The organism is Burkholderia sp. MSMB1835 (assembly GCF_001526365.1).
Classification (GTDB): domain Bacteria; phylum Pseudomonadota; class Gammaproteobacteria; order Burkholderiales; family Burkholderiaceae; genus Burkholderia.
This window is the reverse complement of the sequence record NZ_LOYP01000018.1, coordinates 229,390-344,732: the sequence shown is the minus strand read 5'-3', so window position 1 is coordinate 344,732 and position 115,343 is coordinate 229,390. Positions and strand designations below refer to the sequence as shown.

99 protein-coding genes (2 of these 99 only partly in view) are annotated in these 115,343 nt (G+C 68.8%); 37 read left to right on the top strand and 62 right to left on the bottom strand.

Features of this window, described 5'->3' with window-relative positions; genetic code table 11:
* Positions 1–73, top strand: partial view of a LacI family DNA-binding transcriptional regulator gene (locus WS96_RS09350; RefSeq protein WP_059832096.1) — the 3' end only. The gene continues 950 nt to the left of window position 1, outside the view; 73 of the gene's 1,023 nt are visible here — the last part of the coding sequence; the start codon falls outside the window, past its left edge; its stop codon occupies positions 71–73.
* Between the two features lie 32 nt (positions 74–105).
* On the opposite strand, the gene WS96_RS09345 is transcribed toward WS96_RS09350, so the two are convergent.
* The 11 genes from WS96_RS09345 to ypfJ all read right to left on the bottom strand — a co-directional run bounded on the left by WS96_RS09345 (position 106) and on the right by ypfJ (position 12,994).
* A complete protein-coding gene (locus tag WS96_RS09345) occupies positions 106–966 on the bottom strand; it encodes a carbohydrate ABC transporter permease (protein ID WP_059832094.1) in 861 nt (286 codons plus the stop codon).
* Positions 963–1,832 carry a carbohydrate ABC transporter permease gene (locus tag WS96_RS09340; RefSeq protein ID WP_059832092.1) on the bottom strand — a complete coding sequence of 290 codons (870 nt, stop codon included), beginning with the start codon at positions 1,830–1,832 and terminating at the stop codon, positions 963–965. Before WS96_RS09340 ends, WS96_RS09345 begins: the two co-directional genes overlap by 4 nt.
* A 34-nt stretch (positions 1,833–1,866) precedes the next feature.
* On the bottom strand, positions 1,867–3,105 hold the full coding sequence (locus WS96_RS09335) for an ABC transporter substrate-binding protein (protein WP_059823113.1): 1,239 nt from the start codon (positions 3,103–3,105) through the stop codon (positions 1,867–1,869).
* A 287-nt stretch (positions 3,106–3,392) separates the two neighbouring features.
* Positions 3,393–4,601 (bottom strand): porin, encoded by a 1,209-nt coding sequence (locus tag WS96_RS09330; RefSeq protein ID WP_059832159.1) that lies wholly within the window; start codon positions 4,599–4,601, stop codon positions 3,393–3,395.
* Between the two features lie 161 nt (positions 4,602–4,762).
* A complete protein-coding gene (locus tag WS96_RS09325) occupies positions 4,763–5,701 on the bottom strand; it encodes a helix-turn-helix domain-containing protein (protein WP_034204494.1) in 939 nt (312 codons plus the stop codon).
* A gap of 70 nt (positions 5,702–5,771) precedes the next feature.
* The gene (locus WS96_RS09320) at positions 5,772–6,371 is read right to left on the bottom strand and encodes a DUF3156 family protein (protein WP_059832090.1); all 600 of its coding nucleotides are present in this window, start codon (positions 6,369–6,371) and stop codon (positions 5,772–5,774) included.
* Positions 6,368–7,870, bottom strand: a complete 1,503-nt coding sequence (locus WS96_RS09315; RefSeq protein WP_059832089.1) for an APC family permease — start codon at positions 7,868–7,870, stop codon at positions 6,368–6,370. The genes WS96_RS09320 and WS96_RS09315 overlap by 4 nt, the downstream gene beginning before the upstream one ends.
* A gap of 237 nt (positions 7,871–8,107) precedes the next feature.
* On the bottom strand, positions 8,108–9,448 hold the full coding sequence (locus WS96_RS09310; RefSeq protein ID WP_059832087.1) for an aspartate aminotransferase family protein: 1,341 nt from the start codon (positions 9,446–9,448) through the stop codon (positions 8,108–8,110).
* Between the two features lie 58 nt (positions 9,449–9,506).
* Positions 9,507–11,009 (bottom strand): aldehyde dehydrogenase family protein, encoded by a 1,503-nt coding sequence (locus tag WS96_RS09305; protein ID WP_059832084.1) that lies wholly within the window; start codon positions 11,007–11,009, stop codon positions 9,507–9,509.
* Positions 11,010–11,223: 214 nt separating this feature from the next.
* Positions 11,224–11,952 (bottom strand): helix-turn-helix transcriptional regulator, encoded by a 729-nt coding sequence (locus WS96_RS09300; protein WP_059832082.1) that lies wholly within the window; start codon positions 11,950–11,952, stop codon positions 11,224–11,226.
* A 163-nt stretch (positions 11,953–12,115) separates the two neighbouring features.
* Positions 12,116–12,994, bottom strand: a complete 879-nt coding sequence (gene ypfJ, locus WS96_RS09295) for a KPN_02809 family neutral zinc metallopeptidase (RefSeq protein ID WP_059832080.1) — start codon at positions 12,992–12,994, stop codon at positions 12,116–12,118.
* Between the two features lie 408 nt (positions 12,995–13,402).
* Between ypfJ and WS96_RS09290 the strand changes: the two genes are divergently transcribed.
* From WS96_RS09290 to WS96_RS09270, 5 genes are all read left to right on the top strand, one after another.
* The gene (locus tag WS96_RS09290; RefSeq protein WP_059832079.1) at positions 13,403–14,194 is read left to right on the top strand and encodes an SDR family NAD(P)-dependent oxidoreductase; all 792 of its coding nucleotides are present in this window, start codon (positions 13,403–13,405) and stop codon (positions 14,192–14,194) included.
* Positions 14,195–14,294: 100 nt separating this feature from the next.
* Positions 14,295–15,332, top strand: coding sequence for a LysR family transcriptional regulator (locus WS96_RS09285; protein ID WP_059832077.1), 1,038 nt, complete (start codon positions 14,295–14,297; stop codon positions 15,330–15,332).
* Positions 15,333–15,431: 99 nt separating this feature from the next.
* Entirely contained in the window at positions 15,432–16,121 is a 690-nt protein-coding gene (locus WS96_RS09280) for a DUF4286 family protein (protein WP_059832075.1), read from the top strand.
* A gap of 69 nt (positions 16,122–16,190) precedes the next feature.
* A complete protein-coding gene (locus WS96_RS09275) occupies positions 16,191–17,498 on the top strand; it encodes an MFS transporter (protein WP_373557876.1) in 1,308 nt (435 codons plus the stop codon).
* Between the two features lie 49 nt (positions 17,499–17,547).
* The gene (locus tag WS96_RS09270) at positions 17,548–18,249 is read left to right on the top strand and encodes a DUF2848 domain-containing protein (RefSeq protein ID WP_059832072.1); all 702 of its coding nucleotides are present in this window, start codon (positions 17,548–17,550) and stop codon (positions 18,247–18,249) included.
* Between the two features lie 352 nt (positions 18,250–18,601).
* Here WS96_RS09270 and WS96_RS09265 read toward each other — a convergent pair whose 3' ends face one another.
* Positions 18,602–19,579 carry an NAD-dependent epimerase/dehydratase family protein gene (locus WS96_RS09265; protein WP_059832070.1) on the bottom strand — a complete coding sequence of 326 codons (978 nt, stop codon included), beginning with the start codon at positions 19,577–19,579 and terminating at the stop codon, positions 18,602–18,604.
* Between the two features lie 99 nt (positions 19,580–19,678).
* Between WS96_RS09265 and WS96_RS09260 the strand changes: the two genes are divergently transcribed.
* A complete protein-coding gene (locus tag WS96_RS09260; RefSeq protein WP_059832068.1) occupies positions 19,679–20,587 on the top strand; it encodes a LysR family transcriptional regulator in 909 nt (302 codons plus the stop codon).
* A 31-nt stretch (positions 20,588–20,618) separates the two neighbouring features.
* On the opposite strand, the gene WS96_RS09255 is transcribed toward WS96_RS09260, so the two are convergent.
* On the bottom strand, positions 20,619–20,942 hold the full coding sequence (locus WS96_RS09255) for a DUF7660 family protein (RefSeq protein ID WP_059823133.1): 324 nt from the start codon (positions 20,940–20,942) through the stop codon (positions 20,619–20,621).
* A 45-nt stretch (positions 20,943–20,987) separates the two neighbouring features.
* The gene (locus WS96_RS09250) at positions 20,988–21,860 is read right to left on the bottom strand and encodes a LysR family transcriptional regulator (RefSeq protein WP_059502813.1); all 873 of its coding nucleotides are present in this window, start codon (positions 21,858–21,860) and stop codon (positions 20,988–20,990) included.
* 146 nt (positions 21,861–22,006) lie between these two features.
* Between WS96_RS09250 and WS96_RS09245 the strand changes: the two genes are divergently transcribed.
* Positions 22,007–23,464, top strand: a complete 1,458-nt coding sequence (locus WS96_RS09245; protein ID WP_059832066.1) for an MFS transporter — start codon at positions 22,007–22,009, stop codon at positions 23,462–23,464.
* 91 nt (positions 23,465–23,555) lie between these two features.
* Here WS96_RS09245 and WS96_RS32115 read toward each other — a convergent pair whose 3' ends face one another.
* Positions 23,556–23,753 carry an oxidoreductase-like domain-containing protein gene (locus tag WS96_RS32115; protein ID WP_082720231.1) on the bottom strand — a complete coding sequence of 66 codons (198 nt, stop codon included), beginning with the start codon at positions 23,751–23,753 and terminating at the stop codon, positions 23,556–23,558.
* Between the two features lie 162 nt (positions 23,754–23,915).
* On the opposite strand from WS96_RS32115, the gene WS96_RS09240 reads away from it, so the two are divergent.
* Positions 23,916–24,338: a RidA family protein gene (locus tag WS96_RS09240; RefSeq protein ID WP_059832064.1), complete on the top strand. Its 423-nt coding sequence runs from the start codon at positions 23,916–23,918 to the stop codon at positions 24,336–24,338.
* 133 nt (positions 24,339–24,471) lie between these two features.
* Here the strand turns inward: WS96_RS09240 and WS96_RS09235 are convergent, their stop codons facing one another.
* Positions 24,472–25,185, bottom strand: a complete 714-nt coding sequence (locus WS96_RS09235; protein ID WP_059832060.1) for an SDR family NAD(P)-dependent oxidoreductase — start codon at positions 25,183–25,185, stop codon at positions 24,472–24,474.
* A 329-nt stretch (positions 25,186–25,514) separates the two neighbouring features.
* Between WS96_RS09235 and WS96_RS09230 the strand changes: the two genes are divergently transcribed.
* On the top strand, positions 25,515–26,192 hold the full coding sequence (locus tag WS96_RS09230; protein WP_059832058.1) for a dihydrodipicolinate reductase C-terminal domain-containing protein: 678 nt from the start codon (positions 25,515–25,517) through the stop codon (positions 26,190–26,192).
* 92 nt (positions 26,193–26,284) lie between these two features.
* Here the strand turns inward: WS96_RS09230 and WS96_RS09225 are convergent, their stop codons facing one another.
* Positions 26,285–27,094, bottom strand: a complete 810-nt coding sequence (locus WS96_RS09225) for an SDR family oxidoreductase (RefSeq protein ID WP_059832056.1) — start codon at positions 27,092–27,094, stop codon at positions 26,285–26,287.
* On the bottom strand, positions 27,091–27,924 hold the full coding sequence (locus tag WS96_RS09220) for a molybdenum cofactor biosynthesis F family protein (protein ID WP_059832156.1): 834 nt from the start codon (positions 27,922–27,924) through the stop codon (positions 27,091–27,093). The genes WS96_RS09225 and WS96_RS09220 overlap by 4 nt, the downstream gene beginning before the upstream one ends.
* A gap of 170 nt (positions 27,925–28,094) precedes the next feature.
* Here WS96_RS09220 and WS96_RS09215 point away from each other — a divergent pair, with 170 nt between their 5' ends.
* The 3 genes from WS96_RS09215 (at position 28,095) to WS96_RS09205 (ending at position 30,747) form a co-directional block, all read left to right on the top strand.
* Entirely contained in the window at positions 28,095–28,889 is a 795-nt protein-coding gene (locus tag WS96_RS09215; RefSeq protein WP_059832054.1) for a helix-turn-helix transcriptional regulator, read from the top strand.
* A gap of 181 nt (positions 28,890–29,070) precedes the next feature.
* Positions 29,071–30,003, top strand: a complete 933-nt coding sequence (locus WS96_RS09210; RefSeq protein WP_059832157.1) for a DMT family transporter — start codon at positions 29,071–29,073, stop codon at positions 30,001–30,003.
* 195 nt (positions 30,004–30,198) lie between these two features.
* Positions 30,199–30,747, top strand: coding sequence for a hypothetical protein (locus tag WS96_RS09205; protein ID WP_059832053.1), 549 nt, complete (start codon positions 30,199–30,201; stop codon positions 30,745–30,747).
* A gap of 95 nt (positions 30,748–30,842) precedes the next feature.
* Here the strand turns inward: WS96_RS09205 and WS96_RS09200 are convergent, their stop codons facing one another.
* Positions 30,843–30,977, bottom strand: coding sequence for an entericidin A/B family lipoprotein (locus tag WS96_RS09200; RefSeq protein WP_034204471.1), 135 nt, complete (start codon positions 30,975–30,977; stop codon positions 30,843–30,845).
* A 228-nt stretch (positions 30,978–31,205) separates the two neighbouring features.
* Between WS96_RS09200 and WS96_RS09195 the strand changes: the two genes are divergently transcribed.
* From WS96_RS09195 to WS96_RS34040, 8 genes are all read left to right on the top strand, one after another.
* The gene (locus WS96_RS09195; protein ID WP_006485851.1) at positions 31,206–32,501 is read left to right on the top strand and encodes an aspartate carbamoyltransferase; all 1,296 of its coding nucleotides are present in this window, start codon (positions 31,206–31,208) and stop codon (positions 32,499–32,501) included.
* Positions 32,502–32,931: 430 nt separating this feature from the next.
* Positions 32,932–35,175: a TonB-dependent receptor gene (locus WS96_RS09190; protein ID WP_059832051.1), complete on the top strand. Its 2,244-nt coding sequence runs from the start codon at positions 32,932–32,934 to the stop codon at positions 35,173–35,175.
* 3 nt (positions 35,176–35,178) lie between these two features.
* Complete coding sequence (locus tag WS96_RS09185; RefSeq protein WP_059832049.1) at positions 35,179–35,934, top strand: tetratricopeptide repeat protein; 756 nt, start codon at positions 35,179–35,181, stop codon at positions 35,932–35,934.
* Entirely contained in the window at positions 35,931–36,614 is a 684-nt protein-coding gene (locus WS96_RS09180; RefSeq protein WP_059832047.1) for a Fe2+-dependent dioxygenase, read from the top strand. Before WS96_RS09185 ends, WS96_RS09180 begins: the two co-directional genes overlap by 4 nt.
* 83 nt (positions 36,615–36,697) lie before the next feature.
* Positions 36,698–36,937, top strand: coding sequence for a type II toxin-antitoxin system Phd/YefM family antitoxin (locus WS96_RS09175; RefSeq protein WP_034204466.1), 240 nt, complete (start codon positions 36,698–36,700; stop codon positions 36,935–36,937).
* Positions 36,934–37,329 carry a type II toxin-antitoxin system VapC family toxin gene (locus tag WS96_RS09170; RefSeq protein WP_034206140.1) on the top strand — a complete coding sequence of 132 codons (396 nt, stop codon included), beginning with the start codon at positions 36,934–36,936 and terminating at the stop codon, positions 37,327–37,329. The genes WS96_RS09175 and WS96_RS09170 overlap by 4 nt, the downstream gene beginning before the upstream one ends.
* A gap of 416 nt (positions 37,330–37,745) precedes the next feature.
* Entirely contained in the window at positions 37,746–38,330 is a 585-nt protein-coding gene (locus WS96_RS09160; RefSeq protein ID WP_059832045.1) for a nucleotidyltransferase family protein, read from the top strand.
* 172 nt (positions 38,331–38,502) lie between these two features.
* Positions 38,503–38,646, top strand: a complete 144-nt coding sequence (locus WS96_RS34040; RefSeq protein ID WP_179949931.1) for a hypothetical protein — start codon at positions 38,503–38,505, stop codon at positions 38,644–38,646.
* Positions 38,647–38,717: 71 nt separating this feature from the next.
* On the opposite strand, the gene WS96_RS09150 is transcribed toward WS96_RS34040, so the two are convergent.
* The 11 genes from WS96_RS09150 to WS96_RS09105 all read right to left on the bottom strand — a co-directional run bounded on the left by WS96_RS09150 (position 38,718) and on the right by WS96_RS09105 (position 51,590).
* Positions 38,718–39,476: an SDR family oxidoreductase gene (locus WS96_RS09150; RefSeq protein WP_059823152.1), complete on the bottom strand. Its 759-nt coding sequence runs from the start codon at positions 39,474–39,476 to the stop codon at positions 38,718–38,720.
* Positions 39,473–41,020: an FGGY-family carbohydrate kinase gene (locus WS96_RS09145; RefSeq protein WP_059832154.1), complete on the bottom strand. Its 1,548-nt coding sequence runs from the start codon at positions 41,018–41,020 to the stop codon at positions 39,473–39,475. Before WS96_RS09145 ends, WS96_RS09150 begins: the two co-directional genes overlap by 4 nt.
* A 29-nt stretch (positions 41,021–41,049) precedes the next feature.
* Entirely contained in the window at positions 41,050–42,138 is a 1,089-nt protein-coding gene (locus WS96_RS09140; RefSeq protein ID WP_059832041.1) for an alcohol dehydrogenase catalytic domain-containing protein, read from the bottom strand.
* Between the two features lie 45 nt (positions 42,139–42,183).
* Positions 42,184–43,191, bottom strand: a complete 1,008-nt coding sequence (locus WS96_RS09135; RefSeq protein WP_059832039.1) for an ABC transporter permease — start codon at positions 43,189–43,191, stop codon at positions 42,184–42,186.
* A complete protein-coding gene (locus WS96_RS09130; protein WP_059832153.1) occupies positions 43,178–44,698 on the bottom strand; it encodes a sugar ABC transporter ATP-binding protein in 1,521 nt (506 codons plus the stop codon). The genes WS96_RS09135 and WS96_RS09130 overlap by 14 nt, the downstream gene beginning before the upstream one ends.
* Before the next feature lie 62 nt (positions 44,699–44,760).
* The gene (locus WS96_RS09125) at positions 44,761–45,705 is read right to left on the bottom strand and encodes a substrate-binding domain-containing protein (RefSeq protein ID WP_059832037.1); all 945 of its coding nucleotides are present in this window, start codon (positions 45,703–45,705) and stop codon (positions 44,761–44,763) included.
* A gap of 120 nt (positions 45,706–45,825) precedes the next feature.
* Complete coding sequence (locus WS96_RS09120) at positions 45,826–46,785, bottom strand: AraC family transcriptional regulator (protein ID WP_059502649.1); 960 nt, start codon at positions 46,783–46,785, stop codon at positions 45,826–45,828.
* A gap of 240 nt (positions 46,786–47,025) precedes the next feature.
* Positions 47,026–47,973 carry a 2-dehydropantoate 2-reductase gene (gene panE, locus WS96_RS09115; protein WP_059780616.1) on the bottom strand — a complete coding sequence of 316 codons (948 nt, stop codon included), beginning with the start codon at positions 47,971–47,973 and terminating at the stop codon, positions 47,026–47,028.
* A 131-nt stretch (positions 47,974–48,104) separates the two neighbouring features.
* On the bottom strand, positions 48,105–48,362 hold the full coding sequence (locus tag WS96_RS32110) for a PAAR domain-containing protein (protein ID WP_082720230.1): 258 nt from the start codon (positions 48,360–48,362) through the stop codon (positions 48,105–48,107).
* Positions 48,363–48,423: 61 nt separating this feature from the next.
* Complete coding sequence (locus WS96_RS09110; RefSeq protein WP_179949930.1) at positions 48,424–49,905, bottom strand: virulence factor; 1,482 nt, start codon at positions 49,903–49,905, stop codon at positions 48,424–48,426.
* On the bottom strand, positions 49,902–51,590 hold the full coding sequence (locus WS96_RS09105; protein ID WP_441294147.1) for a T6SS effector phospholipase Tle3 domain-containing protein: 1,689 nt from the start codon (positions 51,588–51,590) through the stop codon (positions 49,902–49,904). Before WS96_RS09105 ends, WS96_RS09110 begins: the two co-directional genes overlap by 4 nt.
* Positions 51,591–51,884: 294 nt before the next feature.
* Here WS96_RS09105 and WS96_RS09100 point away from each other — a divergent pair, with 294 nt between their 5' ends.
* Complete coding sequence (locus tag WS96_RS09100) at positions 51,885–53,438, top strand: methyl-accepting chemotaxis protein (RefSeq protein WP_059832035.1); 1,554 nt, start codon at positions 51,885–51,887, stop codon at positions 53,436–53,438.
* Between the two features lie 18 nt (positions 53,439–53,456).
* Here WS96_RS09100 and WS96_RS09095 read toward each other — a convergent pair whose 3' ends face one another.
* A complete protein-coding gene (locus WS96_RS09095) occupies positions 53,457–54,134 on the bottom strand; it encodes a response regulator transcription factor (RefSeq protein WP_059832150.1) in 678 nt (225 codons plus the stop codon).
* 376 nt (positions 54,135–54,510) lie between these two features.
* Here WS96_RS09095 and WS96_RS09085 point away from each other — a divergent pair, with 376 nt between their 5' ends.
* On the top strand, positions 54,511–55,002 hold the full coding sequence (locus WS96_RS09085) for a hypothetical protein (RefSeq protein WP_027781097.1): 492 nt from the start codon (positions 54,511–54,513) through the stop codon (positions 55,000–55,002).
* An 8-nt stretch (positions 55,003–55,010) separates the two neighbouring features.
* Here the strand turns inward: WS96_RS09085 and WS96_RS09080 are convergent, their stop codons facing one another.
* From WS96_RS09080 to WS96_RS09045, 8 genes are all read right to left on the bottom strand, one after another.
* The gene (locus tag WS96_RS09080; protein WP_059832033.1) at positions 55,011–55,517 is read right to left on the bottom strand and encodes a hypothetical protein; all 507 of its coding nucleotides are present in this window, start codon (positions 55,515–55,517) and stop codon (positions 55,011–55,013) included.
* Positions 55,518–55,648: 131 nt separating this feature from the next.
* Positions 55,649–57,046, bottom strand: coding sequence for a sigma-54 dependent transcriptional regulator (locus WS96_RS09075; RefSeq protein ID WP_059832031.1), 1,398 nt, complete (start codon positions 57,044–57,046; stop codon positions 55,649–55,651).
* A 134-nt stretch (positions 57,047–57,180) separates the two neighbouring features.
* The gene (locus tag WS96_RS09070) at positions 57,181–57,765 is read right to left on the bottom strand and encodes a hypothetical protein (protein WP_059832029.1); all 585 of its coding nucleotides are present in this window, start codon (positions 57,763–57,765) and stop codon (positions 57,181–57,183) included.
* Between the two features lie 155 nt (positions 57,766–57,920).
* A complete protein-coding gene (locus tag WS96_RS09065; RefSeq protein ID WP_059832027.1) occupies positions 57,921–59,552 on the bottom strand; it encodes a hypothetical protein in 1,632 nt (543 codons plus the stop codon).
* A 44-nt stretch (positions 59,553–59,596) separates the two neighbouring features.
* On the bottom strand, positions 59,597–59,878 hold the full coding sequence (locus WS96_RS09060; protein ID WP_034204447.1) for a hypothetical protein: 282 nt from the start codon (positions 59,876–59,878) through the stop codon (positions 59,597–59,599).
* A 73-nt stretch (positions 59,879–59,951) separates the two neighbouring features.
* Positions 59,952–60,542, bottom strand: a complete 591-nt coding sequence (locus WS96_RS09055) for a hypothetical protein (RefSeq protein ID WP_034204446.1) — start codon at positions 60,540–60,542, stop codon at positions 59,952–59,954.
* Positions 60,543–60,653: 111 nt separating this feature from the next.
* Positions 60,654–60,977 carry a hypothetical protein gene (locus WS96_RS09050; RefSeq protein ID WP_059793470.1) on the bottom strand — a complete coding sequence of 108 codons (324 nt, stop codon included), beginning with the start codon at positions 60,975–60,977 and terminating at the stop codon, positions 60,654–60,656.
* A 2,175-nt stretch (positions 60,978–63,152) separates the two neighbouring features.
* Positions 63,153–64,076 (bottom strand): AraC family transcriptional regulator, encoded by a 924-nt coding sequence (locus WS96_RS09045; protein ID WP_059832025.1) that lies wholly within the window; start codon positions 64,074–64,076, stop codon positions 63,153–63,155.
* A 180-nt stretch (positions 64,077–64,256) separates the two neighbouring features.
* Between WS96_RS09045 and WS96_RS09040 the strand changes: the two genes are divergently transcribed.
* The 7 genes from WS96_RS09040 to WS96_RS34035 all read left to right on the top strand — a co-directional run bounded on the left by WS96_RS09040 (position 64,257) and on the right by WS96_RS34035 (position 82,668).
* Positions 64,257–64,718 (top strand): (2Fe-2S)-binding protein, encoded by a 462-nt coding sequence (locus WS96_RS09040; protein WP_034204443.1) that lies wholly within the window; start codon positions 64,257–64,259, stop codon positions 64,716–64,718.
* Positions 64,719–64,720: 2 nt separating this feature from the next.
* Positions 64,721–66,931, top strand: coding sequence for a xanthine dehydrogenase family protein molybdopterin-binding subunit (locus tag WS96_RS09035; protein ID WP_059832023.1), 2,211 nt, complete (start codon positions 64,721–64,723; stop codon positions 66,929–66,931).
* Positions 66,932–67,661: 730 nt separating this feature from the next.
* Positions 67,662–68,060: a winged helix-turn-helix domain-containing protein gene (locus tag WS96_RS09030; protein WP_059832021.1), complete on the top strand. Its 399-nt coding sequence runs from the start codon at positions 67,662–67,664 to the stop codon at positions 68,058–68,060.
* Positions 68,061–68,461: 401 nt separating this feature from the next.
* A complete protein-coding gene (gene sctQ, locus WS96_RS09025) occupies positions 68,462–69,613 on the top strand; it encodes a type III secretion system cytoplasmic ring protein SctQ (protein ID WP_059832019.1) in 1,152 nt (383 codons plus the stop codon).
* A gap of 3 nt (positions 69,614–69,616) precedes the next feature.
* Positions 69,617–70,291 carry a type III secretion system export apparatus subunit SctR gene (gene sctR, locus WS96_RS09020; protein ID WP_006480865.1) on the top strand — a complete coding sequence of 225 codons (675 nt, stop codon included), beginning with the start codon at positions 69,617–69,619 and terminating at the stop codon, positions 70,289–70,291.
* Complete coding sequence (locus WS96_RS09015; RefSeq protein ID WP_059832017.1) at positions 70,288–71,076, top strand: lytic transglycosylase domain-containing protein; 789 nt, start codon at positions 70,288–70,290, stop codon at positions 71,074–71,076. The genes sctR and WS96_RS09015 overlap by 4 nt, the downstream gene beginning before the upstream one ends.
* 195 nt (positions 71,077–71,271) lie before the next feature.
* Positions 71,272–82,668, top strand: coding sequence for an LWXIA domain-containing protein (locus WS96_RS34035; protein WP_059832015.1), 11,397 nt, complete (start codon positions 71,272–71,274; stop codon positions 82,666–82,668).
* Between the two features lie 45 nt (positions 82,669–82,713).
* Here the strand turns inward: WS96_RS34035 and asnB are convergent, their stop codons facing one another.
* The 15 genes from asnB to WS96_RS08935 form a co-directional block, all read right to left on the bottom strand.
* Positions 82,714–84,684, bottom strand: a complete 1,971-nt coding sequence (gene asnB / locus WS96_RS09005) for an asparagine synthase (glutamine-hydrolyzing) (protein WP_059832013.1) — start codon at positions 84,682–84,684, stop codon at positions 82,714–82,716.
* A gap of 292 nt (positions 84,685–84,976) precedes the next feature.
* The gene (locus tag WS96_RS09000; RefSeq protein ID WP_059832148.1) at positions 84,977–86,008 is read right to left on the bottom strand and encodes an EscU/YscU/HrcU family type III secretion system export apparatus switch protein; all 1,032 of its coding nucleotides are present in this window, start codon (positions 86,006–86,008) and stop codon (positions 84,977–84,979) included.
* Positions 86,009–86,024: 16 nt separating this feature from the next.
* Positions 86,025–86,834 (bottom strand): type III secretion system export apparatus subunit SctT, encoded by an 810-nt coding sequence (gene sctT, locus WS96_RS08995; RefSeq protein WP_059502609.1) that lies wholly within the window; start codon positions 86,832–86,834, stop codon positions 86,025–86,027.
* On the bottom strand, positions 86,828–87,502 hold the full coding sequence (locus WS96_RS08990) for a hypothetical protein (protein ID WP_059832012.1): 675 nt from the start codon (positions 87,500–87,502) through the stop codon (positions 86,828–86,830). The genes sctT and WS96_RS08990 overlap by 7 nt, the downstream gene beginning before the upstream one ends.
* Positions 87,495–88,877, bottom strand: coding sequence for a type III secretion system ATPase SctN (sctN, locus tag WS96_RS08985; protein WP_059832010.1), 1,383 nt, complete (start codon positions 88,875–88,877; stop codon positions 87,495–87,497). Before sctN ends, WS96_RS08990 begins: the two co-directional genes overlap by 8 nt.
* Positions 88,874–89,503, bottom strand: coding sequence for a type III secretion system stator protein SctL (sctL, locus tag WS96_RS08980; RefSeq protein WP_059832008.1), 630 nt, complete (start codon positions 89,501–89,503; stop codon positions 88,874–88,876). The genes sctN and sctL overlap by 4 nt, the downstream gene beginning before the upstream one ends.
* Positions 89,485–90,225, bottom strand: a complete 741-nt coding sequence (locus WS96_RS08975) for a SctK family type III secretion system sorting platform protein (protein ID WP_059832005.1) — start codon at positions 90,223–90,225, stop codon at positions 89,485–89,487. The genes sctL and WS96_RS08975 overlap by 19 nt, the downstream gene beginning before the upstream one ends.
* Positions 90,222–91,109: a type III secretion system inner membrane ring lipoprotein SctJ gene (gene sctJ, locus WS96_RS08970; protein ID WP_034204428.1), complete on the bottom strand. Its 888-nt coding sequence runs from the start codon at positions 91,107–91,109 to the stop codon at positions 90,222–90,224. The genes WS96_RS08975 and sctJ overlap by 4 nt, the downstream gene beginning before the upstream one ends.
* A gap of 52 nt (positions 91,110–91,161) precedes the next feature.
* A complete protein-coding gene (locus WS96_RS08965) occupies positions 91,162–91,638 on the bottom strand; it encodes a hypothetical protein (protein ID WP_059832003.1) in 477 nt (158 codons plus the stop codon).
* Between the two features lie 124 nt (positions 91,639–91,762).
* Positions 91,763–91,972, bottom strand: a complete 210-nt coding sequence (locus WS96_RS08960; RefSeq protein WP_034204426.1) for a hypothetical protein — start codon at positions 91,970–91,972, stop codon at positions 91,763–91,765.
* 140 nt (positions 91,973–92,112) lie between these two features.
* A complete protein-coding gene (sctD, locus tag WS96_RS08955) occupies positions 92,113–93,465 on the bottom strand; it encodes a type III secretion system inner membrane ring subunit SctD (RefSeq protein WP_059832001.1) in 1,353 nt (450 codons plus the stop codon).
* Entirely contained in the window at positions 93,446–95,482 is a 2,037-nt protein-coding gene (gene sctC, locus WS96_RS08950) for a type III secretion system outer membrane ring subunit SctC (protein ID WP_059831999.1), read from the bottom strand. Before sctC ends, sctD begins: the two co-directional genes overlap by 20 nt.
* Entirely contained in the window at positions 95,482–95,760 is a 279-nt protein-coding gene (gene sctS / locus WS96_RS08945) for a type III secretion system export apparatus subunit SctS (protein ID WP_006480854.1), read from the bottom strand. The genes sctC and sctS overlap by 1 nt, the downstream gene beginning before the upstream one ends.
* On the bottom strand, positions 95,757–97,964 hold the full coding sequence (gene sctV / locus WS96_RS08940) for a type III secretion system export apparatus subunit SctV (RefSeq protein ID WP_059831996.1): 2,208 nt from the start codon (positions 97,962–97,964) through the stop codon (positions 95,757–95,759). The genes sctS and sctV overlap by 4 nt, the downstream gene beginning before the upstream one ends.
* A 249-nt stretch (positions 97,965–98,213) precedes the next feature.
* Positions 98,214–99,047, bottom strand: coding sequence for a helix-turn-helix transcriptional regulator (locus tag WS96_RS08935; RefSeq protein WP_059831994.1), 834 nt, complete (start codon positions 99,045–99,047; stop codon positions 98,214–98,216).
* 283 nt (positions 99,048–99,330) lie between these two features.
* Between WS96_RS08935 and WS96_RS08930 the strand changes: the two genes are divergently transcribed.
* Entirely contained in the window at positions 99,331–100,239 is a 909-nt protein-coding gene (locus WS96_RS08930; RefSeq protein WP_059832147.1) for a helix-turn-helix transcriptional regulator, read from the top strand.
* A 130-nt stretch (positions 100,240–100,369) separates the two neighbouring features.
* Here the strand turns inward: WS96_RS08930 and WS96_RS08925 are convergent, their stop codons facing one another.
* Together WS96_RS08925 and WS96_RS34030 are read right to left on the bottom strand one after the other, a co-directional pair.
* Positions 100,370–102,016, bottom strand: a complete 1,647-nt coding sequence (locus WS96_RS08925; RefSeq protein ID WP_059831992.1) for an Nramp family divalent metal transporter — start codon at positions 102,014–102,016, stop codon at positions 100,370–100,372.
* 117 nt (positions 102,017–102,133) lie between these two features.
* Positions 102,134–102,271, bottom strand: coding sequence for a hypothetical protein (locus WS96_RS34030; protein WP_179949692.1), 138 nt, complete (start codon positions 102,269–102,271; stop codon positions 102,134–102,136).
* 1,081 nt (positions 102,272–103,352) lie between these two features.
* Between WS96_RS34030 and WS96_RS08920 the strand changes: the two genes are divergently transcribed.
* Both WS96_RS08920 and WS96_RS08915 read left to right on the top strand, forming a co-directional pair.
* Positions 103,353–103,619, top strand: coding sequence for a hypothetical protein (locus WS96_RS08920; RefSeq protein ID WP_059831991.1), 267 nt, complete (start codon positions 103,353–103,355; stop codon positions 103,617–103,619).
* A 91-nt stretch (positions 103,620–103,710) separates the two neighbouring features.
* Positions 103,711–105,192 (top strand): carbohydrate porin, encoded by a 1,482-nt coding sequence (locus tag WS96_RS08915; RefSeq protein WP_059831989.1) that lies wholly within the window; start codon positions 103,711–103,713, stop codon positions 105,190–105,192.
* Between the two features lie 114 nt (positions 105,193–105,306).
* Here the strand turns inward: WS96_RS08915 and treA are convergent, their stop codons facing one another.
* Entirely contained in the window at positions 105,307–107,025 is a 1,719-nt protein-coding gene (treA, locus tag WS96_RS08910; RefSeq protein WP_059831987.1) for an alpha,alpha-trehalase TreA, read from the bottom strand.
* A gap of 136 nt (positions 107,026–107,161) precedes the next feature.
* Positions 107,162–107,791 (bottom strand): TetR/AcrR family transcriptional regulator, encoded by a 630-nt coding sequence (locus WS96_RS08905; protein ID WP_059831985.1) that lies wholly within the window; start codon positions 107,789–107,791, stop codon positions 107,162–107,164.
* 366 nt (positions 107,792–108,157) lie between these two features.
* Between WS96_RS08905 and WS96_RS08895 the strand changes: the two genes are divergently transcribed.
* Both WS96_RS08895 and WS96_RS08890 read left to right on the top strand, forming a co-directional pair.
* The gene (locus WS96_RS08895) at positions 108,158–109,546 is read left to right on the top strand and encodes an MFS transporter (RefSeq protein ID WP_059502578.1); all 1,389 of its coding nucleotides are present in this window, start codon (positions 108,158–108,160) and stop codon (positions 109,544–109,546) included.
* 370 nt (positions 109,547–109,916) lie between these two features.
* Positions 109,917–111,128, top strand: a complete 1,212-nt coding sequence (locus WS96_RS08890) for a winged helix-turn-helix domain-containing protein (RefSeq protein WP_059831982.1) — start codon at positions 109,917–109,919, stop codon at positions 111,126–111,128.
* A 61-nt stretch (positions 111,129–111,189) separates the two neighbouring features.
* Here the strand turns inward: WS96_RS08890 and WS96_RS08885 are convergent, their stop codons facing one another.
* Positions 111,190–111,408 (bottom strand): DUF1653 domain-containing protein, encoded by a 219-nt coding sequence (locus tag WS96_RS08885; RefSeq protein ID WP_006480837.1) that lies wholly within the window; start codon positions 111,406–111,408, stop codon positions 111,190–111,192.
* Positions 111,409–111,465: 57 nt separating this feature from the next.
* Positions 111,466–111,909 carry a GNAT family N-acetyltransferase gene (locus tag WS96_RS08880; RefSeq protein WP_059823201.1) on the bottom strand — a complete coding sequence of 148 codons (444 nt, stop codon included), beginning with the start codon at positions 111,907–111,909 and terminating at the stop codon, positions 111,466–111,468.
* Positions 111,910–112,069: 160 nt separating this feature from the next.
* Here WS96_RS08880 and WS96_RS08875 point away from each other — a divergent pair, with 160 nt between their 5' ends.
* Both WS96_RS08875 and WS96_RS08870 read left to right on the top strand, forming a co-directional pair.
* Positions 112,070–112,693, top strand: a complete 624-nt coding sequence (locus WS96_RS08875; protein WP_059831980.1) for an HAD hydrolase-like protein — start codon at positions 112,070–112,072, stop codon at positions 112,691–112,693.
* Positions 112,694–113,094: 401 nt separating this feature from the next.
* Entirely contained in the window at positions 113,095–113,673 is a 579-nt protein-coding gene (locus tag WS96_RS08870; RefSeq protein ID WP_034204411.1) for a DUF4142 domain-containing protein, read from the top strand.
* Between the two features lie 114 nt (positions 113,674–113,787).
* Here the strand turns inward: WS96_RS08870 and WS96_RS08865 are convergent, their stop codons facing one another.
* Both WS96_RS08865 and WS96_RS08860 read right to left on the bottom strand, forming a co-directional pair.
* Positions 113,788–114,387, bottom strand: coding sequence for a GNAT family N-acetyltransferase (locus WS96_RS08865; protein ID WP_059831979.1), 600 nt, complete (start codon positions 114,385–114,387; stop codon positions 113,788–113,790).
* Positions 114,388–114,446: 59 nt separating this feature from the next.
* Positions 114,447–115,343, bottom strand: partial view of a LysR family transcriptional regulator gene (locus WS96_RS08860; protein WP_059831977.1) — the 3' portion only. The gene runs 18 nt beyond the window's last position; the window shows 897 of its 915 coding nt (coding positions 19–915); the start codon falls outside the window, past its right edge; it ends in the stop codon at positions 114,447–114,449.

The following is a 115,343-nucleotide window of genomic DNA, read 5'->3' as shown; positions in this document are numbered from 1 at the left end:
GCAGACGTTCGACGGCCCGTCGCGCACGCGCGTCGTACCGGTCACGCAGGTGGTGCGGGACAGTTGCGCGTGACGGCGCGGGACCGGGCGCGGCTGCGCCGCGCGTCACTTCAACCCGCCCGCGAACCCGCGCAACAGATAACGCTGCACATAGCCGGCCACGGCGAGCGTGGGCAGCGACGCCATCAGCCCCGCGCTCATCAGGTCGCCCCAGTCGATGCCGTTCTCCGTCACATAGCCGGCAATCGCGAGCGGCAGCGTGAAGCGGCTCGGCGTCGACACGAACAGCAGCGCGATCAGGAATTCGTTCCAGGCCGCGATGAACACGAAGATCGCGGTCGCGATCAGCCCCGGCGCGCACAGCGGCAGCACGATCTGCACGAGCCGCCGTGCAAGCCCCGCGCCATCGATGCACGCCGCTTCCTCGTATTCGATCGGCACGTCGCGCACGAACGCGAGCAGCATCCAGATCGCCATCGGCAACGCGTAGAGCTGGTACGCGAGCATCAGGCCGAGCGTCGAATCGAGCAGGTGCAGCCGCTTCGCGAGCGCGAACAGCGGCACCGCGATCGTGATCGGCGGCATCAGCTTCAACGCCAGCACGAGCGCCAGGAACAGCAGGTCGAACCGCGCCGGAAATCGCAGCCGCACGAGCGCATACGCGGCCGGAAACGCGAGCGCCAGCGCGAGCAGCGTCGTGCCGAAGCCGACCAGCAGCGAATTGGCGAGCGGCGCGCCGATGCCGTTGGACCACACCGATGAAAAATGCTCGACGGTCGGCGCGGCCGGCCAGATCCGCAACGGATGATCGAGGCGTTCGAGCGTCGGCATGAAGGCGGCACCTGCCATCCACAGGCACGGCAGCAGCAACAGCGCGAGTGCGACGATGCGCAGCGCCCACGGCACCGCGCAACCGAATGCGGCGCCCGTTCGCGCGCGAGATATGCCCGCCGATCGCGTCGTCATGCGCGCCGCTTGCGAACCGTCTGCCATACGTACCCCGAGACCAGCAGCGCGGACGCCGCGAGCATCAGCACCGACGCGGCACTCGCCGGCCCGACGTTGAAGAAGCGGAAGCCCGTGTCGTAGATATAGGTCGACAGCGTCTGCGTCGCGTTGCCGGGGCCGCCGCCCGTCAGTGCATAGACCTTGTCGAACAGCTTGAACGTGTCGATCGAGCGCAGCAGCAGCGCAAGGCCGATCTGCGGCGCCGCGAGCGGCAGCGTGATGTCGCGCAGGCACTGCCACTCGCTCGCACCGTCGGTGCGTGCGGCTTCGTACAGTTCCTGCGGGATCGACTGCAGCCCGGCCAGCACGATCAGGAACGCCATCGGCGTCCACTGCCACACGTCGACGAGCGCGAGCGACCACAGCGCGAGGTGCGGATCGGACAGCCAGCGCACGCCGTCGACGCCGAACGCCGCGAGCAGCGCGTTCAGGAACCCGTCGAAGTTCAGCCAGTTGCGCCAGATCGCCGAGCACACGAGCGTGGACAGCATCATCGGCAGGATCGCGAGCGGCAGCGCGATGCGCCGCCCCGGAAACGCGCGCACGAACAGCAGCGCGAGACCGAAGCCCAGCGCGACTTCGACGAGCGACGCGACGAGCGTGAAGCGCAGCGTGTTGCCGAAGCCGGCCGCAAACGCATCGTCGCCGAGCACCGCGCGATAATTCGCGAGCCCCACGAACGCGCGGCGGCCGGCCGCGTAATCGACCCGGCAGAACGAGTCGATCAGCACCTGCGCGACCGGATACAGCGCAAGCGCGGCGAGCACCAGCAGCGCCGGCCCGAGCAGCGCGACGAACGGCAGGCTGCGGCCGAACGCTCTCATGCGGAACACCCGGCCAACGGATCGACGGGCGCGCTCACTTGCCGGCCGCGGCCGTCGCCTGCGCGATCTTCTGCTGCGCCTGGCGCAGCGCGGCATCGGGCGCGGCCTGCCCCGTCAACGCGAGCTGCAACTGATCGCCGAGAATGCTCTCGACCTGCTGCCAGTCCTTCACGCGCGGCCGCGCGCGACCCGCCTCGAGCGCCTTCAGTTGATCGGGATACCAGCGGTACTGACGCACCAGCGCCGGATCGTTGAAGACGCTGCGGCGAGTCGGCGGAATGCCGATGCCGGCGAGGCGCGTCTGCGTATCGCGCGCGCTCAGGTAAGCGAGGAAGTCCTGCGCCAGCTTCGCGTGCGGCGCGTCCTTCGGAATGCCCATCTGCCAGATGCCGAGCATCGGCGCCGGGCCTGCGGTCTGCCCCGGCGGCGGCTGCAGCGCGATCTGCCCGACCACGCGCGACTGCTTGGGATCGTCGAGCGCCGGCACCCACGCCGGCCACACCTCGATCGACTGCGCGGCCGTGCCGCGCTGCAATGCATCGCGCACTTCGGCCGCCCCGTACACGTCGACGTCCTTCGGTGCGAACGCCTTCAGCGCAAGAAACGTCTTCAGTGCAGCCTGCGCTTCGCGCGAATCGATCGTCACGTTGCCGGCATGGTCGAACACGTCGCCGCCGTACGCCCACAGGATCGGCAGGAACCCCGTGACGACCGGATTGCCCTTCGTGCCGCGGAACACGACGCCCGACACGCTCTTGTCCGCGCCGCCGACGGTCTGCGCGATCTTCAGCACGTCGTCCCAATTGCGCGGCGGCTGCAGCTTGTACTTCGCGAGCAGGTCCTTGCGGTACGCGAACATCTCGACGTTGCCGACGATCGGCAGCGCGTACAGCGCACCGGCCGCATTGCGACCGAGCGCGACGGCGGACGGCACGAGATCGGCGTCCGCGAGCGACGCGGGCAGCGGCTTCAGCCAGCCGTTGCCGATGAATTCGGGCGCCCACGTGTCGTCCATCATCACGAGGTCGTAAGCGCCCGTGCCTTCGCGCATCGACAGCTTGAGCTTCTGGTACAGGTTCGCGTTCGGCAGCTTGAGCAGTTCGATCTCGGTGCCCGGATGCAGCTTGTTGAAGCCGGCGACGGCGTCGGTCAGCCCTTTGCCGTAGATGTCGTCGCGGCCTGCGATGACGAGATCGGCGGCCACGGCGTGCATGGCGGCGAAGGACAGCGCAAGGGCGACGGACAACGCGCGCAGGCGGCTCGGCAAGGTCATGAGGTCTCTCTCGTTCGGCGTGGTGGCGGGACGGCCAGGCGTTGCACACGTGTGCAACACGGGGGACGCGGCTGGCCGCCTGATGCGAACGCCATTGTTCACGCCGATCGTTAAGAATTTGTGGCATGCGGCGAATGCCGATGCGCGGCATGTGCCGTCGTACCGCTCGCGCCGGCCGTCTCGATCGTGCCGCGACGCGACGGAGGTCGGGGGTGGCCCGGCGCGCCATGCTCGCCCGGCCGCCCGCCTCATGCCCGCGGCCGCAGCCGCAGCCGCAGCCGCAGCCGTCAGAAGTTCACGCGAATCCCGGCCATCACCGCCAGCTGCCGGCTCGAATTGCTGTTCGCGAGCACCGGAATCTGCGCATAGTTCGCCGCGTTGCCGTTCGCGTCGGTGCCGAGCCCCGTGCCGCTCGCGATCTGCCCGATCGCGACCGCATACAGCGCCGTGCGCTTCGACAGGCTGTAGTTCGTGCCGAGATTGATCTGATGGAACCGCGTCGTGCCGCGCCCGTCCGTATGCGCGGCGTTGAAGAGGTACGCGACGCCGCCTTGCAGCGCCGGCGTGAACATGTACGTGACGTTCAGCTCGCCGACGTCGAACGTGAACGCCTGCGTGCGCGGCTGCGCGGCGCTCGAGAAATAGCGGCTGTCGCCCAGGCGCGTATGCGTGTAGGTCAGCGCGAGCGTCGCCGCGCCGAACGTGACCGACCCGCCCGCGCCGAACGCGCGCATCGAGCCGGCATCCTGCAGCAGGCAATACATCGCGCCCGCGTTGCTGCACGCGAAATCGCCGATATAGCCGCTCGCGCCGCCGAGCGCCGCGTCGAGCGGCTGATGCAGGTCGAGATAGCCGACCGAGAACGCCACCGGCGCACGCGTGTACGTCGCGGCCACCGCATAGCCGCGCTTCGCGGAAAAATCCCCGGCCTGCCCACCGAAGCTGAACGTGCCGCCGAACGTGAGCCCGTTGAAATCGGCGCTGGTGAATTTCACCGCGTTGTTGAAGTTGAAGGCGGCATTCAGGTTGTCGACGTCGCCGAGATGCGAGCCGTACGGCGTCGCCCAGTTGTTGCTCGACACGTACGCGCCGAGCATGTCGGTGTACGAGTCGTATTGCCGGCCGAGGCCGAGCGTGCCGATCCCGTCCCGGCGCAGCCCGACCCATGCCTGCCGGCTGAATGCGGTGCCGCCCTGCAGCGCCTGCCCGCTCGCCGACAGGAACTGCTGCTCGAGCGTAAATACCGCGTCGAGGCCGCCGCCGAGCGGCTCGGCGCCCTGGAAGCCGAAGCGGGACGGCACGAGATTGCCGCCGCCCATCTGCCACGCATGGCCGCCGCCCGTGCTGCCGTCGGCGCGCGTGAACTGCTGGTTGGTCGAATAGATGATGCCGGTGTCCACGGTGCCGTACAGCGTCACGCTCCCCGAAGTCTGCGCGTGCGCGTGCACGCAACCCAGCATGACCGCGACCGCGATCAGTCGTCGTCCGTTCTTCATGTCCCGCCCCTCCATGATCATCGATTCGCAGTACAAATCGATGGCGTTGTCGATATGGGTGGCAGGACTTTATCCAGCGAAAATTCCGGACCCCTATCCCAAATCAGCAAACGGTGACGAGGACGGGCGACGCACGACGGCGCCGTCGCGGCAGGAGAACGTCATTCGGGGCGCAAGGTTTGCGAAGGCAACTCGCCGAACAGGTCGCGATACTCGCGCGCGAAATAGCCGAGATGCGTGAAGCCCCAGCTCGCGGCGGCTTCGCCGACGCCGAGCTGCTGCACCGGCGTCGTGCGCAGCAGGCGACGCACCGCGTTCAGCCGGATCGTGCGCAGGTAGCCGACCGGCGTGACGTCGGCCACGCGTTGAAAGCTCGTTTGCAGCGTGCGGCGGCTGCAGCGCAGCGCGCGGCACAGTTCGAGCACGGTGACGGGTTCTTCGGGCCGCTCGCGCAGATGCTTCTCGCAGCGGCTCACGATATCGCTGTAGGTGGCGTGCGTGATGTCGCGGCGCTCGACGCCGATGCCCTGTTCGAGCGCATCGAGGAACATGCCGAGCATCGCGTCGCGAAACATCTTGCGGGTGGCCGCGTATTCGAGGCAGCCCGGGTTGCGCTGGGCATCGTCGATCAGCGCCGACAACCGCATGCCGAGCGCGACGCCCTGCGCATCGGACAGCCGCGTCACGTGCCGCAGCCTGCGCGCGGCGGCCGCGCCGAATTCGGCTTCGCACAGCTCGTCGACCATGTCGGACGCCGCGCTGATCCCGACGAGCCCCATCCCTTCCGGCGTGTGGAATTCGAAATCCTCGCCGGCGCGCAGCGCGAGCAGCGCATAGCCGTCGACCGGCTGCCCCTGGAACGTCCCCGCGAGCGGCACGGACAGCGGCACCGCGAGCGACGTGCGCCCGAGCGGCGCGAGCCCCGTTTGCGCGACCCGCCGGTTGGTCGTCTCGCGGAAGAAGTGGAAATCGTCGTACAGCACCTGCGTGACGGTGCCCTTGAAGCGGCCCGGCGTCATCTGACGATAGACCTGATGCCAGCCCGCGATCGCGAGCCCGTGATCGTGCACGTCTTCGTGCGAGCGTGACTGGAACAGCATCGGCGTCTCCGGTAAAACCCTCGGGTGCTGGACGCGGCCGCCGGGTTCGCGCGGCACGCATCGCCACAGCTTACCCTCGCAAAATCCTGCGTAGTGCGGTTTCGAACGCGAGACAGGCCGCCGACAGCGCGGCGGCCTGCTCGTCGATCAGCCTGACATAGCGGCGAAACGACGGCATCCGGTTCACGACCTCGCTGCCGCCGAACGGCACGATCGCGAGCGTCCAGCGGCCGTCGCGCGCGTCGATCGCGCAGTCGGTCAGGTGCAGCGGCCGCAGCGCGTCGGCCAGCGCCGGCTCGGCGACCAGCGCGGCCAGTGTGTCGACGAAGCGCGGGTCGCATCCGGGCGCGGGCGCCGCGTCGATGCCGGTGCGACGCAGCCAGCCGGTCTGCCGCACGCGCGCGCTGCCCCGCGCGGCCGGGCCGTCGGCGGCTGCCGTGACCTTCACGCCGACCGTATGCATCAGGAACTGGCGCTCGACGCACTCGTCGATGCTCACGCGCACGCCGTTCGACAGCCGCGCCGTGACGCCACCGACGCCGCCGACGCCGCCGTCGGCATCGCGCACGGCCCGCAGATCGGCGAGCACGCGCGCGGCGATCGCGCCGGGGCGGTGACCGGGCGGCGGCGCATCGGGCGCCGCGCGCCACCGGGCAAGCACGGCCTTCACGGCGCGACGTGCTCGTTGCGCAGCACGTCCTCGACCGGCACCGGCTTGAACGGATGCCGGCGCTGCACGACGAGCGTCCAGAACAGCGCGTACAGCGCGGTGAGCCCGAGCATCGCGCCGAACGGCACGTAGATGTCGCGCGGGTTCATGCCCGGCGGCGTGATGTACCAGATCGCGAGCACGATACCGACGCTCGACACGATCTGCGGCAGCGGGAACAGCGGCGAACGGTACGGTCGCGGCAGGTCCGGGCGACGGATGCGCAGCATCACGACCGACGCGGTGACGAGCAGGTACGCGGTGCCCCACGCGCAGGTCGCGGCGAGCACCAGATGCAGGATGCTGTCGAGATTGCCGTTGATCAGCCACGCATGGAAGATCGGCACGATCGCCGACGCGACGATGCCGACCACGGGCGTCCTGAAACGCGGATGCAGGTACGCGAAGCAGCGCGGCAGCGCGCCGTCGATCGCCATCCCGTACAGGATGCGCGGCAGCCCGGCCATCAGCGTGTTGATCGTCGCGGCGCCCGCGCACAGGAACGCGATGCCGAACCACACGCGGCCGAACGGCCCGAGCACCTGCAGCGCGAACGCGGGAATCGCGCCCGGCGTGTCGAGCAGGTGCGTGAGGCCGTCGGGGCTCACCGGCACGTTCGCGACCTGGCGGCGGATCGCCGCGCCGTACAGGAACATGCAGATCGCGACGCCGACGAGGCCGAGCGCCATCGCGCGCGGGATCGTGCGGCCCGGCGCCTTCATTTCCGGCGCGAGCGGCGTGACGAACTCGCAGCCGACGAACATGAACATCGCCATCCCGACCAGCGACAGCACGGCCGGGATCGACGTGCCGACTTCCGAGGCGCCGAACCAGCCGTCGAGATGCACGGCCGGCGCGGCCGCGAGCCCGAGGATCCCGAAGATCATCAGCGACAGCCACATGCCGGCCGTCAGCACGATCTCGAGCTTGCTGAACACCTTGATGCCGACGATGTTGGTGATCGCGAACGTGACCACGAGGCCGACGCCGACGAGCCATGAACTGTTGTGCTTCTCGAACGCGGCGTTCAGCGATTCGAAGTTCACGAGCGCCATGATGCCGCTCAGGATCGTCTCCGCCGTGCCGGCGAACACGTGCACGAGGAAATACGCGGAAATCGTGCCGGTGATCGCCCAGAAGCGGCCGAGCCCGCACGACAGGTAATCGTAAACCGAGCCGGCCGTCGGCAGCATCGCGGCGGCCTCGGAGAACGTGGTCGCCTGCGCCTGCATCATCACGAACGCGACGATCATCGCGACCGCGAACGCCCAGCCGCCCATCCCGAAGCCCGACGTCGCGGTGAGGATCACCGGGCTCGCCATGATGAGGCCGACGGCGCTCGCCAGCGCGGTCGGGAAACCGACCGCACCGGCCTTCAATGCGGCGCCGCCGTCCGCTTCAGCCGGCGAGCCGGCGGACGTATCGCCCGCGGCGCCGGTCATTCCCGACCATCCCGACATCGTTGTCTCCTTCGTAGGTGGGCCCGAACCGGCGCTTCGTCGGCGGCCGGGGCCGGATACTCTGCGGTTGGCCCCGGGCGGTGCTTCAGCACGGCGAGACCCGGGCCCCTTGTCGATCACGGCGTGATCCGATGTCGAAAAAATACGCAGGCAAAATAATCCGGTCATAGCGCAAATCGGCAAACCCGCGATCGCGTTTACCCGCTGCCGCGGGTTTGCCGTCATGCGGTCACGCCGTCATGCGAACGGTACGGACTCGAAGCCCGCCGCGAGCGCATCGACGATCCGGTCGAGCTGTTCGCGCTGGATCACGAGCGGCGGCGACAGGATGATCTTCGTGCCGACCGGGCGCACCAGCACGCCGTTTTCGCGCGCGACTTCCGCGACCGCGTTCGCATAGCCCGACAGCGGATCGATCGGCTCGCGCGTGTCCTTGTTCGCGACGAGATCGAGCGCGAGCATCAGCCCCTTGCCGCGCGCCTCGCCGACCGCCGCGAAGCGCTCCGCGAACGGCTGCAGCGCTTCGAGCAGATACGCGCCCTGCTTCGCCGCATTCGCCGGCAGGTCTTCCTTCACGACGATGTCGAGGCTCGCGATCGCGGCCGCGCATGCAACCGGGTGGCCGGCGTACGTGTAGCCGTGCATGATCGCTCCGCCGAAATCGGCATTCGCGGCGAACGCGTCCTCGATCCGAGCGTTCACGACCGTCGCGCCGAGCGGCACGTAGCCCGACGAAATCCCCTTCGCGAGACACATGATGTCCGGGCGCACGCCCCAGCCGCGGCTGCCGAACAGGCTGCCGCTGCGGCCGAAGCCCGTCACGACTTCGTCGGCGATCAGCAGCACACCGTAGCGGTCGCACACCTCGCGCACCAGCGGCCAGTAATTGGCCGGCGGCACGATCACGCCGCCCGCGCCCTGGATCGGCTCCGCGATGAACGCGGCGACGGTGTCCGGGCTCTGGAACTGAATCTCGCGCTCGAGCATTTCCGCGCAGATCCGGCCGAGTTCGTCCGGATCCTGCGTGAACGGGTTGCGGTACGGCCACGGCGTCTCGACGTGGAAGCAGCCGGGCAGGTTCGGTTCGTAGTTGCGGCGGAACACCGTGTTGCCGTTCACCGACGCGCCGCCGAAATGCGTGCCGTGATAACCCTGCTTCAGCGAGATGAACTTCGTGCGATCGGCCTGGCCGCGCACCTTCCAGTACTGGCGGGCGATCTTCAGCGCGGTCTCGATCGAATCGGAGCCGCCCGAGCTGTACAGCACGCGGCGCATCCCTTCCGGTTCGAGCATGTCGATCAGCTTCTTCGACAGCTCCTCGGCCCGCGGATGCGAAATGCCGTCGAACAGCTGGAAGTATTCGAGCTCGTCGAGCTGACGCACGATCGCGTCCTTCACTTCCTGGCGGTTGTGGCCGACGTTCACGTTCCACAGGCCCGCGACGCCGTCGACGAGCTTGCGCCCCTCCTCGTCGAACACGTAGCAGCCGTCGCCGCGCACGATACGGATCGGCTTGCGCTGTTTCATTTCGTTCGGGTGCAGCATCGGATGCCAGAACTTCGCTTCGTTGTAGCTCATTGCAGTCTCCATGGTCGGATCGGTTGAATCGGTTCGTTCGGGTTCGAGCGCCGCGCGTTCAGTGCGCGATGCAGACGGATTTGGTTTCGGTGAAGCCTTCGATCGCGTACTGGCCGAATTCGCGGCCGATGCCCGATTGCTTGTAGCCGCCGAACGGCATCGACGGATCGAGCGGGATATGGCAGTTCACCCACACGGTGCCGGCCTCGATCCGCGGCACGAGGTTCATCACGCGTGTCAGATCGTTGCTCCAGATGCTCGCGGCGAGGCCATACGGCGACGCGTTCGCGAGGCGCACCGCGTCGGCCGCGTCGTCGAACGGCACGACGACGATCACCGGGCCGAAGACCTCGTCGCGCACGATCGCGCTGTCCGGATGCGGATCGGCGATCACGGCCGGCTTCACGTAATAGCCGGGCAGGTCGTCGGCCGGCGTGCCGCCCGCGAGGAACGTGAGGCCCGCGCGGCGTGCGCCCTCGATGTGCTCGACGACCTTGTCGCGATGGTGCGCGGAGACCAGCGGGTTGATCTGCGCGGTGGTGTCGAGGCCTGCGCCGAGCTTCATCGACCGCGCGACGCCCGCGAGGCCCTCCGCGAGCGGCGCGAACTTGCTGCGATGCACGTAGATGCGCGACGCGGCCGCGCATACCTGCCCCTGGTTGAAGAACGCGCCGGCGGCCACCCCGTCGAGCGCCTGCGCGACGTCGACGTCGTCGAGCATCACGATCGGGTTCTTGCCGCCGAGTTCGAGCGAGAAGCGCGTCATGTTCTGCACGGCCGCCGCGCCGACCAGCTTGCCGGTCGCGGTCGACCCGGTGAACGAGATCTTCGCGATCGACGGATGGCTCGCGAGCGCCGCGCCGCAGACGCGCCCGCCCGTGACCACGTTGAACACACCGGGCGGCACGCCGGCGTCGAGCGCGAGCTCGGCCAGGCGCAGCGCGGTGAGCGGCGTTTCCGGCGACGGCTTCAGCACGATCGTGCAGCCGGCCGCGAGCGCGGGAATCAGCTTCCACACCGCGATCATCAGCGGGAAATTCCACGGCACGATCGCGGCAACCACGCCGACGGGCTCCTTGCGCGTATAGGCCGTATAGCGCGCGCCGGGCGGGAACGGGATCGACACGTCGAGCGTCTGGCCGGTGATCTTGGTCGCCCAGCCGGCCATGTAGCGCACGTATTCGACGCTCGCGCCGACTTCGATCGCGCGCGACACGTGAATCGACTTGCCCTGGTTCAGCGTTTCGAGCTGCGCGAGCGTTTCGGCGTCGGCTTCAATCAGGTCCGCGAGCTTCAGCAGGATGCGTTCGCGGTCGGCCGGCCGCAGCCCGCTCCACACGCGCGTGTCGAACGCGTGTTTCGCGCTCGCGACCGCGCGGTCGACGTCGTGCGCGTCCGCATCGGCGACGGTCGCGAGCCGCTCGCCCGTGGCCGGGTCGTACACGTCGAGCCGCGCGGCCGCGTGCGCGGGCTGCATTGCACCGTCGATGAAGAGGCCGAAATCGCGCGCGACGAAAGTGCGCACGGTGTCGCTGACGGCGACGAAGTTCGTGTTGCTCATGGGCGTCTCGTTGATGGTCGTGGCTGGACCGCGTGCCGGTGCGGCACGCGGGCGTCGGACCACTGTATCGACGGGGAATCGCGCCCGGTGAGCGCAAATTGGCAGCGCGTGGGACGCCGGGAAGGCGGATTCGAACCCCGCGGTGACGCACGGGCGGAGCGAGGCGGTAACCCGGCTCGATATCGCCGCGGCAGGCCTGCCGCGTGCGGAGCGATTACAGGAACAATGCCCCGACCAGCTCGGTGCGATTCGACACGCCGAGCTTGCGGTACATGCGCATCAGGTGCGTCTTGATCGTCGGTTGACCGAGTGCGAGATCGCGCGCGATCTCCTTGTTCGAGCGGCCGTCGCGCACGAGCCGCGCGATCTGCTCCTCGCGGTAAGTCAGGCGTTCTTCGCAGCCGATCCGGTGGATGCCGCGCCGCGCGCGCAGCAGCGGGCTCAGCGCGGCTTCGGCGACCGGCTGCAGCCGCGCGAGCGCATCGATCTCGCCCGGTGCGAACCGTCCGGCGCTGCCGTGGCCGTTCGCGTCGCCGATCCCGAAGCGCAACAGCGAGAACGCGCCGACCGTCCGGCCCGCGTCGCGCAGCCAGATCTCGACGACGTCGGCCACGTCGTGGCGCCGCAGGAAACGGGTCCAGTACGCGGACGCATCACGTCGCTCGTCGGGCAGTTGGGACGCAAGCGTGACGACCGCGCATTCGCCCGCCGCGCAGCGCGACGGATGGAGCGGATCGAGCATCCGGTAGCGGGCGACGTAGGTGCGGTGCATCGATTCCGGCATCCCGAACAGCTCGAAATCGGCCGGCTCGCCGCTCTGGTCGAGCCGGTAGAACACGATCGCCGACGGGCTCGCGAACGCGTCGAACGCCTCCACGCACGCGCGCAGCGCGCGTTGCCAGTCGGCGCGGGCGTGGTCGGCGGGAACGGACAGGATGGGCATGGGGAATCGGCCGGCAGGCGGATGCATCGAATCTCGAAGTCCGGCCCAGCCTACCGGCGCCGAAAAGCGCCGGTGAGCACAAATCGGCAAATCGTCCCGGCCCGGCCGCGGCGGCCGGTTCTACCGGGACGATATCGGCGCGCGACGGGGCACGCGCGTCGTTTCAGCGTGCGTTCGCGGCGAACGTGTCGCAGGCGCTCACCTCGCCCGACTCCATCCCGCGCCGCAGCCAGTACACGCGCTGCTCGCTGGTGCCGTGCGTGAAGCTTTCGGGCACGACGTAGCCCTGCCCTTGCTGCTGCAGCCGGTCGTCGCCGATCGCCGCGGCGGCCTTCAGCCCCTGCTCGAAATCGCCCGGCTCCATCAGCCGCTGGTTCGCGCGCTGCGCGTTGTTCGCCCACACGCCGGCAAAGCAGTCGGCCTGCAGCTCCATGCGCACCGACAGCGCATTCGCGCGCGCCTGGCTCGACCGCCGGCGCGCGGCGTCGACCTTGTCGGCGATGCCGAGCAGGTTCTGCACGTGATGGCCGACTTCGTGCGCGATCACATAGGCCTGCGCGAAATCGCCGCCCGCGCCGAAACGCTTGCGCAGCTCGTCGTAGAAGCCGAGATCGATATACACGTTGCGGTCGCCGGGGCAATAGAACGGCCCCATCGCGGTCTGGCCGGTGCCGCACGCGGTCGGCGTCGAGTTCGTGAACATCACGAGCTTCGGCGGTTCGTACTGCGCATGCAGCTGCGTGTTGAACACGCCCGTCCACGTGCGTTCGATATTGCCGAGCACCTTGCGCGTGAACACCGCGCCGGGATCGTTGGCCGGCGCGCCCTGGCGCTGGGTCGGCGCGGGCTGCGCCTGCTGCTGGCGGCCCTGCAGCGCCGACGCGCCTTCGAGCACGACGCGCGGGTCGATGCCGAAGAAATACGATGCGGCGAGCGCGACCACGATCGTGCCGATGCCGATCGTCGCACGCCCGCCGCCGAACCCGCCGGCGCCGCGTCGATCCTCGACGTTGACGCTTTCTCTTTCGTCGTCCAGCCTCATTGCCGGCCCCTCCCTGTTCTTTTGTCGATGGTCCGGCCGCGCCAGCGCGCGACCGGCGATACGCCGCGGCGACACGAGCCGTCGGCGGACGCGATGCCTGTGCCGCGGACGCCCGCTCGCGCCGATCCCGCCTGCCGCTCGATTCGTACGACGGAATCGGCAGGCCGACGCGCCGCGCGCCGCTGCGTGCATCCGCACGCGCTATTTTGCCGGGCTTTCGCGGCTTATCGCAAAAATGTGGAGGATAGAGCGATTCGGCAGCGAACATCGTCAGCCTTTGCAAAATGCGCCACGGCCGCCGCGCCCGGCCGGACGGACGCTCGGACGCCCGCATTCATCCTTTCGGCGGATACCGGTGCGCGCCCGCGCCGCATAAAGTGGCCGGAACGCCCCTTTCCGGAGAACGACATGACGCACCTGCCCCCCCGCACGATCGCAATCACCGGCGCAGGCACCGGCATCGGCGCCGCGTGCGCGCGCCGCTTCGCCCGTCGCGGCGACCGCGTCGTGCTGATCGGGCGCCGCCACGCGCCACTCGACGCGCTGGCGGCCGAAACGGGCGGCCTCGCGCTCGCGGGCGACGCCGCCGGCACCGCAGACTGGGCCGGCTTCCTGCCGCGCATCGCGGAACGCTTCGGCCGCGTCGATGCGCTCGTCGCATGCGCGGGCGGCCACGGCATCGGCCGCGCGGACGAAACCGACGACGCGCAGTGGCGCGACGCGATGCGCGCGAACCTCGACACGGCATTCGTCAGCGCCCGCGCTTGCCTGCCCGACCTGATCGCGCAGCGCGGCAATATCGTGCTGGTCGCGTCGATCGCGGCGCTCGCGGCCGGGCCGGGCGTATGCGGCTACACGGTCGGCAAGCACGCGCTGCTCGGGCTGGCGCGATCGCTCGCACGCGACTACGGCCCGCACGGCGTGCGGGCGAACGCCGTCTGCCCCGGCTGGGTCCGCACGCCGATGGCCGACGCGGAAATGGCACCGCTGATGGCCGCGCACGGCGATTCGCTCGACGCTGCGTATGCCCGCGTCAGCGCCGACGTGCCGCTGCGGCGCGCGGCCGACGCCGACGAGATCGCGGCCGTCTGCGCCTTCCTGGCGTCGCCGGACGCCTCGTTCGTGACCGGCGCGACGCTCGTCGCGGACGGCGGCGCGACGAGCGTCGACGTGCCGACGCTCGCGTTCGACCGGCTTTGACGCCACCGGAAGGCGTCGCACGCGCCGGCCCGCGCCCGAATCCATTAACATCGTCCCGATCCGCCGCCTGGCGCGGCACCGCCTCACCGTTCGGAATGCGATGAACATCCGGTTTCTGGAAACTTTCGTCTGGCTCGCGAAGCTGGAAAACTTCCGGCTCACGGCCGAGAAACTGCACACGACGCAGGCCGCCGTGTCGAGCCGCATCGCATCGCTCGAGGAGGCGTTCGACGTGCGCCTGTTCGACCGCAATACGCGCTCGGCCACGCTCACGCCCGCGGGCCGGCGCATGCTGGCCTACGCGGAGCGGATCGTGCGGCTCGACGGCGAAATGCGGCGCGACATCGACGCGGCGAGCGATGCGGGCCTGATCCGGATCGGCGTGATCGAATCGATCGTGCACAGCTGGTTCCCCGCGCTGATGGCGCAACTGCGCGAGCGCTATCCGCGCCTCGACGTCGAGATCACGAGCGACACGACGCTGCACCTGATCCGCCTGCTCAGCACCGACGGCGTCGACCTGATTCTGCAGACCGACCCGGTGCCGGGGCCGGACTTCACGAACCTGCCGCTGTGCGAATTCCCGGTACGCTGGGCCGCGAGCCCGCGCCTCGGGCTCGGCGGCCAGCCGCTCGACGTCGCGCGCCTGGCCGGGTTTCCGATCATCAGCTTCTCGCGCCACTCGGGGCCGCACGCGACGATCGAGCGGCTGTTCGCAGCCGTCGAACGGCCGGCCAGCATCAACTGCATCACGTCGGTCGCCGCGATGATCCGCCTCGTCGCGGACGGCTTCGGCGTGGCCGCGCTGCCGCCCGCGATCATCGGGCGCGAACTGCACGAAGGCACGCTCGAACTGCTCGACGTCGAGCCCGAGTTCCCGGCGCTACCGCTCGTCGCGACGTACCGCAGCCAGGGGCTGCCGGTCGCCGCGCGCATCGCGGAACTCGCGAGCGAAGTCGCGCGCCCGACGGCGGCCGCCGCGAACGTCGCGAAGCCGGCCGCCCCCGAGCGCGTCGACGCAGCGCCCACGCGCAACGCAACCGGGACGAAGACGAGCACGTCGGCGAAAACGAAGCGCACGGCGCAAGCCGCGTCGCCTGCCGCACCCGCCGCGAAACGCCGCCCGCGCCGCTCATAAGAAAACCTGTTCACCGCGAATTTGTTTTCTTGTTGGACGGGCGCGGCCCGTCTTCGGGACACTGGGGTTCCCGACACCCCCGTCACGAGGCACACCGCGATGAACCGCCCTTCCCTTCCGCACGGCCAACTTTGCGTCTGGACGGATATCGACCCCGCGCACGAAGCCGATTTCAACGCGTGGTACGACCGCGAGCACATGCAGGAGCGTGTCGCGATTCCCGGCTTCACGCATGCGCGGCGGTTTCGCGCGACCGACGGCGGCCCGCGCCGATACCTCGCGCTGTACGTGACCGACGCGCTCGACGTGTTCCGCGGCGACGCGTACCGGCGCGCGTTCACGCAGCAGACCGCGTGGTCGCTGGCGAACTTCGAGCGCATGACGGGCACGCAGCGGCGCGTCGGCGAGCTGACGATCGAGGCCGGCGACGGCGAAGGCGCGCATCTCGCGCTGTTCGTGCTGCCGCCGGACCGCATCGACGTGCCGCACCTGCGCGCGCGCTTCGATGCCGCGCTGCACGAACCGGGCATCCATGCCGCACGCCTCTTCCGCACGTCGCCGGACCTGTCCGCGCCGATCGGCGCGTCGGCGGCCGCCCGCCCGGCCGCCGACGCGCTCGTGCTGATCGAAGGCAGCGACGCGGCGGCCACGCGTCGCACAGCCGCCGCACTCGCCGGGCACGACGACGTGCGCACCTTCGACCTGCTGTGGCGCGCCGCCGCGCCGCTGCCTGCCCAGCGACGCGACACCGAAGCCGAACCGGCCACCGCTGCCGCCCTGCCTGCCTGAACGCTCGACGCCGACGCCCACGCCGGCCCCGCGCTTCATCCCGTCATCCGTCACGACCTGCCCGATACCATGAGCACTCTCGTCCAGCCCGCCGCCCACGCGCCCCGCCGTGTCCGCAACAGCCGACTCGCGACCGCGAGCATGATCGGCACGTCGCTCGAGTGGTACGACTTCACGATCTACAACACGCTCGCCGCGCTCGTTTTCAACCATCTGTTCTTTCCGTCGGTCGATCCGCTGGCCGGCACGATCCTCGCGTTCTCGACCTATGCGGTCGGCTACGTGTCGCGCCCGCTCGGCGGCTTCGTGTTCGGCAACCTCGGCGACCGCATCGGCCGCCGCGCGGTGCTGATGCTCACGCTCGTGCTGATGGGCGTGACGACCGCGCTGATGGGCGCGCTGCCGACCTACGCGCAGGCCGGCATCCTGAGCCCGATCCTGCTCGTCGCGCTGCGTTTCGTGCAGGGCGTCGCGCTCGGCGGCGAATGGGCCGGCGCGGTGCTGCTGTCGGTCGAGCACGGCGACCAGAAACGGCGCGGGCTGTCCGCGTCGTGGACGCAGATCGGCCCGTCGTTCGGCACGCTGCTCGGCACCGGCTGCATCGCGCTCGTCACGCTGTCCACCACGTCCGACGCGTTCCTGTCGTGGGGCTGGCGCCTGCCGTTCGCGGCCAGCGCGCTGCTCGTCGTGTTCGGCTTCTGGCTGCGGCGCGGCGTCGACGAAACGCCGCAGTTCGAGCAGCTCGCCGAATCGCACGCGACCGCCGACGTGCCCGTCGCCGACGTGCTGAAGTACCACTGGAAGCGCCTGCTGATCGCGGGCGGCTCGCGGATCGGCTCGGACGTGCTGTATGCGCTGATCGTCGTGTTCACGCTGACCTACGTGACGACCGTGCTGCACCTGTCGCGCCCCGTGGCGCTGACGGCCGTGATGATCGGCACGGCCTGCAACGCGCTCGCGGTGCCGTTCTTCGGCGCATTGTCGGACCGTTTCGGCCGTCGGCCCGTGTATCTCGCCGGCGCGCTCGCCGGCATCGTCTGGGCGTTCGCGTTCTTCGCGTTGCTCGATTCGGCGCGCCCCGCGGCGATCGTCGCGGCCGTCGCGATCGGCCTCGTGATCCATGCGGTGATGTACGGCCCGCAAGGCGCGTTCGTGACCGAACAGTTCCCGACGCGCGTGCGCTATGCGGGCGCGTCGCTCGCGTACACGCTCGCCGGCATCGTCGGCGGCGGCTTCGCGCCGCTCGTGATCGCCGCGCTGTTCCGGCAGACGGGCACGACGACGGCCGTGTCGCTGTACGTCACGGCCGCGCTCGTCGTCACGTCGATCGCACTCGTCGCCGCGCGCGAGACCGCGCACCGGCCGCTCGAGGATTGAGCGCAGCCGCTCCCCGATTCACTCCTTCGCACTTCAAACGGATAGCCGCATGCCAACCCTGTCGTTCAACGTGATTTCCCCGCCAGGCACGCCGGCCGCCGTCGCCGCCGACGTCGAACGCGTCGTGATCGCCGGCTGGGCCGGCCGCGACCCGGCCGCGATCCGCGCGCACATCGACGAACTCGCGGCGCTCGGCGTCGCACCGCCGTCGACCACGCCGTGCTTCTATCGCGTGTCGTCCGCGCTGCTCACGCAGGCGCCGTCGATCGGCGTGCTCGGCGCACGCTCGGGCGGCGAAATCGAATGCGTGCTGGTCGACAGCCCGGCCGGCACGCTGGTCACGGTCGGCTCCGATCACACGGATCGCGAAGTCGAAGCGTACGGCGTCGCCGTGTCGAAGCAGGTGTGCGCGAAGCCGCTCGGCCGCGACGCGTGGCGTTATGCGGATGTCGCCGATCACTGGGATACGCTCGAGATGCGTTCGTGGCTGATTGCGCGCGATGGCGAACGGGTGGCGTACCAGCACGGCGCGGTCAGCGGCCTGCTCGCGCCCGACGTGCTGTGGCAGCGGTTCGACGATCGCCGCACGATGCCCGCACGCTGCGCGATGTACGGCGGCACGGTCGCCGTGCACGGCGCGATCGCGGCGATGAACGACGGCGATGCATTCGAGATGGAGTTGCACGATCCGGTGCTCCGACGCAGCTTGCGGCACCGGTATGCGGTCGAGGTGTTGCCGGTCGTCGCGTAACGGCGAGCGGAAAAGCGCATGGAACACGGGCACGACGGCTTTCAGCCGTCGCGCCCGTTCCTACCTGTACGACTCGAAGCAGTGGTAGTCCGGGAAGTTGAACTGCGAGTTGTCGCAATACAGCACACCGGCCAGGTTCGTACACCCGCTCAGTGTGAACACGATTGCCCCCGCAACCGACATTTTCCATCCGAAATACCGCATCGCGCCCCCGTTTCCGCCTGATCTGTGTCGATCGACATGATGCGCATCGGACGCACGCGGGTATGTGGAGAATTGTGGTCCCGGGCGTTCTCGGGTTCGCCGTGACGCGTTGCCGTGCACGGGCGCAGCCCGGGCTGCCCGCCCGTGCTCACCCGAGACACCCGAGCCCCGCCAGCGTCGCCTCCACCGCGGTATCGAGCGGCGTCACCGGCTCGCGGCCGAGCACCGCGGTCACGCGCGCGTTGTCCATCCGGATCGGTTCGCGCCACAGGTAACGCATCTCGAGCAATTCGCGCAGCGTCGTGACGAACGGCGCGGCTGCCCACACGAGCCACCACGGGAAATCGCGCAGCGCCGGCCGCATGCCGTGCCGCTGCGCGACGCGTTGCACGGCCTGCGCCATCTGCATGCCGTCTTCGTCCCAATGCCCGCCCAGATGAAATCGCGCGAACGGCTCCAGCGTCTCGCGCCGCTCGATCAACTCGACCATCACGCGGGCCACGTCGGGCACATACGCCCACTGATGGCCGACGCCGCGGCTCGGCACGCGGACGGTCGCGACGGGCCGCCCCGGCTTGACCAACCCCTGGGAAAACCAGCTGTTGCCGAGCTGCGGCCCGAAGAAATCGCCGGCGCGCACGACGATTGCCCGCACGCCGTGCGCGCTGGCGTCCTGCAGCCGCCGCTCCAGCTCGACGCGGATCGCGCCCTTGCGGGTCGCCGGATGCTGCGGCGCATCTTCCCGCAGCACCGGAAACGCATCGGCGCCGAAGTTGTAGACCGTGCCCGGCAGCACGACGGTCGCCTGCGCGGCCCGCGCCGCCGCGATCGTGTTGTCGATCATCGGCAACACCTGCGTGGCCCAGTTCCGGTATCCGGGCGGGTTCACCGCATGCACGATCACGCTGCAACCGCGTGCGGCGCGCCCCACCGCATCTCGATCCAGCGCGTCGCCGCGCACCCACGCGATGCCGTCGCGCGCCACGACCTCGGCATCGAGCCCGCGCTTGAGCGCACGCACCTGCCAGCCCGCATCGCACAACTGCCGCGCGACCTCCCCGCCGATTCCGCCGCTCGCGCCGAGCACGAGTGCCAGCCGTTGCGTCCCGCCTGCGTTCTTCGCCATTGCCGCTCCCCTTGAATGGAACCATCACGACACGCATTCTGGCGCGCCGCAGGCTATCAAGGAATTGCCTAACCCGACAGATCGACTATACATTTATGCATGACCACCGATCTGAACTGGGAACGCTACCGCACCTTCCTGGCGGTACTGACGGAAGGCTCGCTGTCCGGCGCGGCGCGCGCGCTCGGCATCACGCAGCCGACGGCCGGCCGCCATGTCGCGGCGCTCGAAGCGGCGTTCGGCCAGACGCTGTTCACGCGCTCGCCGTCGGGCCTGCTGCCGACCGAGGCCGCGCTCGCGCTGCGCGGCCATGCGGAGGCGCTGCGCAGCGCGGCGGCCGCGTTCGAGCGTGCGGCCGCCAGCCACGGCGCCGGCGTGCGCGGCATCGTGCGGCTCTCGGCCAGCGACGTGATCGCCGTCGAGGTGCTGCCGCCGATGCTCGCGCAATTGCGACGCGACCATCCGGGGCTCGTGATCGAACTGGTGCCGACCGACCGCATCCAGGACGTGCTGAAGCGCGAGGCCGATATCGCGGTCCGGATGGCGCCGCCCGCGCAGGATGCGCTCGTCGCGCGGCGCGTCGGCGAAATCGAGGTCGGGCTGTACGCGCGCGACGATTACCTGGCGCACCACGGCGCGCCCGCGACGATCGACGCGCTCGCGCATCACGCGCTGATCGGCTTCGATACGGTCACGCCGTTCATTCGTTCCGCGGGGCGCGCAATGCCGATGTGGAAGCGCGACGCGTTCGCGCTGCGCACCGACAGCAATCTCGCGCAGCTCGCGATGATCCGTGCCGGCTACGGGATCGGCTTCTGCCAGACGGCGCTCGCGAAACGCGACGCGCGGCTCGTGCGCGTGCTGCCGGGCGGGCCCGCGATGCGGCTGGAAACCTGGGTCGTGATGCACGAAGACCTGCGGACGAGCCCGCGCTGCCGGGCCGTGTTCGATGCACTGGCCAACGGGTTGCGTGCGTATGCGTCCGCGGACGATGAAGTCGCCGAGTAGAAAGCGGCGTGCGTGAATCGCGCGAGCCGCGTCATTCGTGGGTTTTCCCGGCGAACAGGATGTCGGCGATGCGCCGCCACGGGTTGTCGGGCATGTCGTAGCAGCCCAAGCCCTCCTCCGATGCCTCGGCCCAGTCGATCATCGCTTCCAGGTATTCGCCGATCGAACGGTTTTCCCAGCCGAGCGCCGCGTGGGCATACGGCGACAGCGGCGCATCGGCCTCGAGCTGCCGCTCCGTGCGCCAGTCATGGCCGAGCACCCGCAGGAAGTGGACCAGCGAGCGCTCGTCGACCACGCGCTCCAGCGCATGCTGCAGCTTCGCGGCCATCTGGTTCTTCAGTTCGTCGTCGTTCATGCCCGTAGCCCCCTGGCGCGCCCGCCGGCGACGCGCGGCATGGTGTTACATCAGCAGCTGACGCGACAGCACCTCGCGCGCCTGGGTGACAGTCTCGCGCTCGCCCGGCAGCGGCGGCGTCAGCGAAAACACCGCATCGGGCAAAGGCGGCAGCCGGTATTTCGTGCCGAGCCGCATCAGGCCGTCGCCGATCGCCGACGCGCACAGGCAGCCGACCCCGAGCCCCGCCGCGAGCATCGACTGCAAGCCCGCGACACCCGACGCGCTGTGCACGAGCACGTACGGCGTGTGCCGTTCGTCGAGCGAGCGCACCGCGACCTGATGCATCATGCAGTCGTCCGGCAGCAGCACCAGCGGCAGCGGTTCGGGCAACTGTTCGGCGAGCGCGGGCGACGCGACCCACGACAGCGGTTCGCGCCGCAGCACCCAGCGCGTGTCGGCCGACGCCGGCCGAAACGGCCCGCTCGACATGTTCATCACGACGCCGAGATCGATCTGCCCGCGCGCGTGCGCCGCCTCGATATCGGCGCTCTTCATCGCGCTCACGTGCAGGCTCAACTGCGGGTAACACTCGCGCAGCCGCGCCAGCATGCCCGCCACTTCGTTCGTGCGGTAATAGTCGGTGATCGCGACGCGCAGTTCGCCCTTGATCGCCTGCCCGCGCAGCTCGTCGAACGCCGCCTCGTTCAACGCGACGATGCGTCGCGCGTGCTGCAGCAGCCGCGAGCCGGCCGGCGTCGGCTCGACGCCGCGCTTGCTGCGCACGAACAACGGCACGCCGGCGCGCGATTCGAGCTTGCGCACCTGCTCGCTGACCGTCGATTGCGACAGGTGCAGCAGCGGCGCGGCGGCGGTCAGGCTGCCGGCATCCGCGACTGCCGCGAAAGTGCGCAACTGATCCAGATCGAAACCGCGCATCGTCATTCCTTATCCATCGATTAACCCGATGGATGCTACCACTCTTTCCCGCTTTTCCGAACCATGACCGATGCTCAGAATAATGGGGCAACGGCCTGCCTGGGTTCCTCATCCATCGGGCCCTCATTTTTTCGAATCCTGTTTCCATGACGAACAACACCCTTGCCCCCTGCGCGCCGGCCGGCGCCGCTGCCGCGACGCCGCGCAGCCACCACGGCTGGGCGCTCGTGGTCCTGCTGGTCGGCGCCATTCTGCCGCCGCTCGACTACTTCATCGTGAACCTCGCGCTCCCGGCCATTCGCGACGGCATCGGCGCACGTCAGGCCGAGTTGCAACTCGTCGTGTCGGCCTATGCGTGCGCGAACGCGGTCGTCCAGATCACCGGCGGGCGCCTCGGCGACCTGTACGGACGCAAACGCATGTTCATGATCGGCATGGCCGGCTTCGTGCTCGCGTCGACGCTGTGCGGGCTCGCCGGCAACGGCACGGTGCTCGTCGGCGGCCGCGTGCTGCAGGGCCTGTTCGCCGCGATCCTCGCGCCGCAGGTGCTCGCGACGATCCGCAGCGTGTTCAGCCCGCAGGAGCAGGTGCGCGTGATGGGCTTCTACGGGTTCGCGTTCGGCCTCGCGGCCGTGATCGGCCAGCTCGGCGGCGGCGCACTGATCAGCCTGCATCCGTTCGGGCTCGGCTGGCGTGCGATCTTCCTCGTCAATCTGCCGATCGGCATCCTGGCGCTGATCGGCAGTTGGCGCTTCATTCCGGAAAACCGCGCGCCGCGCGGCCAGCGCATCGACGTGCCGGGCACGGTGCTGATGTCGCTGTTCCTGCTGATGCTCGTGTACCCGCTCACGCACGGTCGCGAAGCCGGCTGGCCGCTGTGGATGATCGCGTGCGGCGTCGGCGCGCTGCCGATGCTGGGCGCGCTGCTGACGATCGAAGCGCGCCGGCTCGCGCGCGGCCACGATCCGCTGCTCGACGTGCGTCTGTTCCGCAACCCGGTCGTCGCGCTCGGGCTGCTGCTCGCGTTCCTGTTCTACATGCTGAGCGCGTTCTTCCTGAGCTACGGGATCTATCTGCAGGGCTGCCTGAACTGGTCGCCGCTCGCGTCCGGGTTCGCGATCCTGCCGCTCGGGCTCGGCTTCCTCGCGAGCCCGCTGCTGATGCCGCGCCTCGTCGCCCGCTTCGGCGGCTATCGCGTGCTCACGCTCGGCTTCGCGATGCTCGCGGCCGGCGTCGCGAGCGCCGCCGCCCTCGCCCGCGACGGCGCGCCGGGCCCCGGCTTCTATGCGGGCATCGCGGCGATCGGCATCGGGCAAGGGCTCGTGCTGCCGTCAGTCGTGCGGATCGTGCTCGCGGAAGTCGATGCGGCCCGCGCGGGTGTCGCGTCGGGGATGGTCAGCGCGATGCTGCAGATCGGCGCGGCGGTCGGCGCCGCGACGATCGGCGGCGTGTTCTTCGCGCGGCTCGGCGTGCATCCGGCCGCACTCGATTACGTGCAGGGATTCAGGACGTCGATGTTCACGCTGACGGTCGTGTTGCTGGTCTGCATTGCGCTGTCGACGGCGCTCGGGCCGCTGCATCGGCGGCTGCATGCGGATGCGTGACCGCTGACACGCGACGGAATCCGTACCGTCGATCGAGGCGCGTAAAACGAACGCGGCGCATGCGCGGCGCGGCGGTGCGCCGGCCTCCGGCTCATCGGTGAGGCTCGCGCTGCGCCTGCCGCGCCTCCCATTCGGCCAGCTCGACGCGATAGCGCGCGAGCGCCTCGTCGTACAGGTCGAAGACGCATGGCGAGCAGCCGCTGTTGCAGCAGTCTTCCAGTTCGGGTTGGATAGGCGGGGTCGGACGGGGATCGTCGACGGACGAATCTCCGGAAGCTTGGTTCGGCACGGCGTGGTCCGGTAATGTGGAGTATTCAGTATAGGGCGATCCGGGCCGCCGCCGCGTTCGGCAGGCCGGACGGGCGACGACGAACGCGTCCGTCATGGCGCATTCGTCGGGCACCGCGCGCCGCTGCGTTCGCCCCATTTTCCGTTCCACAGGAGCTGCGCGATGGCCGAAGCCGTGAATCCACCGGAAGTCTGGGCGCCGTTCGGCGCGTTCTCGATGGCCGTGATCCAGGGCGATGGCCGGATCGTGCATCTGAAGGGACAGGTCGCGCTCGACCGCGACGGGCAGGTAGCCGGCGCCGGCGACATGCGCGCCCAGGTTCGGCAAACCCTCGACAACATCCGCGACGTGCTGGCCGCACTGGGCGGGCAGATGCGCGACGTGATCTCGCTCGTCCATTACGCCACCGACATCGATGCGTTCATGCAGACCGGCGACATCCGCAGGACCTACTTCGCCGAACCTTATCCGGTGACGACGACCGTCCAGATCGCGCGTCTTTACCATCCCGGCCTGCTGATCGAGATCGCAGCCATCGCCGAGATTCCGCTGGCGCGGTTTCGTCGTCCTGGGACGGCCGCGTGAAAAGCATCGGGGTCCACGTGAGATCGCGCGCCGGTCAACGATCAGGATGGCGGGCTGAGTGACGGTCTCGGGACGCGCAATCCGGTGCGACGTTGTACGCACGGCCGCCCTCGGCGAGCCCCTCGCCAGCGCGCTACGCGACGCGCCCGCTCACCGGAATCGACGCACCGGTGATCGCCTGCGCATCGTCCGACAGCAGGAATCCGATCGTCGCCGCAAGCTGTTCGGGTCGCACCCAGCGCGAGAAGTCGGCGTCGGGCATGTCCTTGCGGTTCGGCGGCGTGTCGATGATGCTCGGCAGCAGCGCGTTCACGGTCACGCCGCGATCGAGCAGTTCCGCCGCCAGCGCCTCGGTGAGCCGCGCGACACCCGCCTTCGCGGCCGCATACGCGCCCATCCCCGCGCCGGCCTTGAATGCCGCGCCCGCGCCGATGTTGACGATGCGGCCGGCCCGGCTCACCGCCAGGTACGGCAGCGCGGCCTTCGACGCGTTCAGCGCCGTCTTCACGTTCAGTTCGTACATGCGGTCCCACGTGGCGGCGTCGCCGTCGGCGATCGTCTGCCACGTGAATGCACCGGCGATGTTCAGCAGCGCGTCGACGCGGCCGAATTCGCGGTTGACCGTTTCGAGCGCCCGCACGGCGGCCTGCGGATCGACGAGATCGATGCCGCCGATGCGCAGCGCATCGGCCGGCACGCCGGGCAGCGCCTGCGCCGCCGGGGCCGCGCCGCGGCCGATCAGCGCGACGCGTGCGCCGCGCTCGCCGAGCCACGCGGCCGTCGCGATGCCCAGATGACCGAAGCCGCCGGTGATCGCGACTGCCTTGCCTTTCAGGTCGTGTTCCATCGATGTGTTTCTCCTGGATCGAGGGTGATTGGATCAAATGCCGACAGCGTAGCGCCGTTCACGCGTTCGTGCGCCCGGCGACGAGGGTGCGGCGATACGGTTGGGCCGTCGTTTCGCCGTGATTATCGGGCACCGGCCGGCGGCGGCATCGCGAGACGGATCGCAAGCCCGTGCATCGCCGGCGAAGCCCGACAAGCGCGCAGTCGGACGGCCGGGCATAATGCGCGATGCCCGCCACGCGCGGCGCGCGGCACGACAGCCGGGCCGGCCTGCCCGACGGCCCGTGTCGCCGCCGGCTCTCGCATCCCGAACCTCAACCCGTCAATCCCATGCAAGTACTCGTCATCGGAACCGGCAAGCTCGCCCACGAGCTGCTCGGCTCGCACCAGCTCGACCCGGCCACCTGTCGCGTGATGCCGTGGTCGGACGGCACGCGGACCGACGCCCGATCGATCGTCGTCCATGCCGGCTCCGGCCGCGAACTCGCCGCGGCGATCGCGTTCTGCCAGGCCACGGCGTCGCCGCTCGTCGAGTTGTCGACCGGCTCCGACCTCGAAACCGGGACGTACGGCTTTCCGGTCGTGCTGTGTCCGAACACGAACATCCTGATGCTCAAGTTCATGAGCATGCTGGAAACCAGCGGCCACCTGTTTCGCGACTGCGCAATCAGCGTGACCGAGTCGCATCAGGCCGGCAAGACGTCCGTCCCCGGCACGGCCGTCGGCATCGCCCAGGCACTTGGCGTGCAGCCGGCCGCCATCCGCTCCGTGCGCGACCCGGCCGTGCAGCGCAGCGAATTCGGCATCCCCGACGATCAGCTCGGCCGCCATGCGGTTCACCGGATACGCATCGACGACGGCGCATGCAGCCTGCAGTTCGAATCGCGCGTATCCGGTGCGACGCCCTATGCGGACGGCGTATCGCGCATCGTCGAGGCCGTGCGGCAGCACGATCTCGAGCAACGTCGCTATTCGATCGTCGAATTCATCCGCAACGGCTGGCTGTAGGCGCGGCAGCGGCCGGCACGGCGCCGCATCGCGCCGGCCGCACGCCGACGCCGGCGCGGCCTCGCCGCAACCACCGCCTCGCCGGCCCACCGCTACCCGTCCCCCAGCACCGCCCCGCTCTCCGGCAAGGTCGCCCCGCCGTCGACGACGATCGTCTGCCCGGTGATGTACGCCGCGTCGGCCGATGCGAGAAACAGCATTGCGTTCGCGATGTCCTCCGGCTCGCCCATCCGTGCCAGCGGAATGTCGCGCGCGATTTGCGCCGCGACCGACGCGTCGCCGAGATTGCCTGCCGCCGGCGTGCGGATCATCCCCGGTTCGACGCCGTTGACCGTCACGTTGCGGCGCGCCAGCTCGAGCGCCGCCGCCCGAATGAAGCCGTTCACGCCGGCCTTCGACGCCGCGTAATGCGCAAGCCCCGGATAGGCGACGCGCGGCCCCGTCACCGACGACGTGACGAGCAGCCGCCCGGCCCCTGCGCGCTCGAACGCCGGCAGCGCGGCCTGCGCGAGCCAGAACAGCGCCGACAGGTTGACCGACAGCGTGCGCTCGAGCGTCGGTTCGTCGATCCGTGCGAACGGCGTCAACGGAAAATACGCGGCATTGTGGACGACGACATCGAGCCGGCCGCCGTCGCGCTCGACTGCCGCCACGAGCGCAGCCAGTTCATCCCGGCGCGCGGCATCGACCCGATACGCGCGTGCCGTGCCGCCCGTACCGGCCAGCGCGTCGGCCTGCGCGGCTGCCGCGTCGCCGTTCAGGTCGGCGAGCGCGACGAACGCGTCGGATTCCGCGAAGCGGCGGGCGATCGCCGCGCCGATCCCTTGCGCGGCGCCCGTGACGAGCACGACACGCCCGCTGAAGTCCGCACGTACGCGGCCGCTGCCCGGCACGGCAGTCATCGCTGCCCCTCGCCGCCGAGCGGGTGCACGGTTTCGTTCAGCACCTGCGCGTAAGCGCCGATCGGGAAATTCGACAGCGTGCCGAAATCGCCGCCCTGATAGCCGAAGATCTTGCCGTCGGTCTTGCGCTGCGCGAGATCGATCAGCACGACGCCGAGCGTCGGCACCACCTTTTCGCGCCACACGAACAGATACAGCTCGTCCGCGATCCTGAAGTAATGACAGCGGTCGACGTCGGCCAGCCCGCGTTCGACGCCCTGCAGGCACTGCCATGCGTAGAAATTCTCGTTCAGATAGATGTGCTCGTAGCATTCGGTCGGGCTGTAGCGGTACATCGTCCGCTTGCCGATCAGCTCGCGCGTGGGCGCATGCAGCGGCCCCGGCCGGGCATGGCCACCGAGCGTGCCGTGCCGGAATTGCGCATCGACGGCCGTCAACGGCAGCCCGCGCGCGACGCGCGTGAACGCATCGATGCGCGTGTCGGCTTCCGTCGGCAGGGTCCCGACGACCGACGTCCACACGCCGGTGTCGAGATCGATCACGAGACTCACCGATGTCGCGCGAGCGGTGGCATCGATGTAGTCGACGAAGTACAGGCCGTCGCGCAGCCGCGTCACGCGGCACGGCGCGCGGCCGCCGGCATCGTTCGCCGGATCGCGCCACTGCAGCGCGCCCGGCTCGAACGTATGGACGCGCCACACGCCCGCTGCGTCGCCGAGCGCCAGCGTCCGCCCGACGAGCGCGTCGACGGGTGCGAGGACGTTCGCTTCCGGCGCGAAGCCGTCCGCCAGTGCGCCCACCTGAATGAATACCGGATCCTGTCGTTCCACCTGCCGTCTCCCGCGCAGCTTCAGGCCCGGCGGGCCGTGTACGCTGCTCATGCGCACATGGTGCGGGCGGCGTGCGCCGCGCGGTATCCGCCAAAAGGATGAAGGGCGCGCGGCGCCGGAACGCGCTAGAGTGCACGTGATCCGCGCCGCGACCGGCGCGAGGAGCGCACATGCACCGTGTCATCCATTACCGACGCAGCGATGAAGGCATCGAGGCAATCAGCCTCGAATCCGATCGCGCGTTTCCGCGCCACGCGCACGACGAATTCGGGGTCGGCGTAATCGTCAGCGGTGCGCACCGGTCGTGGAGCGGCTGCGGGCAAGTCGACGCGCTGGCCGGCGACGCGATCATGGTCAACCCCGGCGAGATGCACGACGGCTCGCCGCTCGAGGCCGGCGCCGGCCGGCGCTGGCGGATGCTGTACCTCGCCCCCGCGCTGGTCGCGGGCGTCGCGGCGGAAGAAGGCCTCGGCGGCGTCGAGCTTGCGCACCCGGCCGTGCGCGACGCACGGCTCGCCGCCGCGGTCGGCCGGCTGCATGCGCGCATCGTCGCAGGCGAAACCCAGCCGCTGGCTCGCGACGAAGCGCTCGTGATGCTCGTCGCCGGTTTGCTCGCCCGGCACGCCAACCGCCCGCTGCCGGCGGCGGGCGTCGCGCCGGCGGTCCGCGTCGCCCGCGAGCGGCTCGACGCAGCGCCGAACGCCGCCGTGTCGCTCGCCGAGCTGGCCGACCTGAGCGGCGTCAGCCGCTTCCAGTTGCTGCGCGGCTTCGCGCGCGAGCTCGGCATCACGCCGCATGCCTATCTGGTTCAGCAGCGCACGCGGCTCGCGCGTGCGCTGCTGGCCGGCGGCCTGCCGATCGCCGAGGCCGCGGCCGAGGCCGGCTTTGCGGATCAGAGCCACCTGACGCGCGCGTTCGCGCGCCAGTTCGGGATCACGCCGGGGCGGTTCACGCAGGCGGGTTGAGTCACGCTGTCGCCCGCGCAGTTCGAGGCCGTCGAGCGCCCTGCGTTCGCAGGCGATTGCCGCGCCGACGGCAGCCGCGCCCCATTGCGTCCGTCCACATCGACGGCACACCGCATCGACACCCCTCCGCGCTGCAATTTCGTTCAAGACGCGCGCCAGCCGGTGCGCGACGATGCGGCGCATGAAGACACGACTGATCGGCTATCTCTATCTCGCCGCCGCGATGGCAGGCGTCGGCAGCACCGTCATCGCGAGCCGTCTCGCGGCCGGTGGCCTGCCGCCGTTCGCGGCCACCGCGCTGCGCTTCCTGATCGCGACCCCGCTGCTGCTCGCGCTGATGCACGCGCAGCGCATGCGCTGGCCGCGCATTTGCGCACGCGACGCCGTGCTGCTCGTCATCCAGGCCGCGGCGGGCGGCGTCGGCTACACGGTGCTGCTGATCAGCGGCACGAAGCTGTCGTCGCCGCTCGATGCGGGCGTGATGCTCGGCACGCTGCCGGCGATGTCGACGCTGATCGCGGCCGTCGTGCTGCGCGAGCGGCAGACGCCGCGCGACTGGCTGGCCGCCGCGCTCGCCACGGCCGGCGTGCTGTTCGTCACGTTCGCGCCGGGCCACGCGATGCCGTCGCTCCAGACGCTTGCCGGCGATGCGCTGGTGCTGGCGGCCGTCGCATGCGAAGCGGTCTTCATCCTGCTCAACCGGCGGCTCGCCGCGCCGTTGCCGCCGCTCGCGCTTTCCACCGCGATGTCGGGCCTCGGCTTCGTGCTCGCACTCGTGCCGGCCGCGTTCGAATGGCATGCGCTGGCGAGCGGCTGGACCGTCGGCGCGGTGTCGGCGATCGCGTACTACGCGTTGATTCCGACCGTGCTCGGCTACCTGTGCTGGTATGCGGGTTCGGCGCGCACGAGCGGCACCGAGGCGGCCCTCTTCACGGCGGTCGCGCCGGTTTCGGCCGTGCTGTTCGCGGTCGTCCTGTTCGGCGAAACGCTGACCGGCACGCGCGTCGCGGGCATCGCGCTCGTCGTCGCCGGCATGCTCGTCGGCGCGACGCGACGGCGCGAGCGGCCCGTCGAATCACGCACGACGCTCGCCGCGCGGACCGCCACCGACTGACTCGCGTTCATCGCGCCCGCGGAAACGGCGGCGGCCCCTCCCGTCGCGTCGCCGGTCGATCCCGCCTTCGCGCGACACGGCCGGCGACTGTAGGAATGTGTCCGCGCACCGCAAAACCGTTGCGCGCGCCTGCGCAAGATGCAATATTCGCGTGGCCGGGCCCTTTGACAACCATCGAACAACAATCCCCACGCAATGAACAGGAAGGAAGCCAAAACAAGAATCGCGGTGCTGCTATCCGCGGGAACGAGGAAGGCCGACGCGCTGGCCGAACTGTCCGGACAGGGGCTCAAGGATCGCGTGCTCGCGCAGCTGATCGCGTCGCGGCCGGACCCCGAACGCTGCCGCAAGAACAAGGTGCACATCCGGATCCTGATCGGCCTCGGCGTCGCCCAGTTGGTCATCAGCCTGATGCTTGCGTACTACTTCTTCGCGTCCGGCGCCGGCGGCGTCCTCGTCACCGTCTTCCTTGCGTTGACCGTGCCGCTGTCGCTGCTGTTCATCTGGGGCTTCGCGACCCATCGTGTCGGCGCGTATCACGCGTTCATCGTGCTGTCGCTGCTGCAGATGCCGAAGACCGTCGCCGATCTCGGGCGCGATCCGTCGTCCGCGCTGCCGAGCCTCGCGATCACGGCCGTGCTCGTCGGTTACGTGTGGTTCGTCCGCAACCGGTTGTTCCCCGACTTCGGCTGGTTCACGCCGCGCAAGGTCGAAGGCCGCTACGCGTTCGTGGAACGCGCCTGACGCTACCGACGCCACGTCGGGCGCAAAAAAAGGCGCCGGGCCTTCCCGCCATCGCGGAAAGGCCCGGCGCCTTCTGCATGCCGGAACCGATCGGCTTACTTCGCCTTTTCAGCCGAATCGCTGATCGCCTGGCCACCCTTCGAGATGTCCTGGCCCATGCCTGCGACCGTATTGCAACCGGCGAGCGCGGCGGTCACCACCAGCAGCATTGCAGCAATCGTACGCGTCATTCTCATTCTCCTTCGAATCAACAAGCCCGACCGGGCGAATCGTTTTTGGCGTGGCGCCCGGCACGCTGCCGGACACGGGGCCTGACCTGATTATACGGAGGCGCGCGCCAGTACGGCCTCGCCGAGTGTCCTGCGCGCCACACCACGCGCGCTCGCAGATTTTTCTTGACTTCATCGCGCCACCCACTAATATACGCATCGCGTATATTTTCCGCCCAGGAGCCGCCGATGACCGTCCCCCAGCAAGCCTTCCTCCGCGACGCGATGCGCCGCCTCAACATGACCCGCGAGGCATTCGCGAATCGCATCGGCGTCAGCCGGCGTGCGCTGGATACCTGGCTGCTTCCGGACGATTCGCAGGAATCGCGCGGCATGCCGGAGATCGTCGAGCGCTTCGTGTCGGAAATCGTCGAACGCTCGGCGCCGGATGGCGAAAACTATACGCAAAGCGTAGACAAACAAGGGCTCGCGAAGCAATTCCTGTTCGAAGGCAAGCCGCAATTGATCTCGGTCGACCAGTTCTCGCGGGATTCGGTCGAGGCGCTGTTCCGCGTGGCCGACGTCATGCAGCCGATCGCGCGACGCCACAAGATTTCGCGGGTGCTCGAAGGCGCCGTGCTCGGCAACCTGTTCTTCGAAGCCAGCACGCGTACGCGCGTGTCGTTCGGCGCGGCCTTCTGCCGGCTCGGCGGCTCGGTGTGCGACACGACGGGCTTCACGTTCTCGTCGATGGCCAAGGGCGAATCGATCTACGACACGAGCCGCGTGATGGCCGGCTACGTCGACGCGCTCGTGATCCGTCATCCGGAAAAAGGCTCGGTGGCCGAATTCGCACGCGCGACCAACCTGCCGGTGATCAACGGCGGCGACGGCCCCGGCGAGCACCCGAGTCAGGCGCTGCTCGACCTCTATACGATCCAGCGCGAGTTTTCGCGGCTCGGCAAGATCGTCGACGGCGCGCACATCGCGCTGGTCGGCGACCTGAAGTACGGCCGCACCGTGCACTCGCTCGTCAAGCTGCTCGCGCTGTACCGCGGGCTGAAGTTCACGCTCGTGTCGCCGCCGACGCTCGAGATGCCGGCGTACATCGTCGACCAGATCGCGACGAATGGCCATGTGGTCGAGCAGACGACCGACCTCGCGGCCGGGCTGCGCGGCGCGGATGTCGTCTACGCGACGCGGATCCAGAAGGAGCGCTTCACCGACGAGTCGTTCGAAGGCTACACGCCGGATTTCCAGATCAACCAGGCGCTCGTCGACTCGGTGTGCAAGCCCGACACGCTGATCATGCATCCGCTGCCGCGCGACAGCCGGCCCGGCGCGAACGACCTGTCGGTCGACCTGAACCGCGACCCGCGTCTCGCGATCTTCCGGCAGACCGACAACGGCATTCCGGTGCGGATGGCGATCTTCGCGGTGCTGCTCGGCGTCGAGAATCTCGTCCAGCATTCGATGCGCGACGCGACGTGGCGCCCGCCCGCGTACCTCGGGCCGGAGGATGCCGTGTTTCACGGCATCGACTGACGCCGCACCGGCGTGTCGCGCCCGCCTGCCATTGGCTGGCGCAGCCGGCACGCTCGCTCGGTTCGAAACGCGCCGCATTGCACGGCGCGTTTTTCGTTTCGGCGCGGTTGACGGAGGCTGGCAACCGGAAGCTACCGCGCCCACGGATCGATCGCTCGAAGCCCCATCGTCTCGAACGGCGCAACTAGCGCGTGGCCGCGATCAAGCCGTTCGCCCCGGCCGTTCGCCCCGGCCGATCGGCCAATTCCGCCGGCCAGCCGCCGCCACCCCTCCGCAACATTCGTCAACGATTCCCTTACAAACGATAACAAGAACGCTTCTCATTCAACAAAAAATTACATAGAATGCCGCCTGAAAACAAATCGTAATAATTCCCGGCGGCATGCACATTTCCGCAGCGTCCCGGGGCCACACCGCGAGGTCGAAGCGCATGAAGTCCCGTCCCGACGAGCTGAAGCTCGGTAAATTCACCACCCTGTGCAGCGTGCTCGCCGCGAGCCCCGCGTTCGCCGACGGCACGCCGCCCGCGGCGCCCGCCAGCACCGAAGGCCACCTCGCGCCGATCGAGATCCAGGGCAAGACCGAGCACAGCTACAAGGCCGACTTTTCCGCTTCCGCGAAATTCACCGCGCCGCTCGTCGATACGCCGAAATCCGTCACCGTGATCCCGCAGGAACTGATCCAGAGCAGCGGCGCGGCAACGCTGACCGAAGCGCTGCGCACGGTGCCCGGCATCACGTTCGGCGCCGGCGAAGGCGGCAATCCGCTCGGCGACCGTCCGTTCATCCGCGGCTACGACACGCAGGGCAGCATGTTCGTCGACGGCATGCGCGACACGGGCGCCACCACGCGCGAGATCTTCAACACCGAGCGCGTCGAGATCACCAAGGGTTCCGACGGTGCGTACGGCGGCCGCGGCGGCGCCGGCGGCAGCATCAACCTGATCACGAAGGCCCCGCATCTCGGCACGACGGCCGCCGCGAGCGCGGGCCTCGGCACCGACCGCTATCGCCGCTTCACCGCCGACGGCAACTGGCAGTTCGCCGATCACGCCGCGTTCCGCCTGAACCTGATGAGCCACAACAACGACGTCGCCGGCCGCGACGCCGTCAACAACGAGCGCTGGGGCGTCGCGCCGTCGATCGCGTTCGGCCTCGGCACGCCGACGCGCGTGACCGCGAGCTACTACCACCTGCAGACGGACGACATGCCCGACGGCGGGATCCCGTACTTCTACACGACGTCGAACAAGCCCGCGAACGTCGGCACGATCTATCCGGCGCCCGTCGATCGCCACAACTTCTACGGCCTGATCGACCGCGACTTCCGCAAGACCACGTCGGACATCAGCACGATCAAGATCGAGCACGACATCACGCCGAACCTCACGGTGCGCAACACCACGCGCTACACGGAATCGACGCAGGACTACATCTGGACGCAGCCGGACGACAGCCAGGGCAACGTGGTGAACGGCAAGGTCTGGCGCCGCAACAACAATCGCGACAGCTCGATCAACAGCCTCGCGAACCTGACCGAGCTGTTCGGCGAATTCCGTACGGGCCCGTTCAAGCACAGCTTCACGACCGGTATCGAGCTGTCGCGCGAATGGGGCAAGCGCGATTCGTACACGGTCGCGACCGACAAGGGCACGATCTGCCAGAAAGGCATCGGCGCGCCGTCGGGCTACAACTGCACGAGCCTCTGGTCGCCGAACCCGAACGATCCGTGGGCCGGGTCGATCACGCGCAACAACGACTACGCGCATGCGCGCACGACGACGAAGTCGATCTACGGCTTCGACACGATCGAGCTCACGCCGCGCTGGCAGGTGAACGCCGGCGTACGCGTCGACGACTACTCGACCCGCTTCACCGATACCGCAGCCAACGGCGGCAAGACCTATACGCGCGACGACACGCTGTTCAACTGGCAGGCCGGCCTCGTATTCAAGCCCGCGCAGAACGGCAGCATCTACGCGTCGTATGCGACGTCGTCGACGCCCGCCGGCATGCTGCTCGGCGAAGGCAGCGAAACGCAATCGCTCACGCCGGGCCGCGGCGGCGTCGGGCCCAACGCCGATCAGATGGCGCCCGAGAAGAATCGCAGCATCGAGCTCGGCACGAAGTGGAACGTGCTGAACGACAAGCTGTCGCTGACGGCCGCGCTGTTCCAGATCGATACGACGAACGCACGCGTGACGCTGCCGAACAACCAGTACGCGATGGTCGGCAACAAACGCGTGCAGGGTCTCGAGCTCGGCCTCGCCGGCCAGATCACGAAGCAATGGCAGGTGTTCGGCGGCTACACGTACATGAAGAGCGAACTGCGCGACAACGGCAAGGACGCCGCGAACGACGGCAACCGCTTCCCGAACACGCCGAAGCACAGCCTCACGATGTGGTCGAACTACGACGTCACGCCGAAGTTCACGGTCGGCGGCGGCGCGTTCTACATGTCGGAAGTGTTCGGCGATCCCGCAAACCAGCGCGCCGTGCCGTCTTACTGGCGCTTCGACGCGATGGCGCAGTACCGGATCAACAAGAAGCTCGACCTGCAACTGAACGTGAACAACCTGTTCAACCGCACCTACTTCGATCAGGCGTATCCGGCGCACTATGCGTCGATCGCCCCGGGCCGCTCGGCGTTCGTCACGCTGAACGCGCGCTACTGATCGATGGAAGCCGTATCGCTGAAGGCGCTCGCGTCGGTATCGCCGCGCGCGTTCGCCGACATCCTGGCCGGGCCGCCCGAGCGCGCCGCCGCCTGGGTCGCGGCGGCGGCCGACCACGGCATCGTCGACGCGCAGGCCGTCTACGGGCAATACCTGCTCGACGGGCACGGCGTCGCACGCGACCCGGCCGCCGCGCTCAACTGGTTCCGGCACGCGGCGCGGGCCGGCCATCCGATGGCGATGAACATGCTCGGGCGCTGCTACGAGTTCGGCTGGGGCACGGCCGCGTGCGCGCCGGTCGCCGTGTACTGGTACCGGCTCGCTGCGCACGCGGGCCTCGACTGGGGCATGTACAACTACGCGACTGCCCTTGCGCTCGGCAACGGCGTCGACGAGAACCGCGCCGACGCGCTCGACTGGTTCCGCCGCGCGGCCGCGCTCGGCCATGCGAAATCGATCAACCTGATCGGCGGCTTCTACGAGGACGGCTGGGTCGTACCCGCCGACACCGACGCCGCGTTCGACCACTATCGCCGCGCCGCCGTCGCCGGCGACTTCCGCGGCCAGTTCAACTATGCGCGGCTGCTCGCGGAGCGCGGGCGCGTCGACGAAGCGCTCGTCTGGCTCGCGCGCGTGCCGGCCACCGCGACACCCGCGTTCATCGCGAAGATGCGCGCGTATCTCGCACAGTCGCCGGTCGACGCTTTTCGGGCGGCGGCCGTGCAACTGGCGCCGCCCGCAATGGAAACAGCACCATGATGCTTCATATCCCCGGCGTACTGACCCGGTCGCAAGTCGCGCAATGCCGCGACCTGCTCGATGCCGCCGAATGGGTCGACGGCAACGCGACGTCCGGCGCGCAGTCGGCGCTCGCGAAACGCAACCGGCAATTGCCGGAAGGCTCGCCGGCCGCGCGCGCGGTGGGCGACGCGATCCAGGACGCGCTCGCGCGCCATCCGCTGTTCTTTTCGGCGGCGCTGCCGCTCAAGGTGTTTCCGCCGCTGTTCAATCGCTATGAAGGCGGCGAAACGTTCGGCACGCACGTGGACAACGCGATCCGGCTGCTGCGCGGCACGGATTTCCGCGTGCGCAGCGACCTGTCGGCGACGCTGTTTCTCGAGGAGCCCGAAGCGTACGACGGCGGCGAGCTGTGCGTGGAAGACACGTACGGCGTGCATCGCGCGAAGCTGCCGGCGGGCGATCTCGTGCTGTATCCGGCGTCGAGCCTGCATCACGTGACGCCGGTGACGCGCGGCGAGCGCGTCGCGTCGTTCTTCTGGATTCAGAGCATGGTGCGCGACGATGGCGATCGCACGCTGCTGTTTCAGCTCGATACGCAGATTCAGGCGCTTTCCGCCGAAAAAGGGGCGAAGGACCCCGTGGTCATTTCGCTCACCGGGATTTATCACAACCTGTTGAGGAAGTGGGCGGACGCGTAGCGCGAGCCAGTCACGCCCCGGCGCTTGCGCCGCGTCGAAAGGCGAGTCTAAAATGACCATCGTCAAATGACCATGCTCATATCATGATGCCGCACGCTCCCGTATCGAAATCCGAATTCAAGGCTCGCGCACTCGAGTACTTCCGGCTCGTCGAGGCGTCGGGCGAAAGCCTGATCGTCACCGACCACGGCAAACCGACGCTCGAGATCCGGCCGTATCGCTCGCGCGAAACTCAGCCGTTGGACATATTGCGCGGTTCGGTCATGCGCTACGACAATCCTCTCGATCCGATTGCGGAAGATGATTGGGAGGCGTCGCGGTGATCGTGCTGGATACGCATGCATTGGTGTGGTGGGTAGCGGGCGACCCTGCGCTCAGCAGGAAGGCGCGAAGCGCGATCGATCGTGCCCGGAGCGAAGGCGCGCTCGCCGCATCCGCCATCTCCGCGTGGGAAATTGCGATGCTGGTGCGCAACGACCGCCTCGCACTGACGATGGATGTCGACGCATGGCTCGCCACCGTCGCGCAGATCGACGGCATGCGCTTCGTGCCGGTCGATGCCGACATCGCCGCGAAATCCACCGACCTGCCCGGCACGTTCCACAAGGACCCGGCCGATCGCATGATCGTCGCGACCGCGCGGCGGCTCGGCGCGCCGCTCGTCACCCGCGACGAAAAAATCCGCGCGTACGCGCACGTCAAGACGCTCTGGTGAGCGTTGCCCGCCCGTGGGCCGAACCGCGGCGCCCCTTCCGCCAGGCTCTGGCATATTGGCGATTCGTCTGACCAAAACGACCGCGGCCGCCCCATTCGATATCGGCGCGTGGCCCGCAACCGTCCTCGCGCCATTGGCCAGTTACCGTGATACCGCTCTCCGATCCCGCCGTCCGGTCGATCGCCCTGCGGGAGTCGCACGAAGGGTTCGTCGATCTCTCGTTCGGCGATCGCCATTGGGCCGTCATGCAGAACGAATCGCACGCAATTTACGGTCCTGTCGACGAAAGCATGCTCGACGTATCGTCGCGATGACGGTTTTCCCGATCCGACACGCGTGACCCGGTAACATCCTCACTTGCCGATCCCCGCGTGCTCCCGCACAATCGCAGCACCTGCCTCACTCCCCTCGCGCCGATGTCCTATGCGTCACTCGCCACCGGCGTCCTGCTCGCCGGCGGCCTTGGTCAACGCTTCGACCCGAGCGGCCTGCACAGCAAGCTGCTCGCCCGGCTTCCCGACGGCACGCCGGTGGCGGTCGCCGCCGCCCGCCGTCTCGCGGCCGCCACCGCCGACGTGATCGCCGTCGTGCGTCCCGGCGCCGAAGAGCTTGCGATCCTGCTGAACGAAGCCGGCTGCCAGGTCGTCTATGCACCCGACGCGTTGCGCGGCATGGGCGCGAGCCTCGCGGCCGGCGTCCGCACCACGCCCGACGCGAGCGGCTGGCTCGTCGCGCTCGGCGACATGCCGTGGATCGCGGCGTCCACTTACGAAACGGTCACGCGCGCGCTCGAGGCCGACCACGCGTCGATCGTCGCGCCCGCGCATCGCGGCATGCGCGGCCACCCGGTCGGTTTCGCCGCGCACCATTTCGATGCGCTCGCCGCCCTCGACGGCGACACGGGCGCCCGCGCGCTGCTCGCCAGCGCGCCGGTGACACTACTCGACGTCGACGACCCCGGCATCCTGCGCGACGTCGATACACCGGCGGATTTGCGCTGACGTCGATTGCGCGGGCCGGCAAGATCCCGACCGAACACCGCCAATGAGCGGATTTCGCCGGCGATCGACCACCCGCCGCAAGAATCCCGCTGCAAACCCGCGCCCGATTGGCTATAACGGAGACGAGGCGCGTCCGCCGCGCCGCCGCCGTCACGCACCGCGCGAGTTCTCCATGAGCGATCACACGACCCCGACGCCCGAGCCACCGGCCGACCCGAACCGCGATCCGGAAGACGATCCGTTCTCGTCGCCGCCCGGTCATCATCACGACAACCCGCAGCAGCCGGACGGACCGCCGAGCAAGGATCCGGTCTAGCCGCGCGCGGCCGCTCCGCGAACGCGACTCGCGCCTTGCGCCTTGCGCCTTGCGCCTTGCGCGACTGCGGTCTAGCGTGCCGTATAGCCGCCGTCGATCGGCAACGACACGCCGCTGATCATCGACGCCGCCTCGCTCAGTAAAAACAGGATCGGCTCGACGACTTCGTCCGGCTCCGCGAACCGGCCGAGCGGGATCGCGGCCAGCATCGGCGCGCGCTTCTCCGGTTCGCTCCATGCGAACTGCGCCATCGGCGTGAGCGTGACGGTGGGGTTCACGCTGTTCACACGAATGCCGTGCGGCCCGAGCTCGATGCACAGCACGCGCGTGATCGCGTCCATCGCCGCCTTCGACGCGCAATAGCTCAGATGCGCGGGCAAGCCGACGAGCGCGGCCTGACTCGACACGTTGACGATGCTGCCCCGTGCGTGCGCCGCGCCGCGTCCGTCGCGCTCGATCATCTTTCGGGCCACGGCCCGCGCGACGAGCGCCGCGCCGCGCGCGTTGACGGCCATCACGCGATCGAAATCCGCGGCGCCGACATCGAGCGCCGGTTCGAGCGACGCGATCCCCGCGCAATTGACGAGACCGTCGAACGCATCGTATGCAGCGAGTGCGGCATCGATCGCGTGTTCGTCGCCGCCGACGTCCATGCGCAACGTCTCGCACGCAATCTCGCCGGCGAGCGTGTCGAGCGCGGCCATGTCGCGCCCGGCCGCGACGACGCGCGCGCCGGCGTGCGCCAGCGCGACCGCGCATGCGCGGCCGATTCCGCTCGATGCGCCCGTGACGAGCACCGTTGACCCGCCGAAATCGAATCGTGTGTTCATGATGGTGTGCCCAGCCTGTGCATGATCGGCTTGAGTGCCGGATACAGCGCCGTGTACAGTGAAAAACGCGCGTCGTATGTTTTCGCGCGGTCGGCATCGGGCCGTGCGCGCTCGACGAGCGTGACCCAGCCGCCTTGCGCGTCGTCGCGCGACACGAGCCCCGCGCCGACCCCCGCGAGCAGCGCAGCGCCCATCGCGGCTTCGACGTCCTGCTCGATCGTCCACACCGGGAAGCCCGTCACGTCCGCGATGATCTGCATCCACAGCGCCGAATGCGCGGCGCCGCCGACGACGATCAACCGATCGTCCAGCGCCACCGCGCCGCGGCGGCCGGCCTCGATGTTGTGGCGCAACGCGAACGCGACGCCTTCGAGCACCGCACGATAAAGATGCGCACGCGTATGCGCGAGACTCAGCCCCACGAACGCGCCGCTCGCCTTCGCATCCCACACCGGGCTGCGCTCGCCCATCAGATACGGCAGGAACAGCACGCCGTCGGCGCCGGCCGGCACACGCTCGGCCGCCTCCTCGAGCAGCGCGTGCGGATCGCCGTGCGGCAGCAGGCGCGCCGCATCGATTTCCGCGTGGCAGAACTGATCGCGAAACCACGCGACCGACGCGCCGGCCGCGATCGCGCCGCCGAACACGTACAGGTCGCGCTGCCCGTCGAACACGTGCGGCATGCTCACGAGGCCGTGGCGCGCATCGACATGCCGGTTCACGTAGCCCCAGCACATGCTCGTGCCGATCATCGCGACGTGCTGCCCGGCACGCGTCGCGCCGGCCGCGAAGGTCGCCACCGCCGCGTCGACGCCGCCCGCGACGACGGGCGTGCCGGCCGGCAGCCCGAGTTGCGCGGTCCATTGCGACAGCAGGCCGCCGACGACGTCCGTCGAATCGACCAGCCGTTCGGGCATCATCGTCGCCGGAATGCCCAGCATGTCGAGCGCGTCGTCGGACCACTCGCGGCGCGCGACGTCGTACACGCCGCCGATATTGCCGGCCGAACTGTGGTCGACCGCCACTTCGCCGGTCAGCAGGTAGATCACGTAAGCGTTCGGCGGCAGGAAATAGCGCACGTTCGCCCATACGTCCGGCCGCTGGTCGCGCAGCCACAGCATCTTGGTGAACCCGTAGTAGCTGTCGACGCCATTGCCGGTGATCACGCGCAGCCGCTCGACGTTCACGTGCTCGTCGACCCAGTCGACTTGCGCGGTCGCGCGCCGGTCCATCCAGATCAGGCACGGATGCAGCGGCCGCATGTCGATGTCGACCGGGATACCCGAACCGCCGTAGAGGCTGCTCACGCACACCGCACGGATCGCATCGGCCGGCACGCCCTGCGCGCGCGCGTCGCTCACGCAGCCGGCGATGCAGTCGAGCACCGCGTCGAACCACACCTGCGGCCACTGTTCGGCCCACAGCGGGCGCGGCGTATCGGGCTGGTAACCGGCCGAGCGCCGCGCGACGATCGTGCCGTGCCGGTCGACCAGCAGCGCCTTGGTGCTCTGCGTGCCGATGTCGACGCCTATGACGTATTCCATGATGTCTCCGGTGAGGCGCACGCCGGCCGTCAGCGGGCCGGCTTCAGCAGCACCTTGATCGATTCGGGCGATTTCGCGACGCGGATCGCGTCGTCCCAGTCCTCGAGCGCGAAACCGTGCGTGACGATGCCCTTCGACGTGACGAGCCCGCGCGCGAGCAGGTCGATCGCGACCGGATAGCAGTATGGCCCGAGATGCGCGCCGCGCACGTCGAGCTCCTTGCGATCGCCGATGATCGACCAGTCGACGGTCGCATCCTCGCCGAACACGCTGAATTCGACGAAGCGGCCGAGCTTGCGGATCAGGTCGAGCCCCTGGTTCACGCCGACCGGCGCGCCGGTCGTCTCGATGTAGACGTCGCAACCGTAGCCGTCGGTGAGGGCGCGGACGATCTCGCGCGCATCGTCGCGCCGCGGGTTGATCGTCACGTCGGCGCCGTACTGCCGCGCGAGTTCGAGCCGTTCGTCGATCAGGTCGATCACGACGAGTTTCTTCGGCGTCTTCAGGTGCGCGACCTGCGTCATCATCAGCCCGAGCGGGCCCGCGCCCGCGATCACGACGACGTCGTCGAGCTGGACGTCGCCGCGATTCACCGTATGGATCGCGCACGACAGCGGCTCGATGATCGCCGCATCCTCGAGCGATACGCCAAGCGGGATCTTGTGGACGATGGCGGTCGGCGGAATGCGCATGTACTCGGCCATGCCGCCGTCGGCGACTTCGCGCTGGAAGCCGAAGATGTTGTGCACCTCGCACATCCAGTACTGGCCCGACTTGCAATAGCGGCACTTGCCGCACGGCACGATCTGCTCGGCGATCACGCGGTCGCCCATCGCCACGCCGAAATGCTCGGCCGCGCCGTCGCCGAGCGCTTCGACATGGCCGAAGAATTCGTGGCCGGGAATCACCGGCGCCTTCACCCACGGGCTCGGTCCGCCCCAGAACATCTTGGCGCCGGTATAGCACTTGCAGTCGCTCGCGCAGATGCCGCACGCGGCGATGCGGATCACGAGCTCGTTCGTACCGGGGCGCGGCTTCGCGACCTGTTCGACGCGATAGTCCTCGGGGCCGTGGCAGACGACCGCGGTCATGCGCGGCTGGGCTTCGGGTGTCGTCATGAGTTGTCTCTTTTCAATTGATTCGGATAATCGATGGATCGATCGTTACCGCGATCGCTCGCGGCTGATGTAGATCGCGAGCAGGATGATTCCGCCCTTGATCACGTTCTGCACGTACGGGTTCACGCCGATCATGTTGAGCCCGTTGTTGAGCACGCCGAGCAGCAGCGCCCCGACGAGCGTGCCGAGGATCGCGCCGCGCCCGCCCGAGATCGACGTGCCGCCCATCACGACGGCCGCGATCGCGTCGAGTTCGAAGCCCACGCCGGCGTTCGGCTGCCCGCTCATCAGGCGCCCGGTCAGCACGATCGCGGCGAGCGCCGACGTGACGCCGGCCAGCGTGTAGACGATCAGTTTCACGCGCGCGACCCGCACGCCGGTGAGCCGCGTCGCCTGCTCGTTGCCGCCGATCGCGTACACGTAGCGGCCGAACGGCATCCGGTCGAGCAACAGCCACGCGATCGCATAGATCGCCAGCATGATCAGCACCGGCGCCTGGATGCCGAGCACCTTGCCGCTGCCGAAGAACGCGACCCAGTCGGGCAGCCCGTCGATCGGATAGCCGCCCGTGTAGATCAGCGCGAGGCCGCGAGCGATGCCCATCGTCGCGAGCGTGACGATGATCGGCGGCATCCCCGCGAACGCGACGAACACGCCGTTCAGGAAACCGAAGCCCAGGCCGACCGCGATGCCGATCCCCAGCGCGGCGGCCGCGTTGACGCCCGCGACCATCAGCCCGGCCGCGAGCGTGCCCGACAGCGCCATCACCGAGCCGACCGACAGGTCGATGCCGCCCGTCAGGATCACGCAGGTCATGCCGACCGCGATGATCGCGTTGATCGAGACCTGGCGCAGCACGTTTTCGAGGTTCGCGGCGGACAGGAAGCTCGGGCTCGCGATCATCATCGCGATGCACACGACGACGAGACCCACGAGCGGATAGAACAGCGTCGAGCGGCGCAACTGGGCCCACATCGCGCGGGGCGGCGGCGCATCGGCGGCCGTGGCCGCGAGCGTCGTGGAAGGCGTGGAAGAGGAATCAGGCAGGTTCATGGGTCGCTCCTCGCGTGCCGGCCGTGGCATAGGTCATGACCGTGTCGGGATCGATCTCGTCGCCGGCAAGCGTCGCCTCGATGCGGCCCTGCCGGAACACGGCGACGCGATCGCACATGCCGACGATTTCCGGCAATTCGGACGAGATCATGATGATGGCGTAGCCGCGCGCGGTGAGTTCGCGCATCAGCCCGTAGATTTCGGCTTTCGCGCCGACGTCGATGCCGCGCGTCGGCTCGTCGAAGATCAGCACCGACGTGTGATGGTTCAGCCAGCGCGCGATCACGACCTTCTGCTGATTGCCGCCGGACAGCGTCGCGACCTCGGTGTGGATCGACGGCGCCTTCACGCCGACGCGCCGCATCACGTCGTGCGTCGTGCGCGCCTCGCTGCGCCGGTCGATCAGCCAGCGCATCGACCGGTACTTGCCGAGGTTGTTCAGCGAGATGTTGTCGCGGATCGAGAACGACGTGACGAGCCCTTCCGTCTTGCGGCTTTCCGGCAGGATGCCGATGCCCGCGCGCAGTGCGTCGGCCGGATCGGCGAGCGTCGCCGCCGCGCCGCGTACGCGCAGTTCCTTGCGATGCGCGCGCGTCGCGCCGATCACCGCGAGCGCGGTTTCCGTGCGACCCGAGCCGACCAGCCCCGCGAAGCCGAGGATCTCGCCGGCGCGGAGCGCGAAGCTGTTCACCGGACCGTCGCGCTCGATCTGCAGCGCATGAACCTCGAGCACGACCGGCGCGTCGGCCGGCAGCGTCGGCTTCGGCGGAAAGCTGCTTTCGATCCGGCGGCCGACCATCATCCGCACCAGTTGCTCGACGTCGGTGCGTGCGACATCGGTCGTCGCGACGTACTGGCCGTCGCGCAGCACCGTGATGCGGTCGCACACCGCGAAAATTTCGTCGAGGTGATGCGAGATGAAGATCATCGCGACGCCCTGCCGCTTCAGCTCGCGCATGATCGCGAACAGGTGCTCCGCCTCGGCCGGCGTGAGCGTCGCCGTCGGTTCGTCGAGGATCAGGATGCGCGCGTCGAGCGACAGCGCCTTGCCGATCTCGACGAACTGCTGCTGCGCGACCGACAGCGCGCGGATCGGCGCATCGAGATCGATCGCCACGCCGAGCCGCGCGAAGATGGCCGCCGCCGCCGCGCGCATCCGCTTGCGGTCGCGCGCCCCCCAACGCGTACGCAACTCGCGGCCGAGGAACAGGTTGTCGACGGCATCGAGGTGCGGAATCAGGCTGAATTCCTGGAACACGATGCCGACGCCGGCCGCGACCGCGTCGCGATAGTCCGCGAAATGGCGCGCCGCGCCGTCGATCTCGATCGTGCCGGCATCCGGCTGGTGGATGCCGCACAGGATCTTCATCAGCGTCGATTTTCCGGCGCCGTTCTCGCCGAGCAGCGCATGGATCTCGCCGCGCGCGATCTCCAGATCGATGTCGGACAGCGCCTTCACGCCGGGAAAGCTTTTCGTGATGTGGCTGAGCCTGAGTATCGTGTCCATCGGCTTCTCCGTGCGACAGGCGTCGGCCACGCCGCCGCCTTTCGCGTCGCGTCGCGCGTCGTTCACCAGCTGAAACCCTTCGCGTTGCCGCGATCGACGACCTTCACGTCGACGGGGATCGCCTTCGGCACCGTCGCGCCCCACTTGCGCGCGATCGCGATGCCGAGCGCGATGCGCACCTGGTCGGCCGGGAACTGCGCGGTCGTCTCGACGAACTTCGAGTTCGGCTTCTGGATCGCGGCGATCGCCTCGGGCGCGCCATCGACGCTCGTCAGCTTGATGTCCTTGCCGGACCCCTCGATCGCGGCGAGCGCGCCCATCGAGCCGCCGTCGTTCACGCTGAAGATGCCCTTCAGGTTCGGATGCGCGGAAATCATGTTTTCGGTGACCGACAGCGCGGTCGCGCGCTCCTGCTTGCCGTTTTGCGTGTCGACGAGTTTCACGTTCGGGAATTTCGCGAGCCCGGCCTTGCAGCCGCGCACGCGTTCGAGAATCGGCACGACCGGGATGCCGTCGAGGATCGCGACCTCGCCGCTGCCGCCGATCGCCTTCGCGAGGTATTCGCACGACATCACGCCCGCGTCGTAATTCTTCGAGCCGACGAACGAATCGACCGGGCCGTTCGCGTTCGCATCGACGGCCACGACCACCGCGCCCGCCTTCTTCGCTTGCGTGATCGCCGACTGGATGCCGGTCGAATCGGTCGGGTTCACGAGCAGGATGTCGATCTTCTTCTGCAGCATGTCCTCGACGTCGCTCACCTGCTTGCTGACGTCGTGATGCGCGTCGGTGACGACGACCTGCGCGCCGATCGACGCGGCCGCGTCGTTCAGCGCCTTCTGCATCGTCACGAAATACGGGTTGTTCAGTTCCTGGAACGTCATGCCGATCCGCAGCGGCGCGGCGTGCGCGACGGCGGCGGGCAACAGGGCCGCGACGGCGAGCGCGGCAGCGGCCGCCACGCGGGCGGCGCGACGGGGGGATGAAACGGGCGATGCGTGCGTCATGACGGTGTCTCCTGAATTGTGTGCGGCTTTTTCGTGGGTGAATGCGCCCCTCGCGACGTGAGCGACGCGATCGGCTGGGTAAAACGACGGAGCAAACTCGGGCGGGCGGCGGCCCGGCGATCATCCGGGCTGCGGCGCGAGTTCGGGCGCGCCGGGCGTCAGCACGCGCGGCGGCAGCGGGTTACCGGTGGGCGCCGCATGCAGCGCCAGCTCGCGGCTGCGCGCGTTCAGCCGCTGCAGCGCGCGGAATTCGGACGGCGCCATGCCCTTCACCGCGCGGAACTGGCGGTTGAAGTTCGACACGTTGTTGAAGCCGGCCTGGAAACAGACGTCGGTGATGCTCGCGTCGTCGGCGAGCAGCATCTGGCATGCGGATTCGATCCGCAGACGATTCACGTACTGGACGAACGGCATGCCCGTGTGGCGATGGAACGCGCGCGAGAACGCGCTGACGCTCTGCCCGGTCAGTTGCGCGAGATCGGATTCGCGCAGCTCGGATGCGAGGTTCTTGCCGATATACGACAGCGCGTGACTGAGCCGCGTCGGCGTGACGTCGGCCTGGTCGTATGCGGGGCTCGCGAGCAGCGTGCGTTCGGCCGCGCCGCATAGCCGCTCGAGGATCGTCATGAACAGCGCGATGCGGTGCATGCCGCGCGCGGTCAGCAACGCGTCGAACAGCGGGGCGATCGCGGCGCTCGTCGCCGCGTCGAAGCCGACCCCGCGCCGCGCATCGTCGAGCAGCGTCTGCGCGTCGCGACATTCGGGAAACGCGTCCATGCAGCGGCGCACGAACGAAGGATCGAACTGGATCACGAGATTGCGCCGCTCGACGGTTTCGCCTTCGGCCATGTCGCTGACCCAGTTGTGCGGCAGGTTCGGGCCGAGCAGCACGAGGTGGCCGGGGCCGAACGAGCCGATGTGATCGCCGACGAAATACTTGCCGTGCGTCGCGACGATCAGGTGCAGCTCGAATTCGGGATGGAAGTGCCAGCGGATCGTGCGATACGGATAGCCGTGCGACCAGACCTTGAACGACTCGTCGCGTCGCACTTCGACCACTTCGAGATCGGGGTGCATCATGTTGGCGTCTCCATTCCCATGTATCGCTGGCCGGCCTGTTCGGCTCGTTCGCGCGTCCGCCGGCGGTTTCGCGCGGCGATGCGGACCGGTCGCATGGGAAGCAATGTAGGTCGATCGAGCGCGCGGCTCCACCAACTTTACGCCTGATTTCCGATACTTTTTTGCACGATCCGGCCGTAAACGGCGCCGGACGGCAAATTTGTTGCAGCGCGCAACGGCGCGGCGGCCGGCCGCACCGGCTTACGTCGCCGCGTGCTCGCGCGCCGTGCGCGCCTCGTACGTCTTCAGGTGGTTGTACGCGATCCGCAGCAGCGACAACGCATCGGCCGCCTGCGGGTCGCGCCGCGCGAGCAGGTCGCCGATCACGTGATCGGCTTCGACGCGCGCATGATTCTCGACGTCGCGCAGCATCGACGCGGTCAACGGCGACGGTGTCAGCACCATCCGCTGCATCCGCTCGCTGGCCGACGAGTCGGGCCGGTGGCCGTTGTGTTCGGCGATCGCGCTGCATTCGGCGAGCATCGTTTCGAGCAGGCGGCGGCCGTCCGGCGCCGCGAGAATGTCGCCGATCGAGCCGCGAAACAGCGACGTGCTCGCGGCGAGCGTCGCGAGGAACACCCACTTCTCCCACATCCGCGCGGCGATATCGTCGCTGAGCGTCGCGTCGAAGCCCGCGCCGCCGAGCACGTCGGCCACCGCGCGCACGCGCGGCGATTCGCCGCCGGCAAGCTCGCCGAACGTCACGCCGTGCGTGTCGTTCAGGTGCACGATGCGCTGCTCGCGATCGAGCGTCGCCGCGATCACGCACAGCCCGCCGAGCACCTGCGCGGCGCCGAAGCGCTCGCGCAGCACGTCGAGGTGGCGCATCCCGTTGAGCATCGGCAGGATCAGCGTCTGCGGGCCGACGAACGGCGCGAACGACGCAATCGCGTCGTCGAGGCTGTACGCCTTGCAACTCAGCAGCACGAGGTCGAACGGCGCGACGCCGGCACCCGCGTCGCCCGCGCGCACGGTCTGCACGTTCGCGAGCGTCAGGTCGCCGCGCGGGCTGCGGATCAGTAGCCCGTCGCGTGCAAGCGCAGCCGCGCGACCGTCGCGCACCAGGAACGTCACGTCGCGCCCTGCCGCGGCCAGCCGGCCGCCGAAGTACCCGCCGACCGCGCCGGCCCCTACCACCAGAATCCGCATCGTTGGCTCCTTTCGGTTTAGTGTCCGCGCCGCTGCCCGGGCGCCGGACGCAAATCTCATGCAACGCTCACTCGCGTTCAACGGCTTGATCCGCGGAACTGCTCGGCGCTCATACGTCGGGGCTTCCGCATTCAAACACGCCCGGAAGTCGAAAGGGATGAAATCAATTCGGCACCGCATGACGTCTTGTGGCCGTCGAACGCGGCGGCTTGGCCTTCAACCTTGAATTCCGGATCGCCATCGACGATCACGCAAGCACCGTGAATCGGACATGAACACGTGTCGCCGATGCGAGCGACCGCGCGCCCCATTACCTTGCTCGTACCGGCTCCGGATTCGACCCGGCCGCCGTGGGTATGTGCATCGTCTACCCGGACAATTCCCCGCATACCCTCAGTCTCCCGAATGATCCGGCGCAACACACATCATCTGCGCGCCGCGCTGACTACATCACCACGAATAACCCTGCATCCCGTAATCGGTATCGTGCCGGCGTCCCCACCATGGCAAGTAAGCATCGTTCCCACCACGCGCCCGGAACCAGTCCTTGTCCGGGTCGATCGCTGTCAGCTTCGACGGCGGTGTGACGACGACCGCGACCGGATGCTCGGCGTCGGTTGTCCCGGCAACCAGTGCGTTACCGCCGAAGTGATTGATTCGGCCGATTGCGAGCGCAACGCCGGTCAACGCACTACCGGTTCCCATGTCGCCAAGCAGGGCCGCCGTGTTGAACGTCTGCTTCTTGTGATCGTATTCCGGCAGGATTTCGGTGAGCGTTTGCGACAGGCCGACAAGGCGGTTAGAGGCCGCATTACTGCCTTTACCTGCATCGTGAATGATGTACTTCAAGTCTGGGACGGCGACACCGGCATTGCGCGCCGCGTGATCGATAGTCGCCTTCCACGCCTGCACGGCACGCGTCGTACCGACCTTCGGCGAAAAGTCCTTCGCGTTCCCTGTTGCAGCCTTGCCGATCCATGCGAGTGGTTCGCGCTCCGTGTTGAAGTTCGGACCGGCGAGGAACAGCACGACAAGGTTTTCGTTAATCTGTGCATCTTTCGGTGGGAAACTGGGAGCGTCCCAGTTCATGAGCCACACGCTCTTGTCGGGATTCGCCTGCAAGTAGTTCAACGCCTTGTTCAACGACGTGAAGCCAACATTCGCGCCGCCCTGTGTGATTTGCACATCGGGGGGCGTGTCGCGACTCCAGAGCGTCTTCGGGGACGGCGGGCCGATTTCGAAGTATTCGATAATCTCTTGGGTCCAGGTTGCTTTGGCGTAGGTCGCATCGAGCCTTGGGGGTATTGCGATCTCGACGCGAATCCCGGCGAGCTCGCGCCAATCCTTTGGGTTGTCCGGCTTCACCGTATAGAAGTACTTTGCATTCATCGCATAACGGGAACGCATCAGCCCAAGCGTCTTGTTGATGTACTTATGATAAAAGCCCTTGAACGTTTCTTCGCCTTCGTTGCCGTATGCGATGCCTGCCACCGATTGCAGTGTCGTGAACGACTTTGGATCAGTGCGAACCATATCGTCATTCTTGTTCGGTGCGGCAAGTCCTTGCGCCCACAACAATTGCCATTCGGTCGGATAGTCCTTGCGTTCGAGCGGATTTAACCAAATCAGCCCGACAACCTGTGCGACAAATGGCTTCGCGGATTCTTCGGTTGCTTGCGCCGCACTCTCTGTCGGCGTCGGTGCAGGTGTGGCTTGCGCCGAGCGCATCATCGCAGTGGTAAACAGAAACACCGCAAGCGCCGCTAATCCGGGCAAAACTATGAATCGTTTCATCCATTCTCCTATTGCCAAATGTGTCGGTTCTGGTGGCTCGATGTGTGCCATCAGCGAGGCCATGAGTAGGGCCGCGATCAACCACACCAAAGCCGCGACGGCGGCACGCCGCGGCCATGTGGCGATCAGCACCTTCATACCACACCCCCGACGCTGAGATAAAACTGGCCTTCACGTTCATCCACGATTGTGTCGGGCATCTTGCCTTCACTATCCTTGCCGTGTGCCCATACGTGCATTGGCTGGCGGTCGAGTTGCCCCTTCTCGAAATAGCCGGCGTACTTCTTGTTTGGGTTCTCGAACGGAATGCCGTCCCCCATCCGCCAATCCGCCTCAATGCGCAGCGCCTTGATTTGCTTGTCCGTCAGATAGCACAGGCCAATGGCAACATCATACGCAAGCGCCTTCCGTGCATGCTCCGGGTTCGTCATCGTGGTGGAATGGTTCGTTGGATTATTCTCTTTGCCGGCGTCAAGAATGTCCTTGATCCGTTCGTTGCGCCAATCCATATAGCCTTCGGGCGCATCGCTCTTGCCATCCTCCCCGACCACATGACCGTCGCTATCGACCCACGCCGCATTCTTCGCGCGTCGTGCTTCCATCCGCACGATTGCACGATCTTCGTAGCGCTGGCCGGCTTCCGAATCCGCCGTGCCTTGTGCGATGCTTGCCTTGTTCTCCGGCTTGTACTGATCGTATGGATCATCGGCCCGTTTTTCTGCATCGGCCTTGCTCGCATCCCGCCACGCGGCCGGGGCGTCGATTCCTTCGTTGAAGTCGCTCTTCGCATCGCCGTCGTGTGTTTCAATCGGCTTACCGAATCGTAACGCCTTCGGCGAGAACGGTTCATCAAGGGCCGGCGCATCGGCGACCACCACCCAATCCTTATGAGGGTCGGCATTCACGCGCATCATTTTTCGCGACGATGTGATGAGGGTAACGATACTGAGAATTGGGGCACTCGCGATAGTGCCAAGCGTCCCCCATACAGTTTCATTCCCTTTCAACGCACCGACCACGGTGTATTTCGCAGGGGGTGAAGGCGGATACCAGAATCCCGGCTTCGTGCCATTCTTGCCGTGCCGCCAATCGTTATTCCAGTAGTGATACGGTCCCGGCACGCCGACATCGAAACCTGACGCGAAAACTCGCTGTGTCAGAACACCCGACGCCCCAATCGCACTCAATTCGTCCTTGCCGATTCCGCGCCAGCCGATACCCTGCACAGTCAGTGCTGAAATAACTTGGTCGTGGGGGCAGCAATACAATGTGACGCGACCATAAGTCGATCCATTCAGACCGTGCCGCACGCGGTCGTCCTGCGCCACATACGCCTTATTGCTCGTCGGCGACACCCGGTCGTTTGCCATGTCTTCATCGATTTTGTTCGCCGGCAGTTCGTAGGCCGCGCGCGTTCGGATGATCGACAGAAACTTTCCGAATGTCTTAGTGCGGGCCTCGTAGGTTTGCCGCCCGCGATTGCCCTTGACGTCCTTCGCTTGCCGTTGTGACCAATTGTCCATGAATGTATCGGCTTCGTTCACTCCCTTACCGTGTGTGTTCGCGAAGCTATACGGCGGATTCGCCAGCACATAGGCATCCGCCACGCAACGTCCCTTGTTCCCCCACGGGTCTTCCACTTCGGACATCGCGTCGCCGAAGAATGCCGCAGCAAGGCCGACCATGTTCCCTTGGCTGTGGCATACGATCGTGATCGGCACGGTTGCCTGCATCGAGCGAATCGACTGGATCAGCTTCGCGAGCCGCAGCGCGGCAAGCACACCATACGCGCGCGGCGGTGTACCGATTGCCACGCTGGCCATATGAGCCTTGGCAAGCAATTCGCCTACCTTCTTGACATGGATCGCCATACTTTCCGGTAACCCAATCATCTCCACTTTCATTGCTGCTTCCGTCGTTTATCCATTCCCGTTGACATCCGGCCCTTCCAGCCCCTCGCTGCTCGACTTGCTAAAAAAGTCCAACACGGCTCCCGTTTAATTTCGCAACGCCCTCTAAGGGATTTCCCGCCTACAGCGCCGCGCATCGCGCGCCGTCAAGACACTTACCCCGTCACGCCGTCCCGGCGAGCTTCCTCGACTGACCGACCTCATACCATGCGCAATCTTTCCCTGAATCAGAAACTCGCCTCGATGATCGTCATCCTGTGGCTTGGCCTGCTCGTGATCGCCGGGCTCGGCGCATGGCAGACCCGCGCGTCGATGATCGCCGACCGCCGCGACCAGCTTGCGTCGCTGGTCGCACAGGCCGCGAGCGTGACCGACCATTACTACAAGCTGTCGCAGCAGAACGCGATGCCGGAAGCCGAGGCGAAGCAGAAGGCGCTCGAGGCGATCGCCGCGATGCGCTACGGCGCCGACGGCTATATCTCGGTCAACGATTCGAAGCCGGTGATCGTGATGCATCCGATCAAGGCCGAGCTCAACGGCAAGGACGTGTCGAATTTCACCGATCCGAACGGCAAGCACCTGTTCGTCGAGATCGTGAAGGCCGGCAACGCGGACGGCGGCAAGGGCTTCGTCGAATATCTGTGGCCGAAGCCGGGTGCGGACAAGCCGCAGGAAAAAACCAGCGCCGTGCAGCGCTTCGCGCCGTGGGACTGGTATCTGGTGACCGGCATGTACATGAACGACGTGCGCTCGGCGGTGCTCGCGAGCATCGGCCGCTGGCTCGCGATGACGGCCGTGCTCGGCGCGATCGCGACGGCCGTGATGGTGCTGGTGCTGAAAAGCGTGCGCGCGAGCCTCGGCGGCGAGCTCGAAGCGGCGCTCGACGCCGCGCGGCGCATCGCGCAGGGCGACCTGACCGCGCGCGTGAGCGTGAAGCACGACGATCGCGGTAGCCTGCTGCATGCGTTGCATACGATGCAGGGCGGGCTGATCGACATGGTGTCGCGCGTTCGGGCGGGCACCGAGAACATCAACGTCGGCGCGAGCGAGATCGCATCCGGCAACACGGACCTGTCGCAGCGCACCGAGCAACAGGCGGCCGCGCTCGTGCAAACCGCGTCGAGCATGGACGAAATGACCGCGAACGTGAAGCAGAACGCGGACAGCGCCGAGCAGGCCGCGTCGCTCGCGGGCCAGGCCGCGCAGGTCGCGACGCGCGGCAGCGCGGTGGTCGACGACGTCGTGCGCACGATGAACGAGATCACCGACCGCTCGCACAAGATCGGCGACATCATCGGCGTGATCGACGGGATCGCGTTCCAGACCAACATCCTCGCGCTGAACGCGGCGGTGGAAGCGGCGCGCGCGGGCGAACAGGGCCGCGGCTTCGCGGTGGTCGCGGCCGAAGTGCGCTCGCTCGCGCAACGCTCGGCGACGGCGGCCAAGGAGATCAAGTCGCTGATCGTGTCGTCGAACGAGACGGTCCAGCACGGCGCGACGCTCGTCACGCATGCGGGCGAGACGATGGCCGAGATCGTGCAGTCGGTGCGGCGCGTGAACGAGATCCTCGACGAAATCAGCCACGCGTCGCGCGAGCAGAGCGCCGGGATCGAGCAGGTCAACCGCGCGGTGGGCGAGATGGATCAGGTCACGCAGCAGAACGCGGCACTCGTCGAACAGGCCGCGGCGGCCGCGCATTCGCTGCGCGATCAGGCCGAGGCGCTGCGCGACGCGGTGACGCGATTCGCGCTGCCGGCTTGACGGCGCGCCGCCCCGCACTCACGCCGCGCTGCCCGCCCGCAGCGCGGCCTCGCCGCTACCGAGCCCCAGCCCCGCCGCGCGCTGGATCAGCTCGACGTCGTTGCTCGCGCCGAGCTTCTTCATCGCGCTGATCTTCTGTGCGCTGACCGTCTGCTTGCCCTTGCTCAGGCGCTGCGCGATCGTCTTGATCGGCACGCCCGACAGATACAGGCGAATCACCTCGATTTCGCGCGCCGACAGCTTCACGTGCGTGTCGCCGCGCGTGCCGAGCGCATCGACCGCGCGACGCACGGACGGCGACAGGTAGGTCGCGCCGCTGTAGCTCGAATGAATCGCCGTGACGATATGGCCGACCTCGTCGAGCTTGCTGACGACGCTCACGCCGCCGATCGCGAAGATCGACCGGAAGATCAGCGGGTTCTCGTTCGCGACCAGCACGACGATCCCGACGTTCGGCCGCGTGCGACGCAGCCAGTCGAACAGCGCGAGGCCATCCATCTGCTCGTCGCCGCGAATCGCATAGTCGACCAGCACGACGTCGCAATCGATGCCGCCGAGCGATGCGACCAGTTCGGCCGCGCTCCGGTAGACCGCGGCGAGCTCGATCGCGCAGGCGCCGCCTGCGATCTGCTCGATACCGGCCAGCGTCAATGGCCAGTCGTATGCGAAGACGATGCGAACATTGAATTTCCTCATGCGGAATTCCTGGTGGTTCACCGGCCGCGCCACGCGGAACGCGCGCACCCGGTTGAGCGTTGAAGGACATTCAGGCGATTTTTAGCCTGAAGGTCGATTCTATGAACGTATGCGCGCGCGCGATATCGGACGGCGTACGAATTGGCCGCCGAAGGCGTAATACGGGTTTGATATTTGCGTCGGTTCAACGGCCGGCGGCCGGCGGGCGACCGTCGCGGCATCGGCCCGATGGCCGGCTTGGCGCGCCGCGCGGCCGGCCAGCAGGTAAAATTGCGCGTTTGCATGCCACCCCGGGCCGCCGGCGGCGAGCGACGCGCCGATGCCGGCCGCGCGCCGCCGCCCCGACACCGGCTTGCCCGACCTCCCCGCTTGCCTCATGACCGATTCCGACCTGCAATCCGACGACACCTCTATCCACGAAGACGGCCTCTGGCGCGACAACGGCTGGACGGCCCGCATCATCAAGAACGAAGACGACGACGGCTGGGCCGTCGAGATGGTCAAGGACGGCGAGTCCGAACCCGCGCTCGTCGGGCCGTGGACCATGGGCCGCGACAAGAAGAACCCGAAGCCGATGGACGCGAACGCGTTCCGCACGCTCGTGAAGACCGCGACCGAAGTGCTGATGCGGCACGAACAGCAGCGGCGCGCGATGCTGCACAAGGAAGTGACGGTGCAGGACGAAGCCGGGCAGGATGTGTCGGTGACGCTCGACATCGTGCCGGACGAGTTCGAGCCGTATGCGCAGCTCAAGGCGTTCGATCCGTATGGCGAGTTGCTGGCCGAAGCGAAGGTGTCGGCCGGGTTCAAGCTCAACAAGGCCAGCGCCGAGCGCTGGGCCGCATCGGGCTTCGACCGGCCGGCCTGACGGCGCGATCAGGCGCCGGCGCCCCGCTCCGCGCGCGCGAGCCGGCGGGCGGCCAGCTTGCGCCGCACGAGCGCCTCGAACTGCGGCGTCGCGGCCTCGGGATCGCGCGCGGCCAGGCCCTGCAGGTTGCGCGCGAGCTGGATCGGCGTCAGCACGATCCCCCACGGCAGCCCCCACCAGCCGAGCGCGGCCGACGCGAGCAGCGCGATCGCCTGCTTGCGGCGGCCGCAGCGGCGGCAGCACACGTGGCGCCGCGTGGCCCAGCGCGTGACGAACACGAGCGAGACGACGCGATGCGACGCGTGGACGTCGACCGGCTGCCCTTCGCGCAGGCAGACCGGACAGGGCCCGTAGCGCCAGTCGTCGACGTACTGCCGGACCTTCGCGTCGGGCACGCGTTCGGCCTCGACGACGACCGGATGCGCCTGAGCGCACACCGAACCGCAATAGCGGCGGCCGTCGATCGACCGCCCGCCGACCAGGAACGTCCTGCCGCACTGACTGCACTCTGCCACGATGACCTCGGATGAGCGTGATGCGCCGCGTGCCGGAACGCGCGCACGTCGATGCACGCGTTCCGGCCGGGCCGTTTCATGTTTTAACGGCCGCCGCCGCGAGGTCTTGAGCGCACGCGCGCAGCGGCGCGTCAGCCATGCAGCCCGTGCGCGATCATCAGGCGGTACAGCGTCGCACGCGAGATGCCCAGTTCGGCCGCGACGTCCGCATGCTGGTGGCGGTGACGCAGCAGCGTTGCCTCGATCGCGTGCCGCTCGGCCTGCCGGCGCGCCTGCGCGAGCGTCGGCGGCCGCAGCGACGTGTACGGACGCAGCTCGAGATCGGCGGCCGAGATCAGCGGGCCGTTCGTCATCACGACCGCGAAGCGGATCCGGTTGATCAGCTCTCGCACGTTGCCGGGCCACGAATAGTTGTGGATCGCCTCGATCGCGCACGGCGTGAAGCCGCGAATCCGGTACGCGCCGTCGCCGCGATAGCGCCGCAGCACGTCATCGGCGAGCAGCATGATGTCGCGGCCGCGCATGCGCAGCGGCGGCTCGTCGATACGCAGCACGCACAGGCGGTAGTAAAGGTCGGCGCGGAATCGCCCGGCCCGCATCGCGGCTTCGAGATCGACGTGGGTCGCCGACACGATCCGCACGTCGACCGGAATCGACGCATGCCCGCCGAGCCGCTCGATCGTGCCCTCCTGCAGGAACCGCAGCAGGCTCGCCTGGCTCTCGAACGGCATGTCGCCGATTTCGTCGAGAAACAGCGTGCCGCCGTGCGCGGCCTCGATGCGGCCGATCTTGCGCTGGTGCGCGCCGGTGAATGCGCCGCGCTCGTGCCCGAACAGTTCGGCCTGCACCAGCATCGTCGGGATGGCCGCGCAGTTGACGGCGACGAACGGTGCGTCGGCACGCGACGACTGCCGGTGGATCGCCGCCGCCGTCAGCTCCTTGCCGGTGCCGGACTCGCCGGCGATGAACACGGTCGCCTCGGTGCGCGCGACCTTGCGGATCGTCGCGAACAGCCGGCGCATCGCGTCGCACGCGCCGATCATCGCGCCGCCGGGCGGCGGCGCCTCCGCGGCCGGGCCGCCGTCCGCGAGCTCGAGCATCCCGTATGCGTGGCCGACGAGATAGCCGATCGTCGTGTAGGCCGTCGCATGGCGCACGTAGTCGAAGCAGCAACGGCGGATCAGGCGCGCGATCGTGATGTTGCGCAGCCGCTCGCCGTCGGCGAGCGCGACCCAGCCGACGCGCGGGTCGCGCAGCAGCGCCTCGAACGACGCGACGTCCGGCGACGCGAAACTGCCGAAATCGACGATGCCCGCATGCGGACGGTTCGCCTTGGCGAGATTCTGCGCGTCCGCCACGGTTTTGGCGCACCACACCTCCCAACCGCGCGACGCGAGCGAATCGACGAGCGCGGCATCGTGTTGCCGCGACAGGTAGACGAGCGGCCGCGACGGCGCGACGGGACTGCGCCGGACCGCGACGAACGGCGGCGTGCTCGCCTGCCGTTCGACGTCGTGCGGGCCCGGCATGCCGAGTTGACAGCAATGGTTCACGATTGCCTCGCCGCATAAGGTTGTGTATCGAAGCGGCCGTTGCCGATCGCGCGTGGCGGGGCCCGGGGTCCCGCGGCGCGGCGCCGCTCCGTCCTCGAATCGACGCCGCGCTATCGGCAGAACACGACGCGTTGCGTGTAGATCTGCGGCTCGACGGCGGGCTTCGCCGCGCCGTTGAGATCGTCGCGATAGGCGCGGTAGGTCTTGCCGTTCACCGTCACGTCCGACGCGCGGGCCGTTTCGATCCTGGCGAGCCCGGTGTACCGCCATTCGTTCACCCGGTCGGCCGCCGCGACGCTCGACTCGCCCGCGATCTTCTGCGTGATCGCGCTGCCGTCGCTCCACGGTTGCGTCTGCATCGCCTCGGTGTGCTGCGTCGCGCCGACCGTCTTGCCGGTCGACTTCGGCCCGCTCTGCGCATCGAACGGCGCACCGCGGCCGTATACCGGCGCTTGCCACGACGGCGCATGGCCCGCTTCCGGCATCATGTAGACCATCTGCGGGTCGCCGATCATCACCATCGGCGCGCATGCGGTGTTGTCGGGACGGCCGAGCGTCGACAGCGCCTGCTGGACGCTCGCGGCGTTCGCGAGGGTCTGCTCGTTCAGGATGACGAAGACCGCGGGATTCTGGAAAACCGACTGCGCAGCGGCTTGCACGCTGGCCAGCAGCAAAGCGACCAAAAAGATCCTCATGATTGCGGCCTCCTCGCATCCTCGTCACGCAAAAAGAGGTGTTGACCTCGGGGAGGGGAACAACACCCGTCAAACCGGAAAAAACCGTCGGGCATCGGGCCGAACGCCTGCCGTGCGACCCGCGCGCCGGTCGCACGGCAAACCGGCCCGCATGCTCACGACGAGGTACTCGTCGAGATGACGGCCGGCGCCGGCGCGACCGGTGCAGCCGGTGCGGCCTGCTGGTCGACCGTGGCCGGCGACAACGCTTGTGCCGGATCGGTCAGCGCCGGCACGTCGGCGGGCGGCGCAGCCGTTGCGGCCGCGGCTGCGTCCGGCAACTTCGCGTCCGCTGCGGGCATGTCGGCGGGCGCTGCCGCGACGGCAGGCAGCGCGGCCTCCGGCGCAGGCGCTTCGGCGGCTGCCTGCGGCGCCGGCTCGGCGGCCTTCGCATCGGCAGCCGGCGCCACGGCGACGGTTGCCGCCGGCATCGGTTCGGCAACCGGCTCGCCTGCAGCCTGCACCGGGTCGGTCGCGGCCGGCATCGGCTCCGGTGCGTTGGCGGCGACGGGCTGGGCAGGCTCGGGCGTCTTGTCCGCGACGGCCGGCACAGGCTCGGACGCCTTGTCGGCCACTGCCGGGGCAGGCTCGGGCGCTTTGTCGGCGACCGGCTGCGCGGGCTCCGGCGCCTTCGTCTCGGCGACCGGCGCGGCAGGCGCCGGCGAAGCCTTGTCCGCCACGGCCGGTGCGGCCGGTGCAGCGATGACGGCCGCTGCCGGCACGGTAGCCATGACGGCAGCCGGCACCACCGACGCTGCGGGCGCGGTAGCGGCGACGGCGGGTGCGGCAGCCGCCGCGGCAGCCGGGACTGCGGCGGCAACGGCCGGCGCCGCAACCGCCGCAGGCGCCGGGGCCGCGGCGGCGACAGCCGGCGTCGCAACAGCCGGAGCGGCGGCGACAGGCGCCATCGTCGGCACAGGAACCGGCACCGAAACCGCCGCAGCGCGCATCGACGTCGTCTCGATCGGGCGCGTCGGCGCGGACGCCGGCGCGGCCGAGCCGAGCGGCGGCAGGCCCATCCGGTCGCGCACGATCGGATCGCGATACTTGATGTCGTCCGCGACGGTCGCTTCGACGCTGGGCGCCACGTTCGAACGCGCGAGCGGCGCGGTCGTGCCCGGGCACAGATGCCCGGTCGCCTCCACCGCGCGCCGGTTCGCATCGCTCTGGCACAACAGCGCGAGCGCCACGTCGGTCAGGCCCATCGCACGGAATTCACGCGCATCGAGACGCCGCACGCAGGCCTGGTCGACCAGCGTCGTGCCGCCCGTCGCGCCGAACCCCGGGAACGACACGCCGACGCTCACCGAGCCCATGCAGGTATCGGACAGCGTGGTCGTGAGGCCGGGCGCCTGGATCGACGGGTTCGTCTTGATCGTCTGCGTGCCCGAGTAATTGACGTTTTCCGAGGTCTGGGTGTTGTACGGGTTGGTGCCGGGCGCGCCGGACGACTGCAACGAGTTCACGCTCTGCGGCGTCACGTTGCCGCCGGCCGTGCTGGCCGGCATCGTCACGTTGACGTTCACGCTCGAATTGCCGCTGCCGCGCACCCCGCTGGAGCTGGTGGCATTCCCCCCGCGCGAACTCGTCGTATTCGTGTTCATGCTCGAGCCGCCGCCCTGGCTGATCGCCGTCGACGAGGTCGACGATTGCGCGCTCGACGTCGAATCGGCGGTTTGCGCGTGGGCGCCGATCGTGGTCATCGCGAACATCGCCGCACATGCCACCTTGATCCTGTTGCTGTTCATTTCACTCTCCGGACGAGGTTTGACCTCCCACCCAGGCAACCGTACTAATTCCCCTGAATGCCTTCAGTTTTCGCTGCTCCCCCGAACTGCTTCCAGCCGCTGCCCAGCTGGGACCACGATCCGGCCGACATGCCCTGCCATTGCTGGGCGTCCGGTCCGCCGATGGCGCTGCCCGACGAAAGCGTTTGTTGTTCTGACGGTTTGGTTGTCTGAGAAAGGTTGTTTGACGTCTGCATATTCGATTGCCCACCATCGGCAGCACGGTCAGCGCCATACGCCGTCAGAGACGCGAGCATCAGAGCGGCGGCAATCAGGTTCTGCTTCATGCCAACTCCTTACGTGACAACGATGCGGAAAAGAGACCAGCGTCGCTGGGAAACTGGTCCCCCCCACACCTGACTAATGACTGCTCCCGGTCGCGCTCGAGTCGCCCTGGCTTCCGCCCGACGCGGACGGCGAACCGGCCGGACCGGTACTCCACACGCTCGACGAGTTGAAGTGATTCGAGCCCGCGATCGCGCCCGACCCGCCACTGCCCGTCCACCCCGCGGCACCCGCGTTGGCAGTGCCGTGATCGTTCGCGCCCGTGGCCGTGTAGTGGTTCGCGCCGAGTACGATCGTGGCGGTCACCCCTCCCGAAAGCGCATTCGCGTTCTCGTTCGTGCTGCCGTTTCCGGCGAACGAGCCCGCTGCGCCGATCCCGCCGCCTGCCGCGAACGCGCCCCCGTTCGTGCCCGAACCGCTGGCCGTCGAAGTCGAGTTGTGAAAAGCGGACGCCGTACCGGCGGAGCCGGCGGGTGTCACGGTACTTCCTGCATTCGCGCCGGCCGTCGAGGTCGAATTGCTGGTATAGCTGCCGGAGCCGACCAGCACCGAACCGGAAACACCCGCCGCAACGGACTGCGTCTGGTTGGTCGTGGACGATCCGGCCGCCAACGCAGCGGACGAAATGACGGTGAGCGCTGTCGCTAACATGACTTTGGCTTTCATAGCAATTCCTTGCTGTGAGGAAGTTCGACGGTGGCGGAGCCGGGCCCGCCCTGGCGGGACAAAGCCCGGCATCCGTACCGCCAGCCAATGACGAACGCTACGCGTCGCGGCTTAGTGGTGATACGTCCAGCCGGTCGAGCCCGCGTTCGCGCCGCTGCTGCCGCCTGCTTGTGCGCCGCCGAAGCCGAAGCCGCCGACCGTCGACGTTTGCGTGTGGTTCGTGTACGAGACCGAACCGCTGCTGCCGCCACCGGCCATTGCGCCGGCTGCGCCGAGTGCCGAGCCGGAATCGGTTGCGGTGAAGTGGCCGAACCCGGCGACCCCGGCCATCGTCTGGCCACCGCTCGACGAGTTGCTGCTCGAGATCGTGCCGCTCGCTGCAAACGCTGCACCCGAAACCGCCAGAACTGCTGCTGCAATCAGAAGCTTCTTCATGGTCGACTCCATAACGGCGTGAAGAGAATGAGCATGGAAGATCGCACGCCATCGACCTTCCCGCCTCGAACAATCCTTAAAAATAAGGATTGCTATCGAATAAAGAAATTATTTCAGGCTCGTAAATTGGCTTTTTATTTTTTTGGCCAGCCGAAGTCTAGTTTTATGTTTATAAGTTATCCAAAATTTATGAGTAGGTGTTTTCTATCATTTTTATGAACATTGGAATTCACTCTAAACACCATTCATTAAATTTACCGGAATGACGCACACATCTTTCCGGCTCGCGGTTTTCAATACCCCGTCCAAAACGGATACCGGCACCGGCACCCGTTTCCGGAATTGAAAACTGGCGAATGTATCGACTACCGCAAAACGCAGCGCCCGCTCGACACGCGCCCTTCAGCCGGGCGACGACGGACTTGCATTGCAGCCAGACGACATGTCTGCTCCCTGAGCTGACGAAGAAAGGCCTTCCGGATAACCCGGCCGACGCGCGTTCGATCTAGCCCAGCCGGCGCCGGCACTGGCCCGGCGCGATCGAAACGGCTCTGCACGGTTGAAGAGGAATCGGCGCGACGCTGTCCGGCACGAACAGCGCGCCCCACCCGGGAACGCCGAATGAAGTCGAGCATCGCTGTCGCCAGGTTGTCGCGCGAAACGACAAGCGCTCCAGCACGCGATGCGCGCGGAGGGCGGGCAATCGGCAAGGCGCCACCGACGACGCTGGCACTGCGTCGCAAGCGCTACCCCCATCGATCCGACTACCCCTATGGTGCGCGAGAAACGCGCGGGTCAAGCCACTGCTTATAGTGTTCATCGCCGCTTCCCCGACTGGCTCGTGACGAACTGGCCGCCCCCACATCGTTGTTGCATCGTGTCGACCGCTCGCCGGTGCGTCCACTCTCGCAAACGGCATGCCATGCGATATTCCACTGCGCATTGCGCGCGGCTCGCGGCCGCCGGCCCCGCCCATTTCGCCAGGAACGGCATTTTTCGTTTCACGAATGTATCGCGATAACGATCCCCGCACGGCGGCGATCATTGAACACGACGACGCAATGCCTTGATTTGACGGACGAATCGGGCAAACCGGGGCGCGCCGGACGTCCCCGCCGACGGTTGTTTCAAACTTGAGAGCCGTCTCTCGACGCAGGGCCCGTGGTTCGCGCGTTTCCGCTGACAAACCGCGTGTTGCGGCAGGCCGGCAACCGTCCGTTACCTCGGAGCGAAAGGGGTTCCGGCCGCTCGATGCCCCGCGCCGCACGGCCGCCGATACGGCCGGAACACGGGTTTCCCCCGAAATACGAAAAGAATTTGATTCATCCGTGAAAATAGCCACACGATCGTGCGGGGAAAAACCTTGCCATCCGGCACGCTGCGGGCGTAACAACTAAAACAAATGTAAACGCGAGATCCGGACAAAAAAAACGCGCCCGTCGCTTTTTCATTTCAATTCGACCAGCCATTTCATGAATCCCCGACGATCGATTCATCGAAGAAACGTTTTCGAGCATTTATCCGGCTTTTCTCATCACTGAAACATGACGACCCAAAACAGCATGCACATCGTCAATCTCGTAAAAACCTGATTGGGCGCGCGGTTCGTCGCATCGAACCGTATCGATCCCGCGATCGCCGCGGGTACTTCCCTGTCCCCACGATTCACGCATGAAACACCAACGCGTGCGCCGAACGGTCATGACCCGGCCGCGCCCGCATGCAGCGGGACTTCGCCGTTCGTGGCATGCCGGATGCCCGATGTCCGGCTCTCGACGAACGGCCCGTCACGGCACACGAAATACAGGCGGCGGCCCTCTTGAACCGGCGTGTCGTGGAAAAGGCGATGAAGGTCGCCGCCGGTCGATGCTTGCGTCGTTCAAGCATCAACGGGGGTGTCGGCGAAACCGGAGCGCCCGTCGCGGCGCTTCGTCGACATCGCCGGAGCGTTCGCATGAAGGCGCGCGTGACGGGGGAAGCGGGCTATGTCGGCAGCCATCCGTGCAAGGCGCTCGCGAAAACCGAACACGAGCCGTGTCGCATACGACGATCGCTTGCCCGGCCATTGCGACGCGGGCCGCAGCGGGCCGCAGCGGACCGCGCGTCGCGGCCGATATCTTCGACCGCAACCCACCGTCATCGCGACATGACGATCGATGACCGGCCGGCTGCCCGTCAGCCGAGCAGTTCCTTCTTGCGCAGATGCACGACGTCGCGCATCGGCGGCGCGCCGAACAGCCGGCTGTATTCGCGGCTGAACTGCGACGCGCTTTCGTAGCCGACGACGGCCGCCACCGACCCGACGTCGCCGCCCTGCCGCAGCAACAGCCGTCGCGCCTCGTGCAGCCGCAACTGCTTCTGGTACTGCAGCGGGCTCAGCGTCGTCACGTGCTTGAAATGATGGTGCAGCGACGACACGCTCATGTTGACCGCCTGCGCGAGCGACTCGACGCGCATCGGCTCCGCGAAGTGATCGCGGATCCATTCGATCGCACGCGCGATCCGGTGCGTCTGGCTGCCGGCGATCGCCATGTGCCGCAGCCGCGTGCCCTGCCCGCTCGTCATCAGCCGGTACAGCACTTCCTTCTCGATCAGCGGCGCGACGACCGCGATGTCGGCCGGCGTATCGAGCAGCCGCAGCAGCCGCAACGCCGCATCGAGCAGCGGCGGCGTCAGCTCCGCGAGCGCGATCCCTTCGCCTTCCGGGCCCCCGTCGGGCTCGGGCAGCCGCATCTCGGCCGCCAACTCGACGATGCGCTGCGGATCGAGCGTCAGCGACAGGCACAGGTACGGTTCTTCCGCCGACGCACGCGTCACGCGCGAGAGGATCGGCAAGTCGATCGACGTAATCAGGCAATTGTGCGCATCGTATTCGTACGCGTGGCCGGCCACGATCACGCGCTTCGCGCCCTGTGCGGCGATCACCAGCGCGGCGCGCGACACGCCGCAGCCGAGATCGACCGGCCGCGTGTGCCGATGCAGCATCAGGCCCGGCACGGCCGTCGAGTGCGAGCCGTCCGCCGGCGCGAAACGGCCGATCAGCGACGCCAGCTCGCGCCGCCCGGATTCGCGCGACGCCACGATATCGGTCATGTCCATGACGCATCCTCGAATGATTTCCCGTGTCGCGCGAGCATAGCGAAACGGCTCGCGGCGCGCAGGGGATTTGCAGGATTGTTCAATAAATTTGCAGGATTGGGTAGACGCAAAAACCGGCGGCTCGCGCACACTCGCGCTAATCCGGCCCACGCCGGGTTTTCCCCACGGAGACAACCCAAAATGCCTACCTCGTTTGTCCTGAACGGCAAGAACGTCACGCTCGACGCCGATCCGTCGATGCCCGTCCTCTGGGCGATTCGCGAACACGCGGGACTGATCGGCACGAAATTCGGCTGCGGCATGGCGCAGTGCGGCGCGTGCACGGTGCATCTCGAAGGCCAGGCCGTCCGCTCGTGCGTGCTGCCGCTCGCCGGCATCGCGGGCAAGCACGTCACGACGATCGAAGGCCTGCAGAGCAAGCCCGCGCAGGCCGTGCAGGCCGCGTGGGTCAAGCTGCAGGTGCCGCAATGCGGCTATTGCCAGTCCGGCCAGATCATGTCGGCCACCGCCTTGCTCGAACAGAATCCGAAGCCGACCGACGCGGACATCGACGCCGCGATGAACGGCAACCTCTGCCGCTGTGCGACCTACGCCCGCATCCGGGCCGCGATCCACGACGCCGCCGCGACGCTGGGAGCCTGACCATGACGATCGAACTCGACCACACCGATTCGGTGCGCCCGTCGCGCCGCACGTTCCTGAAGGCCGCGGGGGCAGCCGCCGCCGTCAGCCTGACCATCGGCTTCGACTGGGCCGGCCTCGGCCGCCGCGCGCTCGCCGCGACCGCGCCGGCCGGCGATTTCGCGCCGAACGCATTCCTGCGCATCACGCCCGACGGCGCCGTCACGGTGATCGCGAAGCACGTCGAAATGGGCCAGGGCGCGTATACGGGCATCGCGACGATCGTCGCCGAGGAGCTCGACGCCGACTGGTCGAGCGTGCGCGTCGAAAGCGCGCCGGCCGATGCGAAGCGCTACGCGAACCTCGCGTTCGGCACGATGCAGGGCACGGGCGGCAGTTCGGCCATGTCGAACTCGTGGCAGCAACTGCGCGAAGCGGGCGGCAAGGCGCGCGCGATGCTCGTGTCGGCCGCGGCGGCCCGCTGGAAGGTGCCTGCCGCCGAGCTGACCACCGCCGACGGCGTCGTCACGCACGCGAAAAGCGGCAGGACGGCCGCGTACGGCACGCTCGTCGCCGATGCGTCGAAGCTGCCCGTGCCCGACAAGGTCACGCTGAAGCAGCCGGCCGATTTCAAGTTGATCGGGCACCGGATTCCGCGCGTCGACGCGTCGTCGAAATCGAACGGCACCGCGCATTTCACGCTCGACACGACGTTTCCCGGCATGCGCGTCGCGCTGCTGCAGCGGCCGCCGCGCTTCGGCGCGACGGTGAAATCGTTCGACGCGACGGCCGCGAAGGCCGTGCCGGGCGTCGTATCGGTCGTGCAGGTGCCGGGCGGCGTCGCGGTCGTCGCGACCGGCTTCTGGGCCGCGAAACAGGGCCGCGATGCGCTGAAGATCGAATGGGACGACACGAAGGCGGAGAAGCGCGGCTCGGACGAGCTGATGCGCGAATACCGGCAACTCGCCGAGAAGCCGGGCACGTCGGCGCGCAAGGACGGCGATGCCGATGCGGCGATCGCCGGCGCGGCGCGCAAGATCGGCGCGACGTACGAATTCCCGTATCTCGCGCATGCGCCGATGGAGCCGCTCGATGCGGTCGTCAAGCTGACGGCGGACAGCTGCGAGATCTGGGCCGGCGACCAGTTCCAGACGGTCGACCAGGGCAACGCGGCCAGGACGGCCGGGCTGAAACCCGAACAGGTGCGGATTCACACGCTGTATGCGGGCGGCAGCTTCGGCCGGCGTGCGAATGCGTGGTCGGACTACGTGGTCGAGGCCGTGTCGATCGCGAAGGCGCTCGGTGCGGACGGCAAGCCCGTCAAGCTGCAATGGACGCGCGAGGACGACATCCAGGGCGGCTTCTACCGGCCGATGTACTTCCACAAGCTCGACGCGGGCCTGACCGCGGACGGCCGGCTGGTGGGCTGGCGCCACCGGATCGTCGGCCAGTCGATCCTCGCCGGCACGCCGTTCGCAGCGTTCATGGTCAAGAACGGCATCGACGCGACGTCGGTCGAGGGCGCGGCGAACCTGCCCTACGCGGTGCCGAACGTGTCGGTCGAACTCACCACGACCCAGGTCGGCCTGCCGGTGCTGTGGTGGCGCGTGGTCGGCAGTTCGCACACGGCCTATGCGGTCGAGGCATTCATCGACGAAGCCGCGCACTCGGCCGGCAAGGACCCGTATGCGTTCCGCCGCGACCTGCTCGCGAAGGAGCCGCGCATGCGCGCGGTGCTGGACCTGGCCGCGCAGAAGGCCGGGTGGGATCCGGCCAAGCCGCTGCCGAAGGGGCGCGGGCGCGGGATCGCGGTGGCCGAGGCGTTCAAGAGCTATGTCGCGCAGGTGGCCGAGGTCTCGGTCGACGCGGACGGCAAGGTGAAGGTCGAGCGCGTGGTGTGCGCGGTCGACTGCGGGATCGCGATCAATCCCGACATCGTCGCCGCGCAGATGGAGGGCGGCATCGGTTTCGGGCTCGGCGCGGCGATGCACAGCGCGATCACGCTGAAGGACGGCCAGGTCGAGCAGCGCAACTTCGACGGCTACCACGTGCTGCGGATGGCGGAGATGCCGAAGGTCGAAGTGCATATCGTGCCGTCGGCGGAAGCGCCGACCGGGGTCGGCGAGCCGGGCGTCGCGCCGGTCGGGCCGGCCGTGGCGAACGCGATCTTCGCGGCGACCGGCAAGCGGCATTACATGCTGCCGTTCGATTCGGCGGATAGCGCGAAGGCCTGATACGCGGAAACGCCGGCTGCCGGGCGACGCATGCCCCGGGGCCGGCGTTTTTCAATGCATCGCGAGAACGCCCGGTTTTTCCGAGCTAAAGCCGCGCGATATGGGGCGGCCCGGCGTCGCTCACGCTTGGTCGACTTCAGGCCAAAGCCTCAAAAAATCCATCGCACGCAATTGCGGCACGAGCGCAGCGGCCAGCGGGGTATCGCTGACGGCAAGTCACCGCCGCGAAGAATCGACCCGCTCGGCGGCCTGCCCGAGCAGCGGATCGAGTACGCGATCTTCGGGAAACAACGGTTCGAAGGTGGCGACGGCCGTCATGCTTCCTCGTACGGTTCCATGTAGGGTTCGATGTCGGCAATTGAATCGTGTATGTCACTGATTCATATTGAGTTTTCATTGACACATGTCGGGTCCAATGTAGGGTTCCATGTAGGGTTTCCGACGCCCGCCGCCAACCCGGGGCGAGCACGTGTTACCGGCGCCCCCCACGTTACGTCGGACGTAACGCCCGTAACGTCGCGACGCGATGCTACGTAACAATCCTTCAGCGCCATTCCGTCCCCTTCATCGATCGCCCGGCGGCTTCCCGTTAAAAATTCTTTTAAATTCAAGGCTGCCGCGCCGTCCGCGCCGACGACGGCCCGCTATTACCGTCTGACGATCCGCCCCTGGCCCGGAAGTTGCAGCACAAGGCCCGCAAACACTCCTTTACGGACATGCGAGGGCCACCATGGATTGCAAATACCTGTACATCGACAATATAAAAATCAACTTCGTGCGCCGCACGATCGAAATCGACAACAAGGTCGTCGACGTGACGCCGCGCGAATTCGACGTCGTCGAATTCCTGCTCGACAACATGAACAAGATCGTGCCGCGGCAGGCAATCCAGGAGGCCGTGTGGGGCCGTGAGCTCGGCGTGTCGTCGCGCACGCTCGACACCCATATCTCGCGGATCCGTTCGAAGCTGCAGCTCGAACACGACAAGAATCTGCGGATCATCCCGATCTACGCGGTCGGCTATCGCCTGGTGCTGTTCGGTGCGGCGATGACGCACGTCGAACGTCACGACGCGGCGCCGATGCAGCGCACGACGCCACAACCGTCGATGGCCGCCGAGTACGCATAACGCGTCATCCGCGCGCCGCCCGGTCGCGGCGCGCCGGCCACGCTTTCCCCACCGCGCTGCGCGGATTCGCAGCACCTCGCGACCGGCCGGCCGGACGCGGCCTGCACGCCGCCCGGCCCGCCAGCCAGTCGCACCCAACCGCCGCCTCCGGGCGGCGGTTGCTTTTGGCCGCCCGCCGTGGCGGCGCCCGCTTCATCGCGCTCCACCGCCCTCCGCCGTCGTTCGTCGCGCTTCGTAGCGCCCCGCTCGCACCGTCTCCACGCAACGGTCGCGACTACGGATTCCGGCGCGGCACGCGGCCATCGCCGTCCCTACAATCGACGCAGCAGCCGCGCGCCCCTCGGCGCCGCCGGCCCCAGAACAATCCGTCGAACCAACGCCGAATCCGCCCCGATCCCGCCGTGCCTGCGCTGTTCCTGACGAATGCCGACGCCGGCGACGCCGCGAACCGGGCCATGCCCGCCGCTTCCCCGCCGCCCGCCGCCGCGCCGGCCGCGGTCGCGCTCGACGCGTCGCCCTACCTGCCGCGCCTGTCCGCCGCCGCCGCGCGCGGGCTGTCGCATGCGTACTGTGCGACCGGCGCCGTCCCGGTCACGCTCGGCGAGCATGCGTACGAGGTGCGCTGGCGCGTCGACGCCGAGCCGGCCGCCGATGCGCACGCGTACCGGTTCGTCGTCGGCCCGGCGGCCGGCACGCTGTGGATCGACCCGGTCGCGGAAACCGAATGGCTCGGCGATGCGGCCGACCCGGCGGTCCCGGCCGTGATCCGCGCGGCGCTGCTCGCCGACCTGTGCGCGCCGCTCGCGGCGGTGCTGCAGGCCGCGACGCGGCAGCGCGTGGAACTGCTGCCGCCGCCGGGCGGCGCGCCGGCCTCGCATGCATCGCCGGCCACGCTGCGGTTCGAGCTGCGGCGCGCCGACGCCGCGTGGCGCTGCCACGGCGCGCTGCTGTTCGACGCGCCGGATGCGCTGGCCGTGTTCTTCGCGACCGCGCCGGCCGCGCTCGCCGACGCGCGCGCGGCCTACGCGAGCCTGCCCGTGCCGCTCGTGTTCGAGATCGGCCGCACCGAGCTGACGACGGCCGAGCTGGCCGATGTCGTCGGCGGCGACATCATCGCGATCGAGCACTGGCAGGCGCACGAGCAGAACCTGCTGTGCGTCGCGCGGCTGCCGGCCGCGCCGGCGTGGGAGATCACCGGACGGCCGTCGGGCAACCGGCTGACCGTCGAACGAATCAGGGAGATGCCTTTGGAACCGACCCGCACCGACTCGCCGCCGACGACGCACGACGCGCCGCCGGCCGACGCGCCGCGCTCGCTCGACGGCCTCGCCGTCGACCTGCGCTTCGAGCTGCCGCCCACGTCGATGCCGCTCGGCGAGCTGAGCGCGCTGCAGCCGGGCGCCGTAATCGAGCTGCAGCAAGGGATCAACCAGAGCGTGATCCATCTCGTCGCGAACGGGATGCTGATCGGCACCGGCCATCTGATCGCGGTCGGCCAGAAGCTCGGCGTACGCGTCGTCACGCTGACGCAACCCGCGCCGCGCGAGCGCTGAACGATGGGCAATCTGCCGAATCCGGTCGCGCTGATCGCGGTGATCGCCGCGCTCGGCATCGCGCCGTTCGCGGCGCTGATGGTGACGAGCTACACGAAGCTGGTGGTCGTGCTCGGCCTGCTGCGCTCCGCGCTCGGGATCCAGCAGGTGCCGCCGAACCTCGTGCTGAACGGCATCGCGCTGATCCTGTCGCTGTTCATCATGGCGCCCGTCGGGATGTCGATCCGCGACGCGCTGCAGGCGCGCCACTTCGATGCGTCGGGGCAATTGTCGACCTCGGACATCGGCGCGCTCGCCGATGCGGCGCTGCCGCCGATCAAGGATTTCCTGGTATCGCATACGCGCCAGCGCGACCGCGAATTCTTCGTGCGCACCGCGACGTCGGTCTGGCCGAAGAACCGCGCGGACGGCATCAAGGACGACGACCTGCTCGTGCTGGTGCCGAGCTTCACGCTCGCCGAGCTGACGAAGGCGTTCCAGATCGGCTTCGTGATCTACATCGTGTTCATCGTCGTCGATCTGCTGGTCGCGAACATCCTGCTGGCGCTCGGGATGCAGATGATCTCGCCGACGACGATCTCGGTGCCGTTCAAGCTGCTGCTGTTCGTCGCGCTCGACGGCTGGTCGCTGCTCGTGCACGGGCTCGTGCTGTCGTACCGCGTGGCGGGGGCGGGATGAACGCGCGCCGCCTGCGAACCGCCGCCGCCTTCCTGTGCGCGCTGGCCATGCTCGCGCTCGCGTGCCTGCCGGCGCGCGTCGCGCAGGCGGCCGGCGGCGGCGCCGGTTTCGCGCAACTGGCGCGCGCCTGCGCGCCGAACGTCGATCCCGCGACGCTCGCCGCGCTCGTGCGCACCGAGTCGGGTTTCAATCCGTATGCGATCGGCGTGGTCGGCGGGCACCTGACGCGCCAGCCCGCCTCGCTCGACGAGGCGCGCGCGACTGCGCGCGAACTGTCGTCGCGCGGCTTCAGCTACAGCGTGGGCCTCGCGCAGGTGAACGAACGCAATTTCGCGAAATACGGGCTCGACGAAGCGACGATGTTCGAGCCGTGCCGCAACCTGCAGGCCGGCGGCGCGATCCTGACCGAATGCTTCGCGCGCTCGTCGGGCACCGGCCGCGCCACGCAGGCCGCGTTGCGCGCGGCGCTGTCGTGCTACTACAGCGGCAACTTCACGACCGGTTTTTCGAGCGGCTACGTGAGCCGCGTCGTCGCGAGCGCGCAGCGCAATGCGCGCGAAGGCGGCATCGAGCCGATTCCCGTCGTGACCAACACGCCGCCGCCCGCGCGCCAGCGGCGCATGGCCGCGGCCGCCGCGACGCCGCCCGAACGCGCGCGCCGCCTGCCGTCGGCCGCCGCGTCCGCGGATGCGCCGTCGTGCCATGCGCGCCCGGTGCTGATGATGTGCCGCGGACTGCCGGCGAACCAGGCGAAGCGGCTGTGCGTGCGGTGTCTCGATCAGTAAGTCGGCCCGCCCCCATCGCGCCCGCTCCACTTCGCCGCCGTTCGTAGCGACGCCCCGGCGGCGCGTGCGCATCGGCATTGCGCTACGAAACGCGCTGCGTCGTCGCGGTGCATGCCTTTCTACACTCCAAGCTTGACCGTAATGGCATCGTAATGCGCGCGCCGTCGAGAGCACGGCGCGACCGGGAGGAGTTTGATGCTGGATATCGACGGCGTCGGCATGGGCGCCAACTGGATGGCGTTTCTCGAGCGCACGCTCGAAGCCGAACGCGCGCAAGCGGCGGCCGAAGCCGCACGGCAATCGGGCGACCCGTCGAAACAGCAGACCGCCACGCCCCCGCCGCCGCCGATCACGGTGCAGGTCACGCCCGATACGGACCCGTCGAAGCCGACCAATGCCGAAATCGCGTCCGCGACCGCGCTGATCCGGAGTCTCGCCGAACAATACCGGCCGAAGCCGCCCGACATCACGGTCGACGATCCGCTGACCCAAGCCGCGCAGACCGCGATCCAGGGCGCGCAGACGCAATACGACAACGCGCTGCAGGACGAACAGGACAAGCAGACCGCGCTGACGAACGCGAAGAACGATCCGTCCACGACGAAGGACGCGCTGGCCGGCGCGCAAACCGCCTACGACAACGCGCACCAGGCCACCGCGAAGGCGGAAAAGGAGCTCGGCGTCACGACCGACGCCGGCTACATGATCGCGTATGCGCAGCAGGCCGATCATGACAACGAAGCGCTCGATCCGACACGCGCCGGCTCCGCGCAATCGGACGCGAACGCGGCGCTCGACCGGTTGAAAGCGGCCGTCCCCGGCGTCGACGATCCGGCCAAGGTATCGCCGCGGGACGACTGGACGCCGCAGCAGAAGCAGGCCTACGACGCGTGGCAGCAGGCGGACGCGAAGCTGTCCGAAGCGAAGGCGCTGCACAACGCCGACATCGCGAACTCGAATCTCGCGCTCGCCCAGTTGCAGTCGTATGCGTCGAACGGCGATTACGCGGATGCAATGGACGCCGGCATCGCGCGCATCAACAAGCAGCTTGCGCCGCTCGATCGCGTGATCGACGTGCCGCCGGCGCTGAAGCCCGACGAGGCCCGCACGCAACTGACGCAGAGCGCCGACGACGCGAACTATGCGAACGCGTGCCTGAATGCGGCGACCGACGCGGCGAAGGTCGCCGACATCCAGGGCACGTACAACGCGGTGTCCGGCAAGTACGGGCCGACCGTGATGAGCACGACGGTCGCCGCGCAGCAAGACCTGCTGGACCACGCGCAGGCAAGCGCACGCGTGAGCGGCGGCTATTTGCAGATGCTGTATGCGAATCGTCAGGTCGACGAACAGCAGAAGCACTACGACGCCACGCAAAAGAGCGCGACGCAATGGCGCCGCGACCATCCCGGCGTCAAGCTGATGGATCCGCGCGCCGATCTCGGCGTCGAAGACGCGGCCACGCAGTTGTCGAAGGCGAAGGATGCCGCGAGCCTCGCGCACGACGGCTATGTCGCCGCGTACGGCAACGCGCTCGCGATCCACTACGACGATCTCGCCGCCGGCGTGCAGGATCGGTACGACCACCGGACGATGTGCATCGCGAACGATCCGACGCCGCTCGAGATCAAGGGCCTGAAAACGATCGCGTCCGCGCTCCATCAGGCGGACGAGCGGATGACCGCGTCCGTCAACGAGCGGGCGACGAAGCAGGCGCTCGTCGATGCGCAGGCGAAGCAGCAGGACCTGAAGATCAAGGTCGACGGATTGCAGGCCCAGTACGACCAGTGGAACCGCGATCACGGCATCGGCCCGACGCCGAGCGTGTTCTCCATCGCGAAACCGCAAGGCACCCCGAAGAACATCCCGTTGACGGCGCCGGTGCCGTTCGTCGTCAATCCACACGCGAAACCGCTTTCCGATGCACTCGCGGAGCTCGATCAGGCGAACCAGGATGTCCAGCGCGCGCAACTGCGCAGCGAAACGTTCCATCAGCAGGTGCTGTTCAACGAATTCGACGCGCATCTCGACGAGCGGCTGCGCAATCCAAAGACCGAATCCGATCAGAAGGACTACGCGAAGGCGCTGTCCGACTTCTTCGGCGCGCACCGCAGCGAGCTGTCGCAGTCGCTGCTCGACAAGGCCGGCGAAGCCACGCAGCACGGCACGAGGATCGACTTCGGCCGGCTGAACCCAACGGAGCAGCGCAACCTCGTCGGCGTCGCGATGGGGCTGTCGCCGGATCACGCGACCGGCGATCCGCACGCCGCGCAGTTCAGCGACGGCAAGAAGCTCGAATCGATCGACAAGGTGCGCGACGAGCTGCTGAAGGTGGGCGGCGGCGCCGGCACGCGCGTCAACGTGATGCCGATCGTCTATGCGTCGAAGGACGCCGGCCTGGTCACGAGCGCGATCTTCAAGGTCACGAACGAGAACGGCGACACGCATTACGTCGACGATCAGGGCGCGAAATACTCGAGCATCGACAACTTCATCGACGACAACTCGCTGTCGTCGGACGGCACGCTCGACATCGCGACCGGCTACGACGCGAACGGCACCGCGCGGATCGACCCGCACAACACCGCGCACGACGACAGCTGGTGGGAAAGCGTGATGCACACGTTCGGTTCCGGCGACGTGAACCTCGGGATGCTGCTCGGCGGGATCGCGCTCGAAGTCGGCGGCGGCCTGCTCGACGCGACGGTGTTCGGCGCGCCGCTCGGCGTCGCGCTCAACGTGGCCGGCACCGGGCTGATCTACACGTCGGCGGCGGCAGCCGTCGCGAACTCCGGCTACGATCTCGCCAATCGCATCCAGCACGATCGCACGATCAGTCCGCTCGACGCGGAAGCGCGTGCCGATTACCTGAACCTCGTGCCGGCCGGCGTCGGCGGCGTCGGCAAGATCGCCACGCTGCTGAACGACTCGAAGGGGCTCGCCACGTTCGTGCGGCGCGCGACGACGGTCACCGGCCTCGGCGGCGCGGCGGAAGCCGGCGTGCAGTTCGTGCACGATGCGCTGACGGGACACACGGACCGGCTCGCCGGCGATGCGTCGTCGTTCATCCTGAATCTCGGCCTCGCGCAAGGCCACCAGAAGCTCAAGGCCGTGACGACCGGCATCGTGCGGCGCACCGGCGGCTTCGGCGGCCGCGACCTGAACAATCGGGCCGTGCAGATCGGCGACCAGACCGTGCGCATCGGCCAGAGCCGCTACACGGCGACCAACACGCTGCGGCTCGGCCGCACGCGCGCGACCATCGACGGCCGCAGCGTGACCGTGGCCGGCGACGGCACGCTGATGGTCGGCAAGCGCGTGCTGACCTACGAAGGCGTGCCGATCCGCGTATTGAGCCGCGCGAATGCGGTGAATACCGGCGCACGCGGCAAGACCGGCACCACCGCGTTCGTCGACCACGAAGGCCGCATCACGATCGCGGAGCGCGTCGACGGCTCGTGGCGCACCCTCGAACGCACGCGCTTCAACCGCTACGACACCGATGGCCGCATCACGGCCGGCCGGGACGGCAGCCTGACGCTGTCCGACGGCATCGAGCTGCGCGCGCCGAGCCAGGTCGGCGCCCCGCGCGGTGCGTCCCCGGCGCCCGCCGCGCCGACGCCGGCCGCGCCGCCGCCCGACGACGGCGCACGCACGAATGCGGCCCGCGCGACCCCGTCCGCGCTGCGCGCGGCAGCGGACCCGACGGCGGCCGTCGCCGAGCCGGCCGCCGCGACGTCGCGCGCGACCGCGCAGGCGGGCCGCTCGTCCGCGCAGGTACGCGAACGCGCCGCCGAGAACGACCAGGACGCGCGCACCGCATCGCGCGCGGATCGCCGCAGCGGCGACGCACGGACGATCCAGTACCGGCGGGTCGCCGATCCGGCCGAAGCCGGCGCGGGCGGCCCGCTCGAACCGCTGACGTTTCGCCAGCGCGTCGCCTGGACCGTCCTCCATGCGATCGAATCGTCCCCGCTCGCGCCGGGCTTCGCCGCCCGCGATGCGGACGTCGCGGTCGCGACCGTCGGCCCGCGCGTCGAGCAGCACAGCTACGGCGGGCGCACGTTGTTCGTCGTGCGCAACGGCCGCGCGGATGCGCCGCTGACGCGCCCGGACGGCACGCCGTTGTCCGGCCACGAACTCGCGCTCGACACGCGCCACGGCCTGCCGGCGCCGTCCCGGCTCGACGAGCCGATCGTGCTCGTCGCGGAAGGTGCGGAGGCCGGGCTGGCGCCCGAACTCGCGAACGTCTGGAACCGCCCGGTATTCGTCGCACCGCGCGGCGCGCTCTCGGCGGACGGCACGATCCGCGCGACCAGCGGCTTCGTGCGCTTCGATCCCGCGCCGCATCCGGACGTCGCGCTCGGGCCGCTGCGGGCGGACGGCCTGCAGGTATTCCACGCGGACAGCGGCAAACCCGTGGACCTGAACGAGCATCTCGGCGCGCTGCTCGGCTTCGGCGCGCACAAGGGCGGCTTCGCGCTCGGCCGCGACGCGGTCGTCGCCCTCTACGAGGATTTCAGCACGCGCGCCGAACAGCGGGCCAGCGCCGACGCCGAGCGCGCGGCGCTCGCGTGGCTGCGGCGTCGCTACGATCTGCCGACCGTCGCGATGGACGGCCCGTTTTCGCACGCCGATCGCGTCGCGGTGCTGTACCAGCCGCGCGGGCTGCATACCGGCGATGCCGGGCGCGGGCTGCTGCCGACGACGCTCGACCCCGAAGCGCTGCAGACCTTGCGCACGCTGCGCGATGCGATTCAGCAGGACCGGCTCTACTTCGATCCGCAAGGCGTGTACCGCGACGGCCGGCTGCTGCTCGCGGATCCCGGCCCGATCGAGACCAACAGCGACGCGTACCGTCAGACCCTGGCCGACGTCGACGATCAGATCACGCTGCTCGAGCGCGGGATCGAGCGCGGCGACGTGAAGCTCAAGCGCCCGGACGTGCAGATGCGCGCCGGCGGCGCGCCGCTGCCGAACCAGGTCAGCGCGCTCGCCGAACAGTCGGGCACGCTCGCGCAGCAGATGCGCCTGCTCGGCAGCGACCGTTCGCGTGCGAACGCCACCGGCAAGCGTCCCGGCGGCCGCCATACGCGCAAGGCGCTCGAAGCCGAGGCGAGCCGGCAGCTCAATGCGTTCGAGGCCCGCTACGATGTCGACCTCGGCAATCGCGGCGATGCGCCGCCGCGCGATGCGGGCGATCCGCCGCACGACCACGGGGGCCGCGACAAGCCGCGCGACGATGCGCCGCGCTCGATGCGCGAGATCCAGGCCCGGCGCGTCGCGTGGTCGCGCGCGCATGTCGAGCGCAACGCGTCGCCGTTCGGCGCCGCGACGCCGGCGCTCGATGCGCTGGGGCTCAGGCGGCGCGGCCTCGTGTCGATGGATGAAGCCGACCGTCTCGCGATCGTTCACGCCGACACGCAGCCCGACGGCACGCTGCTCGGCCCCGACGGCCGGCCGATCGATCCGCACGGCTTCTCGCTGCTGTCGGACGCGCCGTACGCGGGCCAGCGCGTGGTGATCCTGGCCGCGCGGCACGCGAACGAAGGCGCGGCCGCGCAACTGGCGAACCTGTGGCAACGCCCCGTCTATGCGGTGCATCCGGACGCGGTCGGCGCAGGCGGCAACCTGACCGACCTGTCGGGCATGAATCGCTACGTGCCGGCCGCCTACACGCAACCGGCGCTCGGCGAGCTGTCGGTCACCGGCGGCCGGCTGCACGTCGCCGGCGACCCCGCGCGCGCGGTCGATCCCGCCGACCATCTCGGCCCGCTCGTCGGCTCCGGGCTCTACAAGACGGTATTCGACGGCGGCACGGGCCAGGCCATCGGCTTCTTCCGCGACACGTCGCCGGACGGCGTGGCAGTCGCGCACGAGGAAATCGGCGCCGAACAGGGCGGCCTGCGCGAACTGAAACGGCTGGACCTGCCCGTCAGCACGGTCGACGGGCCGTTCTCGCACCTGGGCCGGGTCGGCGTCGTGTACAAGCCGGCCGCGCTTCTGAGCAGCGCCGCGATGGAGAAAGGGCTCGGCCTGCCCGGCGTGGTCCGGCGCAGCGGTCTCGGCGATCTGGCGAACATTCGCAACGTCACGCAACGGCACGGGCTGCTGTACGACTTCCAGGTGCTGTTCGGCCGCGATGGCGAAGTGCTGCTGCACGATCCCGGCCAGGTCATGCACAAGGCGGACCCGGAAGGCGAAGTCGTCGAGCGGATCGACGAAGTCATCGACACGATCCAGCGCGGCATCGCGACGGGCCGCATTCGCCTGGCCCATCCCGCGTACGCCGAAAGCGGCGCATACGCGCAACGCCCGGGCGTGCTCGGGCGCGTCGTGCAGCGGTTCCGCGGCCGCGTGCTGCTGATGCGGGCGCATGCGATCGCGCGGCAATCGCCGACCTTCCGCGCGCAGATGCGGCTGGCCCGCAGCGACGGCTGGACGATCCGCGTCGGCACGCCGGGCGGCGGCCATTACGCGGATGCGCAGACCCGCACGATCGTGCTCGACGGCAATACGCGCCGCGCCGGCACGCTCGTGTTCGTGTGGGGCCACGAACTGCAGCACAGCGTCGATCTCGCGACCGGCGCGCTGGCCGCCGAACACGCCAGCCCCGAAGCCGCGGTGGCCGCGCTGCTGAAGTCGGATGCGCGCGCGGAGGTCAACGCGTACACGATACGCAACGAAATCCTCGCCGCCGGCGGGCGCGACATCGCGGCCCACGCGACGCTGCCCGACGCGCTCGCCCGGGCGACAGAGCATGCGCTGACGAGCCGCGACCCGGCCGCGCTCGATGCCCTCGCGGATACGTTCGGCGACATGCGCACGTCGACGCCCGGCAATCCGACCTATCGCGACTACTACGGCGAACAGGTTCGTTCGGCCGCCGGACGCCCGGTCGCGGCACGGCTCGCCGCGCCGGCGCGCGGCCGCCATGCGGTCGACGGCAGTGCGATGAAGCGTGCGCGCGCGTGGCTCGACGAGCGCGACATGCGCACGCTGACACGCGCCGAAGGCCAGCACGCGCCCACGCTCGGACACCTGGTGCAGCAGACCGGCACCGACACGACCCTGCTGATCTCGCGCGCCGGCAAGCCGACGCCCAACGCGCCGCCGACGTTCGTCGCGACGGCGCACGTCGATGCGAACGGCGCGATCCTGCGCGTCCGCTTTCTCGGCAACGCGCTGAACGCCGAGGAACGGCAGGCGCTGAAGCAGGCGTTGTCGAGCGCGATGGAACGCAGCGATCCGACCGGCACCGCCGCCGCGCGCCGCGCGTTCGATTTCCATGCGTCGCCCGTCACGCACCGCGATCTGGTCGCGCTCGGCGGCCCGGCGAAGATCAAACCCGCGCGCGAAGGCGAGACGGTCGAATTCACGCGCAACGGCCGCGTGCGCGATGCGTACGTCGATGCGATCGACGCGCTGTCGAATGCGCCGCATTTCGCGCGCGCGAAACAGGCCGTCGCGGCGGCCGGCCACGCCGATACGATCTACGTCGTCGACAAGGCGACCGGCAAGATCGCCGGTCATGCGCGCTACGACTCGGCCACCGGCGTCTGGCAATACCAGGAAAACGCACCGCACGCGCAGACCCGCGTGAAGGCGCGCCCGCTCGCCGCCGCGTACCCGCAGCGCGGGCGCATCCGGTTGCGGCCGAACGGCAAGCTGCACAGCGTGCCGCTGACGCGCGCGCGCACACGCGGCATGACGTTCTTCGTCAGCAGCGTCGAACCGGCCATGCTGGCGCGGGTCGGCGACCGCTTCGACGCGCCGCGGCCGCCGAAGAAGGACAAGACGGAAGTCCTGCCGCGCCGCGGCCTTCAATACGGCGGCCATGTCGCGATCAGCGGCGTGCACGGCCTGCGGCGCCGCTTTGCGTCGCTGACCGGTGCGGGCGCCGCGATCGCGCTGCGCCGCGCCCGCGCGATCGCGACGCTCGGCCGCGCGTCGCCCGCGACGCGCCCGCTCCCGGCCGGCGGCACCCGCACGCCCGCGACCACCGCGCTGGCGCCGGCGCCCCGCACGTTCGAAGCCGGCCTGCTGCCCTCGGCGTCCGGTCATGCGCTGGATTTCAGCGGCCACAACATCGTGCACCTGCTCGGCCTCGCGAAAGCGCGCGGCCTCGTGCCCGGCAAGCATTTCATCTACGTGTATGGCGGCGGCGACCGCATCGCGTACCGGCTCGGCAAGCCGCGCGCGGTGATCACGGCCAACGCGGAAGGCGAACTGACGTGGCACGACAACTGGCGCAAACCGGACAGCCCGGGCGTACCGCTCGAGGCGTCGCCGATCGGCGGCGGCCCGTACGGCGGCGACACCCATCTGCTGCTGACCGAACTCGCGCCGGATGCGCTGGCGGAACACGCGCGCGGCACGCGACTCAAGACGCTCGAGACCCGCCTCGCGGACGTCGACGCGCTCGCCAAAGATCCGTCGCCGGAAACGTCCGACGCGCGGCGCAACTGGGGCGCGGCCGAGGCGCGGCGGCTGCGGTCGCAACGCAACGCGGCGCTGCAGGCGATCCGCCGCGCGAACGCCGCGGCCGCGCGCAACGGGCAGGCGGCATCGGCCCATCCGGTGCTCGACGTGCGGACCTATCAACCGTCGCTCGTCAGCACGACGCAGGTCGAATCGCTGCAGCGCTATGGCGACGGCAACGCGTCGGCCCTGCTCGCGCACTACGACCGGATCGACGCGCTCGTGCAGCACGCGCGCGATCCGCGCGCCGCGCCGCTCGAAGTCGACGACGCGGTCGACGGCGTACCGCCGGCGATCATGGCCGACGCGCAGGCGTTGCGCGACACCGGCATGCCGCTGTACGTCGCGCGAGACTGGTCGGGCGGCGGCTCGCGCTATGCGCCGATTCCGCTCAGAAAAAAGGTGCTGAGCCGTTTCAGCACCGCGCTCGCGACCGATCGCGCGCTGCGCCGTCGGCTCCTCGCCGCCGATCCCGCGTACCAGCAGCGCGTCGTGCCGATGAGCCGCGCGTTCCGGCTCTCCGACGATCCCGCGACGTTCGTCGCGCAGATCGAACGGCACGGCGGCGTGATGGCGGCCGTGACGGTCGTGATCGATCCGCACACGCTCGCGGCCACGCGCGGCGCGAAGCACGACCCGGCCGCCGTGCACGACGCGAAGTCGATCGGCGACCACCGCGACGCGACGATCGACTACTGGACCGGCACGATCACCGGCGCGAACGGCAAGTCGATGCGTATCGACGATCTGGCCGAGCAATACGTGCACGACTGGCTCGACGCGTCGTCGAAGGCCGGTTTCCTGCTGCGCTTCGAAATGGCGCCGGCGCGGGCGCTGGTGTCGTCCGTCGATCACCGGCACCAGCCCGGCCCCAACACCGGCTATCACGACCACGCGCGGCTCGGCGCGCTGCTCGAATCGTGGAACCGGAAGCACCTCGGCCAGCCGGCGCCGCACGTGATGGTGACGTTCCACGGCTGGGACACCGTGCCGGAGCCCGCGTCCGGCGCGAGCCACCTGGAGCTCGCAAAATCGCTGCTCGACCATCCGGCGCTGCCGTGGGTGCACGTCGGGCTGTCGTACGCGACGCATGGCTCGGACTTCGTCGCGAACCAGGAACTGACGACCGCGCTCGCGACGCTGCTCGTCGAGCGCGCCAGGGCGAACGACCCGACGCTCGCACGGCTGCACGGCGCCGACGCGCTGACGCGCGTGTACGACCGCGTCGACCGCACGACGCTGATGAACCAGCACAGCCTGCTGCTCGCGGAAGTCGACCGCATCGGCCGGGCGCGCGGCATGTCGCCCGCGCGGATCGCGGCGTTGCGCCAGCAACTGTACGAAGGCAACACCTCGCAACTGCTGCATCGCGCCCGCTATGCGACGTCGCGCTTCGCGACCGACAAATGGGCCGCCGACCCGCGTCGTGCCCCAGCGGCCGGCGATGCCGCCCGGATGTTCACCGAACGGTGGCTCGCCGACGTCGGCGCGCGGCTCGCGGCGCCCGAACAGCTCGTCACGACGGACGGCGGCGGCACCGGCGTCGAGCCGCTGCAGGCCTGGCGCGAAGCCGTCCTCGCGCCGGCGCTCGTCGCCGCCGATACGCAACCGATCAGCGAAAGCCGGCTCGTCAGCGCGCAGACGAACGAACCGATGCGACCCGACGATCCGCTCGCCGCGGCCGCGGAACTGCATGCGCTGCGCCTGCATCAGCCGGACAGCTGGATCGCCGCGCTGCTGAACGGCAAGAACCTGATGTCGATCGCCGTCGGCGCGGCGGCCGGCTTCGCGGTCCATCACTTCGGCCTGACGCCGGACAAATTCAAGCAGGCCGCGAACGCGGCGTTCGTCGGCGTGCGGACCGGCCGGCTCGTGCAGGCCGTGCACCAGGACACCGTGCGCGCGCTGCAAAGCGGCGACCCGCGGCTGTTCGACCGCGTGATCGACCGCTTCGTCGACGGCTTGAACAATCAGCTCGATGCGCACCAGATGCATGCCGAGCAGCGCAACGCGTCGCTGATCCTGCTCGCGGAAAGCGCGCGCGCGAAGATCCATCTCCAGTTGGCATTGCACAAGGCCGCATCGCTGCCCGCGGACAAGACGCTCGAGTACACGAAGATGATCGCCAACGACATGCTCCAGCAGATGCAGGGCGTGCTCGCGGGCACCTCGATCCAGCAGCTGCATTACGGGAATCCGCGCCGCTTCATGGGCAAGGCCGGACGCGCCGCCGCGATCGCCGGCTATGCGAGCCTCGGCGAGCTGTCGCTGCATGCGCTGCTGCAGAATCCGTCGGTGGTGCCCGCGCTGGGCGCGGCCGGCGCGCTGCTCGGCATCACGTACACCGGCCTCGTGCAGGGCAGTGCATTCGCACACCTGAGCATCGAGCGGCGCAGCCGCGTCGTGCGCGGCATCGACCTGATGTCGGATCTCGCGAGCATCGCCGGCGGTGCGATCGCGCCGTTCGTCGGCCCGCATCCCGCGATCCACTCGGACCTGCCGATCGCGATTTCGTCGCTGTCGTCCGCGACGCTGCTCGCACTCGCGCGCATCGACACGCACTTCCCGAACCTGCCGAAGCGGCTCACCGGCTCGATCCCGACTTCGCTCATGGTCGCGCCGATTCTGATCTACGTCGGCAAGTGGATCTACACCGCGTTCGAGGACGACGACGGCAAGCCGCCGCCAGCCGGCACGCAGCAGCCGGGCAGTGGCTCGACCCAGCACGCGGTCGCGCCGTCGCCGCCCGCCACGCCGGGGCAGCCAGCGCCCGTCACGCACGCGGCGCAGCCGAGCGCCGCGCCCTCGCCGTCGCCGAGCGCCACGCCGTCCCAGCCGCAACCGTCGCCGCCGGGCACGCCGTCGACCCCGCCGTCGCCGTCGAGCGCCGCGCAGCCCTATATCGTCGTCGACGGCGATTCGCTGTGGGTGATCGCGGACCAGCATCGCCAGTCGCTGCTCGACGCCGCGCACGTGTCGCGTGCCGATCAGCAGGCGATGACGCGCGGCGAGCAGGATGCGCGTGCGCTCAACGAGATCCTGCAGCTCAATCCGTCGGCCGCGCGCGATCCCGCGCACCTGCCGATCGGCACGCCGCTGGTGGTCGGATGAGGGTCGGCCTGCCGCGCACCGCGCGCGGCGGGCGCGAGCCTGCCGTCACCCCGCGCGCTGCGCCTCCAGCCACGCCTGGAACATCAGCACCGTCCACAACGGGTGCTGCCAGTTCATCCGGCCCGTCTGGTGCTGGCGCCACAGCCGCTCGACCGCCGCCGCATCGAAGAAGCCTTCGTCGCGCAAGCGCGACGGATGCAGCAGCGCCTCGGCCCAGTCGCGCAGCGCGCCGCGCAGCCAGTGGTCGACGGGCGCGCAGAAGCCCTGCTTCGGCCGGTCGATCAGCGCGGACGGCACGTACCGGTCGAGCAGCCGGCGCAGCAGCGCCTTCGGCTGCCCCTCCGGCAAGCGCACCGATGCCGGCACGCGCCATGCGAATTCGACGACGTGATGGTCGAGGAACGGCATGCGCGTCTCGAGGCTCACGGCCATCGCGGCGCGATCGACCTTCGCGAGAATGTCGGTCGGCAGGTACGTGAGCGTGTCGATCGCCATCGCCTGCTCGGCGAAGCTCAGGTGCGCCGGCCACGCGGACACCGTGTCGAGCGGCGTCGGCGGCTCCTGCCCCGCCAACGCGATACGCTCGGGATGATGCACCGACGACATCAGCAGCCGGTACAGCCCGATGCGGCTCTCCGCCGTCATCACATGGCCGAGCTTGTGCAGGCGATCGCCGATGCGCGACGACGATTCGCGCGCCTCCACGCCGCCGCCCCATGCGCCCTGCGCGACGGCCGCGAGCTGGTCCGCGTGATCGGGCCGCAGCGCATGCAACGCGGCGGCGATCCGCGCGCGCACGACGGCCGGCACGCGATGCAGCTTGCGCCACAGGCGCGGCGTGAGGAAGTAGCGCGTATAGCCGCCGAACAGCTCGTCGCCGCCGTCGCCGGACAGGCTCACCGTCACGTGCCGGCGCGTCAGCTCGGAGACGAGAAAGGTCGGGATCTGCGACGCATCGGAGAACGGCTCGTCGTAGATCGACGGCAGCTTCGGCACGACGCCGAGCGCATGGTCGGCCGTCACGTAAAGCTCGGTATGGCGCGTGCCGAGATGGCGCGCGACGGCCTTCGCGTATCCGGCTTCGTCGTAGCCGGCCTCGTGAAAACCGATCGTGAACGTGTCGACCGGCGTCGCCGATTGCGCCTGCATCAGCGCGACGATCGTCGACGAATCGATGCCGCCCGACAGGAACGCGCCGAGCGGCACGTCGGCTTCCATCTGCCGCGCGACGGCCTGGCGCAGGACCGTGTCGAGTTCGCCGACGGCTTCGTCGGGGCTGCCCTCGAACGGCTGCGCGCGGCCCGCCTCGATCGTCTGTTCGAGCGTCCAGTACGCCCGCACGCGCGGCGTGTCGCGCGCATGCTCGAACTGGATGTACGTGCCGGGCGGCAGCTTGCGGATGCCGCGATAGATCGTGTAAGGCGCGGGCACGCTCGACTGGCGCAGGTACAGGCACAGCGCGTCGCGGTCGACCTCGCCGTCGAAGCCCGGATAGCCGCGCAGCGCCTTCAGCTCGGACGCGAACACGAGCGCGTCGCCGACCCGGCCGTAGTAGAGCGGCTTCTCGCCGATCCGGTCGCGCGCGAGCGTCAGCACCCGCGACGCGCGGTTCCACAGCGCGAACGCGAACATGCCGGTCGCGCGGCGCAACGTGGCCTCGACGCCCCACGCGACGATCGCCGCGATCAGCACCTCGCTGTCGGAGTGGCCGCGCCACGCCGGTGCGCGCCCCGCGCGCTCGAGCTCCGCGCGCAGTTCGCGATGGTTGTAGATTTCGCCGTTGAAGACGAGGACGTAACGGCCGCACGCGGAAGCCATCGGCTGCCGGCCGTGCACCGACAGGTCGACGATCGCGAGCCGCCGGTGGCCGAGCGCGATGCCGGCCTCCGGGTCGACCCAGATCCCCTGCCCGTCCGGCCCGCGATGCGCGAGGCTCGCCGTCATTCGCGCGAGCGTGCCGCGCGCTGTCTCCTCATCGAAGGCGACGCTATTCAGAAAGCCGTCGATTCCGCACATTGATTTGTCTGCCCCTGTTGACCTGTTCCGTCACGCGCGGCGCAACCTCGCGGCCGGCCGTCGGGCATGACGGTCGAGCCATATTACGAAGAAATAAATCAGCAATAATTCACCAGTGAATGTTGGCTGGCTGCGGAAAAAAATAGACGTCAAGTGCCGCGTGCACATGGCGGCGCGACGGGGCCATATCGAATCGGCCGGTCGCTCGCAGCCGGTCGCCCGCAGCCGGTCGCCCGGTGACACTGGCAAATCGAAAAAAGGGCCGCATTCCGACAGCGATACCGCCCCCGCGTCAACCCGCGCCGGTCGCCCATTTCAGCAACTGCGCGACCTCGCGGAAATGCTGCGGCTGGATCGTGCCGTTCTCGGGCGTCGTCTCGTACAGCGCCTGCGCGAGCCCGACGTTCGCGAGTGTCGGGCGCAGCGCGTCGCGGGCCAGCCGCACGATCCGCTCGGCCGCGTCGCCCTCGCCGCGCGCGAGCACCCACGGCAGCGAGCCGATCCCGCCGTAGTAGAGCGCGACCGCGACACGCGGCGAATAGACGACCACCGACGCATAGCCGATCCGGTCGGGCAGCGACGCGAACTGCACTTCGCGCGCGAGCTGGCGGCGCTTCGCCTGGATGTGCGGATCGCCTTCGTCCTCCTTGTGCTCGCGCCGCACTTCGTCGATCGACATCTTCATCTTCTGGTTGAACTCGTGCCGCTGGTGCACGATGTCGATCAGCGCCATCACGATGTAGATCAGCGCCGCCCAGCCGAACAGCAGCATCAGCAGCTTCACGATCAGCGCGAGGATCGAGACCGGCCGCGTGAAGCCCGACTGCACGGACGGGTCGAGCGATTCGACGATCAGCCAGCCGAGCGTCGCGACGAGCAGCGCCGTCTTCAGCAGCATCTTCGCGAGGTTGACGAGGTTGCGCAGCGACCACAGGTTCTTCATCCCCTCGGCCGGATTGAGCCGCGACAACTGCGGCACGAGGCGGCTCCACGCGATCACGCCGCCCACCTGCACGAAGCCCGCGAGCAACCCGGCCAGCAGGCCGGCGGCGACGATCTGCGCGGACAGCGTCGCCCAGTCGCGCGCGGCGCCGTCGATCAGCGCCGCGAGCCGCGCGGACGGATCGGCCGAGCCGACCGCGTCGAACACGAGCCGGAACAGCGCCTGCAGGCGCGCGAACAGCGAACCGATGCCCACCGCGAGCGCCACGCACACGCCGACGAAGAACGCGGACGACACCGTTTCCGCGCTCTTCGGCACGTCGCCTTTCTCGCGCGCCTCGCGCAAGCGTTTCGCGGTCGGCTTCTGGTCCTTTTCGGCCATGTCGGCTCCGGCGCGCTCAACCGCCGCCATGCGCGGCGAACAGCGCGCGCAGCAACGCCATCAATCCGCTGTCGGGGCTCAGCAGCGAATGCAGCGACGCGTACACCACCGGCAGGAACAGGATCATCATCAGCACCGCGAGCGCGCTCTTCAGCGGCTGAGAGAACACGAAGATGTTGAGCTGCGGCACCGCGCGGCCGACCAGGCCGATGCCGAGCTCGACGAGCACCAGTACGATCGTGACCGGCGCGGCGAGTTTCACCATCCATTCGAAGATCGTGTCGGTCTGCCGCACGATGAAGGTCTGCAGCATCGACGAGAAATCGGGGCCGAGCGAGCCGATCGGCCACCATGCGTACGACTGCGCGAACAGTTGCACGAGCACCTGCAGCCCGCCCGCCGTGACGAACAGCGCGATCGCGACGAAATTCAGGAATCCCGAGGTCGGGCCGCCCTCGTGCCCGCCCATCGGATCGAAGAAGGCGGCGCTGCCGCTGCCGGTCTGGAAATCGATCAGGTAACCGACGCCCTGGATCGCGAACAGCACCGCGCTGAACGCGCCCGCGAGCAGCATGCCGACCATCGCTTCCTTCGCGACGAGCACGCACCACATCAGGAACGGCAGCGCGGCCACCTGCGCGGCATCGATCGTCGGCGCGACGAACGCGGCGATCACGACCGCGATTCCGTTGCGCACGAGGCCCGTGACGATCTGCTCGTTGAACACCGGCACGACGAACATGATCGGCAGCAGGCGCGGCATCACGTAGAGCAGCGGCCGCAGCATGCCGGCGACGTCGTTGAAGCCCGCGGCCTGGTCTAGCATCGGCGCTCCGCGGCGGCGGGCGGCGCGGGATCGCCGGATGCGGCGCCCGCTTCGGCGTTGGCTTCTGCGGCGCTATCGGCGCCCGTTTCCGTTTCGGTCATTGCCGCATCGAACGCGGCGGCTGCCTGCTGCGGCGTGGACGCATGGCCCGACGCGTCGCCCGCGCAGGCCACCCAGGTGCCGCCCGTCGCGAAGCGCCGCACCGCGTAGCCGTCCGCGACTTCGTCGGCATCGCGCTCGACCCGCGCGGCGCGTGCGTGCAGCGCCTTCTCGCCGGCTTTCTCCAGCTTGTCCTCGGCGGCCTTCGCCTTGCGCGCGGCGCGCTGCAGATCGGCGAGCGTCGCCTCGTGACCGCGATGCACGTGCGCGGCCTCGCTCACCGACGCGTTCGCGGTGCCGATATGGCGGTCGAACGTGCGCGTATCGGCCGCCGCGTTCTGCAATGCACGCGCTTCGCGCACGTCGTCGGCGAGCCGCGCCTGGATCGCCGCCTTCGCCGCGACCTGCTGCGCGAGCTGCGCCTGCGCGGCCGCCAGCGCACGCCGGCTCTGCGCGGCGATGCTCTGCTGGCGCGCGGCGGCGACGCGCGCGATCTGGCTGCGCATCTCGCGCACGCGCTTGAGGCGGGCGAGCGTCGCGAGCACGAGGCGGTCGTCGGCTTCAGACATGATCGTTCGCCAGCTTCGTCAGTTTCGCGAGCAGCGCGTCGAAGCGCACGTCCTCGTCCGACGCCTGCGCGCAGAACGCGCCGATCGCGTCGCGCGCGCGCAGCGCGAGATCGCCGAGCCGGTCGCTGCCTTCGCGATACTCGCCGATCTGCACGAGCAGCTCGATTTCCTGGTATTTCGCGATCAGCTCGCGCACGCGCGCGGCCGCATGCTGGTGCGCGCGGCTCGCGACGAGCGGCATCACGCGCGACAGGCTCGCGAGCACGTCGATCGCCGGATAGCGGTTCGCGAGCGCGATCTTGCGCGACAGCACGATATGGCCGTCGAGGATCGAGCGCACTTCCTCGGCGATCGGGTCCGATTCCTCGTCGCCTTCGACGAGCACCGTATAGAGCGCGGTGATCGACCCGTGCGCGCCCTGCCCCGCGCGTTCGAGCAGGCGCGGCAGCACCGCGAACGTCGACGGCGGAAAGCTGCGCCGCGTCGGCGGCTCGCCGCTCGCGAGGCCGACCTCGCGCTGCGCGCGTGCGAAACGCGTCAGCGAATCGACCAGCAGCAGCACGCGCTTGCCCGCATCGCGGAAGTGCTCGGCGATCGCGGTCGCGACCAGCGCGGATTTCACGCGCTCCATCGCCGGGCGATCCGACGTCGACACGACGACGATCGACCGCGCGCGCACCTCGGGCGACAGGCTGTGCTCGATGAATTCGCGCACCTCGCGGCCGCGTTCGCCGACCAGTGCGATCACGTTCACGTCGGCCCGCGCGCCGCGCGCGATCATCCCGAGCAGCGTGCTCTTGCCCACGCCCGACGGCGCGAAGATGCCGACGCGCTGCCCGATGCCGAGCGTCATCAGGCCATCGATCACGCGCACGCCCGTCGGAAACGGCGTGTCGATCATCTTGCGCGCGAGCGGATTCGGCGGGTCCTGCTGCGTCGACACCCACGCGGCGCCCGTCACCGGCCCGCGATCGTCGAGCGGCCGGCCGAGCCCGTCGAGCACGCGGCCGAACAGCCCCTCGCCCACCGGAAATACGTGCTCGCGCCCGGACGGCACGACGGTCGTCTCCGGCGACAGCCCCGCGACGTCGCCGAGCGGCGTCAGCAGCGTCGTCTGCCGCGAGAAGCCGACCACCTCCGCGAGCAGCGTCGGCTGGTTCGGCGTGCGAAGCTCGCAGATTTCGCCGAGCCGCGCGCGAATGCCCGTCGCATTCAATATCTGTCCGACCGCGTGGTTGACGCGGCCCTGCACCGACACCGGCGAGAAAAACGCGAGCCCCGCGTCGAGCTCGCCGACGAGGCGGCCGCGATCGAACGGCACGCCGTCGTCGTCGCCGCTGCCGAACGGCTGCGTATCGTCGAGCGGCGCGTTCATCGCGCGGCGCCCTTCAGCGCGTCGCGGCGGATCGCCTGACGCAACGCGTCGATCTGCAGGTCGAGGCTCGCGTCGATGCGCCCGGACGGCGTCTCGACCGTGCATGCGTGGCGTTCGAGCTGCGCGTCCTCGACGATGCGGATCTTCTGCCGGTTCGACTGCCCCGCGAACGCGCCGTCGAGCGCGTCGCGCATCTCGTCCGTGCGGCCGGGCGCGACGCGCACGATCAGGAACGCCTCGTCGCGCACGAGCGGCGCGATCCGCGCGAGCGCGGCCTCGTACAGCTTCTGCGTGTTCATCTCGCCGACGATCGCGCGCACGGCTTTCACGACGATATCGGCCATCGCGTCCTTCATCGTCTCCATCGTGCGCGTGGCGGCGAGCGCCTGCGTGTACGCCTGCGCGGCCTGCTCGCGCTGCGCGCGGCGCATGCCTTCGTCGTAGCCGGCCGCCTGGCGCTTGTCGAATTCGCGCTGCGCGTCGGCGACGATGCGCGCCGCCTCTTCATGCGCGGTCGCGATCACCGCCGACGCGTCGAGCAGCGCCGCGTATTCGCGCTCCTTGAGCACCTTGCGCTCCGACAGCAGTTGCAGGTTGTCGCTCGTGATCAGAAAAGCCAGTCCCATGACGCGAGCCTCTCGGGAATCAGAAACAGGAACATCAGTTCGCCGAACTGGTCGCGCTGCGCGCGGTTCAGCCAGTACGGCGCTTCGTCGTCGATCGCGCGGTTGAATTTCAGGCGCACGCGCCGCGCCACCGCGTCGCCGGCCACGCCGATGAAATCCGCGAGCAGCCGGCCGCCGCGCGCGCGGATCACGGCCGGCAGCGCGGCGGGATCGGCGCGCCACGGTTCGAGCGTTTCGGCGAGCGCGCCGAATTCCGGCGCGCGTTCGAGCGCGAGTTCGAGCGCATCGCCGCCGAGCCGCGCCGCGACTTCCGCGCGGATGCGCCGCCCGGCCAGCGCGTCGCGCAGCCATGCGCGGTGCAGCAGCAGCCCCGCATACGCGGCCAGTTGCTCGAGCGCCGCGCCCGGCAGCAGCGCGAGCCGCGCGCACGGATTCGCCACGGCGAAGTCGTGCCGGTCGGCCACGCCGTGGACGTCGAGCAGATGGCGCGCCAGCAGCTTGCGGCCGGCCGCGCCGAACGCGTCCGGCGAACGGTAGCGCGCGGGCCACTCGGCCGGCACGCGCGTCACGTGCAGATAGCGGTCGGGCCGCAGGTTGAAGTCGCAGACCAGCGCATGAAACGCGGCAGCGCGCGCGGCGGGCGGCGGCGCAAGCGGCTGCAGCCACGGCAGCAGCGCCGCCTCGGCCGCATCGCCCGACACCAGCGCGTGCGGATCGCTCATGCGCCGTCGCGCGCGCCGTCCGGCGTACGCAGCCCGCCGCCTGCCTGCTGCGCGGCCGCGCCGCCGCCCCCGTTCGCGCCGCGCGGCGCGCCGAGCAGGCCCGCGAGCCGCGCGCCGAACATCCCGCGCCGGGCAGCCGACAGCGCGATCACCGCGCAGGTCAGCAGGATCAGCGCGAACACGAGCCAGCCGAGCGGCGAGCGCAATCGCAGGATGTCCGACACCGCGCTGCCGATGCCGTCCACGCGCGTCGCGCGCGCGGCGGCCGGCTGCAGGAACAGCGACACGTTGTCGTACTGCAGCCCCTCGATGCTGTGCGCGACGAGATCCTTGACCATCGGCGCCATCGCGCGCAGGTCGACGCCCTGCCGGTATCGGATGTACACCGCGGCCGACGACGGCTTGATCTTGTCCGCGAGCGGATCGTTCTCCGGAATCACGACCTGCACGCGCGCGACCACCACGCCCTCGATGTCCTGCAGCGTGCGCGACAGATCCTGCGACACGCCATACAGGTAGCGCACGCGCTCCTCGGCCGGCGTCGATACGAGGCCCTGCTTCTGGAACAGCTCGCCGAGGCTCGCATAGCTCGGCTTCGGCAACCCGTTCGCCTGCAGCACCGTGAGCGCCGCCTGCATGTCGCCGTCCGCGACGCTCACGAGCCACGCGTTGCGGTCCGACGTGTCGCGCGCATCGTTGTCCTTCGACGCGCTGATGCCCGCGTCGCCGAGCACCGCGACCATCTGGTTCGCGTCGCGCTCCGACAGGCCCGAGTACAGCTCCTTCTGGCACCCGGCCAACAGCACGAGCAGCCCCGCGAGCAGCGCGCGCGCCGCCCGGCTGCGCCACGCATGCGTGCGCGGCGTCGAATCGATCGTCGTCATCGTTTGTCCGCTTCAGGGCGCGTGAGGCCGCTTGCGGCCCGCACGCGCGCCATCACTCCTGCGTCTTCAGCACCGTGTGCGTGAAGCCGTTCGCCGCCTGTGCAACCGACAGGCTCAACTGGTATTCCGAAATCGTGGTGGTTGCCGTCCACTGGAAATCCATCGCCTTCACCATCGTCATCAACGGATCGCTGCGGCTGTCCGCCATCGACGTCAGCATCTCGCTGCGGTGCTTGTCGATGTTCGCGTACCGCGCATCGAGATCGTTGCCGTACGTGCGCAACCGCTCGACGAGCGACGACTGGTTCGCCTGCGCGGGCGTCATCTGCACGGCCGGCGCCGCATCCGCCAGCGCGCGCGACATCGCGACGCCCGACGAAGACGGCGGAGCGGCCGGCGACGCGCCCGGCTGCATCAGCGCATCGAACTGGCGCACCTGCGCCGGATCGGACGTCGCGCCCGTTTGCTGCGCGGCGCTCGCGAGCGCGGCTGCGCCCGGCGGCGCCGCGCCTACGCCTGTTACCGACATGATCGTGTCCTCCTTGACCGGCAGAGCCGGGAACGGGCCGGCCGGCACGCACCCACGCCGCACCGGGCGCCCGTCACGGGCGGCCCCGGCATCCGGCGTCGCGCGGCACGGCCGGCGACCGGCGTCACGCGCGGCCGGCGGAACTCAGGTGTTGCGCAACCTGGGCATTCGCCGTCCCCTCCTGCGCGGTCACTGCGTTGCTGGTTTCGAACGTCGCAGTCGATTGCTGAACCTGGAAGTTGATCTTGGTCAGTTCGAGCTGCGTCTTGGTCAGGTCGTCGGCCTGTTGCTGGACCTGCTTCGTGTCGGTGGCGCTACCTGCGGCGGCAGTCATGTTTCGCTCCTTTACGTCAAGTTCACTTGCGTTGCCGGCGGCAGCCCCATGCCCCGCCGATGACGTGACGCGCCGCCTGCCGGCGACGTGTCGCGTAATGCGCGCACCGCGAAACGCGTTGCGCCTGATCCGTCGCGGCGCTAATGCGCCGCCTCCTTCGTCGACGCAGTCGATGCACCGGCCGCGGGCGCGCCCGGCAACAGCGTCGGCCCCGGCACCGGTTGCGCGACGCCCGCCGCCGCGCCGCTCGCGAGCGGCGGGACGGGCGGCGCCGGCGCCTGCTCGGGCGCACTCGCCGCCGTGCCGCCGAGCGGCATCGTGATGCGCTGGCCGTTGCGTTCGAACACCACGGCGTCCGGCCCGATCGACACGACGGTCGCGCCCTCCTTCAGCCGCGCGCCTTCGAAATAGCGGCTGCCGTCGACCGTCTCGATGTAGCGCTGGTCGCCGTCGCCGGCGAACACGGTCGTGATCTCCGGAATGCCGGCCGTGCCGCCGAGCGTCGTCGCCGTGCGCGGCGCGGCCGCGTCGGCATCGCGCACGTGATCGACCACCTCGAGCGCCGGGCGGGCGTCCTTCATGTAGTTGCGGATGCGCGGCTCGATCTGCGCACGCGCGGCCGTGCCCGTCAGCTCGATCCGCCCGCGCCCGAGATACGTGACCGTCAGCGCCGTGTCGCTGAAATAGGTCTGCGCGGTCGCCACGAGATCGCTGACCACGTAGATGTTGCCCAGCGCCGCGTTGTCGACGCCCGCGACGATCTGCGCGACGCGCTCGCGCGCGGCCGGGTCGCTCACGTAGCCCGACACGATCACGCCGTCGTCGCGCGGCGCGACGGCCAGCTCCGGATACGCGTGCAGCAACTGCTGCAGCCGGTGCGTGCGCGCGAGCACCGATTCGTGCTGCCACGGCAGCCGCCCCGACCACGCGACGAAGCCGTAGCCGAGCGCGCCGAGCAGCACGCCCAGCCACAGCGCGACCAGCGCGATCACGAGCCGCCGGCTGCCGAGGCGGCGCAGCCCGCCCGTGAGCCAGCCGAGCCACGCGGCCTCGCGCGCGGCGTCCGGCGCATCGGTTTCGTCGGGCACCGCGACGCTCGCCTGCGCATGCCGCGCGATGCCGAGCCGGATCGAGCCGACCGTCACGACGTCGTTCGGCGTCAGCGAGCGGCGCCCGCTGCCGAGCGGCTCGTCGTTGAACAGCACCGGCGCGCCGGCGTCGCCGCCATGGTTCTGCACCGTCACCGCGAGCGAGCCGACCTGCAGGCACACCTGTTTCGCGCCGATCTCGCGATCGGGCAGGATCACTTCGCAATCGGCCGCCGTGCCGACCCAGTTCGCGCCGCGCGCGAGCGACATCGTGCGGCCGTACATCGGCCCGCTCAGGAAGCACAGGTTCCACGGCGACGCGAGCGCGGCCGAACCGGCCCCTGCGCCTCCCGCGCCGCCGGGCAATGCGCCTTCGCCGTGCGGATCAATGATGCTCGTCGACATGCGTGACCACTCCTGCGGTCGTCGCCGGCTGCGCCGCCGCATCCGGCGGCGGCGGCAACGCGGGCGGACCGAACTTCGTGCCGGGCAGCGGCTTCGGCGTCAGCGGGACGGCGATGTCGTTGTCCGGCGGGCGGTACATCGACATCCCTTCCTGGTTCGCCGGACCGTCGACGCCGGGGTTCACGGGCGCGCCGTCCGGGGCATACATCGACGCGGTCGTCACCACGCGCGGCGTCAGCAGATAGAACCGCTCCATGTGATTGCCCGACTTGTCGGTGTACTTGAACAGGTTGCCGATCAGCGGGATGTCGGACAGCCAGGGCACGCCGCTCTTGTTCAGCCGCACCTCGTCGTCGTTGAAACCGGCGATCAGGAGGCTCTTGCCTTCGTCGATCATCGTCTTGGTGACGATGTTGCGCTGCTGGATCACCGGCACGTTCGACACCGCCTGTCCCGGCACGATATTGCCGTCCTGGATGTCGATCGACATCATCACGCTCTGCGGATTGCCCGAGACGGCCGCCGCATTGCGGATCGCCTCGTCGACGATCATCGGCGTCACCTTGATGCTCGTGCCGGTCGTCACGCTGTACAGCGACGAATCCTGGTAGCCCGGCACCTGCACGTAGAACTGCGTGAGGTTCTCGAGGATCGCCTCGGTGTTGTCGAGCGCGAGCACCTTCGGCTTCGAACGCAGCTGCGCCTGGCCCTTCTGCGCGAGCGCGTTCACGCGCGTGAGCAGGTAATTGCGCAGCGACCCGCCGATCGACGCGGTCAGCGCGATGCCGGTCGGCATGAAGGTGCCGGTCGACCCGGTTTCGGACGCGCCGACGCCGAACGTGAGCGGCGGATTGCCGGCGCCGTTGTACTGCGTGTTGCCGTTCAGCGGGTTCGCGCCGTTGCCGATCTGCACGTCGCCGTGCGTCGTGTGCAGGCGCCAGTCGATCCCGAGGCTGTCGAGCGAATCCTCGTTGATGTCGATGATCGTCACGTTGATCTCGACGATGCGCGGCCGCTCGTCGAGCTGGCCGATCAGCGACTGGTAGCGGTACATGTTCTCCGGCAGGTCGCGCACGATCACCGCGTTGATCGCCGGATCGGCGACGATCTGCGGCAGCGTGTCGCCGCCGTTGTTCGAGAACGGCGAGAATCCGCCGCCCAGGCTGCCGTCCGTACCGCCGTAACCGCCCTGCCGCGGGCCGCCGGAAATATCGGGGAAATCGAGCCGCGGCACCGCGATCGTCAGCCCCGAGCCGAGCTTCACCTGCCGCGCGGCCTGCCCGAGCGGCGTGCTCGACGGCGCCGCGGTCGTGCCGCCGCCCTTGCCGAACAGCTTGCGCAGGATCGTCGCGACGCCCGGCACCGTCACTTCCTTGCCCGAGCGGTTGATCGTGAAGTCCGACGCCCAGCCGTATTTCAGCCGGAACGCGCGGATGTCCGCATGCGCGCCGTTCGCCGACGGATCGCCGACCGAGCCGACCGCCTGTCGCACCAGCTCGACATAGCGGCGCGGGCCGGCCACGTATACGCTGTTCGTGCGGTCGTTGATCACCAGCGTGTAGCGCTTGTCCGGAATCTGCATCGCCTGCAGCGCGCGGCCGATTTCGCCGGATGCGTTCGGCGGGATCGGAATCATCTGCGTCTGCGACTGGTCGGCCGGATCGACGTACAGGAACGAGCCGTCGTAGTACCACGTGAGCCCGTAGGTCGAGCAGATCGTGTCGAGCGTCTGCTGCGGCGTGCCGGAGAAGCGGCCGCTGATCACGCCGTCGACCTTCGGGTCGACCACCGCCGTCACCCCCTGCGACGACGCGAGCTCGCGGATGAAATCGCCGATCTTCTTGCCGTTCGCGACGATCGTGAACGGCTTGTTGCGCCAGCGCAGGTCCGCGGCGCGCGCATGCTGCGCGGGCGCCATGCACAGCGACGCCGTGAGCAGCGCGGTCGCGCACACGGCGAGCGCGGCCCGTTGCAGGCTGCGCGGTTGAAACCGGATCGAGGCGACGCGTCGACGCATCAAAGGACTCCTGTGGAAGAAACGAACATGCGTTCCAGCGCCTGCTGCGCGAAGCGCAGCACTTCGCCGCCGAGCCAGCCCGACAACAGCACGAGCGCGACCATCACGGCGATCAGCCGCACCGCGATGCCGATATTGGCGTCCTGCACCTGCGTGACGGCCTGCAGGATCGCGACGACGAGGCCCGTGACGGTCGCGATCAGCACGATCGGCAGCGACAGCAGCAGCACCAGCATTAGCGCCTGGCGCGTCAGGTCGAGGATCGTCGAGCTCGTCATTGCACGGCCCCCGGCGCGCGCACGTCGGCGCCCGCGCCGACCGTGCCGTCGTCCGGCGGGTTCTTCACCCAGCCGACCGTATGCAACTGCACGTCCTCCTCGACTTCCTGGTACGACAGCACCGCGAGTTCGGGCAGCACCGGCTGCAGGATCGTCTTCACGTAGCGGCGCGCACCCAGCGCGACCATCACCGCGAGCCGCGCGGCGCCCGGCGCGTTGCCGTGGCCGCCGGAGCCGGCCGCCTGCGCGGCCTGCACGATCGCGCGCACCTGCTCGCCGATGTCCTGCTTGACCGCGCTCGACAGCGCGAGGAAATTGCCCTGCTTGGTGCGCATCACCGCGCTTTCGATCCGCTCCTGCAGGTTCTGCTCGAACAGCACGACCCGCAACTGGCGCGCCGTGCCCGCGTGACGATCGGTGATCATCCGGCGCAGGTCGACGCGCACGAGTTCGACCAGCGCGATCACGTCGTCGGGCTCGTTCGGCGCCCACGTGATCAGGCTCTCGAAAATCACGCGCAAATTGCGGATCGGCACCTGTTCGGCGAGCAGCCGGCGCAGCACCTCGGTCACGCGCTGCAGCGGCACGAGCCGCGTCAGTTCGCCCACGAGCTCCGGATGATCGCGGCGCACCAGATGCACGAGCGCCTGCGTCTCCTGGATGCCGAGCAGCTCGTCCGCATGCTGGCGCACGATCTGCTCGACGTGCGCGGCCAGCGCGCCCTCGCTCGACAGCCATTTGCCGTCCGGCGCCGCGCCGTCCGGCTTGATCCACAGCGCGGTCGCGAACGGGCCGAACGCCTCGGCCGGCTGGCGCTCCGCACGCTCGGGCAGCGGCGCGACGCCGTCCCACAGCAGCCAGCCCGGCTTCAGCGCGCCGTGCGCGACGAGCACGTCCTGCAGGTAGATCCGGTACGTGCCGGCCGGCGCGCCGTCGTCGTCGTTCAGCGTGATGCGCGGAAACACGGTGCCGATATCGGCGTCGACGCGCGCCTTCGCGCTCGACAGCGCCGCCTGCAGTTGCGCGAGATTCAGGCCCGTGCGCAGGTCGTCGGACAGCGACACCGCGATCAGCGACGTGACGCCCGCCGCATGCGACACCTTCGCGGGCTGGCCGTCGTCGGCCGCGCCGACGCGCCCCGCCACATGAATCAGGTTGAAGCTCGGCGCGGACGTCTTGCGCTTGAGCTGCGAGAACGCGAAGGCGCCGAGGCCGAGCGCGATCAGCGCGAACGACCATTTCGGAAAACCGGGCACGACGAGAAAACCGGTCAGCACGAACGCGGCGATCAGCAGCGCACGCGGGTGCGCGCCCAATTGCTCGCCGAGCTGTTCGCCGAGCTGGCGCTGCCGCGCATCGCGCGTCGCGACGCGCGTCGTCACGATGCCGGCCGCGATCGACACGAGCAGCGACGGAATCTGCGACGCCATCCCGTCGCCGACCGTCAGGATCGCGTAACGCTGCAGCGCCTCGCCGATGTCCATCCCGTGCATCAGCGTGCCGACCGCGATCCCCGCGACGATGTTGATGAACGCGATCACGAGGCCCGCGATCGCGTCGCCCTTCACGAACTTCATCGCGCCGTCCATCGCGCCGTGCATCTGCGATTCCTGCTCGAGCTTCTCGCGGCGCTCGCGCGCTTCGTCGGCGCTGATGATGCCCGCGCGCAGGTCGGCGTCGATGCTCATCTGCTTGCCCGGCATCGCGTCGAGCGAGAAACGCGCGCCGACTTCGGCCACCCGCTCCGACCCTTTCGCGATCACGATGAACTGCACGACCGCGATCACGAGGAACACCACACCGCCCACCACCACGTTGTTGCCGACCACCAGCCGCCCGAACGCGTCGATCACGTGGCCGGCATTCGCATGCAGCAGGATCAGCTTGCACGACGCGATGTTCAGCGCGAGCCGGAACAGCGTCGTAAACAGCAGCAGCGCGGGAAACGACGAGAAGCTGACCGCGGACGGCACGTAGGTCGACACCGTCAGCAACACGACGCTCGCGGCGAGATTCAGCGAGATCATCCCGTCGAGCGCGGCCTGCGGCAGCGGCAGGATGAACAGCGCGACGACCGCGACGATGAAGGTCGCGAGAAACAGGTCGGCGCGCGGCGACGCGCCCCCGAGGCGCCGTCCGGACACGCCGCGGCCGGCGGAAAACCACCGCTGCCAGTCGCGGGAGAGCGCCTTCGGTTCAGCCATCGTGCCGTTGTCCTGTCGTTGTCGCCGGCTGGCACGGGCAACCCTTTCCCGTGCTGCGCGGACCGTTGAATGGGACGAGTGTAGCGACGGGAAACGGCGGAAAAAGAAGCGCGCCTCGTAGCGCGAAAGCGCGTTTTCCTCAGACGATCGAATCGGACTACGAAACCCGGCGGCCCGTTCGGACACGTGCCGCCGGAACCGCTTCCATCGCGCGCCGGGGGCCGGCGCGCGCCTGCGACGGACGTCGGATCAGGACGGCAGCCGCCGTGCGGCGAGGTACGCGAGCTGCGCGCGGTTCTGCACGTTGAAGAGCTTTTCCAGCGAGCGAATGTGGTGCCCGACCTTGTGCAGCGACGTACGCAGCGCGCTCGCGATCTCCTGGTCGGACAGCCCGTGCACGAGCCGGTCGAGCACCTGCTGCTGCTCGTCGCCGAGCGCGAAGCCGCGCATGCGCGCGACCCGCGCCTCGAGGAACGGCAGCGCGACGCGATGCACGGCAAGACTGACCGACAGCGCGCCGCCGATCACGCGATCGTCGATCCAGTCGGTGCCGTGCGTTTCCGACGTCACGTTCACAGCGACGCGCAGGTCGAGGCGCGGCGCCGACAGGCCGAAGATCACGCCGCTGTTCATCGCATGCGCGCGCAGATGGCCGGCGAGCGCGAGCACCTTGCGGTCGCCGCTGCCCTGTGCGGCCGCCTCGATCTCGTCGAGCCGCCACGCGACCGGGAAGCCGCTCTGCCGCACCTGGGCGAAGCGCGGATCGCTTTCGTACAGCATCCCTTCGATGAACGGCTGCATGAACGTCGCCGGCGCGAGGTCGCGCAGCAGATGCGCGCGCAGAATGCGCCGCCCGATCATTTCGTACGCGCCGTAACCGAGCGTACTGAATCCGATTTGCCGCAATCGCGCATGGCATTGCGCGAAATCGAATGACGCAAGGTCGCTTTTACCGGACGTTATTTGAATACCGGTAAAAACGTCACGCTCGATTGCATGATATTCGTTCGAATAAGCGGCAGCGGCCGCTATATCGGCTTGTGAGAACCACTCGACGCGTGGTGCGCCGTCAGCATATGTCATGAGGAGCCCGCCCTTTCCCAATATGTGAAACTGCGCCCCGTCACGATCTGGTCTTTTCTTTATGATTTTCTGGTCGTCGCCATATGCGTGCGAATATGAACCTTTCGCCGCCATTCGTATTACGGCATATTACGCACACACCGGCATTTTTGTACAATGCCCCCGCGTTTCGTCAGGGATGACGATCGGCGCATATCACAACGATGCTCGGTCGCACCGCCGCGAATGCCGTACACGACACGGCCGCCGCCAGGCGATGCGCGTCGATTCCGAGGGATGGCTCATGTCCGATATTGCATTGCATGAAGAAGCGGTCGCCCCAACCACCTTGTCCCGCTCGCCGCGCGGATCGAATGCAGGCGCGGACGCGCTGCGCGAGCGCACCGTGCAGGTCGTCTGGTGCGACGACGTGAAACGCGGCGACGTCGCGCAGCCGCACGCGCCGAAGCTCGGCGTCGCCGACACGCTCGCGCACGCGCAGAGCACGGCCGAGCGCAACCGCATCGTCTCGAGCCTGCTGCATCTGACGGGCTTCTCGACATTCGCGTACTTCGCGCTCGAATTCGCACGCGAGCGCGTCGAAAGTCTTTACCTGCACGAAGCGTTCACGCCGGCCACCTATCGCGGCGACTACGTCCGGCACAACCATCACGACGTCGATCCGCGCACGCTCGGCGCGCGCGTGTGCAACATGCCGATCGTGTGGGACCTGCAGCAATTGCGCCGCGAACACCGCGAGCGCGACGACGCGCCGTGCGTGAGCCCGGCCGCGCTCGACGGCTTCCTGCAGACGATGCAGGACGACGGGATGTGCAGCGGCATCATGTATTCGATGGCCGTGCCGGGCACGCGGCTGCACGCGTTCATGAGCTTCACCGCGCCGCGCCGCACGCGCGAATGGATCACGCCGGCGACGATCGAGCAGGCGCTGTCGATCGGGCTGTCGGTACACAAGTTCGCGTCGCCGCAATTGATCTCGACGTCGCGCGAGCGCGCGGTCAACGGGCTCACGCCGTTCGAGCAGGAGTTGCTGCTCGGCATCGCCGAAGGCGCGTCCGACAAGGAAATCGGCCGGCGCCTCGACACCAGCGCGCACAACGTCGACTATCACCTGCGCAAGCTGCGCAAGCGCTTCGGCGTCGCGAACCGGATCCAGCTCACGTACCTGACGTCGAAGCTCGAGCTGATCTGAGCACGGGCGCGGCGCGGGCGCTGCTTCGCGAAACCGGGCGCGCAAACGCGCATGCCGGCCTCGCGGGCCGGCATGCATGGGTTGCGACGCGGCGCCGGGCTCGGCGCCGCGTCCTGTCAGACGGGCTGCATTACTTCAGCAACGTCATCTGAACGACCTTCACGATCACGAGACCGACCGCGATCACCAGATAGCCGCGCAGCACGGCCATCCAGATCCGCGTCGCGAGCGTCATGTTCTGCGGCTCGAGCGTGTCGAGCGGCGGCATGCGCCACGTGTCGCGCAGCGAACGATCGACGGCCGGCTCGACGACGCGCCTGTGGCGCCGAATCAGTACCGTCGCGAGATAACCGGCGATGGCGAGCACGGTGCCGCCCACCAGCACGTCGACGATCGCTTCCCCGCTGATGTCCGGATACATCACCGACGCGGTCAGGATGATCGACAGCAGCACCAGCACCCAGATCACCGCGCCCGTGAACACGTTGAGCTTCGTCGAGTTGACCCAGGGCCCCAGCACCTGGCGGTCGTTGCACAGCACCAGCAGGAACACCGTCGCGCTCGGCAGCAACACGCCGGCCAGCGTCTGCACGGCTTCGGTCAGCAGCCCGAGCGGGCTGCCCGGGATCAGCACGAGCGTGGCCGCGGCCGCGACGATGCCGAAATAGACGAGATAGAAGCCCTTCGCGTCGGTCACGCCGCGGTGCAGCGAGTGGCGGATCTTGAACACGTCGCCGATCGCGTACGCGGTCGACAGCGACACAGCCGCCGCGCCGATGATGCACGCGTCGAGCAAGGCGACCGCGAACAGCGTCGCGCTCGTGCGGCCCGCATACTTCTCGAGGCCCGCGATGACGCCGCCCGCATCGGTGAAGTTGCCGGCTTCCGGATGGCCGCCGAACAACGCCGAGCTGAAGCCGATCATCGCGACCGCCCCCACCAGCACGAACGCGATGCCGATCCACAAGTCGGCCTTTTCGTATTTCATGAAGCGCGGCGTGATGCGCTTGTCGATCACGTAGCTCTGCTGGAAGAACAATTGCCACGGCGCGACCGTCGTGCCGACGATGCCGATCACGAGCAGCATCACGTCGGACAGCTTCGCGTGCGCGGGCCAGTTCGGCACGAAGAAATCGCGCGTCATCTGCGCGACCGGCGGGTGGATCGAGACGAGCACCGGCACGAGCAGCAGGCTCAGCACGCACAGCCCGATCGCGAACCGCTCGAAGCGCCGGAAATCGCCGGTACTGACCGCGGCCATCGTCAGCGCGGCGGCGACACACACGCCGGCCACCTTCGGCAATCCGAAGAAATCCAGCACGAACGTGATGCCGATGAACTCGGTGACGATGGTCAGCGCATTGAGCAGGAACAGGTCGATCACGCTGAACGCGCCCCAGAACTTGCCGAAGCGCTCGAAGATCAGGCGCGCATGGCCGACGCCCGTGACCGCGCCGAGGCGCAGCACCATTTCCTGGTTCACGTACAGCACGGGCACGAGCAGCAGCAGGGTCCACAGCAGCGTCGTACCGTAGTTCTGGCCGGCCTGCGTATAGGTGCCGAATGCGCCGGCGTCGTTGTCGCCGACCATCACGATCAGGCCCGGGCCGATGATCGCGAGCAGCGTGCGCAGGCGCGCCCACCACGTGCCGCGCGCGCCGGTGTCGTGGTGCGCGATCGTGCCGAGCGCACCGCGGATGTCGCCCAGATGGGCTTCGTCGAGCACGGCGCTGCGATCGACCGCGATCGGTGGAGAGACGTTGGAGGGCGTGGACATGATGTATTCCGTACGGCTAAGGGTTGTTCGATGAGCGTGTGACCTTGGCATGCGCACGCGGCGCCAGCCCGCGGGCGGCCGCGCGTGCGCATGCCGAGGCGCGCTCGGCGTTTCTTCTCAGTGGATCAACGATTTCAGCTGGTTCAGCAGGCGAGCGAACACCCGCGGACGGGCATCGAGCGTCAGCATCGCGTCGTAGTGGTGGCGCGATTCCGTGACATGCGGAAAGTTCGACAGCAGAAGGCCGAAGTTCATGGTCTGGCTCCGTGCGGCGACGGCAGGCGTGCCGGCCGCGTCGTGGGCGCGGGGCCAGTCCGGGGCCTGAACGACGTGTCAGGCTAGTCGGCCGGATTGCCCCCGCGACCCGGGTTCAAAAGGGTCTGCGTATGCAACGGGCATAAGGGACAACTGTCACTGTCGTTCATGGCGGCTCCTGTGCGGTGTTCCGGAGAACACGGTTGACCGCCGACCGGCTTGCGAGGCGGCATTCGCGCGCCCGGAGAACGGATGCGCGAACGCGGCCGCCTGCCGGGCGGCGGTGAAACCGGGCAACGCATGCGAAAACGCATCACGCTAACCGGCGCGAATCAGGGTGCACGTAGGGAGTGACTGCGGAATACTGCTGCGCGCACCGTTTGCCCGGGAGACAAACGGCGGCTTCGATGAGGCGCGGACGTCGGTCGCTCAGGCGGAAATTTCGTTCGAAGATCGACTACTGCAGGCGTCCAAGGCGGCGGCCCCAAGAGTGAAGATGGCGGATTCTATGGACCGCCCGAAAGTGAAGTCAACCCCTCGAAACCCCATTTCTCGAAATAAATTTCCCGCCCGCCGCGACTGAAAGATTTCGCCCCGAAATAACGTTCCGAAACCTTTCAGCGCCGTCATGAGACGGCCACGCGCCGATGCGCGCGAACAACGGCCCGACACCCCGCCGCGCGTCCTTTTAGCCATCGGCGGGCGGCCGCGTGGCGGTGCCGCTGCGCCGCGACGCGCGCACCACACAGCGCCTCTTTCGTGCGTTTTTTACTTGCGCCGCAGCAAAAGTCGCGACTACAATCCGCCCCAATTCATCACGGGAGTCCCACCGTGGACACATGCTCTAGTTGCAGTTCGATGCCGGTCCAGGCCGGCCAAGCCATCGCGAGATAGCAGCCAGACGCATGTCTTTTGCCGCTAGCTCGCACTCGCCGGGTTAGCGCGCCTCCACCCGTGCCGGCCATCGCCGGTTCGTCAGTCGCACGCTCCGCCATGTTCCATCCTCCGATCGCAGGCCGCGTCACGCACCCGCGCTCGATCACGTCGTCCGGCGTTCGCCGGACGGAACGGAGGCAGCGTCATGTTCTTTCAATCGTTCGCGCTCAGACTCAAGCGCATCGTGCACGTCACGTGCAACCGCTCGTTTTCCGGCCGCTCGCCGCTCGCCCGGGCATTCGGCCGCTGGCGCGGCCTGGCGCTCGCCCATGCGCCGGCGGCGCCGCGCCCGCTCGACTGCCTGCTGATCGCCGCGACGGCGACCGCGGTCGCGCTCGCCGCGCTGCTGTGCTCGGTCGCGCCCCGCGTCGGCTTCGCGCAGGTATGGCGCGTCGGCGGCTGGCTGCCGTAAGCCCCTTCCCGGCGCGGGCCGTGTCGTCAAACGCCCCGCGTCCCGTTCCCGTTTCCTCAGCTTAACGAATCAAACTGCCAACGGAACCCAAATGAAGAACCTGCTCTCGTCCGTCCCGCGCAAGCGTCGCGCCGATGCGCTCGCCACGCTGCTGCTGTCGCTCGCCGCCACCTCCGCATTCGCACAAGCATCGTCCGCCGCCGAACCGGCGGCCAGCGCGAGCGATGCCGCCGCCCCCGCGCAACAGGCTGCGGATGCCGCCGCGCCCGCGCCCACCGGCCTCTGGGAACGCTCGAACCTGCTCGGCAACATGGGCGGCCTGCGTGACGTGCTCGACGAGCACGGCGTCACGCTGAGCCTGCAGGAAACCAGCGAGTACCTGTACAACACGTCGGGCGGCACGGGTCGCGGCGGCGCGTACCAGGGGCTCACGCAATTCGGTTTCGACGTCGATACCGGCAAGGCGATCGGCCTGCCGGGCGGCACGTTCAACGTGTCGGGGCTGCAGATCCACGGCACTAACCTCACGCAGCGCTACCTGCAGACGTTGCAGACCGCGACCGGCATCGAGGCCAATTCGACCACCCGCCTGTGGGAACTCTGGTACCAGCAGTCGCTGCTCGACGGCAAGGTCGACGTGAAAGTCGGCCAGCAGAGCGTCGACCAGGAATTCATGGTGAGCCAGAACGCGGCGACGTTCATGAACGCGACCTTCGGCTGGCCCGTACTGCCGTCCACCGACCTGCCGTCCGGCGGCCCCGCGTATCCGCTGTCGTCGCTCGGCGTGCGGCTGCGCGTGAAGCCGGCCGACGCGTGGACCGCGATGGTCGGCGTGTTCGACGGCAACCCGGCCGGCCGCGCCGACGGCGACGCGCAGGTGCTGAACGCGCATGGCACCAACTTCAACCTGCGCAGCGGCGCGTTCGTGATCGGCGAAGTGCAGTATGCGCTGAACGCGCCGGCCGCCGATCCGAAGGCCCCGCAGCCTGCCGGCCTGCCCGGCACGTACAAGCTCGGCTTCTGGTATCACTCGCAGCACGCGAACGATCCGCGCTACGGCACCGACGGGTTGTCGCTCGCCGATCCGGCAAGCAACGGCACCCCCGCCACGCATCGCGGCAACTACGGCTTTTATGCGGTCGCGGATCAGATGGTGTGGCGGCCGTCCGCCGACAGCCCGCGCTCGGTCGGCGTGTTCGCGCGCGTGATGGGCTCGCCGGGCGATCGCAATGTCGTCGATTTCGCCGCCAACGCCGGCGTGACGCTGAAGGCGCCGTTCGCCGGACGCGACAACGACGTCGCCGGCATCGCGATCGGCTACGCGAAGATCGGCTCGCATGCGCGCGGCCTCGACGGCGACACCGGCGCGTACACGACGCCCGGCTATCCGGTGCGCCGCGCGGAGACGGTCGTCGAAGCGACCTACCAGTACCAGGTCGCGCCATGGTGGCAGGTGCAGGCCGACCTGCAGCACTTCTTCCGCCCGGGCGGCGGCATCCCGAACCCGAACGCGGCCGGCGCGCGCATCGGCGACGAAACGGTGGTCGGCGTGCGCACGACGATCACGTTCTGACGCCCGCCGCATGAAAACACGGGCCGGACGGCCGCTTGCGCGACGGTCCGGCCCGTGCGGTTGCTTGCCGTGCGGGCGGGCACACGGCCCGCGCCTCGGCTTACTCGCGGTGCATTACTCGCCGTACAGCCCCAGCAGCTTCAGCGTGACGCCGTTGGTCCAGCCGAAGCCGTCCTGCAACGGATATTCGCCGCCCCCGCCGCCGCCCGTGCCGGTGCCCTCGACCACGTATTTCTCGACGAGCTTGCCTTCGGTCGCATATACGTGCTTCACGTCGGACAGGAAACGCGTGCCGATGTCCTTCGCGAGCGCCGGTTCGCCGTAGCGGCGCAGCCCGTCGATCGCGATCCATTGCAGCGGCGCCCAGCCGTTCGGCGCATCCCACTGCTGGCCCGTGTTCTCGGTCGTCGTCGCGAGGCCGCCCGGCTGCAGCAGCGTCTTGCGCACTTCGCGCGCGGTCGCCTTCGCGCGCTCCGGCCACGCGACGCCCGCAAACAGCGGATACAGCGCGGCCGCCGTCACACCGTCGCGCGGCTTGCGCAATTGCCAGTCATAGTCGCCGTAATAGCCGCGACGGTTCCACAGGTAGTGATTGATCGCGGCCGCACGCCGCGCCGCGCGCCCCGAAAAATCGGCCACGCAGGCGATATCGCGCGTGATCGCGCAGCCCTTCACGATCGTCGTCTCGAGATGGAACATCAGGCTGTTCAGGTCGACCGGCACGATCGAGGTCGTGCGGATCGTCGCGAGCGTCTTGCCGTCGCCGAACCAGCGCGAGCTGTAGTCCCAGCCGCTTTCGGCGCCCGCGCGCAGGTCGCGGTACACCTCGTTCGCCGGGCGGGACGGCACCGATTTCGCGGTGGTCACGTCCTCGAGATACGACTCGTCGCGCGGCGTGTCGCTCGCATCCCAGTAGCGGTTCAGCACGGCGCCGTCGGGCATCGCGACCACGTTGCGCGCCGCCTGCCCGCGCGGCGTCGTGGTTTCGCCCTGCATCCAGTACGCATGTTCCTTGCGCAGCGCCGGCAGGTATTTCTGGTAGACCTTGTCGCCTTCGGCCTGCGCGGCGAGCGTGACCATGTACGCGAAGAACGGCGGCTGCGAGCGACTCGCGTAGTACGTGCGGTTGCCGTTCGGGATGTGCCCGATCGTATCGATCAGGTATGCGAAGTTGTCGAGCATGTCGTCGACGAGATCCTCGCGCCCCGACACCTGCAGCCCGAGCATCGTGAAATAGGTATCCCAGTAGTAGCCTTCGCGGAAGCGGCCACCCGGCACGACGTACGGCTTCGGCATGGGAATCAGCGAGCTGTACGGGGGCGCCGTGACGCTCGTGCGCGTGAGCTGCGGCCACAGCCAGTCGATATGCTGGCGCAGCGTCTGATTCGGCGGCGGCGTCACGCCGCCTTCCGGGGGCGGCGTGAAATGCTGGTCGACGAACGCCTTCAGCGAGAAGCCCGGCTGCGATTTCTGTTGCTGATACAACTGCACGATCGTCGCGGGATCGGTGTCGGGCGTGGCGTCGACGAAGGTCTTCTGGTCGGGATAGAGCTGCGCGGTCTGCACCGCGACGAACAGCTCGCCGTAGAGCTGGCTCGGCGGCGGCAGCAGCGTGCCCGACGCGGGAGCGGGAGCGGCTGCGGTGGCGGCAGGCGTCGCGGACTGGCTGGCCGCTTGCGCGGCGGCCTGGTTCGCACTGTCGGCCTGCGCGGCGCAACCGGCGACGGCAAGATAGGCGATGGCCAGTGCGGCAGCCCAGCGCAGACGCGGCGCGGGCGGTGACTGGCGCGACGGGAAGCGAGATGCAAGCGGTGCGGCACGACGTGACGTCATGGCGTGTCCCCTCCTTTCGATGTTGAGTGGATCGGCACGAGGTCTCGTTCGCGCGCGCGTTCGTCTCGATGGCCTTCGATCGATACGCGTCATGTTGTGGGGCGAATGGGTGCGACTGTCGCACGAAACATGCATATCAAGCAAGTTTCGATTCGCGCGACTCCCGGAGATAGCCGCGCACCGCCCGCCACGCACGCGTTTCGAGCGCATCCGCATCGGTCTCGCCGCGCGCGCCCGCCGCATCGACGATGCCTTTCACGATCGCGAGCAGGTCGTGTGCGACGACGTCGGGTGCGGCGACGCGCGGCGCATCCCGCAGCCCGAGCGCGTGCAGCAACGTCGCGTGGATGCGGTCCGCGACGCGCGCGGTGCGCGCGCCGAGCGGCAACCGCGCCTCCTCGAAATCGATCAGCCGCGCGAGCACCGGCCGGCGCATCTGGTGCGCGACGGCTCCACGCACCAGCGTGCGCAGCACGTCGTCGCAGGACGACAGCGCGGCCGCCCGGTCGACGTCGTCGAGCAGATGCGCACTCTCGCGCTCGACGAGCGCAGCGGTCAGCGCGTCGCGGTTCGGGAAATACTGGTAGAGCGAGCCGATGCTCACGCCGGCCAGCGCGGCGACCGCGTTCGTCGTGTAACCGTCGAAGCCGTCGCGCTCGAGAATGCGAGCGGCGGCCTCGACGATCGCATCGACCGTGGCCACCGAGCGGCGCTGGCGCGGCGCCTTGCGCGGCGAAAGCGGAATGCGCGACGACGATTCGGACATGGCGGAAGGCGAGTGAATATGAGCAAGCGCTCACATTTTAGGAACGCACTCCCATGCCGTCAAAAGGAATCGCGCCGGCCGGCCAACGTCGATGCGCTCGTCGCATTCGAGCTCGAATGCGCGTTCGACGCGCCGTGCGAAACACCGTTCGGAGATCGCTGCATCGATCTCCAGCCCGGCATCGAAAACGCGTCCGCGCCGCGCGTGCGGCATGCACCGGCACCGCATCGCTCGCCCATGCGCAGTCGTCCTTTGCCCGCCCCCTTCGGAAAAGACGACTGTTGCAACATGCGGAACAACTGTTGTCGCACGTGACGCAGCGGTCACATTGTGGGCATAATGACGCCTTTACCGCGCGCCCAGCCCATGTCGCCCGTCTTTCTAGCACCGCTCATCGTTGCCTGTGCGTTGTTCATGGAAAGCGTCGACGCGAACATCATCGTCACCGCACTGCCTGCGATGGCGAGGGACTTCGGGCACAACCCCGTCACCCTGAACATCGCGATCACGGCCTACGTGGTCGGTCTCGGCGTGTTCATTCCGATCTGCGGCTGGCTCGCCGACCGCTTCAGCGCGCGCGCCGTGTTCCGCACCGCGATCGGCATCTTCGTCGTCGGCTCGCTGATGTGCGCGGCGTCCAACTCCCTCGGCGTGCTCACGTTCGCACGCTTCATACAGGGCGTCGGCGGCGCGATGATGGTGCCGGTCGGCCGCATCATCATCTTCCGCGCGGTGCCGCGCTCCGATCTCGTGCGCGCGATGAACTACCTCGCGATTCCCGCGCTGTTCGGGCCCACGGTCGGGCCGCTCGTCGGCGGCTTCATCACGACCTACCTGCACTGGCGGATGATCTTCTTCATCAACGTGCCGATCGGCCTCTACGGGATCTACCTCGCGAGCAAGCACATCGCGAACACGCACGAGCCCGACCCGGGCCCGCTCGACTGGTTCGGCTTCCTGCTGTCGGCGAGCGGCGCCGCGCTGCTGCTGATGGGCCTCACGCTGATCGACGGTTCGCTCACGTCGCGCTCGAACGCGATCGCCATGTGCGCGGCCGGCGCCGCGATGCTCGCGCTGTACGTGCCGTACGCGCGCCGCAAGGAGCGCCCGGTGCTCGACCTCAGTTTCCTGAAGATCCCGACGTATCACGCGAGCGTCGTGGGCGGCTCGCTGTTCCGCATCGGGCTCGGCGCGGTGCCGTTCCTGCTGCCGCTCGCGCTGCAGGAAGGGCTCGGCATGAGCGCGTTCCACTCGGGGCTGATCACGTGCGCGTCCGCGCTCGGCGGCGCGGTCAGCCGCTCGACGGCCACGCATACGCTGCGCCGCTTCGGTTTTCGCACGGTGCTCATCTACAACGCGGCATTCGCGGGCCTGGCGATCGCCGCGTACGGCGTGTTCCATCCCGGCATGGCGACCTGGGCGATCTGGCTGATCGTGCTCGTCGGCGGCATCTTCCCCGCGCTGCAGTTCACGAGCCTGAATTCGATGATCTACGCGGACATCTCGCCGCGCGACGCAGGCCGTGCGACGAGCCTCGGCAGCGTCGTGCAGCAGATGTCGCTCGGCCTCGGCGTGACGGTGGCCGGCCTCGTGCTGCACGTGTCGCACTGGCTCCAGGGCCATCAGGCGATGGTGTGGTCGGATTTCTGGCCCGCGTTCCTGGTGGTCGGGCTGTGCTCGTTCGCGTCGATTCCGATCACGCGGCGGCTGCCGCCCGGCGCCGGCGACGAAGTCGCGCGCGGCAAGCGGCAATAAGCGGCATTAAGCGGCGGCCGACGCGGCCAATGACCTGTCGCGCGGCAACGGACGACGAACCGGAAAAACAAAAAAAATCAGCGGACATCCACACGGGGCCGGTGCACAGCCGCATGGATGTCCGCTCAGGGCTCCGGGTCTCCCGATGGGGGTTGGGAATCCCGGATTCGCTTCCTGCGTGCCATGGACATATGTGCGTCGGAAGCGGAATCGTTGCGCGCACTTGTCGTCGCGCCATGAACTGCACTATAGGGAAACTTGCAAAACGTATCTGTCAACCATTGTCAGACGCGTTGCGGCCGCGCGTCGCACGCGCGCGCCGCTTTCGCGCTAAAGTGGTTCCCGATCGCCACCCTCGACCGTCCTCCCGATGCTCACGCTCTCGCCCGCCGCCGCCCGCGCACTGCATCTCGCCGCCCAGGGCCTGCTCACGCCGCCGCGCCGCAAGGCGACCAAGTCCGACGTGCTCGACACGATCCGCCGGATGGCGCAGTTGCAGATCGACACCATCCACGTCGTCGCGCGCAGCCCGTATCTCGTGCTGTTCAGCCGTCTCGGCGATTTCTCGCCGCAGTGGCTCGACGAACATCTCGCCGAGGCGCGCCTGTTCGAATACTGGTCGCACGAAGCGTGTTTCCTGCCGATCGAGCAGTTCGGGCTGATGCGCTACAAGATGCTCGATCCGTCGGGGATGGGCTGGAAATATGCGGCCGAATGGCATGAGCAGAATCGTCCGGAGATCGAACGGCTGCTTGCGCGGATTCGCGAAGCAGGCCCCGTACGGTCGGCCGATTTCGCGCGCGAGGACGGCGTGAAGGGCAACGGCTGGTGGGATCGCAAGCCCGAGAAGCGTCACCTGGAAGTGCTGTTCACGACGGGCGAGCTGATGGTGTCGGAGCGCCGCAATTTCCAGCGCGTGTACGACGTGCGCGAACGCGTGCTGCCCGACTGGGACGATGCGCGCGACCTGCCGCCGCGCGACGCCGTGCTGCCCGCGCTGCTCGACTACACGTGTCGCGCGCTCGGCGTCGTGCGCGCGGACTGGGTGGCCGACTACTATCGGTTGCCGCGCCGTTCTTACCGCGCGGAGCTGGAGCGGCTCGCCGAGGCCGGCGACCTGATTCCGGTGCAGATCGACGACTGGAAGGAACCGGCCTACGTGCATCGCTCGCTCGACGCGCTGTTGCCGGCGGCCGCTGCCGACACGCTGCGCTCGACGGTCACGACGCTGCTGTCGCCGTTCGACCCGGTCGTGTGGGACCGGCGGCGCGCGTCGACGCTGTTCGGTTTCGACTACACGATCGAGTGCTATACGCCCGCGCACAAGCGGCGCTACGGCTATTTCTGCCTGCCCGTGCTGCATCGCGGCCGGCTGGTGGCCCGCGTCGACGCGAAAGCGCATCGTGCGCTCGGCACGTTCGAGCTGAAGGCCGTGCACGTCGAGCCGGGCGTGCGGTTCGGCAACGGGCTCGCGGCCGACGTCGCGAAGGCCGTGAAGAAACTCGCGGCGTGGCACGGCACGCCGGAGGTGACGGTCGGGCATGCGCCGCCGGAGCTGGTGAAGGCACTCGCCGATACGTAACGCGCGCACGTTCGGTCACGCAACCGGCCCACCTTGCGGCGCACGCGCCGCCGGCCGCGGATCAGTCGCGCAGCTTGCGAAAACGCGGTGTGCCGTCTTCGAGGTTGCCGTTGAACATCGCTTCCGGTCGTACCCACAGCCCGCGCGCATGCGGCCACAGATGCTCGTAGACGACCACCGATTCCTCGGTTTCGGAGTGGCGCGCAACGCCGATGTAGCGGTACAGGCCGCCCTTGTAGTGGCGGTGCGTCGCGAGCTGTTCGGCTTCCTGTTCGGTCATGGTGTGCTTCTCTTCGGCAAAAACGGAAAGCGCGTATTGTATGCGCTGCGCCGCGCGTCAGCGTTTCGTGTAGAGGTCGGGCCGGCGGATCTCCATCAGCCGCTCGGGGTTCGCGGACGGACCGAAACCGACCGGCCGATAGAGTTCGTGCGCATCGGTCGTGACGAGCATGATGCGGCGCAGCCGCTGCACCATCTCCTGCGCGAATATATGGTCGATCAGTGCGCGGCCGTAGCCGTTGCCGCGTTCGGCCGGCAGCACGAACACGTCGCACAGATACGCGAACGTCGCGTGATCGGTGACGAGCCGCGCGAACCCGACGAGCCGGTCGCCGACATACGCGCCGAAGCACAGCGAGCCCTCGATCGCCCGCTCGACCACGTCGCGCGGAATGCCCTGCGACCAATAGGCGTCGCGATGCAGGAAGTCGAAGATCGCGTCGACGTCGAGTTCGCGCTTGTCGGTGGAAAATCTGAGCGTGGCGGGAGTGGCAGCGGGCACGTCTGTTCTCCGGTGCGAGGGGCGGAAGGCGGAGCATCGACGATACCGCGCCGTGGGGTGCGGAACAAGGGGCACCAGTGTCCGCCGTGGACGAACAGCCGCACTGCCCGTCCTCGATTCGGCGACAATGGCATCCGCCGATAAACCGAGACGCCGCCTCATGACCTACCGCCTCATCGCCTTCGACTTCGACGGCACGCTCGCCGATTCGCTCGACAGTTTTCTCGCGGCACTGTCGGAAGCGTCGCGCCTGCACGGCTTTCGCGACGCCACGCCCGAACTGCGCCCGGCGCTGCGCGGCATGTCGGCGCGCGACATCGTCCGCGCGCTCGACGTGCCGATGTGGAAAGTGCCGCGCGTGACGATCGACATGCGCCGCCTGATGCGGCCGCGCCTCGCGCACGTGCGGCTGTTCCCCGGCGTCGACGAAACGTTCGACGCGCTCGCCGCGCGCGGCATCCGCATCGCGATCGCCACGTCGAATACCGAGGAGATCGTGCGCGACCGGCTCGGCCCGCGCGCCGGCGCGCGCGTCGACCATTTCGCCTGCGGCATTCCGCTGTTCGGCAAGGCGCGCCGTCTGCGCGCGCTCGTTCGCGAGGCCGGCGTGCACGCCGACGAAGTGCTGTACGTCGGCGACGAAATCCGCGACGCAGACGCGGCACGGCACGCACGTATCGCCTTTCAGGGTGTCGCGTGGGGCTATACGGCGCCCGACGCGTTGCAGGCATATTGCGCGACGCCGTTGCTGCCGCGCCTCGACGCGCTGCTCGATCGCGTGTAACGCTGTCACCCACGCCCCCCACTCACGCCGCCCTCTCGCCCGCCGCGCGGCCACCGCGACGGCCGCGACGCCATCTCACCGACGAAATACAGATGACACGCACGTGCATCTCATCCATTGCATGCGCCACGCGCACGCAAAAATTGCCGCCGACGCATGCGCATCAGGTACGCACTACCGGGCTGCACGCGTGCCCATCGATTCGTCTTACCAACCGTTACACAAGCCACAGCACGGTTGCACCTGCTACCCGACCGCTCTCCTAGAATCGGTCGGGCCGGATTCGACCGGCGCCGCGGCAGAGCGGCGGTCGAATCCGGCCCGGGCGCGCCCGGTCTCTCGCACAGCGACGGATCGCACGATCCGTTTTTCAACCAGAGCCCCGATCGAAAGGAGGTCCCATGAACCGCTTTCCCCACATTTCGCGCCTCGCCTTGTCTGCCGCCGGCCTGCTTCTCGTCGCCGTGACCGCGACCGCGCAAACCGCGCAACCGGCGCCCGCCGCGTCCGCTGCGCCGGCTGCAACCGCCACGCGCATTCACGAAGCCGACCAGGCCTTCATCACGGACGGCACGAAGACCGTGTCGACCCAGCACGACGCGGCACGCATCGCCGATTCGCGCACGTCGGACAGCCAGGTCAAGGCGTTCGCGCAACGCGTGTCGACCGACGATGCCAAGATCATCCAGGCGATGCGCGCGGCGAGCCCGCGCGGCGTCGACGTGCCGGCCAACGACCCGGACACGACCGTGCTGAACAGCATCAAGAGCCTGCGCGGCGCCGAGTTCGACAAGGCCTATATCGAACAGGTCGCGCTCGCCGGCCAGCAGAAGGCGATCTCGGCGTTCCAGGCCGAAATCGCGTCGGGCCGCGACACCAAGCTGAAGGAAGTCGCACGCCAGTCGCTGCCGATCCTGCAGGCGCACTACGCGGACGCGCAGAAGCTCGCGCAGCGTCATCACCTCGCATCGGCGCAGTAACGCGATGCAGCGCCGCGCATCGTGCGCGGCGCACCGTTTCCCCCGCCGTCGCGCTGCCGCCTCCCCTGCCGGCGGCGCGACGCACGTCGATCGTCGCGCGTCCCGCGTCACCGGTTACGTCGCCAGCTTCGCCTCGAGTCGCGCACGCACTTCCGGCCATTCGTCGTCGATGATGCTGAAGCGCACCGAGTTGCGCTTGCGGCCATCCGGCATGATCCGTTCGTGGCGCACGATGCCCTCCTGTTTCGCACCGAGCCGCAGGATCGCCGCGCGCGATTTCTCGTTCAGCTCGTCCGTCGTGAACTGCACGCGCACGCAGTGCAGCGTGTCGAACGCATAAGCCAGCAGCAACCACTTCGCTTCGGTATTCGCGCGCGTACGCTGCGCCGATTCGCTCAGCCACGTATGACCGATCTCGAGCTTGCGGTTCTTGCGATCGATTTTCCAGAAGCGCGTACTGCCGATTGCACGGCCCGACGCGCGCTCGACGATCACGAACGGCATCACGGTGCCGGCCGCCCGCCCCTGCAACGCCGTGTCGATGTAGGCGTCGATCGTCTGCGCGCCCGGCACGACCGTGACCGTGAGGTTCCACAACTCGCCGTCGGCCGCGGCGTCCAGCAGCGCCTGCCGGTCGGATACGTCGAGCGGGCGGAGGACGACACGTTCGCCTATGAGGGTCGGTTGCTCGAGGAAGGACGATGCGTCGGTCATGACGGGATTCCGGAAAATGAGGTCGATGGCAACGAAACGCCCATCATACGGTGGCGCCGCTAGCCGAGGTGGGCGGCCAGCCGGCGGCGGATCGCCTTCGCTTCGCCGCGCAACGCATCGGCGAACGCATCGACGAGCAGGCTCTTCGGCCGGTGCTCGGGCGCGATCACGCTGACCCGGTACGGGAACGAGCGCGTCAGCGGCCGCACGTGCAGGCCGCGGCCGACGAAATCGAGCGCCGTGAGCGGGTTGACGATCGCGGCCCCGAGCCCTTGCCGCACGAACGCACACACCGACACCGCCGACGGCGTGTCGACCACCGAACGCGGCGCGACGCCGAGCTGCGCGAACGCCTCGTCGATCAGGATGCGGTACGGATCGTTCAGCGACAGGCTCACGAACGGGCGGTCGGCGAGATCCGGCAGGTCGATCGCGTCCTGCGCGAGCAGCGGATGGCCGTCGGGCAACACGCACACCTCGTCGACTTCGAGCAGCGGCGTGAGCACGGTGCCGGCCGGCGCGACGTCGTGCTCGGTCAACCCGAGGTCGTAACGTTGGGCCGTGAGCCACTCCTCCAGCACCGGCGACTCCTGCGTCGCGACCGATACGCTGACGCCCGCATGCGCGTCGTGAAAGCGCCGGCACGCACCGGGCAGGATCGCGTGCGCGAACGCCGGCAACGCGATCACCGACAGCTGCCCGTCGCGAAACTCGCGCAGGCGCGCGGCCGTCGCCGCGACGCGTTCAAGCCCCACATACGCGAGCCGCACGTCGTCGAACAGCGTGAGCGCGGCCATCGTCGGGCGCAGCCGGCCGTGTGCGCGCTCGAACAGCGCAAAGCCGACGACCTGCTCCATCCGCGCCAGCTCGCGGCTGACGGTCGGCTGCGACGTGTACAGCATCTCGGCCGCGCGCGTCGTGCTGCCGGTGACCATCAGCGCGCGAAAAACCTCGAT

Coding starts and splice junctions, on each gene's coding strand:
- WS96_RS09305 (WP_059832084.1), bottom strand. CDS start 11,009: ATGAGCAACACGAACTTCGTCGCCGTCAGCGACACCGTGCGCACTTTC.
- WS96_RS08920 (WP_059831991.1), top strand. CDS start 103,353: ATGTTCTTTCAATCGTTCGCGCTCAGACTCAAGCGCATCGTGCACGTC.
- WS96_RS09130 (WP_059832153.1), bottom strand. CDS start 44,698: ATGGACACGATACTCAGGCTCAGCCACATCACGAAAAGCTTTCCCGGC.
- WS96_RS09135 (WP_059832039.1), bottom strand. CDS start 43,191: ATGAACCTGCCTGATTCCTCTTCCACGCCTTCCACGACGCTCGCGGCC.
- WS96_RS08885 (WP_006480837.1), bottom strand. CDS start 111,408: ATGACCGAACAGGAAGCCGAACAGCTCGCGACGCACCGCCACTACAAG.
- treA (WP_059831987.1), bottom strand. CDS start 107,025: ATGACGTCACGTCGTGCCGCACCGCTTGCATCTCGCTTCCCGTCGCGC.
- WS96_RS09285 (WP_059832077.1), top strand. CDS start 14,295: ATGAACATCCGGTTTCTGGAAACTTTCGTCTGGCTCGCGAAGCTGGAA.
- WS96_RS09085 (WP_027781097.1), top strand. CDS start 54,511: ATGACCGATTCCGACCTGCAATCCGACGACACCTCTATCCACGAAGAC.
- WS96_RS09015 (WP_059832017.1), top strand. CDS start 70,288: ATGAACGCGCGCCGCCTGCGAACCGCCGCCGCCTTCCTGTGCGCGCTG.
- WS96_RS09095 (WP_059832150.1), bottom strand. CDS start 54,134: ATGAGGAAATTCAATGTTCGCATCGTCTTCGCATACGACTGGCCATTG.
- sctT (WP_059502609.1), bottom strand. CDS start 86,834: ATGCTAGACCAGGCCGCGGGCTTCAACGACGTCGCCGGCATGCTGCGG.
- WS96_RS09235 (WP_059832060.1), bottom strand. CDS start 25,185: ATGGAACACGACCTGAAAGGCAAGGCAGTCGCGATCACCGGCGGCTTC.
- sctV (WP_059831996.1), bottom strand. CDS start 97,964: ATGGCTGAACCGAAGGCGCTCTCCCGCGACTGGCAGCGGTGGTTTTCC.
- WS96_RS09125 (WP_059832037.1), bottom strand. CDS start 45,705: ATGACGCACGCATCGCCCGTTTCATCCCCCCGTCGCGCCGCCCGCGTG.
- WS96_RS09230 (WP_059832058.1), top strand. CDS start 25,515: ATGCAAGTACTCGTCATCGGAACCGGCAAGCTCGCCCACGAGCTGCTC.
- WS96_RS09205 (WP_059832053.1), top strand. CDS start 30,199: ATGAACAGGAAGGAAGCCAAAACAAGAATCGCGGTGCTGCTATCCGCG.
- WS96_RS34040 (WP_179949931.1), top strand. CDS start 38,503: ATGAGCGATCACACGACCCCGACGCCCGAGCCACCGGCCGACCCGAAC.
- WS96_RS08925 (WP_059831992.1), bottom strand. CDS start 102,016: ATGTCCACGCCCTCCAACGTCTCTCCACCGATCGCGGTCGATCGCAGC.
- WS96_RS09310 (WP_059832087.1), bottom strand. CDS start 9,448: ATGAGCTACAACGAAGCGAAGTTCTGGCATCCGATGCTGCACCCGAAC.
- WS96_RS09270 (WP_059832072.1), top strand. CDS start 17,548: ATGCCAACCCTGTCGTTCAACGTGATTTCCCCGCCAGGCACGCCGGCC.
- WS96_RS09190 (WP_059832051.1), top strand. CDS start 32,932: ATGAAGTCCCGTCCCGACGAGCTGAAGCTCGGTAAATTCACCACCCTG.
- WS96_RS09335 (WP_059823113.1), bottom strand. CDS start 3,105: ATGACCTTGCCGAGCCGCCTGCGCGCGTTGTCCGTCGCCCTTGCGCTG.
- WS96_RS32110 (WP_082720230.1), bottom strand. CDS start 48,362: ATGCGGGGAATTGTCCGGGTAGACGATGCACATACCCACGGCGGCCGG.
- WS96_RS08975 (WP_059832005.1), bottom strand. CDS start 90,225: ATGAGCGATCCGCACGCGCTGGTGTCGGGCGATGCGGCCGAGGCGGCG.
- WS96_RS09060 (WP_034204447.1), bottom strand. CDS start 59,878: ATGAAGCAGAACCTGATTGCCGCCGCTCTGATGCTCGCGTCTCTGACG.
- WS96_RS09105 (WP_441294147.1), bottom strand. CDS start 51,590: ATGGCCAGCGTGGCAATCGGTACACCGCCGCGCGCGTATGGTGTGCTT.
- WS96_RS09340 (WP_059832092.1), bottom strand. CDS start 1,832: ATGAGAGCGTTCGGCCGCAGCCTGCCGTTCGTCGCGCTGCTCGGGCCG.
- WS96_RS09195 (WP_006485851.1), top strand. CDS start 31,206: ATGACCGTCCCCCAGCAAGCCTTCCTCCGCGACGCGATGCGCCGCCTC.
- WS96_RS09030 (WP_059832021.1), top strand. CDS start 67,662: ATGGATTGCAAATACCTGTACATCGACAATATAAAAATCAACTTCGTG.
- WS96_RS09265 (WP_059832070.1), bottom strand. CDS start 19,579: ATGGCGAAGAACGCAGGCGGGACGCAACGGCTGGCACTCGTGCTCGGC.
- WS96_RS08965 (WP_059832003.1), bottom strand. CDS start 91,638: ATGTCGGTAACAGGCGTAGGCGCGGCGCCGCCGGGCGCAGCCGCGCTC.
- sctJ (WP_034204428.1), bottom strand. CDS start 91,109: ATGACGACGATCGATTCGACGCCGCGCACGCATGCGTGGCGCAGCCGG.
- WS96_RS08915 (WP_059831989.1), top strand. CDS start 103,711: ATGAAGAACCTGCTCTCGTCCGTCCCGCGCAAGCGTCGCGCCGATGCG.
- WS96_RS09250 (WP_059502813.1), bottom strand. CDS start 21,860: ATGCGCGGTTTCGATCTGGATCAGTTGCGCACTTTCGCGGCAGTCGCG.
- asnB (WP_059832013.1), bottom strand. CDS start 84,684: ATGTGCGGAATCGACGGCTTTCTGAATAGCGTCGCCTTCGATGAGGAG.
- WS96_RS09175 (WP_034204466.1), top strand. CDS start 36,698: ATGATGCCGCACGCTCCCGTATCGAAATCCGAATTCAAGGCTCGCGCA.
- WS96_RS09200 (WP_034204471.1), bottom strand. CDS start 30,977: ATGACGCGTACGATTGCTGCAATGCTGCTGGTGGTGACCGCCGCGCTC.
- WS96_RS09140 (WP_059832041.1), bottom strand. CDS start 42,138: ATGACGACACCCGAAGCCCAGCCGCGCATGACCGCGGTCGTCTGCCAC.
- WS96_RS09065 (WP_059832027.1), bottom strand. CDS start 59,552: ATGAACAGCAACAGGATCAAGGTGGCATGTGCGGCGATGTTCGCGATG.
- WS96_RS09215 (WP_059832054.1), top strand. CDS start 28,095: ATGCACCGTGTCATCCATTACCGACGCAGCGATGAAGGCATCGAGGCA.
- WS96_RS34035 (WP_059832015.1), top strand. CDS start 71,272: ATGCTGGATATCGACGGCGTCGGCATGGGCGCCAACTGGATGGCGTTT.
- WS96_RS09275 (WP_373557876.1), top strand. CDS start 16,191: ATGAGCACTCTCGTCCAGCCCGCCGCCCACGCGCCCCGCCGTGTCCGC.
- WS96_RS09035 (WP_059832023.1), top strand. CDS start 64,721: ATGACGATCGAACTCGACCACACCGATTCGGTGCGCCCGTCGCGCCGC.
- WS96_RS09315 (WP_059832089.1), bottom strand. CDS start 7,870: ATGTCGGGATGGTCGGGAATGACCGGCGCCGCGGGCGATACGTCCGCC.
- WS96_RS08870 (WP_034204411.1), top strand. CDS start 113,095: ATGAACCGCTTTCCCCACATTTCGCGCCTCGCCTTGTCTGCCGCCGGC.
- WS96_RS09210 (WP_059832157.1), top strand. CDS start 29,071: ATGAAGACACGACTGATCGGCTATCTCTATCTCGCCGCCGCGATGGCA.
- WS96_RS08935 (WP_059831994.1), bottom strand. CDS start 99,047: ATGACATATGCTGACGGCGCACCACGCGTCGAGTGGTTCTCACAAGCC.
- ypfJ (WP_059832080.1), bottom strand. CDS start 12,994: ATGAGGCTGGACGACGAAAGAGAAAGCGTCAACGTCGAGGATCGACGC.
- WS96_RS09325 (WP_034204494.1), bottom strand. CDS start 5,701: ATGCTGTTCCAGTCACGCTCGCACGAAGACGTGCACGATCACGGGCTC.
- WS96_RS08895 (WP_059502578.1), top strand. CDS start 108,158: ATGTCGCCCGTCTTTCTAGCACCGCTCATCGTTGCCTGTGCGTTGTTC.
- WS96_RS09055 (WP_034204446.1), bottom strand. CDS start 60,542: ATGAAAGCCAAAGTCATGTTAGCGACAGCGCTCACCGTCATTTCGTCC.
- WS96_RS09280 (WP_059832075.1), top strand. CDS start 15,432: ATGAACCGCCCTTCCCTTCCGCACGGCCAACTTTGCGTCTGGACGGAT.
- WS96_RS09070 (WP_059832029.1), bottom strand. CDS start 57,765: ATGAGGATCTTTTTGGTCGCTTTGCTGCTGGCCAGCGTGCAAGCCGCT.
- sctD (WP_059832001.1), bottom strand. CDS start 93,465: ATGTCGACGAGCATCATTGATCCGCACGGCGAAGGCGCATTGCCCGGC.
- WS96_RS09110 (WP_179949930.1), bottom strand. CDS start 49,905: ATGAAGGTGCTGATCGCCACATGGCCGCGGCGTGCCGCCGTCGCGGCT.
- WS96_RS09260 (WP_059832068.1), top strand. CDS start 19,679: ATGACCACCGATCTGAACTGGGAACGCTACCGCACCTTCCTGGCGGTA.
- WS96_RS34030 (WP_179949692.1), bottom strand. CDS start 102,271: ATGAACTTCGGCCTTCTGCTGTCGAACTTTCCGCATGTCACGGAATCG.
- WS96_RS09290 (WP_059832079.1), top strand. CDS start 13,403: ATGACGCACCTGCCCCCCCGCACGATCGCAATCACCGGCGCAGGCACC.
- WS96_RS09245 (WP_059832066.1), top strand. CDS start 22,007: ATGACGAACAACACCCTTGCCCCCTGCGCGCCGGCCGGCGCCGCTGCC.
- WS96_RS08865 (WP_059831979.1), bottom strand. CDS start 114,387: ATGACCGACGCATCGTCCTTCCTCGAGCAACCGACCCTCATAGGCGAA.
- WS96_RS09160 (WP_059832045.1), top strand. CDS start 37,746: ATGTCCTATGCGTCACTCGCCACCGGCGTCCTGCTCGCCGGCGGCCTT.
- WS96_RS09255 (WP_059823133.1), bottom strand. CDS start 20,942: ATGAACGACGACGAACTGAAGAACCAGATGGCCGCGAAGCTGCAGCAT.
- WS96_RS08905 (WP_059831985.1), bottom strand. CDS start 107,791: ATGTCCGAATCGTCGTCGCGCATTCCGCTTTCGCCGCGCAAGGCGCCG.
- WS96_RS08875 (WP_059831980.1), top strand. CDS start 112,070: ATGACCTACCGCCTCATCGCCTTCGACTTCGACGGCACGCTCGCCGAT.
- WS96_RS09075 (WP_059832031.1), bottom strand. CDS start 57,046: ATGCCGGGCCCGCACGACGTCGAACGGCAGGCGAGCACGCCGCCGTTC.
- WS96_RS09300 (WP_059832082.1), bottom strand. CDS start 11,952: ATGCCCATCCTGTCCGTTCCCGCCGACCACGCCCGCGCCGACTGGCAA.
- WS96_RS09240 (WP_059832064.1), top strand. CDS start 23,916: ATGGCCGAAGCCGTGAATCCACCGGAAGTCTGGGCGCCGTTCGGCGCG.
- WS96_RS09050 (WP_059793470.1), bottom strand. CDS start 60,977: ATGAAGAAGCTTCTGATTGCAGCAGCAGTTCTGGCGGTTTCGGGTGCA.
- sctS (WP_006480854.1), bottom strand. CDS start 95,760: ATGACGAGCTCGACGATCCTCGACCTGACGCGCCAGGCGCTAATGCTG.
- WS96_RS09185 (WP_059832049.1), top strand. CDS start 35,179: ATGGAAGCCGTATCGCTGAAGGCGCTCGCGTCGGTATCGCCGCGCGCG.
- WS96_RS08960 (WP_034204426.1), bottom strand. CDS start 91,972: ATGACTGCCGCCGCAGGTAGCGCCACCGACACGAAGCAGGTCCAGCAA.
- WS96_RS08930 (WP_059832147.1), top strand. CDS start 99,331: ATGTCCGATATTGCATTGCATGAAGAAGCGGTCGCCCCAACCACCTTG.
- WS96_RS09040 (WP_034204443.1), top strand. CDS start 64,257: ATGCCTACCTCGTTTGTCCTGAACGGCAAGAACGTCACGCTCGACGCC.
- sctN (WP_059832010.1), bottom strand. CDS start 88,877: ATGAACGCGCCGCTCGACGATACGCAGCCGTTCGGCAGCGGCGACGAC.
- WS96_RS09345 (WP_059832094.1), bottom strand. CDS start 966: ATGACGACGCGATCGGCGGGCATATCTCGCGCGCGAACGGGCGCCGCA.
- sctR (WP_006480865.1), top strand. CDS start 69,617: ATGGGCAATCTGCCGAATCCGGTCGCGCTGATCGCGGTGATCGCCGCG.
- WS96_RS09145 (WP_059832154.1), bottom strand. CDS start 41,020: ATGGAATACGTCATAGGCGTCGACATCGGCACGCAGAGCACCAAGGCG.
- WS96_RS09000 (WP_059832148.1), bottom strand. CDS start 86,008: ATGGCCGAAAAGGACCAGAAGCCGACCGCGAAACGCTTGCGCGAGGCG.
- WS96_RS08890 (WP_059831982.1), top strand. CDS start 109,917: ATGCTCACGCTCTCGCCCGCCGCCGCCCGCGCACTGCATCTCGCCGCC.
- WS96_RS09045 (WP_059832025.1), bottom strand. CDS start 64,076: ATGGACATGACCGATATCGTGGCGTCGCGCGAATCCGGGCGGCGCGAG.
- WS96_RS09150 (WP_059823152.1), bottom strand. CDS start 39,476: ATGAACACACGATTCGATTTCGGCGGGTCAACGGTGCTCGTCACGGGC.
- panE (WP_059780616.1), bottom strand. CDS start 47,973: ATGCGGATTCTGGTGGTAGGGGCCGGCGCGGTCGGCGGGTACTTCGGC.
- WS96_RS09180 (WP_059832047.1), top strand. CDS start 35,931: ATGATGCTTCATATCCCCGGCGTACTGACCCGGTCGCAAGTCGCGCAA.
- sctL (WP_059832008.1), bottom strand. CDS start 89,503: ATGGGACTGGCTTTTCTGATCACGAGCGACAACCTGCAACTGCTGTCG.
- WS96_RS09225 (WP_059832056.1), bottom strand. CDS start 27,094: ATGACTGCCGTGCCGGGCAGCGGCCGCGTACGTGCGGACTTCAGCGGG.
- WS96_RS09120 (WP_059502649.1), bottom strand. CDS start 46,785: ATGATGCACCCCGATCTCGAAGTGGTCGAAGTGCGACGCGACGAGTCG.
- sctC (WP_059831999.1), bottom strand. CDS start 95,482: ATGCGTCGACGCGTCGCCTCGATCCGGTTTCAACCGCGCAGCCTGCAA.
- WS96_RS08990 (WP_059832012.1), bottom strand. CDS start 87,502: ATGTCTGAAGCCGACGACCGCCTCGTGCTCGCGACGCTCGCCCGCCTC.
- WS96_RS09330 (WP_059832159.1), bottom strand. CDS start 4,601: ATGAAGAACGGACGACGACTGATCGCGGTCGCGGTCATGCTGGGTTGC.
- WS96_RS09100 (WP_059832035.1), top strand. CDS start 51,885: ATGCGCAATCTTTCCCTGAATCAGAAACTCGCCTCGATGATCGTCATC.